Here is a 115343-nt window from a genome sequence, read left to right as displayed (position 1 = left end):
TTTAACAATTAATAATATGCTTAAAATCTTATAAAATATTTAGTTTTTAATTAATAATATAAAAAATACTACTTTTTAAATTACCCTATCCTAAGTATTCTAATAACTCTCCTACATTTTTATCTGGTTTAACTTTGTCGTATACTTTTTCTATAAGTCCATTTTCATCTATAATATAAGTAGTTCTTACAACTCCAAATCCAATTTTCCCATATAGTTTCTTTTCTTTCCACACATCATAGGCTTTTATAGTCTCAAGCTCAGGGTCTGATAATAATATAAATGGTAATTCATTTTTTTGAGCAAATCTTTCATGAGATTTTACAGTATCTTTACTAATACCTATAACTACAACATCTTTTGATTTAAAATTTTCATAGTTATCCCTAAATGAGCATGCTTGCTTAGTACATCCTGGAGTACTATCTTTTGGATAAAAATATAAAACTACTTTTTTATTTTTAAAGTCTGATAAACTTACTAAATTCCCATCTTTATCTTGTAATTTAAATTCAGGTGCTTTTACTCCTATTTCTAACATATTTTGCTCCTCCTATTAACTACTTTATTAAGATATATACCAAATAAGCTTATAATTAAACTTATATATATATTGATTTAGTAAATTATTATTATAAAATTCTATAGTTTTACATTTGATTCTAACTTAAAAATAGCTTCGTTAATTCTTTTTCGTCTTGTTTCTTCTTTTTTAGCACTTGTTATCCATTGATAATATTTTCTTTTTGATGAATAAGACAAATTATCATAAAACTTTAAGGCTATTTTATTTTTTTCTAATTCTACCTTAAAATCTTTTGGTAGTTCTATTTCTCGTACTTCTTCATCTTTTTCTATTTCTACAAATAAATTATCTCCAGTATCTTTTCCAATTTCTTTTCTTATAGCTTTCGTAATCCCAATCATATAACATCCATTTCCCATACTTACAATAGATCCTCTATAATTAATACCATCAAATTTAGCCTTTACTTTGACTCTTTTTGATCCAAATTCTTTTTCAACATTAAAAGGTATTTCAATGAATGTAGCATCTTTATCTGGAATCTTTTTTATTGTAGCTTCAAAATTATAAATCATATTTTATCTCCATTGCTTTTAATATCTATCTTCTCTAACTAAGTACTCATTATTATCTTGATCTTTAAATTTAAACATCTTTCCATATGGCATTATCATCAAATCTTCAACTTGTATACCTTTTGATTTCATTTCGTTATAAGTACTTTCTATATCATCAGTACTTAGTATTATATTTGGGTGAGCTACATTAGCATCTGGATTTTGAGCTTTCATTATATTTTTTTCATATATTATAAAAGTTGTAAATTCATCTTCACTTGGTCCAACTTCTACCCACTTCATCTTTGGTCCCATAGGTTGTTCTAATTTGACAATAAAGTTCATTTTCTCAATCCAAAACCTTTTAGCTTCTTCTTGATTCTCTACATATATTGTTATTTTCCCTATTTTATTTATCATAGTTTACCTCCTAAAGTTTAGTGGTTTTATTATATCATCTAACTAATAACTATTATCATAAATTCTATTGTAAATTTTATCCTTATTTATTATTAAATCGTTAATTTTCATGCTTACATACCATTACTCCTATAAATGTTTTAATTATTTGGATTAAGGTAACAACTCCAAGCATAACACTTATGTAGTAAAATGCTCTTACTTCTTCCGCTGAATATACGAATGTAAACCCTATAAAGAATAATACTAATATAACCATAACTACATTCATAATAGTTACAATCTTTTTTAACATGTACTTTCTTTTTATGTATAAAGTCAATACTAATAACATTAATACAATCATAATTATTACATAAATATGTTGTATTGTTGCTATCGGATAAGTATTTTCCCAGACATAATTCTTATGTATAACGTGTCTTAACATTCCCATTTTCTTGTGAGTAAAGTAATTTACCATATAAGCTCCAATCAATATTAAAGCCTCTATTATAGTAGTAAAGATATAAAAAATTTTTTTTGCTGTTTTCATATAAACACCATCTTTCTTATATATAATCTAAATAAGCACTGCAATAGTGCAGTGCTTGTTCAGATTATCTTTTATAATTTATTTTTTTGCAGCTTTATCTGTTGGTAATTTACCTACAGTAGTATATTCACAATTTCCACTATTTGGATCCCCTACTTGTACAGGAAGATTATTGTGCATTTGCCATTCGTTCCATCCACCATCATATACTGTCATGTTTTTCCATCCTGCATCATAAGCTATTAACCACGGAACTGCAGCTCTCCAACCAGTTCCACAGTAGAATGAAAGTTCATTGTTTTTATTGATATCAGAATCTGACCATAATTTTTCCATTTCTTCTGCTGTTATAACAGTTCCATCTTTGTGTAGGTAATCTTGCATGTTATATGGATCACTTCCTGCATGTCCCCAAACTGCACCTTTAGGTTCACCAGCTCTATCTATATAAGTATATCCACTTGTTTTTCCGTCAAACTCTTCTTTACTTCTTATACTTACTAAACGGAAGTTTGAATCGTCTTTTAATTTCTTTTGAACTTGATCTATAGACATCCAGTATTCTGGGTGTGCTGGAACAGTTGTCCCAAAATCTTTTGCTGGTGTTGGTTTTTCAACTTTAGTTTCTGTTTTATAACCTGCTTTTTCCCAAGCTTCAATTCCACCATTTAAAACTTTTACATTTTCAACTCCAGCCCAAAGATAAGCATATGCTACCCTACTTACTGCCGAAATATCATTTCCATATAATATAACAGTTTTATCTTTTGTTATTCCTAAATCTAACATGTTCTTTTCAACCACTTTAGGATCTGATATATTCCAAATTGGTTCAGATTCTACACTTGAAGTATCTATATGTATTGCTCCTGGAATGTGGCCTTTTGTATAAGTTGGACTATCTTTATAAGTCCCCCATGAAACTTCTCCTATAATATAATTCTTAGAATCTGGTTGATTTTTATCTATTACACTTTGTACCCATTGTGGAGATACAAAGACTTTTTTTGCATCTACTTGTTCTGCTTTTACATTTGATTTTTCTTTTGATGTATCTTTTGAATCATTTGAAGGTTTACTGCATCCTACTGCGGCTATTGCTATCATTGTTATACCAATTATCGCACTAATTAACTTTTTTTTCATATAATGTCCTCCGCTATATTTTCTACTGACTTAAGATAACTATACTTGAAGATAATTTTTAAATTTCTTCTAATTACTGCAATAAAAATAAATCAAAAAAATTTAAATTTACGCAAATTTCCTTCAATGATTTTATCATAATTTGTCTAAACCTCCAATCTTTATATAAAAAAACAATACTTAACCTTTCTATTATTTATTTTATCTATATACATAAAAAATTATTGACAAATTTATTAATTTTTTAATCATTAAAATTTTTGTTAAATATAATATTGAAATAGTAACTAAATATGAATTTTTTAGTTATAATTTATGATACTAACATATGTTTTATTTATTTAATTTATAAATATAAAAAGCACATTTACAAAATTGCAAATGTGCTTTATTATAGCTTATTTATTGACTTACAAATTCTGCACCTCTTTGAGTTTTAATATTCAATGTTTCTAATTGAATTCTAACACTATTGGCAGTTTTATCTTTGTATCTCTCTATTTTACCAATTACTTCTATCCAATCATCTGGATTTGGCATCATCATTTTATCATTTCCTACAAACTCAATACATACTATTCCATCATTTCCACAGCATCCTGGTGAATGCCTATAAACATAATTAAGAGTTTTACCATCAGCCTCAAGAGCGTTGTATAACCCCTCTATTTTTATAGTTCTACCAATATAATCATCTGAATTATTAAAAATATCATCAAGTTGAGCTATAAACATTTTTTCTTTAATTTCTATAGGAGTCCCATCATTAGAAGCAATGGAATCTTTTTTATTTTCTATTTTATTAGTATCGTTGCCTGGATCAACTATCTTTTTATGATTTTCTACTGTTACTTGAGTACTTGAGCACCCAGTAAGTAATAATAAAAATAAAACTATTATTAAATTTCTTACCACTTTCATATGTAACTCCTATTATTACTTTTTACTTTCTCTACTATTATAGATAGTATAAAAATAATTATATTTACTACTACAATACTTGCGCCTGTAGGTGTTGAAAATTTATACGATATAGTCATACCAATACAAAATGATAATATAGATACTATCCCGGAACTCATTACTACAGACTTAAAACTTTTAAATATTTTCATTGATATTATAGATGGAAAAATAATTAGACTTGATATAAGCATAGCTCCCATCATTCTCATTCCAAGTACAATAGTTATAGCTGTTAAAATAGCTATCATCATATTATAAAAATTTACATTTATACCAGTTGATTTTGTAAAGTTTTCATCAAAGGTAATTGCAAATATTTTATTATAATAAATAGTAAATAAAAATATAACTACTATTGATAAAACTACACTTAAATATACATCATTTTTACTCATAGCTAGAATGCTTCCAAACATATAATTACAAACATCTGTATTCATTCCAGTTGTTATCGCTATTGATATTACTCCAATAGCTAGAGAACTAGATGATATAAGCGCTATAGCAGAATCACCTTTTATTTTACTACTCTCTTTAATTCTCAATAATAAAAATGCTACTATTACAACAATAGGTATTGATATCTTCAATGGTGAAACACCTAAAGCTACAGCTATAGCTATAGCTCCAAATGAAACATGGGATAGTCCTTCCCCAATCATTGAGTATTTTTTTAAAACTAAACTTACACCTAATAAGGAACTACATAATGATACTAAAATTCCCACTATCATAGCTCTTACAATAAATGGATAAGACATCATTTCTAACACTACACTAATCATTAATCTCACCACCTAAAAACTTTTTTCCACACTCACTCTGTTTATAGTCTTTTACATATCCACAAAACAACATTCTATTTTTCATATGCACTACTTTATTAGCATAATTTAAAGATGTTTTTATATCATGAGATACCATAATAATAGACAGTCCGTAGTTTTTATTTAAATTATGTAGCATATCATAAAGATTTAATGTAGTTTTTTGATCTAATCCAGTTATAGGTTCATCCATTACAATCAACTTATCTGTGGCGCATAAAGCTCTTGCAATAAGAACTCTCTGTTGTTGTCCTCCTGATAAATCACTATAGCACTTATTTTTCAAATCAGATATTTTCATTTTTTCCATATTTTCATGAGCTAGAACTTTATCTGACTTTCTATAAAATGGAAATAAACTATTTCTTTTTATACACCCAGATAATACAACCTCATAAACTGTTGCTGGAAAGTTTCTTTGTATATCACTTTGTTGTGGTATATATCCAATAGTCGAATCTTTTAATTCTTCACTTATGAAAATACTCCCCTTACATGGCTTTACTAAACCCAATATTCCCTTTATCAATGTACTTTTCCCTGAGCCATTTTCACCTATAATGCATAAATAATCCCCTTTTGAAACAGTAAAACTAATATCCTTTGCTACAAGTTTATTTTCATATGAAAAACTGATATTCTCAAACTCTACTAAGTTCATACTTATTGTAAACCTTCCTTCAGATTACCTATATTATTGTTCATTATATCTATGTATGTAATTCCTTTATCAAAATCTTCCTTTGTAACATTGTGTGCTGAATGTAATAATAAAACTTTAGCTCCTGTTTCGTCACTAATAGTTTTAGCTATTTTTTTATTACTCATTTCAATATGATATATAACTGGAATCTTATTTTCTCTTACTGTTTTTATTAAGTATGTAACTGTCTCAATACTCGGTTCTGTTTGTGTACTACATCCGTTAAAAGCTGCTCTATATGTTAGCCCGTAATCCTTTGCAAGATATCTAAACGGAAATTTATCTCCCAAAACAATCATCTTTCTTTTAGCATTAGCTGCTGTATTTGTAAGGGATTTATCTAATTCATCAAGCTTTTTCGTATAATTTTCATAATTTGCATTATAATATTTTTCATTGGTACTATCTACTTTAACTAAAGTATTTTTAATAGCTTCTACCATATTCTTTGCATTTTTAGGTGATGTCCAGATATGTTCATCATACTCTTCATCATGATTGTGATTGTCATTCTCATCAGGTTTATGTGATTTTTCCTTATCGTGGTCATATTCAACTTCAGGTTCCATACCTTCTACTTCCTCTTCTTTAACAGCTTTTACATAATCCATCATCTTAATAGCATTTACCTTTTTTGTGTCTACAGAGTCTATTATTTTTTCAATCCATTCCTCTGCTTCTCCTCCATTATAAATAAATATATCTGCATTTTGAATTTTCTTTATATCTTCTGGTGTTGGCTCAAAGGAATGACTATCTTGCCCTGGAGATAAGATCATTTTTACATCTGCCTTATCTCCAGCTATCTGCTTTGCAAAGTCATATTGAGGAAATAGAGTTGTAACTATTTTTAATTTATCTTTGTTGGAACTGATATGATTTTTATCATTTTCTTTACTTTCAGTTCTAGTACATCCCGTTAATATCGACGATATCATTAAAAGTGTAGACATTACAATAACAGTAATTTTTCTCATTTTACACTACCTTTCTAACTTGTCTCTACAATTTTCACATACACCATAGAAAACAGTCTTTGTATTATTAATTTTAAAGTTATGGTCTTTTAATATATGATTATTTATATCTTCTAGATAAGAACATTTTAAGTGAATTAGTTCTTTACATTCTGTACATTTTAAGTGAAAATGTTGATGGCAATCCTCTCTTTCACCTATATATTGATAACATGATCCTATACCTTCTTCAATATAATATTTTCTTAAAATACCATCATCAGCTAATTTTTCCATATGTCTATATACAGTTGTTCTGCCTACTTTATTACCTTGCTCATTTAAATATTTAAATACTTCATCTATTGTTACATGACTATCTTCATTTGATTTTAAATAATCTAAGATTATCTCTTTTTGTTTTGTTTTATATACAGTTTTATTATTCATGAATAATACCTCCTAAAATAATATTATTAATAATTATAATATCTGTCAATATGAAATTGAAACCCAATTTCAAATTTTAAATATTATATTATACTTATTTACATATAATACTTATATTAAGTAAACTATTTGCAATATTTTTATTTAATATAAGTATTATATAAACTCCGATTCTTTTAAAAATTAATTTATTTTAAAATACTATTTACTACTACTTTATTTATGTAAATTACACAAATTTTTAATCTAAATAATTTATATTCGATGTCTAATTTAACATTAAAAGCCACTCTGATTACTATCAAAGTGGCTTTTAATATTAAATTAACTATTCAGTTTATTATTTTAAAATCTAGTTATGAATCATTTCTTCATTAATTAACTTTTTTAAAACTACATTGTTTACCATTAACTTACTTACAATACCTGTAAATGCTCCCGTTATTACTCCGCTTATAAGCAATATAGGTAAATAGTATAATACACTTGTAGTTTCTAATATAATCATAGAAACAGTTATTTGCCCTATGTTATGTGCTATAGCTCCTGCTATACTTATAAAACATAAATTTTTCTTTCCTAATAATTTCATTAATGTAGACATCACAACTAAACATAATATTCCTCCTGATAAGCTATAAAGAAGATTTATCATTTGTCCTGAAAATATACTTCCTAAAAATATCCTTATAAAAAGAACTGCAGATGCCTCTTTTGTTCCATGCAAAGATAGTATTATTAACGTGATTATATTAGCTAAACCTAGCTTAATTCCTGGTATAGGAACTAAAGGTGGTATTTGAATTTCTATAATAAAAATAGTTAAAGCAATTGCGCTTAATGCTGATAACCTTATTGTTTTTTTTAAGTTATTATTCATAGTTGTCTAGCCTTCCTTTAATGAGATTTAGTATCAAATTCATCATATTTTGCACCTTCAATTTTTATTATTAAATTGTTTGGAAGGCAAGCTATTGGTAAAAGTGAATCATGTATTTCCCCAGTCTTCATACATACTTTATCAGGGCAATTTGACTTGACTACTTTTATTCCTCCTTTACTAACTTTAATAATATTAAAGTGTTTATCATCACCTATTTTTATTTCATAATCATCTTTTATATCTTTTAATTTAATTGATTTTACTAATTTTCCATTCTTATATATATTAGCTACTGGATTTTCAACTTTTTTATTATTAATAAAAAAGTAAGCTCCAATAGACCCAATTAAGATTAATAATATTATAACTATCTGAACTATTTTAAATTTCTTATTCATTTATCTCATCCTAAATTCTTTATTATTTAGCCCCTTAGTTTGTACACTATCCATATTGTCTTTTATTAAAAATGCCTCTACTCCATCTAAACTTTCAATTAATTTTTTGGCTTTTTCTACACCTAAAATATATGTAGCAGTTGATAATGCATCGGCATCAATACCATTTTTAGTCACAATCGTTGTGCTAATAAGACCACTTTCAGATGGATAAGCTGTTTTTGGATCTAGTATATGATGATACTTGACTCCATTTTTTATAAAATATCTTTCATAATTTCCCGAAGTTACAACTACCTCATCACTAGTTTTTAAAGAACCTACAATTTCATTTTCTTCCTTTGGATTTACTATTCCTATATTCCATTTTTCACCACTAGGTTTATATCCTATAGAAACTACATTTCCTCCAAGGTTAATTAGAGCTGACTTTATTCCTTCTTCATTTAGAACTTTTTTTATTTCATCTCCTATATAGCCTTTTCCAATAGCTCCTAAATCTAACTTTACATTTTCATCTAAAAATCTAATTTCTTTTGTGTATTTATTTAATCTTATATTTTTATAATTTTCTAAGTTTTTATATTTATCCGTTGTACTCTTTTCTGGGATTTTTCCATGATCAGTTCCTATTCCCCATGCATCAATTAAGTTCCCTATAGTTGGATCAAATGCTCCATTTGTGAGTTTAGCATAATATAATGATTTTTCTATAACATAATAAAGATCATCTGACAACTTAATATCTTTATAAAATGCTTTTTCATTGACTTTGCTCAATTCACTATCTTTTATATTTACAGACATAATATTTTCAATATCATTAGCTCTTTTAAAAGCTTTTTCTAAAGCTTTTTTAGAATTTTCTCCATATCCAATTCCACTAACAATAGTTCCTAATATTTTTTCTGACATTTCATAATGCTTACTGTCACTCTCTATATTTTCAGGTTTATTTTTTATCCACCAGTACCCTATCCCTAGAAAAAATATAAAAACTATTCCTAAAGCTATTATTCTTTTTTTTAACATAAAATTTAACTCCATCAACTAATTTATATGTACTTTAATTATTTATATATATGGATAAAAACGATATTAAACATAAAGAGTTTCTATAAATTAAAAATCTATAATAGAAACTCTTTATGAAAACTTATGGTAATTTTAAATTAGTTGACTTGTTTACTTTCTATTAAATTACCATCTTTAGATACCTTAATTAAATAGTCTTTGTACCCTGATGAAGATATAGTAATAACGTTATCATCATCAGTTTTAAACCCTTCAAATCCTATGTCTATATTGTGATCTATAGGCTGAATACTATAATGATCTTTTTCACTACCCCATAATATGCCTTTGCCGTACTCTTTTCCATTTACAGAGATTTTAGTTATTTTATTTAACCATTCTTCTGATTTATTCTCAAACTTAACATTATACTTTTTAAATAAAGAATCTTTATTTATTGTAACTTTCATTTGAGGAACTTCATTACTATCTACATCAGTTGTTTTTTCCGGTAAATTAGTATCATCTTTATTAGTGTCGACATCGCTACTACTTATTATTTTGCCATCTTTTGATAGTTTAAAAGTAAAGTCATCATAACCTTTTGCTTTAACCGTTATTGTGTTTTCTGTATCTACTTTAAAGTCATCAGAACCTATTCCTATAAGTTCATCCACGGGATATACTGCATAACGCTCTTTAGTTTCTCCCCATGAAAGCCCTGATTTATAAGAAGTTCCATTTACAGAAACATTAGTTACATTGTTTATCCAATCTCCTGAATTTCTAAATTTTATTTCATATTTTTTCATAAATCCAGGTTTGCTTTCAACTTTAAGATTTATTTTAGGTAATTCTTTCTTTTCTTTAACTGGATTTTTTTCATCTAATTCTGGTTTTTTCTCAGACTCTGTGATATTAAAAGAAAGTTCTTTTTTACCATAATATTTGCCATTTATCTCTAGATTATATTGTTTAGCTTCTTTAAATAATCCAGATTGAAGAACTAACTTATCATCCGATATTGTATAATATGTATCTGAAGAGTATCCTCCTTGTTCTTTAGTAAGAAGATTTTTCCCATCTAACTTTATACTCTGTATATTTTTAGCAAAATCATGAGTTAATCCTGTTATAACTACATTTTCACCAGTTTTAAATTCTTTTTCTGGTTTTAAGTCTATCTTATCTAAAACTTTTTCTAAGTTAGATTCTATTACTTTATCCTTATATCCAGTAGCTAAAATTGTTAATTTTATTTTATCTCCAGTAGTAAGTTTTTTATTTATAGTTAACTTATCACCTTCTATTGAATATAAATCTTTGGATATTTCTCTTCCATCTCCATTTACTGCTATAGCTTTTATACTATTTAAGTAATTAGCATCATCACACTTAAGAACCATATCCTCATTCATAATTGAAGTTTGAACTTCTAAATTTGGTGATTTCAACCCTAAAATATCTCTAAAAGAAGTTGCTTGTCCTAAAAGATTATCCTGTAAAACTTCTTTGACATTATAAGGTCTATTTTTATATTCTTTGGCATTTTTACTTGCTATATATTCATCAAAACTTAAATATTTTCCAGCTAAAGAAGCATCTTTAACAGCATTTAAATAATCTTTAAAATCATTTATGTGAGTTCCATCTTCACTTACAACAGCATCATAAGAAACAGTATTTAATTCAAATCTGTCTACAATATTTTTAGACTCCGGAGTCTCCATTCCTATTTCTTTTAATATCAAAGCATTTGCAAGTAAATCGTGATTGTAAACTAAATTAGCTTGAGTTACTGGAGCTGACCCTGAAACCTCTCCTGCTCCTGAATTATCAGCTGGTTTTCCTGTATTTACACTAGCACTACTAATTGTATCTATCGAAGAAGACTTTGATTTAGTGCTTTTAAAAACTAGAGGACTATGTTCAGACTTTTTCCCGCTACTGTTTTTGCCTGTATCTTTAATTTCATTTTTTAGTACTTCAAATTTTTTCTCAGCTTTTTTAAATCCATCAGCATAAACTTCTAAAGTATACTCTCCTGGTTCTAAAAGGTTTCCTTCTTCACTTTCTGTATTTTTAGCATAAATAGTAACTAAGTCTGATACCACATGATAATCTTCCAGTTTAACTAACTCTTTCCTAGTATTTTTGTAAGTTAAAAATACTTTATTTACAGGATTTAAAACTGCATAATTAAAGTTATCTAGTTTAAACTTTACATCCTCTCCTGTCTTTGGATTCATTGGATAAGACACTAATATATTTATTGGTTTACTTTGTACAATATTAATTGGTATTGTTACTGAATCGTGACCCTCTGAATAAATTTTTAAATTGTGTAATTTATTATAATCTAAAGCCCTTTGATTCCCCTTTATAATTAAATTATTTCCATCCTTTTCAAATTCTAGTTTTTGCTCTAAATTTGGATTTTCTGTTAAATCTTCTTTAGTTATTTTATTTATATTTTCAAACCAATTTTTATGTTCATCCGTTTTTAAATCACACCCTATTGTAATAGGAGCTTTTACTTCAGTTTCCCCTATATTGAAGTGTGGAATATAGCTATGTTTTTCTTCTTTGCCATTTAAATTAAAAGTAGTTTTTTCTGGCTTTAATCTAACATTTCCTTGATTATCATAATTCGTTTTGTGGTAATCCCATACTGGCATATTTGTAAAAGTTAATATTTTACTAGGTGCAGCACTGACTGTTTCTGAAAAACCACATATCGACAAAGCCACTCCAGCTGTTAATACACTTAGTTTTTTCTTATTCATTCTTTTCACCTCTTACTTTATAAATTTATAAATTCCTTCTTCTCCACTTACCTTACTCTTGATTTTTATTGTATCGTATCCTAATTTATCAATTTCCCATTTTACAACTTTACCACTATCGTCCACTTTACTTGGTGATATAGATTTATAACTTCCATCATCTAAAACATATAAATCATAATCCTTTATAGTTCCTTCATTGAAAGTAACTACTATATATTTAACCCATCCCAAATCTACTAGTTTAGTAGCCTCTTTGTTTATTGACTTATCTACAAAATGATTAGGTTTCGTTTCTGAATTTGTATTTCCTGCTGTTTCAGTATTTTCATTATCCTTTTTAGAAGCACTGCTTAATGCATCTTCCTTATCTTTTTCTGTATCTATTCTAGATAACAATGTAACTGCTTCAGCTCTTGTTATGCTACTTGTAGGTCGTAAGTTTTTCAGATCATCTCCTTTTAAGTATCCATTTTCTACAGCTCCTTCTATATATGGTTTTGCCCAGTTTGACACTAAATGTTTATCTTTAAAAGTATTTATTTTATCGTATGTACTATCTTTTTTATTTTTTATACTTACTATTATTTTAGCTGCTTCTTCTCTTGTTATAGGATTGTTAGGTCTGAATGTATTATCATCATAACCATTTATGTAACCAGCTTTATTTGCTATTAGAACATTATCATAATGCCAATCTTTTGAATTTACATCAGAGAACTTTGAAACACCTTTATCTTTAAATCCAAAGTACTTGTTAACCAACTTTACAAACTCTGCCCTTGTTATTGAATTATCTGGTTTAAAGGTTCCATCTTCGTATCCATTAACATACGAATTTTTCATAAATTGAGATATCTCTTTATTGGCCCAGTGTCCATCTACATCAGTTAAATTGTTACTTGCATTTACAATTACTGCGCTAGATAAAATTATCCCTAATGAGATTGTGCTTATTAAATATTTTTTCATAAAAACCCTCCTTTTCTTATTGCTGTTTTTATAATTTATTGATATTTTAAATTAGACTTTTATATAGTTTCTAAAATTTCAAAATCATATTAGAACCAATGAAAAGAATGTATAAAGTTAGAATTGTACTTACCAAATTAACTAATTTAATAGGAATCTAATAACAAGTTTATATCTTGTATCATATTCGATTAGTATTTTCTAAACTAAAAATAATTAAATTTTGCCCCCAAAAATAAAAAAATAATTAAAAAGATTTGATTGAAATCTAGTTATGAAAAATTTATTATAAGAAAATTTAAAATTAAGTTTTATTGTAATATTTTATTAATTTTAAATTTATGATTTTTAAATGATATTGAGAATTGTTATCATCTACACCAATAAGACTATACTTTTTACCTAAAAATGTCAACATAATTTTTAATAATTATAATGAAATTTTAAATTTATCTATTTAGATTTATTTGTATATAAGTTAAATTTGTAAAATATTTACTAAAGTCATATCAGATATAAAATCTTCAACCCCTGTAAAATGCTAATTTTTATTGAATATAAAAAAATAAAATATTAGAGATTTCAAAATATTATTATCTTCTTCTCGTAAATTTTATAAATTTTAATTTCAAAAATTTTATTGACTTTAAAAAATTTTTAATATACAATTCTAAATGAAAATCATTATCAACAAAAGGAGAAAATTTAATGTTACTTATAATTTCACTAATATTAACAACTTTTTTAAGCATTGTATATTACAAACAAATAAAAAAACATTCTACGATGCTTTACATAATAGCTACTCTAATAGCTATATTTTTCATTATTTTTATGAAATCTAATTTAAATGAACATATACCTAAGTATATAAGTAAATTTGTCATAGGAGTATTTTCTAAAGGTACGATTTCACTAGCACTATTTACTATAGTAATGTACACAGGAGTCTTAGATAATTCATTTAAATTTAGACAAAACCTAATGGCAGTTAGAGGTGAACTTTCTATAATAGCTTGTGTATTAACTTTAGGTCATAATGTTTTATACGGGATGTATTTTTTCCCTACTTTCTTTACTAATATGCAATCTTTATCTATCTATAAGATTATTGCGACTTTATTAAGTCTAATTATGATATGTTTAATGATTCCGCTAATGATTACTTCTTTCAAAAGTATTAGAAAGAAAATGCCTTATAAAACGTGGAAAAAAATTCAAAGATCTGCTTATATATTTTATGGAATAATGTATATACATATTATGCTTTTATACATACCTAAATTTAACAGTAAGTTATTCGAAATAATACTATATAGCATTATATTCTTAGCATATTATTTCTTACGTATAAGAAAATTCTTTAAGGATAAAAACAAAGTTAAAGCTTAGTATTTGTAACATTTTATTAATAAATAATATTTATATAGAAAATTAAACTTATAAACTTAAATCAATATTATAAGTTTGATATTTTATAATTAATGAATGGATAAATAATAATATATAGTTTTAAAATTTAATATTAAAATAAAATGAAATTTCTGTATAAATAAAAGCCTTATAACATATGTTATAAGGCTTTTTAATAAATTTAAATAAAATATTTTACTGCTCTTGTACTTTATAAATTATATCAATATAGGTCTCTTCTTTTGATAATTTCTTTGAAAGTATCGTAAAGTAAATTATGCATAATATAATTTGTACAAATGTAGACATTGGCGTTGCAAGACCTACCTTAAATAATGATACCGGTAGTATTTTACTCATAATATATGATACTGGTATTCTTACCCCAAATGCTCCTATTATTCCTTGTATCATTACAAAAGTTGTCTTTCCACATCCATTAAAATAACCTACCATACAGAACATAATTGCAGTTAAAAGACTGTCTATTCCGTATGCTTTCATATATTCCCAAGCTGCTAAAACTACATCTTTATCCTTAGAAAACATTCCTGCAAGTAAATTTCCATGGAAGAAGGTAATATAAAACATTACAACTCCACAACATAAAGAAGCTGAAATTGCATAAACAAGAACTTTTCTTGATCTATCGTATTTTTTAGCTCCATAATTTTGCGCAACAAATGCAGATACACCTTGAGAAAAGGCTGATGGTATAAGCATTATAAATCCAACAAGTTTTTCTGCAACTCCAATTCCTGCTGATGGAATTACTCCTAGTGAATTTCCTATAATCATAATTACAAGAAAAGATAGATGTACAAGTCCATCTTGTAAAGCTATTGGCGTTCCATATTTAATTATCTTTGATGTTAAACCTTTATGAAACTTTATACTCTTTCTAGAAAATTCAAAAGGAAGTCCACGCTTTTTAATAATTATTATAGATAATATAACACTAATCGCCTGAGCCATTATAGTAGCTAAAGCTGCTCCCATAACAGCCATTTTAAATATTCCCACAAATACTAAGTCTCCTATAATATTTGTAACACATGCAATTGCCACTGTAATAAGTGGAGTTTTCGAATCTCCTAATCCTCTAAATACTCCTCCTATAATATTATAAGCAACTATAAAAACAGAACCTGCAGAACAAATTCTTATATATATTACTGTACTATCAAAGGCCTCTTTTGGAGTATGCATAAAAGTTGAAATAGGTGAAGCAAAGCTAACAATTAAAACAGTAATAAATACAGCTATAATAGCAAATATTGAAATACCACTTCCTACAACATTTCCAGCTTCCTTTGACTTTCCTTCCCCAAGCTTTTGGCCTATTAATATGGTAATACCCATAGTTAATCCTGTAATCACTACAGTTATAGTCATCATTACTTGACTACCCGTTGAAACAGCAGAAACATCTGCAGCATGTCCAAATTGACCAACTATAAGTAAATCAACTGCACCATACATGGTTTGTAAAAATAGTGCAAGTAGTATAGGTATTACAAACTTTAATAAAGGTGAGAAAATTTTTCCCTCTGTAAAGTTAGATACTTTTGACATATAATCCTCCTATTTTATTTATGTTTTGTACAAAACAATATCTATATAAATATAACCGTTATTAAAACTTAAAACGGTTATTCTAAATTATTTCTTATTTTTTCAAGAACTATTTGAAATACTTCTATTTCTTCTTGTGTTATATCTTCTGACAATCTATTCTCTATTGAATCTATAGCAATAGAAATTTTTTCATAAATCTTTTTAGATTTTTCAGTTAAAACTATTTTTTTTAAACGTGCATCCTCTGTAACAGGCACTCTTTCTATTAAATCACTTTTTTCCATATTATTTAACATTAAGCTAACAGATGAACGTTTTAAATCAAACTCTCGCTCTAAATCTTTTTGGAAAATCTCTTTGTTCTTACCTTCAATAGAAATAAAATCTATTACATAAGCTTGTGATATTGTTAAGTTATCATCAATTGCATTAATTACAGAAGCATCCATCTTCCTTGAAATTATATGATTAATTTTACTAATATCAAGACCTAATTTAAGCTTATTTTTATTTATCATGGAAATACCTCCATACAAATTTGTTTTGTACTAAACTATATTAACTACTATTACTGTCTATGTCAATATAATTATTTTTATGATGTATAAAAAAATAAAATTACTATTCAAACTAATATTGTAATTTTAATATTATATCATTGTTAACTATAGTATTTACCTCTCTAAAGTTAATAAATATTATTTTAAATTATGCATTATAAAAAGAAGCTGTTTCAAATTAATATTTAAATACAGCTTCTTTTTTATTTATACTATAAAGATAAGTATATGTTAAATTAAATATAGAAAATTTAAGTCTTTCTATTTTTTAAATCCATCATAACAAAGTCCATATGGTTTTGGTTTAATATATTTACCTTTACCTTTTTCACCTACAAATTTTCCTCTTTGAGCTACAAGTTTACCACGTAAAAATACCTTATCGGCTATACCATGTTTTTCAAATCCTTCAAAAGCTGCATAGTCAGTACCTTCATAACTATCAGCATGTGTGATAGTTCCCCTATAAGAAGGATCATATATTACGATATCTGCATCTGACCCTGGAAGTATAGCTCCTTTTTGAGGGTATAATCCTACTACTTTTGCTGGCGTAGTTGAAAATATATCTACAAATCTTTGTCTTGAAATCTTTCCTTTTTCTACACCTTGAGTCCAAAGCATAGCCATTCTATCTTGTACACTAGGACAACCATTAGGAATTTTTGCAAAATTATTTAGCCCATCTTTTTTCTTTTCAAATCCACCTTTAACAGCTGCATGATCTGAACCTACAGCAACTAAATAATTATTTTTTATTGCATCCCACATAGCATCAAGATGTTCGTCTGTTCTAAGTGCTGGAGAACAAACATATTTAGCTCCTTCAAAATTTGGTTTTTCTAAGAAGGATTGATTTAAAGTTAAATAATGAGTACATGTTTCTCCGTATACTGGAAGACCTTTCTCATGAGCAGCCTTAATGTGTTCCATAGCACCTTTTGATGAAACATGAACTACAAATAATGGACACCCAGCAAGTTCTGAAATATAAATAGCCCTTTGTGTAGCTTCATCTTCAACAATAGGAGGTCTTGAGTATGCATGGTAAACTGGGTCAGTTTTCCCTTCAGCTAATAACTGATTTTGAAGAGTGTATACCATATCTCCATTCTCAGCATGGACCATAATAGTTATTCCATAATCCTTAGCTATTTGCATACCTTTAAATATTAAATCATCTGGTACCATAAACGGAGTGTATTTATATGCCATAAAAAATTTAAGAGTTGTAATACCTGAATCAACCATCTTAGGAATTTCTTCTAATAAACTTTCACTAATATCCATAACCATCCCATGGAATGAATAATCAGAAGATGATTTACCCTGTGCAAGTTCTTTATTTTGGATATCAATGGATTCAATTACACCCTTACCTTTTATTTGAGGAGCAAAATCGACTATAGTGGTTGTCCCTCCAACTAATGCTGCATGAGATGTTTCAAAAGAAAGTGTATCAAAAGATCCCATGTGAACATGTTCATCTACTCCACCTGGCATTACATATTTTCCAGAAGCATCTATTACTTCATGTCCCTTAGAATTTAAATTAACTCCTATTTCTATAATTTTTTCATCTTCGATAAGTATGTCTCCAACAAACTCATCATTAGCTGATACAATAGTCCCATTTTTTATAATTATCCCCATAAACACTCTCCTCCTTAAAACAGGAGGTACCTTATAAAATGCACCTCCTGTTTAAATAAATTATTTATTATTGAACTTTAAGTAAACTATTATCTATCAGCTCTTCTAGATGGCTTAGTATATACACTTGGATCTATTCCTTCTAAGTACTTAACAACTTCTTCAACAGAAACAACATCACAGAATTTAGCTTCCATATCAAATAAGTTCCACTCTATAACTCCAGGAACTCTATCTCCTATTGTTCCTCTTGGCACTATAGTTTTAAATCCATATCCAGTAGAATCCATAACAGTGTGTCTAACACATGCACATGCAGTAGCTCCCATTACTATTAGAGTATCTACACCTAGGTAAGTAAGAGTTTGAGCTAAATGAGTTCCAAAGAAGTTAGATGCATACTTCTTATGTATAACTGGCTCTTCTGGTCTTGGCTTTAACTTAGGATCTATGTCCATCCAATCTGAATTTATGTCAAGAGCACTCATAGGTATTTTTTCATCCCATCTTGGAAGATCCCATTGTTTCTCTCCAACATATCCAGTTGTAGTGTGGAATATAGGTACTCCAACTTTTCTTCCTGCTTCTAAAACTTTAAGAGCTTCTGCACAAACCTCTTCAGAGTGGTCACAAGTAAATGGATGCCCCTCACTCATCCAAGCTTTAGCCATATCAACAGTTGTTATAGCTGGAGCTTTACCATAACCCATCTTTCTCATAAATCCTCTTTCTTTATATACTTCTCTTGCTTCATCAAATGCCTTTCTTAGTAATTCCTCATCAAATCCATATTCATCAACAAACTTGTAATCTTTATTTTTAGCCATAATAAAATCTCCTCCCCAAATACTTTTTATTATTTTATTAAGGAAACTTTTCCTTTGCCTTTATATATAGCAAAGTTCATGCCAAAAATAAATTTAATGAAAACCTAGCTATATAGCCAAATTTTATTTCATCAAATACTTTTTCTTTGCAATTTTGCAAATAAATTTTACTTAATTCGCAGACTTTACCTAGATTTCAGTTTTTTAAAAATGCAAAGTAAATTAACTTTTTGCAATTTTGCAAATAAAATACAGATTTTAACTTAAAATTTTTTATATAAATATCATTTTTATTTTTATCTATTTATCTTATGTAAATTTTAATTTATACTTATTCATTTTTCTTGATAATGTAGAGTAATGTATCCCCAAAACTTCTGAAGCCTCTTCTAGAGTGTGATATTTTGAAATTGTATCTTCTATTATTGTTTTTTCATACAATCCCATAAGGTGATTTAACTTTTCTTTTCTTATAATACTATTTCCACTTTTATAATCAGAAATCATTATTTGAGATAAAATTTTACCAGGTATGGTTTCTACTTCTATAGTTTTCTCACTTAATATAAATAGGTATTCAACCATATTTTCAAGTTCTCTAACATTACCTGGATAATTATATTTTAAAAGATAATCCATTGCTTCTTTAGATATGCTTTTATTTGTTTTATACTTTTTATTTAGTTTTTTAATGAAATGTTTTATTAATATTTCTATATCCTCACGTCTTTCTCTAAGAGGTGGTATTGTAACAGGAAATACATTAAGTCTAAAATAAAGGTCTTCTCTAAATTTCCCATCTTTAACTTCTTGCTCTAAATTTCTATTTGTAGCTGCAATAACTCTTATATCTAATTTTATGCGATTTTTCCCCCCTACTCTGGTAATTTCTTTTTCTTGAATAGCGCGAAGTAGCTTTGATTGCACAGAAAGTTGAAGTTCTCCTATTTCATCAAGAAATAAGGTTCCTCCATTTGCAAGTTCAAAAAAACCTAGTTTCCCATTACTAGAAGCTCCAGTAAATGCTCCTTTTTCATATCCAAATAGTTCTGATTCAAATAGTTCCTTTGGTATTGCAGCACAGTTTACTTTTATAAATATATTATCTTTTCTCGGGCTTAAACTATGAATATATTTACTTAATACTTCCTTTCCTGTTCCTGACTCTCCATATATCATTACTGTTGAATCAAACATTGCAACTTTGCAAGCAAGTTTTGCTGTATCTTTCATTGCATTACTTTCAAATATAAATTCTTCATCTTTGTTTATTAATTTTTTTAAATGAGTTATCTCTTGGTTTACTTTTTCTTCTTTAGCAGCACGCTCCTTAATTTCAGACTTTAATTTCACAAGTTCATCAATATCTCTAGTGTTATTTATTACTCCTATTATTTTTTTATTATTATCAAAAATAGGTTTTGCAGAGCTAAATGCCGACTTACCAGTGACATATTTATGTATTGTGGAAATAGACTTACCACTTTTTAAAACTTCTAAAGATATTGCTTTGTTTATGATTTCATTCTTTAAAAGTAATGAAAGGTTTTTATCTATAATATCCTTTTTTTTAAGTCCTGTAATATCTTCATATTTAGAATTTACATATATTATGTTTCCTTGTCCATCAGTAATTAAAATTCCATCAAAAGCTGAATCAAGGGCTTTTTTATAAAAACTAATAACCAAGACTTACTCCCCCTTTGTTAAAGCTAGTCATTTTTTAAGTTTCTTTGTTTTATAATGTATTCTATTAAAAAGGATTATTTTCCTTCTATAAATAGTTTCTGTATTAAAATAAAAGGGGCTGGCTCATTAAATAATTTATTAATTATTTAATGAGCCAGCCCCTTTTTAACACTTTTAATTAGTCTATTACAATTTAAATTCATATTCAAAATAAGTAATATTATAAATTTATAATATTAGATTATTATACCTTCAAAATGATCTACTTCATGTTGGATAATCTGTGCTGTAAATCCAGTAAATGCTTGTTTATGCTTTTTAAAGTTTATATCTAAATACTCTACTTCTATATTTTCATATCTTATTGTTTTTCTAAATCCTATTAATGATAAACAGCTTTCTTCAGCTTCATATGGTTTTTCTTTTTTTAATATAACTGGGTTTATCATAGGCACTATAATACTCCCTACAGTAAATACTAGTATACATTTTTTTACTCCTATCATATTAGCAGCCATACCTACACAGTTATTTAGATTTGCATTTAATGTATCTATTAAATCATTAACAACTCCTACATCATCTTTCGTTGCAATTTCTGATTTCTGTGCTAGAAATGATATGTCTTTTACAATATTTCTTATCATTTTATCCAACCTTTCTAATTTATCCTAAATTATTTTAGCTTTCATTTTTATTTTATACTTTTAAATTATACTATAATATTTTGTATTAGTAATTATAAGACTCTTTATTGAATATATTTTCATTTATATAAAATAAACACTATAAAATAAATTAGCTTTATTTCATAGTGTTTATATAAAGTTCTTTTACTAAAATATTTAATAATGATAAAATTAGGTTATTATCTATGTTATTTTTTAATCTAATATTTTGTTTAGTTCATGTGTTATCTTAATACATCCAGCTTCACTCATGTGATCAAAATCTATAAAATCATCTTCTTCAAATATATCCATTTTAGAAAAATCAACTAACTTAACTTCATATTTTTCTTTTATACCATCTATGATTTTATAAAATTCATCTTCATATGTTTTGTTTATAAACTTACTATAATATTTAGTAGTTGGAAATACAACTATTACAGGTTCTACCCCTTTTTCTTCTAAAAAGTTTATAAAATCATTAAATATATAATTATATTCTTTTTTAGTTTCAGTATACTTAGATAGGTCATTATGTTGGCTTGCTCTAATTTCACCTAATCTATATTTTTCATCATCGATAATACTGCTTAATTTAACTCCACGTAAAATACTAATCATTTCTCTTCTAAGATTTTTATTAAAGTATCCGTTATTTTCTCTATATAATAAATCTATAAAGTGCTTATCTAAAAATTCTAAATTGAATATATAATCTATTACATTATTATTTAATATGTTTCTTAGATTTGAAATTTCTATAGTATCTACTTTCTCTGAGTTATGTTTATCTTTTAATATAGGATAATATAAATATTTAACCATATTAGTAGAATATTCACTTTTACATTTAGATAAATCATGATTTACTAGATAATATCCAGCTCCTATAATACATCTTTTTATATTTTTATTATTGTTTATGACTTTCTCTGCTAGTTTATAAGAATAATATAAATCTTGACTAGATATAGATAAATTTTCTGATATATTTGATAAAAGCTTACTATCTATACCTGTTAATGGATACGAGTTCCCAACTACTAATGTTTCTATATTCTCACGTTTACACTTTTCTAGAGTTTTTGACAAATAATTGTAATCATAATTTTCATAATATATTTTTTCACTTATTACAAACATATCATTCATTAATTTATCGTAATATAATACATCATTAAAATATAAGTTAAAGTCTAAATTACTATCTACAGTTTCTTCACTTACTATTAATATTTTAATTTGGTCATTCTTTATTTCATTGTTTAAATGTATGTATTCATTAATATCATCTATATATGTAATACTTTTATTTGTACATCTATTAATTATATTATATTTATCTTTTCCATAAAAATATAAATTAACTTCTATACTATTAATATCTTCTTTTAAGTCAAATAAGGCTTTAATTAAATTATCTATTCTATTTTTTTTATCTATACATAAGTCTATGCTTTTATTATTGAAGTTCTCTATTATATTTACTACTACATCTGCTAATTTATTAAATGAATCTAGGTAATCATACTGAAGGTTATTTTGTATAAAATCAGCTATAGCATTAATTATTTCTATCTCCATATCTGTATTTATATCATCTTCATTTAATATACTTATAATCCTATCAATTATATTATTTCCATTTACATATTTATGTAAATTGTATTGATTGTTCATAGTTTTTTCTTATCTCCCCATAAATTTTTGTTATAAATTGTTTAATAAACTATGGATACTATCCCATACCCTAGCACTTGATTTATCATCTTTATGATAATAAAAAATATCTCTGATAGTATTTCGTTCTTTTTTATAATACTCTTTATCACTGATACATTTAATTATTTCTTCAGATAAACTATCTTGTTTTTGTACTTTAGGTCCTGCTGCCCAAAAATCATAAGGTTGTAAAATTATCCCTCTTTCTTTTTCATATATCTCCATATCTGTATTTACAAATATTGTAGGCTTATCCATAAATAAAAAATCTCCGTATATACTTGAATAATCAGTAATTAAAATATCAGCTGCATTTAAAACTTCATACAGATCTAAATCTTTATTTTCTAAATCATCATTGGATATAAATATCATGTTATCTAAATTTCTATTTTTCACTCTATTTGTGATACTTCTTTCTTCTCCATGGTGTACCTTTGATATACAAATTATATTATTATCTATTAAAAATTGGTTGAATTCCTCATAGTCAAAATCTTTTATTTTTATAGCATCATTAAGTTCAGTTGAACCATTTTCTATACCTGAATTCTCATGCACATAAAATGTTGGCATATTAAAAATAACTTTTTTATTTTCTAAAGATATTCCTAATAATTTTTCTAAATTACTTTTTCCGTCAGATAACATAACAAGATCTGTTCTAGGATTTCCTGTTATTTCATATTTATCTTCTGGTGTAGCAGTAAATGCACTTGTTAACAACATACACATTTTAGATGGAGTAAATATTTTATCTATTTTTTTATATTCTTCTGGAGTGAATGAAAATTCCTTATTTTTCTTATCCATTAATCCACAGCCTTTAAAACCTACCTCTCCATGACCTACCTCAATATTGTAAGTAAGTTTAGGGTAAACATTACAAAATGTATTAAATCCTGAGATAGTAATAGGTGATATTATAGGTACTTTAACTATATTTTCTATGTCATAAACATCAGTACCTTTAATAACATTTAGTTTATACTTATGTTTATATTTTTGTGGAATATACTTTATTAATGCGTATACATTTGAATCAGCTGCATTAAATCTATTCAATGTTACTGTTCTTTTGTAATCTTCATTTTTTAAACCTGTCATAGTTTCATTATCTATCTCAATAAGTTTTAATTTTCCCTCATGAGAAATTAATATAAAGCACTTATCTATTCCCTTTGTTGCCATGCTTCTTGTTATATTTATATAATTTATATCATAAGGAACTATTATATCAAAATCTGAATGGTTATAATTAGATAAAAAATTATCTATACTTATAATCTCTTTATTTGTAACTACATAGTCATCTTTTATATAAGCCCAGTTATATGATGTATTATTTTCATATAAACTTTGTATATCCTCTTTTCTAATATGGTTAAAATCACCTGCTATATATGTTATTAAACTGGCATTATCCTTTTCCATATAAGCATTGGTTTTAGATTCATTTAATACTTTTATATAATTTTTTGATGATTCTTCATATTGATATAAATTATTTATATCATTTATATAATTTATGTCATTGATATACCTTAACGATATGCTTGCATTTAAAACAGATTTTAATTTTTCTCCTGTAATCATATATGTATATATTAAATTAAAATATGCATCTATATAATTGCACTTAATATCAATTGAAGTTTTATAACAACTTATTGCTGCTTCATATTCTTTTATTTGTGAACATAGAATACCTCTTAAATTCCAGTACTCCGCATTATTTAAATATTGTTTTTCATTTTCGATTATGCATTTATAAGCATTTTCTATATCATTTTTTTTTATTAATTCTTCTATCTTATTTATAATTTCCATCTAGCTAATTCTCCATCGTCTAATAATTTATAACAATTAGGTTTTATATTTAACATTTAGATATCTTACATTTTTCTTAAAATATATATTTTATATTAATTAAAATAGTTTTTATTTATTAAATTCTATCGAGATACATAAAAAATATGGGCACTCTTGTATATAAAGAATGAACCCACTTTTAATAGAGCGGTATATATAATAAAAACCATTTTATCTTTAAACTCTAAGCTTTTAACTAATTTAAATTAATTATTTCAATCTTTTTACTTTTCAACAGGTAAAATAAATTTATAATTTCCTAGCTAAGTTTTACCTATTTTATCATATTTAATATATACGGATTCCTTTTCTGATGTTTTAATTTTTGTTAAGTACATCAAGTACTCAATAAATAAATTTAATTATAATAATATACTTTATATCGAAATACTCTTATGGCTTATTCAATCTAGTATATAGTAGATATAATTCTTAATCCTGTTGTTTTTTCCATATTCTAATGTAGTGCACCAAAACTACACTTAGCATATTTTTATGTACTTTTACTATCTTTCTAAAATATTTTCTAAACAAAGTATTTTAATGATTTTATATGTATGTTGTCGCAAAAACAAAAACCATCTATATATTTTAGGTATCAAAATTTGTTTAGAATTTAGAATAAAATTCAAATTCACTAAAAAGTTATCTATACTAAAAAACACTACTCTATTCTTAAAATCTCAACTAAATTTTATAATTAACTTAATATTTCGTTTTATAATATTTTTACCCTAATATACTTATATTTCCATTTACACAGAAGCCAAAATAACTATTCATATGATTATATAATCTATAAACATTTATTTTCATAGCCTTAGTGTAGCTCCAAAAGCAACTCCAACTACAGGTTTTAAGTCAAATCTTATTTAGTTTTTTCTAATATAATTTTATAAATTTTTTAATATCCAATTCTATTCCTTATCTTTCATGATTTAATATATTTTCCAATTCTATTTTTTAATAAAAATAATTATTAAAACTTTTTGTATTATTTCATCGTCTATTATATATACCCTAGGTTTTTTATAGATCTATTCTGTAAATTAAATTAATACATCACAAGGAGAATCAAAACAATGTTTAAAAAAATTAAGCAACTATTTATTTGTTTATTAAGTATTTCAATGATAATTATATTTTCATCATCCAATTCATACGCATCTTTATTGATTGGAGGAGATGAATTTGAAATAATTAGTGAGGATATGCTCCAAAAAGATCCCTCTGGATCTGATAGACCATACTTTTCTTTAGTTGAAATTATGACAAAATTATCCGGAATTAAATCAGATGATAAAAAAGAAAATACATTCCAGTATATAATTTCAGCTAATAATAAAAAGGATATTATAACTTTTAATAAGAATACTTTTCAAATTAATGTAAATGGCAAATTGCTAAAAGATAAGTACTATGAAAAAGATAATAAAATATATGCACCTTATAGTATTTTTGAAAAAATGAATACCTCTACTGCCATAGAATCTGGACTTATGGATAAATTTATCGTTAATTCGTCTGCCCCTAAGTATAATGATGTATCTGTTTATAACTTAGGTAAGGATAAGTATGTATTACCGGATAATGTATATAACATATTAGAGGAAGGAAATCCTTCAAAGTACATATCATACAATAATAATGGCTCTATTACTGTTCCTGAAGGAAAAAAATTACCTTTAGTAATCTTTTTACATGGTTCATACCAAGGAGATGGACTATCAACATATTTTGATGTTGGTTTTTCAAGTAATATGAAATCACTAGCAAAAGAAAAATTTGTATCACTTGGTTTAAATTTAACACCAATATACTATTTAGACTCTTCAGATTCTGATAAGAGTTCACTAAATAATACACAAAAAGATTTATTTAGTAAAATATTAAAACAACATGTTAAGCCACTTTTAAATAGTGTTAATAATGGTGATAAAAGTCCTTATGGCTTTGATATGAAGGATAAAATTGATTTTAACAATGTTATTCTTGTTGGACATTCAAGAGGTGGTCAAAACTTATTTTTAGCTAATAAAATATTAAAAGAAATAGGTCTTAATATTAAAGGAAATATTTCAATTGCACCAGCAAACTACTGGCAAGATTTTAATAACTATGATGATATTCCTACAGGAATTATATTACCACAACTTGATGGAGATGTTATTACATTAGACGGTCGTAATATATTTGATAAAATCCGTTTGCAAAAAAGAAGCAGTGACCTTCAACTACTATATTTATACTCTGCTAATCATAATAACTTTAACTCTACAATTTTTGGTGAGGATAATTCATTCGTTGACGCTAAAGGTAATACACTAAAAGAACCTATGTCAATTAAAGAACAGCAAAATTTTTCAAGCAAATATATTGTAAACTTTGCTAAATCCTGTATTGAAAAAGGAAGCCTATCAGGAATAATGCCTAGTGAAGATGGAACTTTATATAATCAAAAGGTATTAATGAGTTTTGTTAAAGGAAAAAGTAAAGTATTATTTGATTCAAGTTCGGATTCTAACTCTAAAATGATTTCTGGAAGCTTTAAGAAAATTATAGCAAGCACAGATGATAAAAAAAATACTGCTGGGAACGTAAGATTGCCAGGGATTTCAGATAATTATCCTCTGATATCACTTGAATTTAAAAATACAAGTGATAAAGTTAATTTTAAACTTCCAGAGTCTAATGATTTTACTAAGTTTGATACGATTTCTTTTGAAATCATGCAAGATTCAACAAAGCCTATTAACAAAGGTAAAAATCAAATGCTAGATATAACTCTTACTGATAAAAACGGTAAATTCCATACTATTTCTACACCTAAAGATACCTATTCATTACAATATCAACCGGGTAAAATGACAAGTATAGCACTAAGAGATGAGTATGCTAAAACAATGTATTCAAATATTACACCACTTTCAACGCTTATGATCCCTCTTAGTGAGTTTAATAATAAAGTAGATCTTTCAAAGATTTCTACAGTTGAGATATCACCATCTAAATCAACTGGGCAAGGTAGTTTTATACTACAAAGTATGTATTTATCTTCTATAAATAGTAATTCACAAGCTAAAGGGCTAAATTTAAATTCAATAATTATTTATGTTTTAGCCTTTGCTGTATCATTTACTATTTTATTTATATTAACAAAGAAAATAATTAAACATAAGACAAACTAATCTTTTGTTTAATAAAACAATAATAGCTATCACATAATAAATTTAATTCTTTATGTGATAGCTTATTTTATTTTTACACTTATCAAATATTAAAATAGAACAATCAAAATACAATATTAGTCATATTTTTTTAAATTTATACTTTAATAAACTAAACCCCTTAATTTAAAAAGGTTATTGGTACCTATACCAATAACCTTTAATAAATTTTAATTTTAGGTATGATTTATAAAAATCATATTCATTATTATTCTATAAAATTATATTTAAAATCCTTGGCTATTAAATGAATTTTCTTGATCATTTTTTAAGTTGAATTGATCAATAAGTTCTTTTAACATTTGAGCTTGACTTGATAACTCTTCACTTGAAGCAGCACTTTCTTCAGCGGTTGCTGAATTAGCCTGTACAACTGTAGATATTTGTTCTACACCAATATTTACATTATCAATATTCTGAGCTTGTTCATTACTTGCATCTGCTATTTCTTGTATAATTTTTGATGACTCTTGTGATCTATAAACAACTTCCTCAAGAGATTTTGCAGTTTCTGAAACAATTATTGTACCATTTTCTATTGCTATAAGTACCTTTTCAATTAAATCAGATGTATCTTTTGCACTTTGTGCAGATTTTGAAGCAAGATTTCTAACTTCATCTGCAACAACTGCAAATCCTTTACCAGCCTCACCAGCACGCGCTGCTTCTACTGCTGCATTAAGTGCTAAAATATTCGTCTGGAATGCTATACTATCAATATTTTTTATTATATCTCCGATTCTGTTTGATGTATTGCTAATTTCATCCATTGCAGCAATCATTTCTTGCATTTGCTCTTTTCCTCTATCTATAGCAACACTTGATTTCATAGATATTTCTCTTGCTCTTACTGCATTTTCTGCATTTTGCTTTACATGTAATGCAACTTCATTTATAGTTGCTGAAAGTTCTTGAGTTGAACTTGCTTGTTCTGTAGCTCCTTGTGAAAGTACTTGTGCACCTTCTGACAATTGATTTGAACCAATTGCAACTTGTTCACCTGCTACATTTATTTGTATTAAAGTACTATTTAAACTATCTAAAATTTTATTTACAGCTACTAACATAGGTTCAAAATCATTAACAAATAAATCATTTAATTCATCATTATCTGCATTAACATCTAAATTACCACTACTAATTTCAGTTAATATATATGTTAGAGCATTTATCATTTTTCTAAAATCATCAACTATTTTTGTTGTAGCGTCTGCTACTAGCCCTATCTCATTATCTTCATCTACAATTGCAGTTTCTGAATTCAAATCACCTTCAGCTAACATTTTTAGTCTTTCACTGCATTCTTTTAATGGGTTACCTATTTTATTTGAAAGCTTCATTGCTCCAATAAATGCTACAATTGTAAATACTATAGCTAATATTACTGTAATTATAATTGAAGTATACATATCTCCAAGGAAATCATCTTTATTTGTCGTTATACCTATCCCCCAACCATCACTATGTTTTATTGGCGCATATCCTAGGACCTTACCTTTACCATCATAGTTTAAGTTAAAGTATCCTGTTTCTCCTGAAATAACCTTTTTATCTGCCTCTGCAAAAGGTATTAAACTCTTATCTGTTTCTGCTTTTTTTATAGTATTTTGTCCACCAATAAGGCTATCATCCTTAGCCGCAATTGTTGTTCCTTCTTTATCTAGAAGATAAGGATAACTATTTTCGCCTATTTGTATATTAGAAACAATGTCTTTTAGGAAATCTTTATTTACATTAAAAGTTACAACCCCTACTATTTTACTACCTTGTACTCCATTTTCCCAAATAGGTGCTGCAACTAGCATTGTAGGTTTTCCTGTTGTTTTACTAATAATAGGACTGCTCATATATGATTTTCCTGACATAGCAATTTTAAAATATTCTCTATCAGAATAATCTTTACCACTAAAAGCATCTATCCCTTTTAGATCTAAAATGTGACCTAATGCTAATCCATATAGCTTTTCCTGTCTAGCTATAATATTTTGCTTTTCTTCTTTACTTACCTTTGGATCTGAAATCTCTTTAATAATCCCTGTTTGAATTGCTGCATTTTCAAGATTTATAATTTTTTGAGAAACAGTTTCAGAAGCTTGCTTAGTTGTTTCTACAATTGCCTTTGATAAAATATTATTAGAAGTCTTGTAATTTAGAAAGCTTGTAGTTGCTCCTAATAATAAACAGCAAATAACTACAAAACAAGAAATAATTAATGTAAGCTTAGTTTTTATACTTTTACTTTTGTCATTACGTTTGTGCCCTAACTTAAATTTCATTTTTATTTATCTCCCTTTATTATTTTACTTTCCTTATTGATTTTATTGGTGTTACTAACAAATTTAACTATTAAGGTCTTAATTATTTATGCACTAGAGTACTCTTCTTATGAAAATTGCTAAATTTTACCTTTTTATTTTATAAAACAAAAGAGCATTAACATAAATATATTAATACTCTTTTATAAAATAAATTTGTGTAACTAGCTAACTAAAAAAGTTCCTCTAGATTTGCATTTCTAAATCACCTTGATTTTTATAATTTCACAGTTAAATTTATAATATATATTAATATAATCGGACGTTATTATAAATAATGTAGAGGTTATGTGCATTTTTATTAATATATATAAAAATATTCATAAATTATAAAATTTTCATACATATTCCATTCAAGCTCCTTGATAATATAACCTACAGTATAAATTTCTAATTAAATATAAGCCTAGAAACTTTAATCTTATAAGCAAAATAACTTATATAACTATCGTTTATTTTGTTACTATTCCTAAAAAATATATGATGAATCCTTAAGGTTATATAATATATTTCTTAAGTAAATAATTTTATTTTTATTTTAAATATAAAAAAAGACCTCCTATAGTTTAATTTCACTATAGAAAGTCAGTTCTTTAATTAATACACAGATTTTTATTTCTTCAAATTTTGATATTCTTTAAGGTATTTATTATACTTATTTGAAGTTATAGTCTCATATATATTCCACGCTACTATTACACAGCCTACCATAAAAAAATACCACACAGTACAAGCTACAAACCTTTCAATACTTCCCATTGGATTTGCAGGACAATGGCTTAATGAATTCATAGTTAAAATATAAAAAGCAATAATAGTTGCTATTAGCTTTGTTCCTTGAGATATATTTATAGGAATTATATCAGTAAAGCATATGATTACTGCTAAAGCGAAAAATGCTACATATACAATTATTTGCTTAAAAAATCCCATTGGAATAACATCAAATCCATGAATATACTTATAAATGTATGCAAGTACTACAATTGCTCCTATAACTGAAAATGCAAATACTACTACATTCATCAATTCTTTTAATTTACTATCATAATTATTACTCAATCATATCACTCCCAACCAATTAATTTTCTAAAATCTTTTACATTTCGCCTTGATATTATAAGTTTTTCTTTATTTTCAAGCGTTACAAGTAGATTTCTATTTAACAATATATTTATATCTTTTATGTACATTACATTGACTATAGTGCTTTTACTTGCCCTAAAAAAAGAAAATTCCTTAAATCTCTCTTCTATCTCATATAACCTTAATGAACATTCTAAAACTTTATCTCTTAGATATACAAAAGTTCTTTTATCAACACTTTCTATGTAATAAATTTCTTCAGGTGTAATCATTATTTTCTTACAATCTAAAGATGCACATAGTTTCATGTTTATATTTTTTATAAATCCTTTTATCCTTTTTATTTCTTGATTTTCTTCTCTACAATATATAACAACTTTATCTTCAATTAAATCTTCTTGTTTCTCAATTATAACATTCATTATTCATCTCCTATTTACTTCATAATAATTAAGTTCTAAGAATAAAACAATCATTCTTAACTATCTGGTCATATGTTAATACCATACGGACAAAATACCATAGAAGTAAACTATACTTTTATTGTTTTTTTAATCTATAAATAAAAAAACACATTGACCATTACATCAATGTGTTTTTGTTATTTTTAATTGTAGATATGATTCATTAACATCATACCCATAGTTTCCTTATTTATTTTTATTTCTTATATAATTAAGCATTAGCTTTCTCTTTTGTGTTATGAGCATTCCAAGTAAATGATAAAAATACTATTGCTAAGACTGAAGATATTATTAGCATTATAAAACCTCCATCCCAATTAAACTTATCAACTACCATCCCCATTGCAACCTCAGCTAAAACCTGTCCTCCCATATACCCAAATAAGCCTGTAAATCCTGCTGCAGTTCCGGCTGCCTTTTTAGGTACAAGGTCTAGTGCACTTACTCCTATTAACATAACAGGTCCATAAATTAAAGCTCCTATTGATGCCAATGCACAATTTATAGCAAGTGGACTTGTACTTTTCCAATATACCATTGTTGCTATAGCTACTCCAACCATACATATTACACCCATTGGAGCACGTCTACCATGGAATATATGGTCACTAATCCATCCAACTATAATAGTTCCAGGTATAGCTGCATACTCAAATAATGCAAATGCTATAGAAGAATCTTTTGGGTTAAAATTTCTAACTTCTTGAAGATATGTAGGAACCCAATTTATAACACCATATCTAACCAAATATACAAAAACGTTTGCAATAGCTATACACCATAATAATTTATTATTTAATACATACTTAAATAAAATTTCCTTAGCAGTAAGTTCTTCTTCAGCATTTACACCCTCAACCTCATACTCTGGATAATCATTTTTAAATTCTTCAATTGGTGGTAATCCAACAGATTGTGGAGTATCTCTTGCAAATATAGTATATACTACTCCACCTACAATCGCTATTATTGCTGGTAAATAGAAAGTACCTTTCCATGTTCCAAATAATGAAACTCCAATTAATGCAATTGTAGCTATAAATCCTCCACCTATATTATGGGCAGTGTTCCAAATAGACATTTTTACACCACGTTCCCTATCTGAAAACCAGTGAGTCATTATCCTACCACATGGAGGCCATCCCATTCCTTGAAACCATCCATTTAATAACATTAAAACAAACATAAAAGCAACATTAGTTGCATTTGGTAAAAATAAATTTACTACCCCAGACAATATAAGACCTATTGCTAAGAAATATCTTGGATTAGATCTATCTGATACATTTCCCATTACAAATTTACTAATACCATAGGATAACCCTAAAGCTGATGCAACAAGTCCTATTTCAACCTTTGTAAACCCTTGTTGTATAAGATATACCTTTGCTAAGGCAAAATTACTTCTTACAAAATAGTATAAAAGATATCCTACATAAATACTTATAAATATCTGAATACGATACCTTTTATAAGTTGGAGCTATCTCTTCTTCTGGTAACCTTTTAACAAATGGTGCTGGCTTTAAAAATTTTAACATTAAAGATCCTCCTTTTACGCTAAAAAAGAGCCAAGCTAAGCCTATATTAGTACTATTAACTAATGTTAAGGCTTGTGCTTGACTCCAATTCTCTAACGCACTTTATATTATATTTTCTCTAAATTTTTTATCTCTAATATAAAATTAGCACATATTAACTTATTCTTCAACATTTTCCAATAAATAGCTTGCTAACGTTTACCCTAAATTTATTTAATTCTCAATATGAACTCTATAATTATTCCTTTATTTTACATATTGTTTATACATTTTAGCCCCTCTGTTCTTTTATTTCTATATCTACGGCTTTAGTTATTTTGTATATTGTTTCTTCTTTGTGTTCCTGTTTGGTTTATTGATCTTGATACTATTGATTTTCCTAGGTTGCTTTTATTTGCTAGTTTAGTTATTGAGTAGCCTTTTTTAGCATGTGTAGTTTTATTAGTTTTATTAGTTTTGTGTTGGGTTTGTAGTTAATCATTTCCTCCTACTTTGTTTCGTTTTGTCTTATGAGGTCATAATAGCACTTTGGGATGTAAATTTTCAAATAAAGTATTTTAAAAAATATTTGAAGAAATTATTTTACTAATTTTAAATCTAGATTGATAGTAAAATAAAAAAGATATTAGTAATTACTAATATCTTTTTTATTTAATAGTGGAGATGAATCCAATGAATAATTTCCACGATTTTATTATTACTTCTTTAACTATCTAAGTTCGCTAAATTATCTTTAACCCTTATAGCTGAATAACTAGGCTAATTACTACTTAGGTTCGGATTAGCTTAGCAACCATATTTTAATTTTAATGTTTATTTGTAAATTTATCTTTATTTTTATTATTGTTACTTCTATTAGGTCTTCTTCTACCCCTATTATTCTTTTTAGCTGATACAGTTATATCCTCTGCACTAGATACAAAACTGTGATTTTCTACAACTTTAATCTTTTTATTTATAAGTTTTTCTATAGCCTTATACAGGTCTCTTTCTTCCATTGAACAAAATGCTGTTGCTCTACCGCTTCTTCCCGCTCTTCCTGTTCTTCCAATTCTATGAACATAAGTCTCTGCAACTTCTGGTAAATCATAATTTATTACATATGGTAGATCATCAATATCAATTCCTCTTGCAGCTATATCAGTTGCTACCAGTACTCTAATATGACCTTCTTTAAAGTCATTTAATGCTAGTTGTCTTGCATTTTGAGACTTATTCCCATGTATGGCAGTAGCATTTATTGATGATGATATTAGCTCTTTTGTTATTTTATTTGCTCCATGTTTTGTTCTTGAAAATACAAGTACAGATTCTTTTGGATTATTTTTTAATAACTCTATAAGTAAGTTTATCTTTTGCTTTTTACTTACAAAGTAAATATTTTGGTCAACCATCTCAGTTGTTGATGAAACTGGTGCAACCTCTACTCTAACTGGATTTTTAAATATTGAATCTGCTAATTTTGATATTTCTTTTGGCATAGTAGCTGAGAAAAATATATTTTGTCTAACCTTTGGAAAATAGTTCATTATTCTTTTTACATCATGTATCATACCCATATCTAACATACTATCAGCTTCATCTAAAACAAAATGCTTAACATCATTTAATTTTAAGAATTTTTGATTGTATAAATCAATCATTCTACCTGGAGTTGCTATTAGTATATCTACCCCTTGTTTTAATGCTTTAGTTTGAGCATTTTGAGATACGCCTCCAAATATCACCAAACTTTTTATATTTGTATACCTTGCATAAGCTGCAAAGTTTTCTTCTATTTGTATTGCTAATTCTCTTGTGGGTGCTAGTATTACCGCTTTTATAGTTCTTTTGCCTTTTAGGGCTTTTTTATCATTATATATTTGTTGTATTATAGGAATTGCAAAAGATGCAGTTTTACCAGTACCTGTCTGCGCACATCCTAACAAGTTTCTACCTTCTAATAATGGTGTTATTGACTTTGATTGTATTGGTGTTGGCTTTAAATAGCCCTCTTCTTTTAACGCCTTTTGTATCGGCTTAATTATGTCTAAATCTGTAAATAGCATTTATATCTCCTTTTTGTTTCCTTTTATATTAATCTAAATTGTTTACAAAATAAAAATAAACACTTCATATGCCATTTAATATCTAAACATAAAAAGTGCTTATCTTTTCTATTATACATCATATCCTTTAAAATAACGATATATTTATTATTTGCTACTTAATTTTAATTATTTTAGATTGCTTTCTAATTTTTTCTCTTTGGTTAATAATATCTAAATTAAATTTTCTGCTGTCTAGCGTATTCCCATTTATATGTCTAATTGAAACTTATAATTGAGCATCTAATATTACTGATTGAATATTTCTTTTAGCGCTTTTCACTTTTTTACTTTCACTAATTGTAGCTATATTTTGAACTAAATAACTATTGAAATTCAACAAGCTAAACTCTCATAGCTTTCATATTTTCTAAATATTCTTTATTTATTCTATCTATGTTTATATTCTGCTGCATTAAATAAAAAAAGATATTAATATAAATATATCAATATCTTTTCGTGTTTTTCAATGGTGGAGACGAGGGGAGTCTAATATATTATTTTTAATAGTTTTTTTACTTTTATACACTATAGTATTTCCAATATATACATTATAAATTTCATTATTTTAGATTTAGCATTTTTTGATATTATTTAAATGCAATTGTGTTATAGTTGTGTTATTTTGTGTTATGCCTATTTAAATCAATTTTAAGAAATAAAGATATAAATACTCTATTAATCATTTCAAACCCATTTAGAATAGAAAATTTTACTCCCTAAAAAGCCTATCTTAGTCCAATTTTAATATATTTTAATTTTATAATGTATAATTAGAATAAAGTAATTTTAAGGAGAGATTTTATGAAAAATATTAAAAACAATTCATTATTGTTACGTATAGCTTTAATGCTTATTTGCGTAAGTATAATTTCATACTATGTATTTAGTAACGATACTCAGATAGGTGTATTTGGAAAAATTGCTATTTTATGTGCACCTTTAGGTATATCTATGAATATAATGGATTTTATATGTAATATATGTTCTAAAAAGAATATATCTAAATCAGTATTAACTACTCTAAATATAGTGATATTTTTTGCAACAGGATTTATCTCAGGTATATTTTTAATCTAAAGTTTAAATCAATATAATTTTCTTATGATTTTAAAAAGAAGCTCAAATAGTTTAACTATCTAAGCTTCTTAAAAATCTAGAATTTTACCCTTTCCTAAATATAATATATTGAGCTTCACTTGTCCAGTAAGTATAAATAATTGTAACTAATCTCCTAATCTATCTTATTTAATTGATAAATGTTTAATCTTAATATATGAATATGTTTATGGAGTACTCCATATAAAACAACATAACTACTCTAAATAAGCGTAGTTATTTCAACACTATAGCTCAATTAAAGCTAGATTCGTCGTTTTGTAAATTAATTGATTACTCCATAAAAAAGGGTGCATCTTTATATATAAAAAATGCACCCTTTTTCAATAGAACGTTCAATATAATAAAGAACGCTTAAACTATACACCTCAGGTATTACAACACTTTTAAGTTAATTATTTAACCCTTTGTCGTTTTGTAATTATTTGTTTGTTTTGTAAATTTCTCTTATATTAAATAATTATATTAATATTTCATACCTTATATATTAACTTTATTTATATTTCTTGATTGATCCATATCAAAACCTCGCTTATTCGTGTTGTTTTGAAAAGTAAAAAAGAACCCAATTTCTAGAGTTCTTGATTATTTTACTTTATAAATATTTTATACTTACTTACTTTCTCTTTCCGAGTTATATACTTCCAATATTTTTTATTAAATATATTTTTTATATTAGTTTTAATGCCCATTAACATTATTTTAGGTAAAATTTGAGATTGTATTTTAGTTGAGCCATTACATTTTTCAATCTTTATTATAGATTCATTTTGTAGTCTCTTTAATTGCCTTTCCATAAAAAGGTTTGTAGTCGTAAATATTACATCATATGGACAATTCATAAAAAATTCTTTTAATTCATATCTAGCATATCTAACGTAACTTTGTATATTTCCATTAACTTTATTTTCTTCAAAATTATTTTTTTTAGATAACATTATAAATGTTTTTATATCTATAGATTGGTGTATAGTCTTTCTCGATCTATTTATAATTAAAAAATTATTTATTCGAATTATAAAATAATTATGAATTTTAAATATAACAATAGTTGAAATCACTATACTTAATAAAAATATAAAGTCTTGAGTTATAATTGCCCATAATATAACACTACCATACACAATATAATTTAAAATTATAAATATTTCTAAAACCATTTTTTCCCCCTATCCTCTTATAATTAATATATTCGGATGCTATTATTAAAACTCTACTTTAAAGCATATACTCTATTCTAAAATTCCAACTTTTATTATATATAAATCTTAAAAGTGAAATTCAATAATTCTATATTTAGGCATAAATAATAAGAGCTATATGACTTTATTTTTTATCATATAGCTCTATTAATATTATTCATATAATCCCCTTTTTTTCTAATCCATATAATTCTTTTATTAATCTCTTTTTCTCGTGTCTAGTAATTGTTTTTGCTGATTTCCAGTATTCTTTATATGACTTAAAATCATCTATAGTTAAAGAATCAAATTTCTTTTTAGCTTCATTATTTAAATTTAAATCAACGTAAAAATAATATTCATATGGATACCACTCTTTCAAAGTATTTCTTAATTTTTTGTAGTTTTCATCATCTGCATTTAAACAATAACCATATATTCTAAGCCATTTTAAATTCTCCTCGCTTAGCTCTTTAGGTAAATGACTTGGTCTTTCCATATATAATCCCTCTTTTGCACAATCTAACCTTAATTTATATATGAATTATATAGGTCCTATATAAATCCCTCTACATATTAAAACTTAAAATATATTATCATTATTAGCCATTGTCATTTTAAATGCTAAACTACTAAATAAGGAATTATCATTCATATCCATACTATTACATAAAGTATCTCTTAAATTTTCTATCTCCTTAGTATTAGGCATAAATGTTTTAAATGGCATTTTTATATTCATAATATCATTTCTCTTAACTTGTGATTCTATTGCTCTGTATATAACAGGATTATCTGAATACTTATCTACTAAATATTGTATTTCATCAGTACGCATAGATGTTATGCCTATCTCTATCATTTTTAATATATTGCTTGTTTCTATATCACTAAAATTAAATACTTCTTTATTTTTTATTTCATCTATTTTAGTATTAAAAGCATCTAACATTTTATTTTTAGCTTCAATTTTTAAATCTTTTATTTGCTTAAACTTAGGATCCTTTTGTTGTTTCTTATATTCATTAGTATAATGATCTTTTGAATCTATTACAGATATCTCATTTAATATATTCTGTATCTTAGAATTATAAGTATCTACTACTGTTTTTATATTTTCTTTTATCATATTATTTAACCCCCAACTCATCTAACATTTTTTCCATTTCTAATAATTCCTCATAATTTAATTCTTCTATCATTTCAAATATTTTATTTCTAATAGCTTCTTTTTTCACTGCTATACTCGATTCATACATTCTATATATCTCCCTCTTTTTTTCTTTTTGACGCTTTGCGCTCCCAATATCTCGTATTATATTTTTTAATTTTATCTTTATTCTTTTTACGCCATTCCCGTAAATATGCATTTCTTTCTTCTCTCGCTTTATCATTCACTCATTAATCCCTCCATCTACAAATATCTATTTATAAGCAATAAAAAACCACGGTAACAACACCAATAATAAATACTGGTTTATTGTTTCCCGTGGCTATATTCATGCCTTACGCTTTAATAGCGTGGTACTTGTTATTATTTTTTTATTTATTATATCATTTACCTTATTTTAAATCAAATGTGCAACTATTTTAATATGTAAATACATAAATCTTTTTATGCTTTTTACTATCATATTCTTTACTAATTTTTTTTATTTTAAGCCTCTTAGATATAACCTCTAAAATCTCTTGTTTTTCTTTATCTGTATCATAACTTATTGTGATCTTAGCCATATAATTATTTAGTTCCTTTCATATTTATTTACTTACAATATCTTCTCTTTCAAATTATTTATTTTAGCCATTGTATCAGTATCACCCCCAACATCTGGATGATACTTCCTAGATAATAACTTAAAGGCTTCTTTAAGTAGTGTCTTTTCTTGATTATCTATATCTAAATTATTTACACTACTAAAATTCATACTTGATAATTGACCATTTAAATATCCCTCTTGGTACTTAGCTGACAACTCTTGATGATGCAGAATCTTGTACTTATTTTTAAATTTTTCATACTCTAAAAGATTTTCCTTCTCTTCAATAGCCTTTTTCTCTTCATACTCAGCGTTCCACTTTATAGCCATTTCTTTGTATATAGGATAATATTCTTTTTTAGCTTCAATAAGCTTCCTCTCTACATCATCCCATACATCTATGCTATATCCCCTTATAAATTTATTTAAAAATCTATATAAGGTACTTGGAAGATTTTCTTTTAATCCTGTATATTCTTCGTCATCTTCATAAAGCGAGTGCCAACCAAACCTAACAATCTTCTTATCTTTTGACACTACTTTCCCATCTTTTCTATATCTTTCACATATGTAAATACTATAAAATTCTTTACCTTTTCTTATTTTACAAAACACAACCTCACCTCATTTTGTAGTGCTTATTTTGGGACATACCTGTATTAGAATTGACACTACATTTATCTTTATCTACTACTTGTAGTGTATTTTTTATATTTAATATTTCTTTATTTTCACACTATATTTTTTAGCATGCATATAGATAATTTAATGTTAAATCTCTAAAATATGTATCTCTTATCTTATAAGCTGCCTCCACATTTATATCAACTTCATTATTTAATACTTTTAAAATATATTCCTCATCTACATTAATACAAAAAGCTAGTTCTTCTATACTAATAGATCTTTCTAGTAGTTCTTTTTCTAAATTTACATATTTAATACACTCTCTAGGATTTATAGATATATAAATATTTTGATTTACAATTTTTAACCTACTATTTTGTTCATATATAAACGTCGTTCCATCAATAGTTACAACTGTTTCTATACCACTTTCAAATTTGATAATTATATCTGTTTCTTCAATTCTTAATTCTTTTAAAATATCTAATTTAAAAATCTTTTTTCCTTTTATTCTTAATCCTTTAGTAACTATTAACTTTTTGTTTTCCCCTATGTATTTATCTACTTGTTTCTTTATATCTTCAACTTGTAAATATTTTATATTCATACTTTAAGTTCTCCCTTTGATATGTATTTTTTAGTCTTTTATATTTATAGATTTCATTGTTATCTCTCTATCCAACTAGAACACTATATCTTAGTTTTAAAAGTTCAAATAATTTTTGCTTCTCTTTGTAATTTAATTCTTTCCATACTCTCATTCTCATATATTCAATTCCTCCAACTTGACTTATCAAGTCAAAAGATCTACAATAACTATGTCGGTAGGTATCGTGTCTTTTGACTCGGTATCTTTTTTTATGTTATTTTTTAATTTCAACTTACTCATTTTTAACACCCTTTAAACTTCAAATATAACCATTATTTCAGCTTTAAGCATATATTTACTCTAATCTATATTCTAGATAGCTCTCCTTGTCCCTCATTAGGTTCTATAGGTAACTTCCATCTAAATAGTATCTGTATGTTACTTGTTAAAAAAGTTATTGATGTTGAATAATCTAAAATTTCTTTAAGATCATACAAAGGTATGTATATTTTCAATCCACATTCTCCTAATACTTCAATAATTGAATCATCACTTATCGTAATGCTTTTTAGTTTTGCTTTATCACCTAAATAATTTTTATTAAATCTTGCACTTACAACAATTTCAACTTCATCAATTTTACTTAATTTTGATATTGCTAATTTTACATTCATGATACTCCTCCTAATATTGAAAATTTATTTTATACATTCCAAGTTTTATAACTTAGTGTAGTTCCTTCATACCACATTTTTTCAATAGCAGTTCCTCCATCCCTACACTTACTTATAATTACCTCTATAGCCTTAGTTGGTCCATCACCTATATTTAACTCTAGTAATGTTTTAATCAAGTTCTCTTCCTCTGTAAATTCCTCCATATCTTTTTTATTAGTAGGCTTATGGATATATATAACATTATTGGAATCTTGATATATTGCCTTAGATTCCCTTACTGGTGATTCCCCAAATGGTCTACCAGTGAAACTATCATTTAGTTGCGTTAATTGAATTATAGGTATTTTAAAACCCTGTGCCATATCCTTTATAGCTCTACTTAGTGACGCAACTTCTCTTTCCCTATTGTTAGTATTCTCTTCACTTGTAAGCAATTGTAGGTAATCAATTATCACTAAATCAGGTTTTAACTCTTTTATCCTTCTTCTAATTTCTCCTGGCTTAGATATTTTGTCGTTGATGTTCAAGTTATAATTATTAAATTCACTCAATATCCTAACTATAGTCTTCCATTCAATCTCGCTTAAATCTTTATTTTTCATTACCTTAGAAGATATAGCCGTTCTTTGAGTTATGAGTCTTTGTAGAATATGTTCATCGGTCATTTCTCTAGTTATAATTAAAACTTTCTTATTTTGTTTAAGCACACCATTGGCTATATATAAAGCCATTGCTGTTTTACCAACTCCACTCTTAGCCCCTATAGTAGTTAACTCTGTTGGATATAATCCTCCTATAACCCTATCTAGTACAGGAATATTAAACTTTACACCTTCTGCTTTTGGACTATTTAACCTATCAAATAGCCTTTCTGTTATTGCTTGTATACTGTCATCATAATTATCGTTATTGCTCATAGCCTTTGTGTCTTCTTCAAACTCATACATCAGCTTGTCTATATTGTTTCCTTCTAAAATCCCATTTACCAATCTATTAGCTTTCTCATACATGTACCTTTTTAAATATAGTTCTCTTATGATCTCAATACTTCCATAGAAACTATATAAATTACTATATAAAGCTAAGTTTGTTAAGCTTGATACAGATATATTAATTCCTCTAGATTTTAATACTGAGTCTATATTAGGAATATCAACTGGTTTATCATTATTGATTAAATATGCTATAACCTTGAATATTGATTTACTTATTTTTTCAGAGAACATACTTGGTTGTATATTCTCTATTTTTTTATGAGTTGATAATTCAGTCATTAAAGTTCCTACAACTATTCTCTCAGCTTCTACATTAATCAAACTAGATACCCTATTATCATTCATCAACCTCACCTCTTATAAGTTTTATTGCATCTTCTACACTATCAGCTTTTACATTTCTATTTACTGTTGTTTTTGATTTTTCTTTGCTTTGTTGCTCCTTTGGTTTCTCTTTATTCAACCAACTGCATAAAGCTTTATAATGGTCTAAATATTTCTTTTTCCTATTAGCCTCATAAGCTTCCATGTCTATAAGCTTCTTTTTAACTAATGACTCTGTATATTTTTCAACCAGCTTGTCATATTCCTCTTGTGTTAGTTTTATATATTCAATCTCCATTTGTGATAAATCTATATATTTTTTATTAATTTTTTTAGATGATTTTTTATTATTATCTATATTAATACTATTATTAAGTTTATTATTAATACTATTGTCCTTCACTTTTCGTAGGGGTGTACCTTCGTTTTTCGTAGTAGTAGTACCTTCGTTTTTCGCAGTACCTTCACTTTCCGTAGTACCTTCGCTTTTCGTAGTACTTTTAATATTTTTTAATAAATAATATTTTGTATTTCTTCCTGGCGATAAATCTCTTTTTATATATCTTTTTTCTTCTAATGATTTAACTATTTTTGATACAGTATCATCCCTTGTAGTTGATAAAGCTCTTTTCAAAGATACATAGCTTGGATATGCAAATCCTTTGCTATTATTGTGTAGCAAAATCAAATACACATATATTAACTTTTCATTTTTTGTAAGATATTGATCTTCATATGTTTTAGACATTGAGTCATATTTATTAATTCCCTTCAAATCACCTCACCTACTTACAAGCAACGACCGATGTTGTTTCTTAGCCAGTCATCTAACTTATCTTTTATTATGTAATGTCTAGACCCTATTTGAATGCTTGGAAAACCTAACGAAGTACTTCTGCATAGTTCTCTAAACTTAGCTTCACCAATAGGATATTCTTTAGCTGCTTCTTTAGCAGTCATTAACTCAGCCTTATCTCTCTTATATTTCATTATCTCTCTATATCCCTGCTCTTTAGCTCTCTGTTCCTCTTGCTGATTTACTAATATCGTTAAAGTGCTTTGTAGAGTCTTTAGTATTTCCAAGTTATTTGTATTACTACTCATGTTCTACACCCTCCTCTGCTTCAACAAGTAATTCTTCAACCTCTGTATCCAAAGCTTTTGCCATTTTATATATTGTACTTTGTCTTGACACTGTTACTTCTCTTAATGCTCTTGATACAGTAGCTTTTCCTATACCAGCTTCTTTAGCTAATTTATTAATTGAGTATCCTTTCTTTATCATAAATAGGTTTAAAGCTTTTAAATTTAGTTTGTAATACATATGATTTCCACTCCTTTGTGCTTCATTTGTTATCTTAGTCGTTATTATACTCCTCATTTGTTATCTTAGTCAATATGTTTTCTAATATTATGTTTCGTTTGTTATCATTTATGTTATAATATCTATAGTGAGGTGATAACAATGTCAATCGGAAATAATATAAAAAAAATTAGAAATTTAAAGGGATTAAAGCAAAGTGAACTAGCTGAATTATCCGATGTTTCTAGAGTTGCAATTGGTAATTATGAAAGAGGAGAAAGAACTCCTAATGTAGATATATTAAATAAAATAGCTAATGCTTTAGATGTTAGCATAACTGATCTTTTATCCGAAGACACTAATAATGATAAAAGTAAAGTTGTAGTAGACTTGTCTGATAAAGATAAGTTAGATGAATCATATTTTAAATTAAGAGCATTATCTCGTGATAAAGAATTAATGAATGAAATATTAAGTAGAAAAATTGAGGATGTAGGATATTTTGAAAAATTAATTTTAAGTATATATAATAACGATAGAATCAAAGACTTTAATATAGATGTGGCTACAGAAATATGTAATTTATTAAATAGTGATGTAATGCAAAAAGAACTTAACTATTCATTTACTGATATTTTAAATGATGAGGCTTATTTTGCCCTAATGATATCATCAATTATCGGTACTATAGAGAATAACCTAACATTTATACAAAACTCAGATAAATCAAAAAATGAAGATACAAAGTTAACAGATAAATAATAAACTTGGTGATTAATAACCATTGTATATTACAACAATCCATTACTAATAATTGGGTTTCTTATATAATGTCTCGGAAAAATTTCCGACTCTTTTTATTACCATATTTGTAGACCATTATTTTATAGGGTACAGATTTGTACTTAAGTTAATTTTTGACTATCCAAAGTTTGATTTACAAATTTTAAAAGAGATCTAGTTAACTACTGTAAAATTTCTGTATTCACAAAATTACAAGTTTAAACTGAAGTGAGTAGATAAAATACTCAAGTTAAAAAACTTACAAATTCAGATGTGAAAGATAGCCCTCAATCCGATTTAGGGCTTAATAAAATTTAACCAACTTAATTTTTAGCCAGTACAAAATTGTACTGGTACTGTTATCGATATCTCAACTTTAAATATAAATATGTAGTGTAATTTTAATTTTCCTTTTATTAAATATACCACTACTTAAAATATTAGAAAGGAGCTTACTTTATGGCTAATAAAAGAGCTAATGGTGAAGGATCTATTAACAAATACATAGTAAACGGAGTTAATAAAGGTTGGAGAGCTTCTATATCTGTTGGTAGAGATGAAAATGGTAAGCTTATTAGAAAACAATTCTACGGTAAGACTCAAAAAGAAGTTAAAGAAAAGTTAGAAGAATATAAAAAACAACTTAGTCTAGGAGCTTTACCTAATGATGATAAATTAACTTTAGAACAATGGTATTATACTTGGCTATTTGATTATAGAATAAAAGATTTAAAACCTAAGTCATTTGAAAAATATGAAGGTATATATAGAAATTATATAAAAGATACTCAATTAGGAAGGCTTAAATTAAAAGACTTGAGAGCTACTCATTTACAAAAGTATTATAATGACTTAATGGACAATAATAAAAAGCCTACATCTACCATTAAAAGCTTAAACACTAGGCTTAAACCTTGCTTGTCCGAAGCTGAAAAACAAGGATATATACAGAAGAATTATTGCAAGCTGGTTACATTACCTAAAGATAATACTACGAGAGAAATAAAAGTGCTAACTCCAGAACAACAAAAGAGTTTCATAGATGCTTTAGTTGGCCATGAATTAGAAATGTTATTCTTAACTGCTCTTAGTACTGGTTTAAGGCTAGGAGAAATATTAGGTTTAAAATGGAGTGATATAGATTTTAATACTGGTACTCTAACTGTTAATAGGACCTTACAAAGGGTTACTGAAATAGATAGAAACGATAATAGATCATCTAAAGTTATTGAGCAACTACCAAAAACTAAGAATTCAATAAGAACTATTCCTATACCTAAAAATATACTAATCAAGCTTAAGGAGTATAAGATCCAACAATCTAAAAATAAATTACAAATTGGCGAGCTATATTCTAATAATGATTATGTATTCTGTGATAAATTAGGTTATCCGATAGATGATAAGAGGCCTAATCGTAACTTAAAAAGTATATTAACTAAATTAGGTATTGAACCTTTAAAATTCCATGGTCTAAGACATACTTATGCTACTAGATTATTTGAAGCTAATGTCCCCCCTAAGACTGTTCAAGTACTTATGGGCCATTATGATATTAGTATTACTATGGATATATACACACATGTTATGGAAGATACTAAATTAGAAGCTGTTGAAAAACTAAACGATATATTTGCATTGTAAGAGGTACTTATAAAATTTAAGCACCTCTTTTTCTATATTCTACTTACCCTGTTCAATACTTTCAATGTCTCTTATTATTAATTTAACTAACTTATTTAATAGTGTTATTTCTATATTCTTTATAGAGTCATATGCACTTTGTTCATACATAGGTAACATAGTTATATACTTTTTATGATCTTCAATACATAATTTATACATTACATAATCATTACAATTAAATCCACTTTCTTTCAATCTATTTAATTTTATGTCATACTTATCTAAAGAATTTTCCAAATCCTGAATACTATCTATTTTTTCATTTTCTCCTATGCATGCAGTATAAAATTTATTTAATAATTCATCATTATAATTTGCTTTACTGTATGGTACAAAGAAACAGTAATTATAATCTAAATTTATATACTTCAAATTATTAGGAATATCTTTTGTAGGTTTTGATGATTGATAAATAACTCCTAAATAACCTTTTGACTTAATATAATCTGTAAGTAATTGAGGCAATGTATATTCTTCTACAAACACACCTACCTTGCTCCTAGGAAAAGTTAATATTTGATATAATATGGATTCTGAAATTATTCTACATATATTGTTCTTACTAAATGTAAAATGATCATTATCGTATTCTATAATACTTCCCTGATTTATAATGGGTTCTATACATTCATTTAATGTTTTATCTACATAATTTGATATATTAAAAAATCCATTTCTATAGAAATAACTATATTTAGGCATATACACTGAATAGTTAATTTTGGAATAATCTTCATTAAGCTCTGATGAAATAGTTTGTAATGATTTTGCTAAATAAAGCATTGGGTTTCCGGATATACTAAATCTTTGATTAGGAACTATTTCTCTTTTATTAAATGGTATATGATAATATTCATGTATATTACCCTTATCGTATTTTCCTATTGGACGTCCCCTAAATAGTAATGTTGAAATGTCTAATGAGTTAGATATATTTCCACCTCTACACCTCTTACTGACAAACTCATCTAGTTTATTATAAGCATAACGTCTACCTTTTAACAGATTTGCTTCATATATATCAATAACTTCATCAAATAATATTTCTATCAACTCTATATTAGATTGGAAATCAATCAAAAAATCATCACAAAATTTTAAATATATATTATTAGATTCTGAGCCTATCGTTTTTTTGCAATTGCATTCATTTACACTGACTAATTCTTTTACTAATTTAATATAATTCTTCTTATATTCTTTTAATTTTTCTTCAAATCTTTCCTCTGTAAGTGATTGTTGTTTAATATTTATTTGATTTTCATTATCAAAAAAACAACAAATACAAGCCATATTTCCCATCTCCTTTGAAGTTTTTATGTAAATAATATTATTATAAAATACATTAATATTGAAACATTAATTTTTTTATTAAAATAAAAATTCTTATAGTTATGTTATTATTATATTACTTCTATAATAATAAAGGAATTACTAAGTCAAAAAAATAGCAATCCCAATGCATTTAGTAATATTATTTATTTTTATAGGTTATATCTTAAAAACTATCATACGTTTTTATTTGATAAATATTAAATAACTCAAGTACTTATGAAATATTTACATTATAAAAGACTGGAATATAATCTTATCCAGTCTTTGTTTATTAGTTTAAGAACCTATTAAAAGGCAACTTTTTTTTCTTTATCATAAATTTAATTGGATTAGATAATCTACTCTTCTCTACCATGGCTAAATTATCAAAGTAGAAATCTGATGATACAGTGTTTATCTCCATAGGTAATTTTTTAGCAATTTTAAAACTATCTCTATCAAATTTCTCTCCATCAAAAAAAACTTCCATAAATCTATTCTCTGAATTTCCGTTAACCAATAGTAAATCAAATATCATATATCCTAGATAGTTGTAAGATTTTAAATCAACCTCTATTTCATCGAGATCTTCAATTGGACTTATATAATCAGTGGAAAATATTATTAATTTATATTTACAATTGTTAATTTCTTTTATTTTATAATTATCCATAATCCACCTCCTAAAATAAGTATATTTAAAATCTAACATAACACGCTCATATTTATGCTATGATGAGTTCTCTTTATAAGTTCCAAAGTTTCGTTTATTATAACTTCAGCATGTTGTCTATTTTCTATTATTGTAGTACTATCAGTTATATAGCTTGTATGAAATAAAGGATGTCTATTTTTACTAAGATAAGTATAAATCTCACCTACAGCTAATTTAGTTATCGGACAAGTTATTGTTTTATTGTGATTAAAATTACACTTCTCTATATCTAAATAATAATCTTTTGTGTTTTTATCTCTAGTAAAAATATTGAACTCTTTTTTTATTTCTATGCCATTATTCAATAATATTTTCTTTAAATATCCCTCCAGCGTTCTTAAAGCTGGATATGCAAATGACGAGTAATCTTCTAATTCTATATCTAATTTTTTTAATACAAATGCCGGACTTAATACTTTTCTCAATGTCTCTCCTAAAAAAGCATAACTATCTTCTAGTTGTTCCTTCATTTCGTCAGCTATTTCTGAAGCTTCTAAACTTACATTATACGCTTGTGAATGACTCTTTATGACATCTTCAAATCCCATGCAATCAGATAGGAAAGATATTACTTCATAATATATATAGAGAGGCTTCCCTTGTATCAATATTTTCTCTTTACAATTATAATACGTTAGAGTGAGTTCATCATTAAACTCTACACTCTTAAACTTATATCTATGTCCATAAGATATACTAGCACTTTCTAAAACATTTACATTTAATTCATCTATATAATCTATTAGTAAATTAAAATTTTCTTCATTTATATCATCTAAGCTTAAAGATACACTTTTCCTATCATCTTTAATTCCATTAGATTTAATGTATATAGCTATCGCCTTAGATATTTCTTGATTTTTTCCAACTTTGTACTGTATAGTTACAGTTCCATCTCCATTTTTATAAAAATTTAATGTAGCTATTTTTGAATCTGCTGTTATTTTTATCGAATATTGAATAGGATTTTTTTTATTTTGCTCTAAATTTCCTATATCATATTTATCTCCATAATTTTCAATACAATACTTTTTTATTAATTGCTCTAAATCTATAAATTTAATATTTAATGATTTAAACTCTTTTGACATATTTACCCCCATTTAAACTCCCTTGATCTATTTGTCTTCTGTAGTTGTGTTATTATTGTGTTGTTTTATAATAAAAAAAGGAATTACTCCATCCTAAGATTAAGCAATTCCAATCATTTTAACGATGAATTGTATGTAATTGGTGGAGACGAGGGGAGTCGAACCCCTGTCCGCAAGTCTTTTCCTCGCTGCATCTACGTGTGTAGCCAGTTGATTTAAATCTCGTCGCACACATCGCCCAGTGGCAAGCTATGTGTTTGACCAGTCCCAATTATTCCACTTCCAGTCGAGACACCCAGAAAGTAGTTCCCTGCATAGATGACGTCCAGGCCCAGCCGGCAGGAGGGCTTAGGCGGGACGAGCAGTCATTATGCTGCTAAAGCGTAATTATCGTTTGCGTTTATTTTAAGTTCCCCAGTTTTTACGTGACCCAGAGTAACACGACACGCAGCCTCAAGTTCCAAACCCACGTCGAAACCATTACGCCCCCGTGGTAGTTTATAGTCTTTGAGACTTTTCGCAAACTTTTTTCACCATTAATATTAAGTTGTTATATATATAATAAAACTTTTAAAAACTAAAAGCAATACTATCTAGTTGGAATATTATCTAGTATCTACCAGATAACTCTCTTTCAATACGTCTATTAGCATCTTTCTTAGCTAAATCTTGACGTTTGTCATATAATTTCTTACCTTTTGCTAAAGCAAGCTCTACCTTAACCTTACCTTTTTTAAGATAAACACTTAAAGGAATTAAAGCATAACCTTTAATAGTAGTAGCCCCTATAAGCTTTCTAATTTCATGCTTATGAAGTAATAACTTTCTCACTCTAAGAGGATCAACATTAAATCTATTACCTTGTTCGTATGGACTTATATGAACTTGTTTTAAAAATACCTCTGAATTATCAACAGAAGCATATCCATCTGCTAAGTTAAGCTTACCTTGTCTAATAGACTTAACTTCAGTACCCTTTAATTCAATACCGCATTCATAAGTTTCTTCTATAAAATACTCATGTCTAGCTTTTCTATTAGTAGCTAAAATCTTAACACCTGCCATACAAATCACCTCTTATCCTTATCCTTCATTAATTACCTTAAAATATACCATATACAACCATAATAGTCAATACTTAGTAAATACCAGCAAATCAAAGCATAAACTAGATTTAATAATATTATATGTAATAACACAATATATATTACATATAATCAATATTTATCATCTTATAATAATTAATACCCAAATAAAATCTTTAACAACACATAAATTAAATATTATTTTAAAATAACATTAAATTTTAATATCTATTATTTATTTTTTGTATTCTCTTTTACCCAAAAGTTAGATTACAAAAAGCGAGGGTTTGAGTAGTTGTTGACGAAAAACTTAAAGACCGCGTACTTCATGTCTTTGAGCAACGGGCGAAGCCGTTGGCGACATTAGCGAAGCGAATTTTGTGTGAAGGAAACAACTACTCAAACCCCGTCAGCAAAAAAACTAGCTTACTCTTTTATATCTTTTTCAACTTTACCTAATAAAGCAAAGTCAATTTCTTTAAAGTCAACATTAACTTTATCAACTCTAATTCTAACAACATCACCTATTCTAAACATCTTCTTAGTTCTTTCACCTAAAATAGTGAAACTATTCTCATCAAATATATAATAATCATCATTCATATCAGCAAGTCTAACTAAACCTTCAACAGTATTATCAAGTTCTATAAACATACCAAAAGAAGTTACACTAGAAACAATACCGACAAACTCTTCTCCAACTTTATCTTCCATATATCTAGCTTTATAAATATCCTTGACATCTCTTTCAGCAAGTTCAGCTTCTCTTTCTCTTTCTGAAGATTGAGTTGAAGCATAATCAACTATTTGAGCTAATTGATCTTGTCTTTTTTGACTTATCTTTCCGTTTAAGAATTCTTTTATAATTCTATGGATTTGTAAATCTGGATATCTTCTTATTGGAGAAGTAAAGTGAGAATAATATTGTGCTGCTAATCCAAAGTGACCTATACACTCTGGAGAATATCTAGCTTGTTTTAAAGAACGAAGCATAATAGTACTTATAGCTTTCTCCTCAGTAGTTCCATGTATACTTTCTATAATTTTTTGTAATTCCTTAGGATGAACACTTTCTAAATCACCTTTTATAACATATCCAAAAGTAGATATAAATTTATTTAAAGTCTCTATCTTTTCATGTGCTGGAGTTTCATGAACTCTATAAACAAAAGGCATATTTAACCAGAAGAAATGCTCTGCAACAGTTTCATTTGCAACTAGCATAAACTCTTCTATTATCTTATTAGATATTCTTCTTTCATATTGAGTTATATCTACAACATCTCCATCACCATTTAAGATTATCTTGGCTTCTGGGAAATCAAAATTTATAGCTCCACGCTTTTCTCTTCTTTGCATTAATATTCTTGCTAACTTCTCAGCATTGTAAAAATCATCTACTACTTTAGCAAATGTGGTTTTAAGCTTTTCATCATCTTTTTCAAGAATATCAGAAACCTCTGTATAAGTCATTCTAGCTTTAGAGTTTATTACAGTTTCTTTTATATCGTGCTTTACAACTTCTCCTTTACTATCTATCTCCATAAATACAGATAAAGTAAGTTTATCTTCAAATGGATTTAAACTACATACTCCATTAGATAAATTCTTAGGTAACATAGGTATAACCTTATCAACTAAGTACACAGAAGTAGCTCTTTTTAAAGCTTCTTTATCTAACTTACTTTTTTCTTTTACATAATGAGTAACATCAGCTATATGAACTCCTAATTTATAGTTTCCATTATCTAAAACTTCTATAGAAACAGCGTCGTCTAAGTCTTTAGCATCTTCACCATCTATAGTAAATATGTTCATATCTCTTATATCTAATCTTCTATCTATTTCTTCTTGTGGTATTTCAACAGCTACTTTTTCAGCTTCATCTACTACCTTCTTAGGGAATTCTTCAGGTAATCCATGTTCTCTTATTACAGATGCTATCTCAACATATCTATCACCTTTTTGCCCTAAAACTTCTATTATTTTTCCTTCTGGTTTTCTATCTTCCATTGGCCATTTTGTTATTCTACAAACAACCTTGTCATTTCTTTTTGCACCATTGAAAAATTTCTTTGGAATAAATATATCCTTATTAAATTTCTTATTATCAGGTACAACAAACCCAAAGTTTTTACTATCTTGGAAAGTTCCTACTACATCAGTTATAGCTCTTTCCACTACTTTTATTATTTTACCCTCTGCTCTTTTTTCATCTGTTGCTGGTGTTATTATTTCTGCAATAACTCTATCGTTATGCATAGCTCCATTTAGATTGTCAGCTGGTATAAATAAATCTTGAGTATATTCTTCATCAGATTCTACAAATCCAAATCCCTTCTTATGAGACACTAGCTTACCTACAAAAAGACCCATATGACTTGGAGATGTATATTTACCTTTTTTAGTAAGTATTAAATACCCATCTTCTACTAATTCATCTAAGAAATTGTAAAACATAGGCATTTCTGTATGATGTATATCAAATATTATTGCTAACTCTTCTTTTTTTAGAGGATTGTAGGCTGCTTCTGATACCAGTCCTAACAATTTTTGTTTTAATTCTTCACCCATTCTGTTTCCTCCTCACTTTTATTATTGTTTAATTTATTCTATGCGCTTATCAAATATTTTTCCCATTTTATTTATTTAAATTACACAGATATTAACTATTTCTAAATTATATCATTAATTGGTTTATTTAGTAAATTTTTGTTCTATATAAAAAAACAATTACGAATCTCGTAATTGTCATCTTATTTTTTAACTATTTTCTATTATTTAATAATAACTAAAGCTAGTGCATTTAAGAAAAATAATACTGCTGATATCTTAGTTACTCTTCCTAAAAATGCTTCTTTTCCTTTTGGTTTAAAATAGCTTTGAGTTCCTTCTCCACCAAACTCAGTAGGTACAGCACTTTTACTATCTTGAGGTAATATGCTAGCTACTAAAATGATAGATAAAACTATCTGTAATCCCATTAAAACATTAGCCATGTTTATCCTCCTACATTTATAATCTCTAATTATAACATAAGTTTAGTGTAGCACATAAACATGCTACATTCAAGTTATAAAGCCAACCTTGTTTATATTATTGTACTTAAAATCAATGTTTATACTATTGTTATTATACCCATTATACTTTATGATTAAATTGTTTTGTTATAAATTTGAAAAGAGCCTTAGTAAACTAAGACTCTTTTTAGCATTTATTTATTTGGGATTATTTCTTTAAGTTGTAGAAAGATTTTAATCCACAGTATCTAGCAGACTCACCTATCATTTCTTCTATTCTTAATAATTGGTTGTATTTAGCAACTCTATCAGTTCTTGATGGAGCACCAGTTTTTATTTGACCAGCATTTACTGCTACTGCTAAGTCAGCTATTGTTGTATCTTCAGTTTCACCTGATCTATGAGATATAACTGCAGTGTATCCAGCTCTCTTTGCCATTTCTATAGCATCTAAAGTTTCAGTTAAAGTTCCTATTTGGTTAACTTTTACTAATATAGAGTTAGCAACACCAGCTTCTATTCCTCTTTCTAATCTTTCAGTATTAGTAACAAATAAGTCGTCTCCAACTAATTGTAATTTGTTTCCTAATCTTTCAGTTAATACTTTCCATCCATCCCAGTCTTCTTCATCTAATCCATCTTCTATAGTTATTATTGGGAAGTTGTTAGCCCAGTCTTCGTATAATTCAACCATTTGCTCTGAAGTTAATTCTTTTCCTTCTCCAGCTAAAACGTATTTTTTAGTTTCTTTGTTGTACATTTCTGTAGCAGCAACGTCAAGACCTAACATAACGTCTTGTCCTGGCTCGTATCCAGCTTTTGATATAGCTTCAACTATTAATTCTAAAGCAGCTCTGTTTGAATCTAAGTTTGGAGCGAATCCTCCCTCGTCACCAACACCACAAGCTAATCCTTTTTCACCTAAAACTTTCTTTAAAGAGTGGAATACTTCTGCACCCATTCTTAATCCTTCTCTGAAAGACTTAGCTCCTACTGGTAATATCATAAACTCTTGTACGTCTACATTGTTATCAGCATGCTCTCCACCATTTAATATGTTCATCATTGGAACTGGTAATTGTTTAGCATTTACTCCACCTAAGTATTGGAATAAAGGTAGCCCAACTTCTTCAGCAGCAGCTCTAGCTACAGCCATAGAAACACCTAGTATAGCGTTTGCTCCTAATTTTCCTTTGTTTGGAGTTCCATCTAATTCTATTAATAATCCATCTATTCCAGGTTGGTCAGTTGCATCCATACCTTCTAATTCAGGTGCTATTATTTCGTTTACATTATCAACTGCTTTTTCAACACCTTTTCCTAAGAATCTATCTTTATCTCCATCTCTTAATTCAACAGCTTCAAATGCTCCTGTTGATGCTCCTGATGGAACTATTGCTCTTCCTGTTGCTCCACTTTCTAATACTACTTCAACCTCTACAGTTGGGTTCCCTCTTGAATCTAATACTTCTCTAGCGTATACTAAATCGATTAATGACATATTTATGTCTCCTTTCAAGTTATAAGTTTTAAGTATATCTCTATATTACATTATATATTTTGTAAAATACAGTTATTTATTGGTAAATTTTTCAATATTGAAATTATTTTTCTATTATTGAAGTTCCAGTCATTTCTTCTGGTTTTTCAAGTTCCATTATATCTAAAACTGTTGGTGCTATATCAGATAATCTTCCATCTTTTCTAAGTTTAGCTGATTTAAGATTTTCTCCTACTACCATAAATGGTACTGGATTAATTGAGTGAGCAGTTACAGTAGTTTTAGTTTCAGGGTCTTGCATAAGTTCTGCATTCCCATGGTCTGCAGTTATTAAAGCTACTCCACCCTTTTCTAATATTTTATCTGTAACTTTTCCAACACATTTATCTACTTCTTCAACAGCTTTAACTGCTGCTTCTATAACTCCAGTATGTCCTACCATGTCTGGGTTAGCATAGTTAAGTACTATAAAGTCATATTTATCTTCATCTATAGCTTTTAACATTTTATCAGTTAATTCATCAGCACTCATCTCTGGTTGAAGGTCATATGTAGCAACCTTTGGAGATGGAACTAACAATCTATCTTCACCTTTATTTGGTTCTTCTACTCCACCATTAAAGAAGAAAGTAACATGAGCGTATTTTTCTGTTTCAGCTGCTCTTAATTGAGTTTTACCATTTTTAGCTAAATACTCTCCTAATGTATTTACTAAGCTTTGTGGTTTAAATGCTACATGAACATTTTTTATAGTTATGTCATATGTAGTTAAGCAAACAAAGTAAGTTTTCATACATGGTCTTTCAAATCCAACAAATTCATCACATACTAATGCTCTAGTTATTTGTCTTGCTCTATCTGGTCTAAAGTTTCCAAATATTATAGAGTCATTTTCTTTTATAAGTCCTACTGGCTTGTCATTTTCAACAATTACAGTTGGCATTACGAATTCATCAGTTTTTCCATCGGCATAAGCTTTTTCTATCGCTTCTTTTGCAGAAGTCGCAGTTTCACCTTTACCATCTACCATAGCTTCATAAGCTAATTGTATTCTTTCCCATCTTTTATCTCTATCCATAGCATAGTATCTACCTGATACTGATGCAAATTTACCCACACCTACTTCTTTCATGTAGTTTTCTACATCTTCGATATAAGTTAAAGCACTTTTTGGTTCAGTGTCTCTACCATCTGTGAATGCGTGAACATATACATTTTCTACACCATTTTCTTTAGCCATTTTTATTAAGGCTTTTAAATGATCTATGTGTGAGTGAACTCCACCATCAGATAATAATCCCATTAAATGAAGTGAATGTTCTTTTCCATTTTTCATAGCTTCTAGTAAAACTTCGTTTTTAAATAATTCACCATCTTTGATAGCTTTACTAACTCTAGTTAAATCTTGATATACTATTCTTCCTGCACCGATGTTAGTGTGTCCTACTTCTGAGTTACCCATTTGTCCATCTGGAAGACCTACGTCAAGTCCACTAGCTTTTATTAAAGTATGAGGGTAGTTATCATGTAGTTTATCTAAATTAGGAGTATTTGCACTTGCTACTGCGTTTCCTATCTTTATATCACTACACCCAAAACCATCCATTATTATTAGTGCTACTGGTTTTTTCATGTTTTCACTCCTTAGAAATTAACAAGTTCTACAAAGTCAGCAGGTTTTAAACTAGCTCCACCAACTAAAGCTCCATCTATATCAGTCTGATTCATTATTTCAGATACATTGTTAGGCTTAACACTTCCACCATATTGTATTCTTACTTCTTCTGAAATTTCTTCTCCGTATAATCCTTTAACTACTTCTCTAACATATGCTATTACATCGTTAGCTTGTTCTGCAGTTGCAGTTTTTCCAGTTCCTATAGCCCATATTGGCTCATATGCTATAACAACTTTTTTCATATCATCTTTAGATACATTTTCTAAAGCTTTTTCAACTTGTAATCTACATTTATCTTTAGTTTTATCTGCTTCTCTTTCTTCTAAAGTTTCACCTATACATAATATTGGATCTATTCCAGCTTCTAAAGCTTTTAATACTTTTTTATTTACTGTTTCATTAGTTTCATTAAAGTATTGTCTTCTTTCAGAGTGTCCAAGCACTACGTAATCTATATTTAATTCATTTAACATAGGCGCAGATACTTCTCCTGTGAATGCTCCATTATCTGCATAGTGCATATTTTGAGCACCTATTTTTATATCAGTTCCTTTTGTAGCTTCTTTTAAATCTTTTAATAAAGTAAAAGGAGCACATATAACCGCTTCCACATCTGTATTGTTTACTTTTCCTTTTATTTCTTCAACAAACTCTACAGCTTCAGCTATAGTTTTGTGCATTTTCCAGTTTCCTGCTATTATAGGTTTTCTCATTTTTATTTCCTCCATTACTATAAACATAGTACTTTTTTCGCACTATGACAGTTGTGGTAGTTTTCTAACTATCATAGTGCATATATTTTAAATTATTGGTAACTATAAAATCTTTTTATTTGTTATCTAATGCTACTATACCTGGTAATTCTTTACCTTCTAAGAATTCAAGAGAAGCTCCCCCACCAGTTGAAACATGAGTCATCTTATCTCCAAATCCTAATTGGTTAACAGCTGCAGCAGAGTCTCCTCCACCTATTACAGTTGTAGCATCAGTTAATTGTGCCATAGCTTTAGCAACAGCTAGTGTTCCATTTGCAAAGTTTTCAAATTCGAAAACTCCCATTGGTCCATTCCATACTATTGTTTTAGAAGCATTTACTGTGTTTACATATTCTTCTATTGTTTTAGGTCCTATATCAAGTCCCATATATCCTGATGGTATATTTGCATCTTCAGTTATAACTGGCTTAACATCTGCAAATTTATCAGCTACAGCATTATCTATTGGTAATAATAATTTAACCCCTTTAGCTTTTGCTTTTTCCATCATTTCTTTAGCGTATTCAACTTTGTCTTCTTCTACTAAAGAAGTTCCTATTTCATAACCTTGAGCTTTTAAGAATGTATAAGCCATTCCCCCACCTATTATTAGGTTATCTACTTTTTCTAATAATTCATTTATAACAGCTATCTTATCAGAAACTTTAGCTCCTCCTAATATAGCAGTGAAAGGTCTTACAGGATTAGCTACTGCTTCTCCTAAGAATTTTAACTCTTTTTGAATTAAGTATCCACAAGCTCTTTCAGCTAAAAATTCTCCAGCTCCAACTGTTGAACAGTGAGCTCTATGAGCAGTCCCGAATGCATCATTTACGAATATTTCAGCTAGAGAAGCTAACTCTTTAGAAAAGTTTTCTTCGTTTTTAGTCTCTTCTTTTCTATATCTAGTATTTTCAAGTAATACTACATCTCCGTTTTCCATCTTAGCTACAGCAGCCTTTGCATTTTCTCCTACAACGTTTTCGTCAGCTGCAAAAACAACTTCCTTACCTAACATTTCAGATAATCTTTTAGCTACAGGTGCTAAAGATAACTCTGGCTTAGCTTCACCTTTTGGCTTTCCTAAGTGTGAGCAAAGTATTACTTTTGCTCCTTTATCTACTAAGTACTTTATAGTAGGCATTGCTCCGTTTAATCTGTTTTCATCAGTTATAACCCCATCTTTTAAAGGTACGTTAAAGTCACATCTAACTAAAACTCTTTTACCACACACATTTATATCTTCTATTGTCTTTTTATTAAGCATTGACATGGTCCTATCTCCTCTCAAAACAGTTTTCACTGTTTAGTATATCATATTTCTATCTTTTCCCATAAAAGTATATCACATTTGTAAAAAATCCGCTTTATTTAACTTTATATATTGTTAAAAAAAGTCCAGAGCCCGTAGTATTAAACTACAAACCCGGACTTTTTTAAATCCTGTTATTTTTATTTAAATTACTTAGCTAAGTTAGCGAAGTATCCTAATGTTCTTATTAATTGAGAAGTGTAAGACATTTCATTGTCATACCAAGAAGTAACTTTAACCAATTGTTGTCCATCTACTTCCATAACTCTTGTTTGAGTTGCATCGAATAATGATCCAAACTCTATTCCTATTATATCTGTAGATACTAATGGCTCTTCAGTGTATCCGAAAGACTCATTAGATGCTTCTTTCATTGCAGCATTTAGTTCTTCTACAGTTACCTTTTTGTCTAATGTACAAACTAATTCAGTTAAAGAACCAGTTATAACTGGAACTCTTTGAGCTCCTCCGTCTAATTTACCTTTTAATTCTGGTATTACTAAACCTATAGCTTTTGCAGCTCCTGTAGTGTTAGGAACTATGTTTGCAGCAGCAGCTCTAGCTCTTCTTAAATCTCCTTTAGCATGAGGACCATCTAAAGTATTTTGGTCATTAGTATATGCATGTATAGTAGTCATAAATCCTTTTTGTAATCCGAATTTATCATTTAAAGTTTTAACCATTGGTGCTAAACAGTTAGTTGTACAAGAAGCTCCTGATATAACTGTCTCGCTACCATCTAATATATCATGGTTAACGTTGTATACTACTGTTTTTAAATCTCCTGTTGCAGGTGCAGATATAACAACTTTCTTAGCTCCAGCTTCTAAGTGAAGACCAGCTTTTTCTTGAGATGTGAAGAATCCAGTACATTCTAAAACTATATCAACATTTAATTCTTTCCAAGGTAAATCTGCTGGGTTTCTTTCAGCAGTAACTTTTATTTCTTGTCCGTTAACTACGAAAGCTCCTTCTTTAACTTCTATTTCACCATTGAATCTTCCTTGAGCTGAATCATATTTAAATAAGTGAGCTAATGTTTTAGCATCTGTTAAGTCGTTTATTGCTACTACTTCGAACTTATCAGTTTGCTCCATTAATCTTCTTAATGCTAATCTACCTATTCTACCAAATCCATTAATTGCTACTTTAACCATTGTATTTGCCTCCCTAAAGTAAATGTGTGTATATTTTTCTAGCTTTAGCTAGTTATTAATTAATTTATTTCTAATATTTTGTAAGCACTTTCCTCATCTGTAACAATAACCATATTTTGATTTATTTTAGAAATTGCAGTAACTGCTTCAGCTTTGCTTGAGCCTGCAAATATAGCTATATTATTTTTTACAGATTTAAAGGTTTCCAACTTTATTCCTACAGTATTTAGTTCACATACTATTTCACCGTTTTTATTGAAGTAATATCCAAAGGCTTCTCCTACAGCACCTTTTGATAAAATTTCCTCAACTTGTGATTTTGGTAATTTTCTTCTTTTTGCCATTTCATCGGCTCTTCCTATACCAAATACAAGTATGTCTGTATTTACTATGTAGTTTAAAGTTTTATTTATCTCTGGTTCTAAACTAAGCGTTTTCATAGCTTCTGCACCTAGTTCATCTGGAACGTTAAGTAATTTATAGTGTGCTCCTAATTTTTTTCCTAAGATAGCTACAATATTATTTGATTGAGTTTCTACATCTTTTCCAACCCCACCTCTTGCAGGTACGATAGTTGTTTGATTGTATTTCTTATCGCTTTTTAAACTACTTGCAAATTCTAGCATAGTGCTTCCACCGGTTACCGAAACTACATTAGAATCTTTTAAAATACTTAAGAAGTATTCGGCTCCACTCTTTGCAACGTCTTTTAGTAAGCTTTCGTTTTTCTCAAAGTTACCAGGAACTACTATAACTTTCTTTATTCCTAGTTTCTCCTTAACTCTTTGTTGTAGCTTAGAAAGACCCATTACATCATTCATAACATCTTTTAATTCATCTAAAAGTTCTGATCCTTCTTCTGTGACTGTCATCCCTGATCCAGCTACATTTATAAGATTTTGTTCTTTTAAGACTTCTGTTTCAGATCTTATTATTCTTTCGCTAATATCTAGCATGTTTGATAGTGTACGTCTTCCTATTGGTTCGCTTAAAGATATTTGCCTTAGGATAGAATATCTTCTTTCCATAAGCTCTACCACTTGTGGAATTAATTTTTTTTGCATATCAATTAATTTATTCATCTAACCTTGCTCCTTCAATCTTAATCAATGTCTTAGGGACTTTTTTTGTCCCTTGTTTAATTTTCAGTCCCACAAGTTAATTTTATTTTATAGGAAATCCTTATTAATTTCAATAGTTTTTAAAATTTTTTTATATTTATTTTATTAGTATTCCCTTCTTTTGCTAGATGAAGGTATGTTTAATTCCTCTCTATACTTAGATACAGTCCTTCTAGCAACTGATATTCCTTGTTCTTTCAAAATTTTCGACAAATGTTCATCACTTAACGGTTTTTTCTTATTTTCCCCTTTTATTGTTTCCTTTATAATCTTTTTTATACTAGTGCTTGATGTCATTTCGTCGCTTGTAGTTTCTATTGCACTACTGAAAAAATATTTAAATTCATATAGACCAAATGGAGTTAACATATATTTTCCATTAACACCTCTACTTACAGTCGATTCATGACAGTCTATAATTTGTGCAATATCTTTTAATTTTAATGGTTTTATAAACTGTGGGCCCTTGTTAAAAAACTCTTCTTGATATGAAACTATCGCTTGTGCAATTTTAAGTACAGTATGATTTCTACTTTGTATATTTTTTACTAAATTAGTAGCAGAATTAAGTTTATTTTTTATAAATTCTTTAGCTTCATTATCAGAAGATGAATTTTTAAGTACTTCTTTATAAAAATTGTTAATTTTTAATAAATATGAATCCTTTTCGTTTATATACACAATAAATTCATTATCTATTTTTTCAACCATAACATCAGGTTGCACATATACTGGTCTTTCACTACAACACATTTTCCCTGGTTTTGGATCTAATTTTTTTATTTTATTAATTAAATTTATACATTTTTGCATTGATATTTTATGCTTTTTGCTTATTTCTTTTACCTTATTTAAAGCTATTAAATCTAAATCTTCTTCTATTATTGTTATAAGTTCTTCTTCATAAATACCTTGATTTTTCGCCTGAATTATTAAACATTCAGCTAAATTTCTTGCTCCAACCCCTATTGGATCTAGTTGTTGAATTATATTCAAACATTTTTCAAATGTAGTCATCTCTACATCTAATTCATCGATCATTCATTGTTCTGAGACCCTTAAATATCCATCTTCATCTAAACTATCTATTATATAATTACAAACTTCTCTTTCTGAGTTTGGAATTTTATACAATCCAATTTGTAAACTTAAATACTCATATAAATTTGTTTCTTCTTTTATAATATTTTCAAGATTTAATTCATTGTCTGGATTATAGTTAACTTCTCTTTTATAACCATTATCCATATTTTTTATATAGGCTTCCCAATTTATTTCTTCTTTACGTTCAACATCTAATAGTGGATTTTCTTCTGATTCTTTTTTTATTACTTCTTCTAGCTCAATTTTATTCATATTAAGTATTGATAATGATTGCTTTAACTGTGTTGTCATAACTAATTTTTGAGATTGTGTCAGTTCCAACCTATTATTAAAGTTCATAAATTTTTCACCTCACTTTTTTTGTTTTTAAAATAAAAAAACCCTTTCGCATGAGTATATTCTACCACTTGGTATAACACTTGTGCAAAAGGGTTTTACTTAAACATTTTTTACTTGTTCATTTTGTCTCTTATGGCTTTTAATTCTTCTTCATCAAATACATACTTGGAGTTACAGAATTGACATCCTATTTCTGCTTGTTTATCCTCTTCTATTATCTCAGTTAACTGGTCTTTACCTATTGATATTAATACTCCTTCAACTCTTTCTTTTGAACAATCACATTCAAATCCAACTTCACACTTATCTAGTATTTGAGGGTTTAGTCCATCAAGTACAATTTCAAGTATATCTTCAGGAGTTTTACCATCTTTTAGCATGTTTGTTATAGATGCTAATTTAGCCACATTAGATTCTAATTTTGATATCGTTTCTTCAGATGCATCTGGCATTAATTGAACTATAAATCCACCTGCATATTCAACTTCATCTTCTTTAGTTAATACTCCTAATGCAACTACTGATGGAGTTTGTTCAGATACTGCAAAGTAATAAGTTAAATCTTGTGCAATCTCTCCACTTACTATAGGATATGAACCATTATATGGTTCTCTTAATCCTAAGTCTTTAGTTACTCTAACTGTACCTTCTGTTCCAACTGCTGCTGCAACATTTAATTTTCCATTAGGATAATCTTCAACTACAACATTTGGATTATCTACATATCCCTTTACTATACCTTTAGCATTTGCCGTTGCTAAGATATTTCCTATAGGACCTCCACCTTTTATTATAACTGTTATTTTATCTCCATCGTTTTTCATCATAAGCCCCATCATAGATGTTGCTGTAAGTGTTCTTCCTAAAGCAGCAGTTGCAACTTTAGTAGTTTTATGAAACTCTCTAGCTTGCTCTACCATGTTTCTAGTAGTAGCAACAAAAGCTCTAACTTGACCGTCTCCAGCTGTAGCTCTTATTACATAATCCTTCATACGTATTCCTCCAATCAATTTAAGCTAATTAATATCTATTTTCTACAAATAAAGAATATTCTTTCTGACTCTTCATTTGGTTTGTTAAATGTAAAGTCTCCATATACTTTTATATTCCCAAATCCAGATTCTTGAAGCATCTCAATTACTTCTTCTTCTGTATAAGCTCTTTGTTGATGAACCTCTTCAAATTTATCATATCTATTGTCTTCACCTTTTATAAAGAATGCTAATTCCATTTCTAATAAATTCTCTTCATCATCAAAGTAGTTTTGCCATAGGTATGAAACATCATCTCTATTTTCTCCGTATATATTTCCACCTAATATATTAGCAAGTTTATAATATGAACTAATATCAAATATAAACACTCCATCTTCTTTTAAAAGTTCATATGTTGTGTCAAATACATTTTGTAAATCATCATCATAAGTAATGTAGTTAAACCCATCACATGCACATAAAACACAATCTAAACCTGTTATTTCAAAATCTAGTTCAGCTATATCTTGTTGTAATAAAACTAATTCTATTCCTTGTTTTTCAGCTTTTTCCTTTGCTACACTTAGCATTTCTGCTGATATATCTATTCCAGCTATATCATATTCCTTTTTTGCTAAAGGTATTGTTACATTACCTGTTCCACATGCTAACTCAAGTATATTCTTAACCTTAGCACCTTCATTTTTTATTATATCTTCTATATATTTAACCCATTTGTCATAATCAACATCATTCATAAGCTTATCATAAACAAATGCAAAATCTTTATACTGATCCATCGCTTTCGTCCTTCTCTATTTTTTTCTTTTTCTTTTTACGGGATGTTAACATACCTCCAATACGCCCTGCTTCCTTGGCAGTTAATCCTCCCCAACCAAGCTCAGAAACCTTGTCCATTAAGCCAAGTTCTGATGCTATCTCATATTTCATTATATCATCATCTGTCAATATTTTCTTTTTACCACTTGAGCTTTTTACTCTTGGTTTATTTATATCAATTTGTTTATTATTCATAAAAAATCACTCCTTCATTTTGTATTTTTGTCAGATAATAAAAATTTATACAAAATAAGGAGTGTTTTAATATTATAGTAAAGATTTTTTATGCTTTAGTAAATTAATATATATCTCTAATGCATTTCCTAATATACCCTCGTCAAAATTAAAGTTTAAGCTATGAAGTCCATGTACAAATCCTTTTTCTTCATTTTTAGCTCCTAGCATAAAAAATAATCCTGGTATTACTTGTTGATAGAAAGAAAAATCTTCTGAAATCATTATAGGATCTAATTTTATTAATTTGTCTGGTTCTATAACTTTTGTAAATTCTTCATATAAAGCTTCATTATTATTAACAGCTGGATAATCATCTCTTATTTCAACATCTATTGTACAGTTATAAGCAACTTCATATCCCTTTGCCAGTTCTCTAATTCTCTTTTTGATAGTTTCATACACTTCTGGTTTAAAAGCTCTTATAGTACCTTCTATTCTTATTTTTTCAGCTATTATATTTCTTCTAGTACCTCCAGCCATCTTACCTATAGTAAGTACTGCATTATCTAGTGGACTTATATTTCTAGATACTATTGTTTGTAAACTTCCTATAAAACTTGATGCTAAAACAATACCATCTATTCCATTTTGAGGCATAGCTCCATGGCCACTTTTTGCAGTTATATCTATGTCTAACTCTCCAACTTGCGCTAAGAAATAGTTAGGTCTAGTTCCTACATATCCTTCTGGTATTTCTGGGTATATATGAAGTCCATATATTTCATCTATATTGTACTTTTCAACTATTCCTGCTTTTATTAGTGGTTGAGCTCCCCCTGGGCCCTCCTCTGCGGGTTGGAATATAAATACTACATTATCTACTAAGTTTTCTCTATGTTCATTTAAATAAGTTACTAATCCTAAAAGTACACTCATATGACCATCATGACCGCATAGGTGTTTTGCAGTATCTCCTAGTGTAAGTGCATCCATATCTGCTCTGAATGCTATAGTTTTTGAAGGATTTTTACCTTTTATCATTCCTACTACTGCTGTTTCTAGATACTCTTCAAAATCTACTCCTATGTTTTTTAAATAGTTTTTTATATAATTACTAGTTTGAAATTCTTTATTTCCAATTTCAGCTAGTACATGTAATTCTTTTCTATTATTTTTCATTGATTCTTTTATATTACATATATTGTTCATATAATTCTCCTTTACAACAAATTATCTTTTTTTAATTATACCCAATATATATTAGCTTTGTATTGCTATTAATGCTTAACTTTATTAAATTTATTGTTTTTAGTGCTGTTTTTTAATTATTATAAAAAAAGAGATTGGATATATCCAATCTCTTTTTATTATCTATCTTCGTTAGTAACATTAAATACGTAAGGTACGTTTCTATAATAATCTCCGTAGTTTAATCCGTATCCTACAACAAATTTGTCTTCTATTTCAAATCCACAGTAGTTAGGTACTAATTCTACCTTTCTTCTACTTGGTTTGTCTAAAAGAACGCAACATTTTATACTAGCTGGGTTTTTAGTTTTTAAGTGACCCATAACAAAGTTCATAGTAAGTGCTGTATCAGTTATATCGTCTACAACTAAAACATCATATCCTTCTATATCATCGCTTATATCCGCTACCATATTAACTTGGCCAGTACTACTTTCCCCATGTCCATAACTTGAAGTAGTCATAAATCCTATTTTAACAGGTATTGTTATGTGTCTTACTAAGTCTGCACAGAATATAAAACTTCCTTTTAATAATGATATAACCATTAATTTTTTGCCTTCATAGTCTTTAGATATTTGTGCTCCTAGTTCTTTTAATCTTTCTTGTATTTGCTCTTCTGAACATAATACTTCCCATTTTTTAGTTTCTATATCCATTTTATAACCTCCGCTGTATAATGATATATACATTTTATAAGAGATTTCTTAATTTTGCAACGGTTTGAACAAATATTAATTAGCTTTATTCATATCATCCATTACGCTTATTATAACCTTATCTGTAGTAGTCATACCTTTATCACTTACTCTACCTAGGTTTTGTATACTTTGCTCAGCTCCAGTTCCAACTATTCCGTTCATTGGAGGTACTATACAATCTTGTTTAGCTATTATAGCACTTTGTACTGCTGCTGATGCTGCTGATGCAAGTTTTAAAGCACATCCTGCTTTAGCTCCATCACATATCATACCACTTAAGTTAGCAACCATGTTTTCTATTGCACCTTCTATTTGAGTCTCAGTGCATCCCATTAACCAAGCTAATCCTGCTGTAGCTCCTATAGATGCTGCTACTCCACATCCACAAACTGCAGATAATCTTCCTGTATAGTTTTTAACGTATGCAGTTAATAAGTGAGATATTGCTAATGATCTTGCTAATTTATCTTCTGTTTGAGGGAATTTATCATTGTATGCAACTATTGGAAGTATAGCTGTTATACCATGGTTTCCACTTCCGTTTGAACTCATAACTGGTAATTTAACTCCTGCCATTCTAGCATCTGATGCAGCAGCTGTTATCATCATTGTGTAGTTCATTAAATCATCACCTAATAGTCCTGATTCTATTGATTTTTTAATACCAAATCCTACACCTACTCCAACTTTCTCATTTAATCCGTACTTAGCTATCTCTTCGTTCATAGTTATTCCGTCTAATAAGAATTTTATTTCTTCGAAATCTACAGTTTCCATAGCTTTTACTATTTCTTTTATAGTTATAGTATCTAATATATTCTCTTTAGGTTCAGCTGATGTTGCAGCAACTTCAACTATTTCTTCATTTACTAAAACATCTTTATTTTTCTCAACGAATACTATATTGTCATGCTTAGTTCTTATAACAACTTTAGCAGTATTATTTTTTCCTTCTAATTTAACTTCTATATAAACTTTTTCATTTGTATCTATTGGTGATATGCTTATTTCATTATTATCCATAAAGTTTTCAGCAACTTTAACATCATCTTTAGTTAATGTTTCTAATACTCTTAATCCGTTTTCTGATTTTCCACCTATAAGACCCATAGCAGCAGATATTTTTAATCCTAATCTTTCTGTACCTGGTATACCTACACACATACCGTTTTTATATACATTTGGGCTAAGTCCTATTGTACATTTTACAACATCTTCTCCTAATGTTTCTTTAGCTTTTGCACAAGCTAATGCAACAGCTACTGGCTCTGTACATCCTAATGCAGGTTTAACTTCTGCTCTTAATATATTAACTAATTTTGTTTGTAGATTTTTCATTTTATTCTCCTCCTAGATAGCTCAAAAATATTTATACAATTATATTAAGCAAAAACCATGCCAAAAATTTTTTTATTTTTTTCGTTGAAAACGCTTATATGGAGAGTCGAAATAGATAAATTTTTGTCATTTCAGTCTCATTTAGAAAAAAAATAGTCTCAAAATGAGATTAAGTATCATTTTGAGACTATTTTATATTTATCTATTTTTCTATATAATGTAGCCCTAGATATACCTAGTGCTTTAGCTGCTAAATCTTTATCTTTCTTATAATCTTTGTATTTATCTAATGCTTTTATTATCTCGCATTTTTCTAAATCATCTAAATTAGATATATGTTCATCAGAACTCTTGATAAGTTCCTCATCTTTATTTATACGTTTAACTCTTCCTGGAAGATTATCTAATGTTATAGTGCTTCCTTCACACCTATTAACACTATATTCTATTACATTTTGTAATTCTCTAATATTACCTGGCCAACTATAATTACATAAATACTCCAAAGCTTGAATATCTACATCTTCAACACTTTTATTTAACTTACTAGAATACTCGTTTATCATATAATCTATAAGTAAGTGTATATCATTTTTACGTTGTCTTAAAGTTGGTAAAACTACAGGAATTACATTTAACCTATAGTATAAATCTTCTCTAAAGGTTCCTTTTTTAACCATGTGCTCTAAATCTTTGTTAGTAGCTGCAATTATTCTTACATCTATTGAAACATTGTGCTTAGCGCCTATTTTATCTACTTCTTTCTCTTGTAAAACTCTAAGTAGTTTTGCTTGTAGATGAAGACTCATATCTCCTATTTCATCTAAAAATATAGTTCCTTTATCTGCTAACTCAAATTTACCTAAACTCCCACCTTTTTTAGCTCCTGTAAAAGCTCCTTCTTCATATCCAAATAACTCACTTTCTAGAAGATTATCAGGTATAGCTGCACAGTTTATAGCTATAAAAGGGTTTCCTGCTCTCTTACTATGATTATGGATAGCCCTTGCAAATAGCTCTTTCCCGGTTCCACTTTCTCCTGTTATTAAGACAGTCGAACTTGTTTTAGATGCCATCAAAGCTTCTTCCTTAGCTTTGTTTATTGAATAGCTTGTTCCTATTATATTTTCTAAAAATATTCTGTGATCATTACTTATTTTATTATAGTTTTTTATCGCATCTACTTTATCTATAAAATCTAATACATATCCTTTTAGTTCATTATTTAATAAAATTGGCTTTATATTATAGATACCTTTAAATTCTTTATTTATTCCTCTATAGGTAAAGTTACATGATTTTTCATTATCTATACTATTAAAGTTATTATCTTTTGCAAAATTTAATACATCACCGATAAAACTACCTATTATATCTTTTTTAACTCCAAATATTTCTTTAAACTTAAGATTATATTTTTCTATATTAGCATCTTTATCTAATGAAACTACCGCTTTATCCATATTATCTAAAAGCGTCTCTAGTTTTTTCTTTTCAAGTTCTACTTCATAAGTTTTTATCTCAGCTTTCAATTTACTCGAAATAAGGTCTGCCATTCTATGTAAAAAATTCATTAAATCTACTTTTCTAAATTTAATTACATCGGCTTGTTCTTGAGTAAAGGCAATTAATCCTATAACTCCATAAGACTTATTGTCATATACAATTGGGCAACATACTTCTGCAAACTCTTTACATATATTATTACTATAACATTCCTTACAAATTTCATTGCTCTTAGGGTCTTCTATTATTAGTTCCCTTTTTTTTGTTAAGGAATATTTAAAAGCTGAATATTCTTTTAATTGTTGTCCTATCTTATGAAAATATGTTCCAGTTCCTGCAATCCTAACTAAATTAGAATCTACTATAGTAACATCAATTTCTAAAACAGCAGATATAGCTTCTGCTATATTTTGTATATCTTTTTTTATAAAGTTTAAGTTAATCATATTTTCCATCCCTTAGTCTATCTTTGTACATTAGTACCTTCATTTCATTAAGAGTTCTGTATATCTTATTTAAAGTATACTGTATTGATATTAATATTACAAACAACATAACTACAATTATCATATTATAATTTATATTCATAAAATTTCCTCCTATAACAAAAGACCAGGCATAACCTAGTCTTCAATAATTTTTTTTCCTATATAAATATACTTGTCACTTTTTAGATTTTCTAAAACACCTGTAAAATTTAAGCACTCAAGTTTTTTTACTATTTCTTTTGGAGAATGATACTTTATACGTTCTCCACATAATCTATGTTTAATACATTTTAATTTTGTTTTTAATTTTTCTAAGTTTGGATCTTGTAATATAACTTCTCCACTTGAGTTTAATACTCTATGAATTTCTTTTAAAGCTTTTGACTGGTTATTAGTATAATTAAATTGATTCAGTACAATAACTTTATCAAAACAATGATCTGAAAAAGGTAATAGTTCTAAGCAGCCCTTAACTACACTACAATTTTCATTGTGTATTAAAGAGTAGCATATATCGTGATATGCACTATCTTCAAGTATAGTAACATGGACTCCAAGCATCCTCAATCTCTTACCTAGGGTACCTATATTTCCAACTAATAAAACTCTTTCTCCTATATTATATCTTATAATGCTTAATATGTCTTCTTCGGCATCCTCTGCAAAGTAATTTGATTCATAACTCCATTGTACTACGCTTTTCACAGTGCTCCCCCTTCTACTTTTCAGTGTTTGTTTTTTACATCATAGAATAGATTATAATAAATCATGAGCAACTATTCAATAACCATTTTAAAGTATTTTTAAATAATTTTTTTAATATGGTTTTCCTAAGCGAAGTATATTTAATTTATATTGTTTTCATCTAATTTTTTTATTTTAGATATAGAAACTTCATATGCAACTCTTTTTTCTATAGTTCCATCTTCAAGTTTCTTTTCATAATCTCTACTTTGAACTCTACCCCACATTTGAATCCTATCCCCTACTTCTAAATTTTTTGCAAATTTCGCATTTCTTCCCCATACAATTGATGGTATGTAATCAGATTTATTGTAAGGTCTATTTATAGCAACTAATAAATCAGTTATTTCTCTCCCTAAAGGAGTTTTTCTATATATAGGATCTTTACATATATACCCGTCTAAGAAAATACTATTTGGGTCTTTAGCCTCTTCTTTAACTAAATTTAACTCTCTAGCAAAAACAGTTAATACAAGTTTATTTCTATTATCTATATTTTTATTATATGATCTTAATTGACCAACAACGTCAACTAAGTTATTTTTATTTAAATCAATTTCTTGTAATAGCCTTTCAGATATAGTTATAGGTAAAATATCATATGTATCACTTAGTCTATGAATTTTTATTTTCGCACTGTAAAACTTTTCTCCGAATATTTCATGGCTAAAAGCTAATTCTTCTCCAAGTTCTCCTCTTAAATTTACTATGTTCGTATCTTCCTTTAAATTCATCATATTCTTCCCCCCAAAATTGTTAATTCCATTTTTTTATCTTGAACCTATATAATAAATATATTTACATCAACTTATTTTTATTACAGGTTTAATAAAATTTAGAATTATTAAATGAGTTTAGATTGGCAAAAAATAAAAATATACCGTATTTTCAATGTAAAATACGGCATATTCTAATCTTTATCAAATTATCTAAGCTTTACTTGCTGTAAATGCTTTTTTTAACATAGTAACTGAAGTGTATGCTATAACAACTATTACTACCCATCTTAGTATATCCATAGGCATTGAACTAACAAAGCTTGCAGCTATAATTACCCCTATAATTCCACCTATTGCTATCCATAAAGAAGTTTTCTTTGCGTATGTTTCTTCTTTTATAAATTTAACACTTGCTGTTGGCATTAATAAAGCACAAGACCCCATCATTATAGGGAATGCTACTGACGGAGACATTCCTAAGAAGTAAACCATAGCCATACATGGAGAATATAACCCAACCCCTGCAGTCATTAGTGCTCCAAATATAAAGTTACCAACTATACCGATTATAAGTTTTGTTCCAGTTAATGCTGTTGCATTTCCTCCTGAAGGGAATAATCCTACCGCAGATAATAACATTAATAATGCTGTTGCTGCTAATGCAAATCCCATTACTATTTGTATTTTTCTTTCATCCATTTTAGATATTATTCCTGCACCTACATAAGATCCTACAACTGCTGCTGCTAATAAACTTATTAAAGTTATTGAGTCTACTTTTATAACTGTTGTAAATATAAAAGCTTCTACAATAACTGGTATAGTATGACATACATTTAATGTTCCTGGTATTAACTTATCAGGTATATCTATTTTAAGAACATTCATCATTGCAACTGTTGGTGCGAATGATCCTATTCCTAAAGTATCAAAAAAGTCTGTTACAAAACCTGTTATAAAAGGCTTCCAAGCTGGTACATTTTCAAACTTGTTGGCTGCTTTAGCTTTTGATAGATCTTTGAAAAAATTAAAACTAAATATTGATACAAAAGCTGCTAATAGTATTCTTACTACGTTTAACATATGATAATTCCTCCTAGTGATATTTATAAAAAATGTCTTAAACAATAAATAAGATTAAATGCTTAAGCGCATTTAATCATATTTATTATAAATTAATTTTTAATATTATACTACTTTAATATAAATCCATATTTTACTGGATCTTCGTCATCTATAACAAAGTGATTGAATCCTGTAATATATGCAGCTCCTGTTATTTCAGGTATTATAGCATCATAATCAGCTACTTTATCAGTTCCTACTACTCTTCCTTTAAATAGTGTTCCTAATATACTTTCATATACGAATAATTCGCCTTCTTTTAATTCACCTTTTGCATGTAGTGTTGCAAGTTTAGCACTTGTTCCTGTTCCACATGGAGATCTATCAACTTGACCTTGTCCAAATATAACTACGTTTTTATAAGTAGCTTCTGGATGAGTTGGCTCATCATATATTTCAACTAAATCTACAGTTTTTATATGAGATAATTCTGGATGTTGTATTTCTATAGTTTCATTTATTATATCTCTCATTTTTAAACCTATTTCAGTTAATTTTTGAGCATTTTTAGGTTCAACTTTTAATCCTAATTCACTAGCTTTTACTATAGCAAAGAAACTTCCACCAAAAGATATATCAAAAGTTACTGTTCCTATTTCAGGCATTTCTATTTGAACATCTCTTTTATATAAAAATGCTGGTACGTTTACTATAGAAACGCCTTTAACTTTTCCATTTTCTACTTTAGCTTCACCTTTTACTATACCTGCTGGAGTATCCATTACAACATGTGTTACAGGCTCTTTCATTTCTACCATACCAGTTTCTACAGCAGCAGTTATAGCTCCTATTGAACCGTGTCCACACATATTTAGGTATCCTCCACCATCCATGAAGATTATTCCAAAGTCTGCTTCTTCATGACAAGGTTGAGTTATTATAGAACCAAACATATCGTTATGTCCTCTTGGCTCTAACATTATAGCAGTTCTTAAATGGTCTAAGTTGTTTTCTAAGTAAGCTTTTTTCTCAGCCATTGTTTTTCCTTTTATGTTAGGAATTCCACCAGTTACTATTCTTGTTGGTTCTCCCATTGTATGAGAGTCTATCGCTTGTATACTTCTTGAAAATTTCATTGTACAGCCCCCTATATTATTATTTTGTTTTCTTTCTCATTTTTAGTTTCAGCAAAGCTAAAGATTTTTTTGCATCTAATTCGTTTACTGTGTTTTCGCCGACAACTTCAGTTTCTATCCCCTTATCTGATTTATTAAAATCTACTATTGTATCCATATATCTATTGGTAACTACAAATTTAGCTTGTGTTCCATTAAATGTAAGTCCAACTACCGGGATATCTCTTTTTCCAATTTCTTCAATAGTATTAGCATAATCTACGTGTGAGTTTCCCCACCCATCACAAGAAATTATAACGCCGTCAGCCCTCATAGCTTCAAGCCATGCAGCTGTTCTTTGTCCAACAAATTCTTTTTCTTTATTATCTTGTGGTGTTCCTACTACTACTATTCCTAAAAGGTCTACATCTTTATCATTCCCTACAATATCTAAAAGAGGGTCTCTAAAGTGATGTAGTGATGTTTCTTTAGTTGATGGTCCTATTCCCATAATCTCACCTCATTAAGTCATAGCTCTCAAGGCACCATCTCTATATTCATTAGGTGATATTATCATTGGCACATTTCCAATATCTATTATTGATGTACCACTCTCGAAGCCACTAGGTTCTTGAGAAAATAGCTGATTATCATACATTGCACCTTGGCCTGCAATTTGTTTAACTATGACAACTTTTTTAGCGCCAGGTTTTATTTTGTCAAAATATTCACGAATTTGCGTAGCCTCTCTTCCATCTTTTTGCTTTAAATTTTCTCTTATAGTTTGTATAAATTTATCGCAAGCTCTAAATGCTGCCAATGGAAGTTTTCTTTCATATGGTAACCCACCTTGAACAGTTACATCAAAGTGTATTATATAATCTGTAGGTGAAGGAGTTCCTGCTCTGCCAAATATCATTTGTTCTGATAGTATTCCTTCTGAAGATCCAAATTCGTGCATTTGTCTTCCATCTTCATCTACTCCTGTAAGCATAACATAGACACCTGTTAAAGTATGTGTTATACCTTCTCCAAGTCTTCCTAAAACTTTTGTTGATATAGGAATTATGTCCATAATAGTATTAATTTCTCTATTGTAATCTCCAGGCTTGATTATATCTACCTTAATTTTTGTAATTAGTTTTTCAGCTTTAAGAATTTCTTCTATGTAATTTTTATTTATGGATAGTGTACCTTTTTCTATTGAGACTTTATCGTTGAATTCAACATTATTTATATGAAATGGCTTAATAACTAATCTTCTAAGTATTTTTTCTTCCACTTTATATCACCTTTTATATAAGCCCTTCTCTAAATTTAGAGAAGGGCTATATTTATCTAAATTATACTTGAGCTACGTACTCGTATGGTAATTGTACTATCTTACCAGCAGATGGTATTTTAATTAATTGCTCTAAAGTATCTCTTAATATGTTTGTTTGCATTTCTATATTGTTTGGTTCACCAGCATTAGCACCCATTGGAACTAATGGAGCAACTGCTCTTGGAGTTCCGTTTTGTCTAACTACTGGAGGAAGAGCTGATATTATTATTGTTGGTATTCCAGCTTCTTCTATTGCTCTCTGCACGATCACGGCAGTTCTATGGCAAGTACCTCAGCCAGCTGTAAGAACTACACCGTCAACGCCCTCATCTTTTAATCTTTGAGCTATAGCAGGACCAGTTTCTTCAGTGAATTTAGTTTGGTCTCCACCACCACCCATGAATCCGATGTGAACTGGAGCTACAGATTTTATGAATCCAGCTTTAGCTAATTCATGTAATCTATCTATAGGGAACATACAGTTTATATCTTTGTTAACGTCAGCGTTATCGTATCCACCGTGAGATACCATCATCTCATCAGTAGTAGCTTTATCAGGTATTTCTCTATAAGTAAAGTCACCTGCTAAGTTAAATCTCTTGTCAGATTTTAAGTGCACACCTGCTGCTGTAGCTAAAGCTATAGTCATATCCTTTAATTCTTTAGTTACAGGAGTCCAAACTGGAGGAGGTGTTATCGGAACGAATATTTCAGATTGAAGTCCTTTTATTGTTGTAAGGCTCATATTTTTCCTCTCCCTTCTATTTATCTAAATCTTCTTGATTTTTTTTATTTCTCTCAATTATATCTACATACTTTTGATTAGGTTCTGGACTTAATACTTCTGGATAACTTAACATAAATCCAACCTCAAGACCAAGCTTAAGTTCATAGTCAGTTATAAGCATTCTTTTCGGTATTTTAAATTGGCCTAATCTGCCTTTTAAGTCTATAGTGACCCCACCGTCAGTTATCTCTACTATTACTCCTTCATACATTCTTTCAGTTGATATATATTTTAATCTATCCATTTTCATTCATCCTTCCATAACCAATTAATGTCTTTTCTTACTTAGCGTCTTTTTCGTATATATTTTTTCTTTTTTCACTCATTGGTAATACTTGCTCATTTTCTACAAGCTCTATTTTATTACCAGTTTCTTTTTCTATTAACTCAACGTTGTTTAATTTAACGTTAGCATTCCATTTTCTTTCAGCAGGCTTAACTTCTTCTCCAGCCATTACTGTTTTTAACATTGCTAAAGATCTTATTGCATCTTCTGGGCATAATGTATTGTTTGATAGTACTTCATTTTCTATACCTTGCTTAGACTTGTTGTTGTCTATCATATACTTCATATATTCGTTACCAACAACTAGAGCACCTTGAACAGCTGAGAAACTTACACCTACTACAGCTACGTCTCTCTTACCTATTTGCTCTATGTGAGAAGCAAAGTCTATATGGTTGTTTCCGAATCCTTCAGTTGTTACTATAGCTCCATCAACACCCATAGCTTCTATCATCATACCTAATCTCTTAGATACATAGAATTTCTCAGCATTAACTTGAGGAGATCCTACAAATATAACACCAACTAAATCTATTTCTTCATCATGCATAGCTTGTCTTACTAATGGTTCTCTCCAGTAATGTCTAGAGTTTTCTTTAGATGCAGGTCCTATACAAGTTAATGCATGTATACCACCATCTAATACTTCAAGTGGAGATAAAACAACTGGAACGTTTCCTAAGTCAACGTTTGGTTTAGCTCCTAATGTTCCAACTGGCTCTACAGGTAATATTAAGTTATCATGCATTGCCCCTTGTCCCATTATCTCTTTAACTATTACAACTTTTTTCTTTCCTGGTCTTCTGTATTGAGTTAATTCTTCAGTATCTACTACTAAAGACTCTTCAGCTTTCTTTAAAGCTTCTCTTATTTCTTGAGTTATATAATCAGATGCACAGTGAGCAGCTAAAGGTCCTGGTCTTTCCATGTTAGTACCTTCTTTAACCGTTACTTGAGTTTTTATGAATATTTCACCTTTGTCAGGAGCACCTGGTCTTCCCCACATTATGTTAGTTTCTAGTACACCTTCTGAAGAACCGAATTCACCTATTTGAACTCCTTTTTCATCTGTACCAGTTACCATCATTATAACTCCATCTATTACTCTAGTTACACCTTCACCTAAGTCTCCTTCTTCTTTAGCAGCTATAGGTTGAACGTCCATTATAGTTTCACTATATTTGTTGTATTCAGCTGGAGTTATTATATCAAGTTTCATATCAACAACTAACTCTTCTGAAGCAACAGCTTCTTTAGTTAACTCTTCTGGTTTTCTTAAGTATAAAGTAGTTCCTTCTATTTTAGTCTCTTCAGCGAAAACTACTTTGTCTATTTTAAAATGCTTTTTAGTTAAACTTCTTACTGCTTTAGCTTCTTGAACAGGTTCAGCTTTAACTTCTACAGCTTCTACAGTTTCAGCTACAACTGGTGTTGCTTGTTGTGCTACACCCATACCTTGAGCTACTGATAGAGGTATTTCTAAGTTTATATCTCTACCTTCACCTATATGTATTTTTATAGTTTGTCCACTTGCTGCTACTGGAGCTACAGGTGCTACAGAAGCAACTGGTGCTACTTCCTTAACTTCTTCAACTTCAACTTCTTCTTTAGCTTCTTCAGCTACAACTATACCTTCTACACAATCAGGTGTTAGTGGAGTTAAAGCATCAACAGTTTTAGTTAATTTAGCTCCTAAAACTTGCTCTATCTTTAAACAATCATCATTTATTTGTAATAATCCTGAATCCTCTAAGTCAGCAAATATTGCTGGATCTTCTAAATTTGATGGTTCTAGCACAGTCCCTGCTTCAAATCTACAGCAACAAACCGCTGGATCTTTAGCATGAGCTTTAGCTGTTTCTACAGTTATTGACATTTCTAATACCTCCTAGCATTATTTTTTTCTTCTATATAATCTATGTCCCGAAGCTCTTAATACATGGTCTGTACTATGGTATACAGGCAAACCTAACCTAGGCGCCACTTGCATAACTGTGTTTGTTCAGTCTTCGCAGTTACCTATTAATACAGCTTCAGCTCCTTGACTCTTTAACTTAAGAACTTTTTCTGCTTGACCTGGGCATATACCTGGTAAATCACATCTAAATCTACCATTTACCTCTGTCATTCTTTTGCACTTTTCTTCAGCTACAACTTCTGCACCCATTAATGATGCTATTTGTTTTAATCTGTCTTCTTGTGCTCCACATTCGCAAGCTATTATTCCTAATTTCTTGCTTTCTTGTGGAAGTGGCATTGATACTAAAATTCCTCCTAGAGTTTTAGTGACAGGGCTTTCCTCTTCACCATGTCTTCCTGTGAAAGGTCCTCCTAAAACTATTTCTCCATAAGGTTTTATAAATCCTCCACATTTTTCTATATATGTTATTACAGGCATTCCTATTGGAACATCCATAAATACCTTGCCATGATTTTCTGCGCCTACAACTCTTCCACCTACAGTTATATCTTTAGTTATAAAAGGTTTTCTTTCTTCTATAGCTTCTACTATACGTTTTATTGTCTCTACGTTAGAAACAACTGTTTTAGCTTCTATTGGAAGTTGTCCTGGTACAAGAGTTATTCCTAATAATTCTCTTATTATAACTCTTTCATCACCAGCTGGGTACATATCTGGTAAATATTTTAATTCTATGTTTGGTTCATCCTTGCAAGCTTTTCCCAAAGCTACTATTGCTTTTTTATACTTAGGCTTTACAGCTATATATGCTTTATCTGCTTTAGTTATATCAAGCATATACTTTAATCCTTTTACTATTATTTCAGGATTATTTTCCATAAGTTCTACATTGTGTCCAAGTACTGGTTCACATTCAGCTGCATTTGCTATTATACAACCTCCTGTAAGATCTACATTAAGTTTTATATGTGTAGGGAAACCAGCTCCTCCTGCACCAACTATACCTGCTTCTTTTATGGCTTCAAGATTATTTTCAGTTTCTTTAATCTTTACAAATTCTTCTGGTTGATTTTCATCAGCTTCTATTAATATAGCAGAATCTGTTATATCAACTACTTTACCATAAACACTAGAGTGTATGTTAGCACCTAATCCTTGAGGTTCAGCTAAAAGTTGTCCTTTTTTAACTTCGCTTCCTACCTCAACTATTGGTTTACACGGAGCCCCTACATGTTGTCTTAATTCTATCTTAAGCATCATGGATTCCACCCCCTGACTATTTTATTTAACACTATTTTATTATTAGCAATTTACATGCCAAATATTTTGTTTGACTATTTTTTATTTATTTATTTTTAAGTTTTGTCTATAAAATAACATTTTTCGACATATAAATTGAATGAATTTTTCATATTTACTATATATTTTATACTATTTGTCGTAAAAAATCACCTATAAATTACGTTTTCCTCTTCATAATGTCGAACTACTGACACTTTTTTGTATTTTTTTAAAATTTATTTTAGTTATTTTTATCACATCTACCTATATACCTTACTTATTTGCAAAAGCTTAATTTATGTCAGTCTTTCGTCTATTGTCTATTTTTAGACACATCTATTTTGTATTGATCTATTTTATAATACAACGTAGTTCTTGGTATATTTAGTATTTTTGAAGCTTTTGCTTTATTTCCTCCTGCCATATCCAAAGCTTTCTTTATTGTTTTAATTTCAAGTTGGCCTATCGCTTTATTTAAATCTAGAGGATAATCATCATCTAAGGTATCACTTTTAGTTGATTCTAATATATGTACAGGAATATCATGCTTTTCTATTGTGTCCCCTCTAGATAATACAACTATATTCTCTATTGTATTTTTTAGTTCTCTGATATTTCCTTTCCAAGTATATCTTTGTAATATACCTATAGCTTCTTTGCTAATATCTAATTTATGTTTATTATTTTGCTCACAGATTTCTTTGATAAATTTATCTACTAATAATAATATGTCTTCTTTTCTTTCTCTTAATGGTGGTAAATCTACTTCTACTACATTTAATCTATAGTATAAATCTTCCCTAAATTTTTCTTCTTCAACTAATTCTTGAAGGTTTTTATTAGTTGCAGATATTATTCTAGCATCTATTTTAATAGTCTTTTCTCCACCTATTCTTCTAACCTCTTTCTCTTGTAAAACTCTAAGCAATTTTGCTTGCATATTTAATGGTAAGTCAGCTATTTCATCTAAAAAAACTGTACCATGTTTTGCCAATTCAAATATACCCATTTTCCCTTTTTTGTTAGCTCCTGTAAATGAACCTGCTTCGTATCCAAAAAATTCACTTTCAAATAACTCGGATGGAATAGCACTACAGTTAACAGGAATAAATGGTCCTTTTCTTTCACTATAGTCATGTATCGCTCTTGCAAAAACCTCTTTTCCAGTTCCACTTTCTCCAAATATAAATATGCTACTTGTAGTTTTTGATACTCTTTTTGCTACTTCTTTAGCTCTTTCTAATTTATAACTTCTTCCTAATATATTATCAAAACTTCCTCTAGATAAGTTTTTCACTTCATCTTCTAAGTACTTAAGTCTATCATTTGCTTTTTCTAGTTTTTGAGATAAATGCTTTGCTTCTGTTATATCTACTTCTGTACAAACAACCCCTACAAACTCAGAATTTATAAAAATAGGATTTGCATCAACTATACCAAATACATCACTATCATCACTTTTATATATACCACTTTCTCTAGTTTTGGTTTTTAATACTTTTGCAGATACAGTTCCTCTAAGATATACTTCCATATCTTTACCTACTATATCTTCTGATTTTATTCCATATCTGTTTTCCATAAATTTATTCCACAAAACAACTTTTCCATCTGTATTTATAGCGCAAATTCCTTCTTTAATTTCTCCAATTATATGTTTAACAGTTATCCCATAATCTTCTAATTCCATATATAAAAAATCTCTTATATGCTTTTGGTTAACTACACCAACTAATTTTTCATTTTCTAATACAGGTAAAACCCCTATATTATTTTTCATCATTATATTTCTACATTCATCTAACTTTGCATATTTATCTATACATATTAGATTTTTAGTCATTATATTTTTTACTAATTCATCTTTATAATCTTTACATTTCATAGATAGTTTACAAATATCAGTCAATGAAACTAGCCCTTTAATTCCACCAGTATCATTTAGAATCATAACTTCTCTTTCATTGCTTTTTATAATTAATTCGATAGCTTGCCCTAGTGTAATGTTCTCATCGACAATTATAAAATTTTTGCTCATTACTTCTTTTACAATTTTAGTTTCTGGTACAGAAAACATTATGACCTCCTTTAGCTTTTGTTTATAAGGTATATTATACTATATAGATACTTGTAAATACTTTAGCAAAATTAAAAAGTTATAGGTTTTACCTATAACTTTTTCACTAACCTTTAAGTTTTTGTACTCCATTACTATCTATTTCATATCCATCATCATAAATTAAATCTGATAATGGAACTAAATCATATTCTTCCTTTAATTTCTTTATTATAAGATTTAAGTATTGTTCATTATAATTTATATCTCCATGAAATAAAATTATAGTTCCTGATTTAGTATTTTTCAAAACATTTTCTACAACATGATTAACCCCGATTTCTTTCCAATCTTGAGAATCTACATCCCACTTTACAGCTTTATAACCAAGTTCTTGGCAAACTTCAAAACTATTCTTATCAAACTCTCCAAAAGGAGGTCTATACATAGTTGTTTTTTCTCCTGTAATAGATTCTATTTTTTTTGATGTTGTTACTATTTCCTGTTCCATATCTTTTTTATTGAGTTCTGTCATATTTGCATGTGAGTTTGAATGATTTCCTATATCATGACCTCTTTCTTTTATTTCCTTAACAATTTCTTCGTTGTTATCTATCCAATTGCCAACTAGAAAAAATGAAGCTTTTACATTATATTTATCTAAGATATCCAATATATCGTATATATTGGATGATCCACCTGCTATATCAAAAGTCAATGAAACTTTATTCTCTTTCGTTTCTACCTTATTTATAGGTACTTCTTTTGGACTCATATTTGATCCTATGTATCTAACTCCATAAATAACCCCAAATGATGCAACTAATGTACAGATAAAAAACATAACACTTGATAAAAAAACTTTTATTTTATGCTGTCCTTTTTTCATATACTCCCTCCATTCATAAATACTCTAGTACAAGTTTATTTTTATTTTTTTCAAAAAATTACTACTTAATTAAATTTATTATTTGGGAAAATTAATTGTAATACTAAATAAAGGTGGTGTTTTTATTGAGAAATTTAAGAAGCGAATTTGGTATTTTAAAAGGAAAAGCAGAAAATAATGAACAAAATAGTATAAAGTTAAATAGTACTCATTATTTAAGAGAAGCTCATGGTATCCAAGAAGGTATTAGAAAAGATAGAAAGATAAAAATAAATAAAAAATTCAAATAATTTTTTATAAGTATGAATATAAAATTTCATATTGGTTAAATTAATATCAACAACAAGATTTTAAAAAAATCTTAGTTGTAAGACATCTAATATTTTAAGGAGGAAATTTACTATGTCAACTAAAAAAGCCGTTCCAGAAGCTAAAGCAGCTTTAAACCAAATGAAATTAGAGATAGCTAATGAATTAGGTTTATCAAACTACGATACAGTAGACAAAGGAAACTTAACTGCTAGACAAAATGGATATGTAGGTGGCTACATGACTAAAAAGTTAGTAGAGATGGCAGAAAGACAAATGTCTGGAAAGTAAGTAGTAAATTAGACACCTAGGATTTAAGAAGGCTACCTTTTACAGGTAGCTTTTTTAATTATATACATACTTTTTTATATCAATGGATTATGTAAATATGAAATTCTACTTTTATTTTTATATATTTTAGTTTAATATAATTATATAGAAACATTATACGGAGGATGATATTATGTTTGAAAACTCATCTGAAGAATTAGCTTACCATAAATTATTAATTTTATATGTATTAGAAGAAACAAATATGGACTTAACTAATTCTCAAATTACTCAAGTTATACTTGAGACTGAGGTTATGAATTATTTTTCATTACAACAATTTCTGTCACAACTTATGGAGGCTAATTTCTTAAAAATATATGAAGATTCAAATAAGGAGTATTACACTTTAACTAAAAAAGGTATAGATACTTTAGAATATTTTTTATCTAGGATTCCTGACCAAATAAAAGAAAAGTTAGATGAATACATTAGACTAAACAAAGAGAATTTATTAGCAGATACTCAAGTTAAATCTAGCTTCGTTAAACAAAGTGATAATGAATTTATAGTAAATCTAAGAGTTATCGAAAACCAATCAAACTTAATAGATTTAAACTTAAATGTATCTTCCGAAAAACAAGCTAAATTAATATGTGATAATTGGAAAAAGAATGCATCTTATATGTATGCTGAAATAATAGATCTGCTTATTTCAAGTAAAAACTAGCCTACTCAAATACTATAGTAGTAGGCTCTTTTCCTGTCTTAACTTCTTTTATAAATTCATTTTTACTTGTTTCAAATATTTTTATACTGTTATTATACGTATCCGTTACAAATATATATTTATTATCCTTGGATAACTCCAAACCTTGAGGTGTTCCATTTACCTTTATACATCCAACTTCTTTATAAGTATTGTAATCTAAAATTTTTATAGCCTTTATGCCTAAATCTGCAATATATATAAGTTCTTTTTCATAGTTTATACAAATTTCTACTGGTATTAATAATCCTTCTATATTATGTATTAATTTTAAATTGTCTTTATCTAAGACTATAATTTTCCCATCTAATGTAGATATGTACATTAAATTTTTAATATCATCAACTTTTATATGCCATGCTTTACTATTAATTTCTACTTTTCTTTCAATATTTTTACTTATAACATTTATGCATAGTATAGAATCTATACATGGTACATATAACTTATTGGTTTTCTTATCAAAAGCAAATCCATGAGGCATGTTATCAACACTAATTACACCTATTGGCTCTAATGTATTTTTATTTAATACATATATGCTATTAGAATCTTCATTGGCTATAAATAATTCATCCTTGCAAATAGATACCTGGCTAAGATTCCCACCTATAGATACTGAATCTATAATTTGTTCCGTTATCATATCAAAAACATACAATACGCCATCAAAAGAGCTAGGTATATACATTATATTTTTTTCTTTTTCTATACAAAAATGATGAGGGTATATATCTGTACCTAAACTAATCTCTTTTTCTACCGTTAAAGTCTTATAGTCTATTATACTAATACTTTGTGATAGATAGTTAGATGTATATAGCTTCAAAATAAAACCTCCTTACTAATAGTGTACTACCATAATATATTGCTTTAAATACTTGTCTTATTACTTTTTTTTAACTTGAAATGAATCAATGTTATTGTTATTATTGATTTAGTATATTTTGGGAGGTTTAAATTATGAAAGTAACAGTAAAACCATCAGGTGTTTGTTGTAGAGAAATGACTTTTGATATTGATGATAACAATATAGTAACGAGTGTAGATTTTGTAGGCGGATGTCCTGGTAACTTAATAGGATTAAAACATTTAGTAGAAGGAAGACCTGCTGATGAAATAGCTGAAAAGTTACAAGGAATTCAATGTGGAGTAAAACCAACATCTTGTCCTGATCAATTATCTAAAGCTTTACGTGAGCAATTATCAAAATAGTTTTCAATAAAAAAAGGTATGAAAATGAGTTAAATCCCATTTTCATACCTTTTTATAAACTTTTCATTATAGTTCTTACATGCCCTATCATATATAAAGATCCTGCACTTATTATAACGTCCTCTTCTTTAGAATTTTCAATTACATATTTAACAGCATCATTTATATCTTCTTTGCAAATAACTTCAATATTATACTTTTCTATCTTTTCTTTAAGTTTTATAGCATCTATAGCTCTAGGATTATCTGGTGTTGTAGTTATAACACGATTAAATCTAGGAATTAATATATCCAGTACAGAATTTATATCCTTATCTTCTAACATTCCTATTAAAAGTATTTTATTTTTTCCTTTAAAATATTTATCTATAGATTTAGCTAAAGACTCAGCACCTTCTTCATTATGAGCTCCATCTATTATAAACATTGGATTTTCTTTTATCTTTTCGATTCTTCCAGGCCATTTTGTTTCCATCAGTCCTTTTCTTAAATCTTCTTCACTTATTAATATTTCTAATTTATTCTTTATAAGTTCTATTGTAGTAAGTGCAACTACTGAATTTTTTACTTGATGATCTCCAATTAAATTAATTTGTAAATCTTTATATTCCTTATTATTTATAATACAATCAAATTTTTGGAAATTAATATTAGATTCTTTTAAAGTTATATCTTTAAAATCACACTCTATATATTTAGCATTTTTTTCATTACAAATTTCTTTTAAAACTTCGCTTGCTTCATTTTTTTGAGGATATACTATAACATCACAGTTTTCTTTTATAATTCCACCTTTTTCAAAAGCAATCTTATCTAAAGTATCGCCAAGTATACCTACATGATCTAGACTTATAGATGTTATAACTGTAGCTATTGGTTTTTCAATTACATTAGTAGCATCATATCTACCACCTAAACCTACTTCTAAAGCAACAAAATCTACTTTCTCTTTATTAAAGTAATAAAATGCCATAGCTGTTACTATTTCAAATTCAGTTGGATAATCATGTCCTTCTTTAACCATTATCTCTATTTTTTCTTTAATTATATTAACTATATTGCCAACTTCATTCTCTGGTATATTTTCTCCGTTTACTCTTATTCTTTCTGTAAAAGTTTCTAAAAATGGAGAAGTATATAGCCCTACTTTATATCCACTTTTCTTTAATATAGTAGATATAAAAGAACATGTAGACCCCTTACCATTTGTTCCTGCTACATGTATAATTTTCAAATTATCTTGTGGATTTCCTAATAATTCTAAAAGTTTTTTTATATTTTCTAAGCCAAGTCTCATTCCGAATTTATGGCTTTCATGTATAAATTTAAGTGCTTCATTGTAGTTCATATTATTCCTCCATTTTAATTAAATAATCTTCATTTTATTAATTTCGTCAAATTACTTAATTAATCCTTTAAAACATCTATATTTAGTAATTAATTCTAAGCCCTTTTGGATAGTGATTTTTTAATACTCCATTTGATTCTTTTCCCCATCCTATAGGAATACCTTCTATTGCTACTAAAACCCATCCTCTACTTTGTCCTGTATTTATTGTATTTCCTCTTAAGTAATTTAAAATATGTTCTTCTTCTAACTTAAGATTCTCTACATGCTTAGCATCTTCTAACTTTAAATAATGCGATAATGCATGTGATGGCTCAAATCTATTTTTCTTTAACACTCCTAGATGTAGTCCATATCTTAATACTTTTAATTTTTTAACATCTGGTGATTCATCTGGAAGTAAATATAAATTTTCTCCTCTTAAATCAAATTTTTTCCCTATATTTATATTTAAAAACTTTTTTTCAAAGTCTTTGTAATCTTTAATTTCTTTATCTAATCTTTTCCCTTTTAATTCCTTAGTTTTGCAATCTTCATCTTCTAACTTTTGAATTTTCGCTACAAAATGACCTTCCCCTTTTACTTTATGAGGCCATACTCTATGCATTTCTATAAGCTTTGCATTTTCATTTTCTTCTATAAATTCATTTATTATATTTTCATTTTCTTCTTTTGTGAAAGTACATGTTGAGTATACTAATATACCTTCATTTTTTAACATATCATAACCATCTCTAATTATTTCTCTTTGAATAGATTGGCATTCTAATACTTTTTCATAAGACCAATCTTTTATTGCAACTTCATCTTTTCTAAACATCCCTTGACCAGAACAAGGTGCATCAATTATAACCTTATCAAAATATCCATTAAATACTTTTCTTAAATTATTAGAATCAGTATTTGTTATTATACAATTTTTTGCTCCAAATCTTTCTAGATTTTCTCCTAAAGCTTTTATTCTTATTGGATTTATTTCATTAGAAACTAATAATCCAGTATCATTTAACTTAGATAATATATATGTTGATTTTCCTCCAGGGGCAGCACACATATCTAATACTTTATCATTTTCTTTTATATCGGCCCTAGGTACTACACTCATAGCAGATGGTTCTTGTAAATAATAAGCTCCTGCTTCATGAAGTGGATTTTTACCTGGTCTATCTATTTTTTCATCGTAATATAATCCTTCTTCAGCCCAAGGTATTTGATTTAATTTAAATAAATTTAAATTTATTAAATCCTCTTTGCTTATTTTAAGTGTATTAACCCTTAATCCTGTAGTCTTTGGTTCTTCATAACTTTTTATAAAATCCTCATACTCATCTTTAAGTATTTCCTTCATATCATCTAAAAATTTTTGAGGTAAATCTATCAATTTTATCGTCCTTTCTATATATCAATTGCCTTTATTTATGAAATTTTTTTACTATAAACATTATAATAGAGTATATATTATATCATATCTATAAAATAAAAAAGGACATCTAAAGTTAGATGTCCTTAATATTTTATATTAATTATTTATATATTTTTCAAATACTTCTCCAAAATCTTTGTTACTATACTTTAATCTTAAAGACTCCATCCAATCTAAGTTAAAACTAGTTAATTCTTTTACTATATTTACTGCATTACCTTCTAAACTACATCTAGATATAGAATCATTTGCCATTTGAAGCCCCTTAGTTCCATCTTCTATAGAAACATTATTTTTTCCTTGTATCATGCTTATCTCTACCAATGTTTTATATAAATCTTTTAGTTGTTCAAGTTGTTTTTTATCTACATCTATACTAAACGCTTCGCTTCCAAAGCTAAACTTTATTTCTATGTCTAGATCTACTGTACCTGCAGTTTCTAATGTTACTGAATTAACTCTTTCATAGTAAAATTCATGTCTTTTTACTGTTCTTTTTTTACTAATTGCATTAGCTCCATCTACATGTAATAAACCCCTATTTGTAAATACATACTCATCAGACTTTGATTTTATAACAAAATATATTTTCTCTCCATCTTCATGCATTATATAGTCATCTCCATCAACCTTATCAAAATCCTTTGGAGATATTATTTTCCCTATATCTGATAATCCTAAAGTATCTGCTGCCATTCTTCCAAATATATTCCCTGCCATATTTACCCTCCTTATTTTTAACATACTGTTTCATCTATTATATACTATAACTTATATTTATATATAATTTTTCATGTTAAAAATCAAAACAAATAAAAAAGCCTATCATATGATAGACTTTTTTAACTTTACCACTAAATTATTTAATTTTAAAAGCTGATTTATACAAAACTATATCTAATATTAAAATAAATATTAGATATATATTAATCCCTAATGTTCCGAAATTTGAAAAAAGAAAGTGAATTCCTGTCATAATAAATATTAAAATAATCATTAAGTAATTTTCTACTATTACTGTATTTTTTTTAAAAATATTAACTGGACAAGAAAAAGGCATACTTTTATCAAGTATTTTAAATGTTAACATAGTTATAAGTATTAAAACTAAAAATATAACTACTAGATGTTGAATTATATTGAACTTATAAAAATATAAAAAAATTATACATTGAATTAAGTAAATCGGTATTATAATATTAACCAAGCAAGCTTTAACAGCTGCTTTATGTACAGTCATTTTATTTTTTATATTTATTATTGTATATATATAAGATGCTTTATCATTTTTAGAATATTTTAATGATGTCATTACTGTAGGAATTATCATTAAACAGAAATATAAAAATAGATACATATATGAATTTATGTATTTTTCGTTTTTATCAAAAATCATATAAATAGGAAATATACAATAAGATCCAATAATTGGATATATTCTAAATTTAAAGTCTCTATCATTTCTTATTAGTTTAGAAACAAAATTAAAAAATATTCTTTCTTCTTTATCTTTGCATATAATCTTACTCAATTTCATTGTTAGATTATGCTTTTTTACTGTTTTACTAGGACCTTCACTATTAAGTTTTTGAAGTTTTCTTTCAAATACTGGTGAAAGCTTTATATATATTAAAACTAATATTACAGGAACAACTAAAGATAATAAAGAAAGTATCAATAATGTTTCATTTTTATTTCCTGTTACTATTATTTCAAATGGAGCTGCAAACCAAAAAGGTGGTAAAAGATAACTTATTGTTCCTAAATCAATATTTTTTAATAAATTTGCACTATCAGTTATATTCATTATAATAAAATAAGCTCCACTAAATAATATTGTAACCCCTATTTGTATAATGCTGATTGCATCTTTAAGCTTTTCTCCATCAAATAACTTTAATACTAGTAGATAAGCTAGTCCAGATACAATTATTATAAAAATATTTAAAAGCAATATTTCTATTAAAAGTACTAAAAAAAATATTAATCCATACTTTATTGATGCAATTAATGAAAATCCACTTAATGCTATGCTTATCCTTATCATATATATCATAACATGAGTTACTTTAGATGCATTCAATGTTTTTAGACTTATACCCCTAGTGAATAATATCCCTTTATCATGTATATCTAATATTACAGATGAAAAGTCTGACATAAATGTTGTAAGCATCAAAAACATAATCATTGTAAAGTACATCGTCATTGATATAAGAGTGTTTTTATTCATTAACATAATCATCATCATAAAGAATCCAATAAATGCATACAGTAATAATATTATTTTATATTGATTTGAAGATTGTTTAGTCTGTTGATTATTTAATAATATAGATGTTTGCCTAGAGTCTATTGTTAGCTTTGTCCTTAATATTAACCTCATATCATCATAGTCTACCCCTAGCTTTTCATATAAAAATCTGAATTTATCAAGTATCTTTAGTGAAATAAAATTTTTCATAATTTACACCTCTTTTATTACAGATATAAATTTTTCTGCAAGTTCTTTATATTCACTAAATCCTGTAAGTTGATTAAATATTTGAGCTAGAGATTCCTCATGTACTCTTTCTTTTAAATCCTCAAAGTTACCATCTGCAACTATATTTCCATCATTTAGAAGTACTATCCTATCACTAATTTTTTCTACAACTTCCATTATATGCGATGAGTAAAAAATAGTTTTACCTTCTTCTTTTAAACTTAACATAATTTCTTTTAGAACCATTACACTATTTGCATCTAATCCACTTAGGGGTTCATCTAAAAATAATATATCTGGATTATGTATCAAACTAGATATTATGACTACCTTTTGTTTCATTCCTTTTGAGAAAGAGCTAATTCTTGAGTTATATGCATCTTTTATTTCTAAAATATCCATTAATTCATAAGCTTTTTTATCTGCAATATCATATTCTAATCCATAAAGTTGCCCTATAAATGTTAAATATTCTCTAGCAGTTAAACTTTCATAAGTTTCAGCTACTTCAGGAACATAACCTATTCTTTTTTTATACTCACTATTTCCATTTGATATATCTTCTCCAAATATTTCGACTAATCCAGTATAGCCCTCAACTAATCCTAATATTATTTTTACAGTTGTACTTTTTCCTGCTCCATTAGGGCCTATATATCCTATTATGCTCCCTCTATCTACTTCTAAATTTATTCCTTTTAAGACTTCTTTACCCTCAAACTTCATCTTTAGATCTTTTATAAATATTGCTTTATCCATAATTTCTCCTGTCGATAGTGTAAAACTATTTTTTACCAAATTATACCATATTTTTTAATTCACTTCCAAGTTTGAATTCCTATTTTAATATAAATTAATTTTATATTAATAAAAAAAGCTATCTCGATATACGAGATAGCTTTTTATTATTTCATTTTAGCTTCTATATTTTCTATTCTTTCAATAACTGATTTCATCATTTCTTCGAATTTTTCTTTTTTAGCTTTTTCTTCATTAACTAAGCTTTCTGGAGCTTTAGCTAGGAATCCTTGATTAGAAAGTTTTCCGTTAACTCTCTTTATTTCGCCTTCTAATTTAGCTTTTTCTTTATTTAACCTCTCTAATTCTTTAGTGAAATCAACTAATTCATCAAGAGGTATAAATATTTTAACTCCATCTATAACAACACTTACTGCATCTTCTGGTATATTAGTTTCATCTTCAACTATTTCAACATTTGAAGCAGATGCTAATGTTACAAAGTAGTCTAATCCTTCTACCATAGCTTCTTTCTTTTCAGCTGTTGGAACTATTATAACTTTAGCTTTCTTTGATGGTGGTACATTCATTTCAGCTCTTACATTTCTTATATTTCTTATACCATCCATTGTTAAGTTCATCATTTCTTCTTCTTTAGCCATATTATCAGCTTCATTGTAATGAGGGAACTCAGCAACTACTATACTTCCTTCTACAGTTGGAAGGTGAGTATATATCTCTTCTGTTATAAATGGCATATATGGGTGAAGAAGTTTTAATATCTTCTCTAATACATATGTTAATGTATATAAAGCTGTTTGTTTAGCAGCTTTATCATCAGAGTATAATCTTGGTTTAACTATTTCTATATACCAGTCACAGTATTCTGACCAGGCAAAGTCGTATATCTTTTGAGCAGCTATTCCTAAGTCAAACTTATCCATGTTGTCAGTAACTTCCTTAACAACATTATTAGCTCTTGATATTATCCACTTATCAGCTAAAGTCATATTACCTTCTACTGATTCTCTAGTAACACCTTCCATTATATCTTCATCTATATTCATAAATACAAATCTAGATGCATTCCATAATTTATTTGCAAAGTTTCTAGCAGATTCAACTCTTTCCATATAGAATCTCATATCATTTCCTGGAGAGTTTCCAGTAGCTAACATAAATCTTAAAGCATCAGCTCCATATTGATCGATAACTTCTAATGGATCTATTCCGTTTCCTAGAGATTTACTCATTTTTCTACCTTCTGAGTCTCTAACTAGTCCATGTATTAATACATGTTCAAATGGAGTTTCTCCCATACAGAACATTCCTGCAAATGCCATTCTTACAACCCAGAAGAATATTATATCGTATCCAGTTACAAGAACACTTGTTGGATAATAGTAATTTAATTCTTCTGTATTATGAGGCCATCCTAAAGTTGAGAAAGGCCATAAAGCTGAAGAGAACCATGTATCTAATACATCTTCATCTTGCTTAAAGTGAGTATGTCCACACTTAGGACAAGCTGTAGGCATTTCTTTAGCTACAACTACCTCACCACACTCTTGACAGTAATAAGCTGGTATTTGGTGACCCCACCATAACTGTCTTGATATACACCAGTCTCTTATATTTTCTAACCATTGTAAGTAAGTTTTATCAAACTTATCAGGCACAAATTGTAAATCTTTTTTCTTTAATATATCTATAGCAGGTTTTGCTAATTCATCCATCTTAACGAACCATTGATCAGATAATCTTGGTTCAACTACAGTTTTACATCTATAGCAAGACCCTACATTGTGATTATGATCTTTTATAGCTATTAAGTATCCAGCTTCATCTAAGTCAGCTATAAGTTGCTTTCTACACTCATATCTGTCCATACCTTCGTACTTACCAGCTAATTTATTCATAGTTCCGTCTTCATTCATTACATTTATTTTTTCAAGATTATGTCTTTGACCTACTTCAAAGTCATTAGGGTCATGCGCTGGAGTCATTTTAACTGCACCTGTACCAAACTCTAAATCAACATAATCATCAGCAACTATTATAAGTTCTCTACCTATTAAAGGAAGTACTGCATGTTTTCCTACTAAATGAGTGTATCTTTCATCTTCAGGGTTTACTGCTATACCTGTATCTCCTAGCATTGTTTCTGGTCTAGTTGTAGCTATTTCTAAAAACTCATCACTACCTGATATTGGATATTTTATATGATAGAACTTTCCATCATGTTCTTCATGTTCAACCTCTGCATCAGATAATGTAGTTTTACAATCTGGACACCAGTTTATTATTCTGTTTCCTCTATATATTTGACCTTTTTCATATAGTTTCACAAAGAACTCAGTAACAGCTTCATTACATCCTTTATCCATTGTAAATCTTTCTCTATCCCAGTCACAAGAATCTCCTAACTGCTTCATTTGGTCAACTATTTTTCTACCAAACTCATTTCTCCAGTCCATAGCTCTTTTTAAGAACTCTTCTCTTCCTAGTTCGTATTTAGTTTTTCCTTCTTGTTCTTTAATTCTTTCAACAACCTTAACTTCTGTTGCTATAGATGCATGGTCTGTTCCTGGTTGCCATAAAGTTTCATAACCGTCCATTCTCTTCCATCTTATAAGTATATCTTGTAAAGTATGATCAAGAGCATGCCCCATGTGTAATTGTCCTGTTATATTTGGTGGGGGAAGCATTATTGTAAATGGCTTTTTATTTGGGTTTGGCTTAGATTTAAATAATCCCTCTTCTACCCACTTTGAATATAATCTTGATTCAAAGTCTTTTGGATTATACGTTTTTGATAAGTTAGTATTTTCCATATAGATTCCTCCTATTATTTTGATATTTTAAAATTAATTTTCTATAAATAAAAAAGAGCTTTTACATCCATTTAAGGACGAAAAGCTCGCGTTACCACCTTAATTTTATATAAACTTGAAATTTAAAATTTATATAACTCTTAATGAATTTAACGATTCTCACCGTCTAAGCTTACTACTATTTCTGCTTAGAAACTCCAAAGCTACCTTCTGCAATTCATTTCTTAGAAAGTTTTTCAGCCGATGAACTTTCCTCTCTGTAAGTTGAGCTTGCATACTCCTCTTTTTCTTAGTCTTTAATTATTCTATTTATCTTTTAATTATATATAATCCATATTATTATTGTCAATATTTATAAGCATTATATTCATTTACTTAAATTTTGTTTCCAGAAATTTTTAGGATTTTCTCTCTCTTCAATAGGAAGTATAGTATATCCTTGATTTTCTAATTCATCTATTATTCCTTGAAGAGCTCTTACACTTTGTTCTTTTTCATGCATAAGTAAAACTATCTCTTTATGCTGAGGGCCATATGTTTTTACACTTTCAACTATTTGTTCTGATGTAGCTCTCCAATCTTGTGTATCTAAGTTCCAATCCCAAATTTTATAACCCTCTTTTAATAACTCTTCGTAAGATTCTTTTGGTGCATATGGTTTACTTCCATATGGTAATCTTATTAAGTTAGATATTTTATTAGTTATTTTTTCTAAAGTATTTTTACATTTGTTAAACTCATTGACAGTTGCCTCAGGTGTTTTATATAAAACATTTATGTCATGGCTCACACTATGAAATCCTAGAGAATGATCTTCTTTAGCTATATTTTTTAATGCTTCAGGATATGTTTTCATATTTCCCTCTATCATAAAAAAAGTAGCTTTTACATTATTTTTTCTAAGTATGTCTAAAATCTCATCAGTATATTTTGAAGGTCCATCATCTATAGTTATATATGCAATTTTTTCTGGCTTAGGTCTTGGCCCTCTATTACAAATATCACTAGTTTTTAGCATAAGTTGAGTTAGTGTTAATGCATCACTATCTAATAGCTTGACCTCTATGTTGCTATTTGTGTCCTCTTGAGTTCTTTCAAAAATATTTTCGTACATAAGAAATATTAAAAATAAAAGTATACCTACTATAAACAAATTTAATAAAATAGGTTTAATTCTTCTCTTCATCCCCATTTCCCCTTTATGTAATTAATAAGAACTATATAATAATAATTATTACCACTTATATTAATATCTATAGCCTCTATTTAATAAATATGTTTATAGTTTATAAAATATTAGCATAAAAAAATAAAACTACTTAATTTGTAGTTTTATCCAATCTCTATCATATCACCTTTTAGTGCATATATTATTTTTTCACATATATTTGTTGTATGATCTCCAATTCTTTCTAAATATCTGCCAATGAATAAAAGCCTTACTCCTTGATCTATATTTATTTCTTTTTCATGCATAATTCTAAGTGTATGCTCTTGAACTTGATCATATAATTTATCAATAAAATCATCTTTAAGAGCTGTATTATATGCTAATTTCTCATCTTTATCTTCTAAAGCATTTTTCGCACTCTTTATCATATCTATACAAACTTCTTTCATTTTAGGAATATCTATTAGTTCTTTTATATACTCTTCTTCTCCAATTTTTACAACTTCATCAGCTATATTAACAGAATAATCTCCTATTCTCTCTAATTCTAAACATATACTTTCTAAAGCATATATAACTCTTAAATCTTTTGCCATAGGTTGTTTTAAAGCCATAAGCTCAATACTTCTATCTCTTATATAATCTCTTAAATCATCTATTTCGTCATCTTCTTTAGAAATTTTCTTTGCATTTTCTACATCTTTACTTATCATATATTTCATAGAATTTTCTAAAATTTCTTCGCTCTTATCAAACATTTTTAATGTGTAGTTTATAAGTGTATTTATATTTAACTCTAAGCTACTGTTGATCATATTTTAACTCCTTTTATTGATTGTTTTATAGTTTAACCTAAATATCCTATCCGAATCTTCCCGTTATATAATCTTCCGTACGCTTATCTCTTGGGTTAGTAAATATAGTTTTAGTTTCATGAAATTCAACAACTTCTCCTGATAAGAAAAATGCCGTTTCATCAGATACACGAGCTGCCTGTTGCATGTTATGAGTAACAATTACTATAGTAAATTTATCTTTCAATTCTTCTATTAATTCTTCTACCTTAGATGTAGAAATTGGGTCTAGTGCAGATGTAGGCTCATCCATTAGTATAACTTCTGGCTTCATAGCTATAGTTCTAGCTATACATATACGTTGTTGCTGCCCTCCAGATAAACCTAATGCAGATTTATTTAATCTATCTTTTACTTCTTCCCAGATAGCTGCTCCTCTTAAACTTTCTTCAACTATTTTGTCTAAAGTAGCTTTATCTTTTATCCCATGAATTCTTGGTCCATATGCAACATTATCATATATACTCATAGGGAATGGATTAGGTTTTTGAAAAACCATTCCTACTTTTGTACGTAGTTTTATAACATCATCAGACTTATATACATCTTCTCCATCAACTAATATTTCTCCTTTTATTCTAACACCTTCTATTAAGTCATTCATTCTGTTTAATGTTCTTAAAAACGTTGATTTCCCACAGCCTGAAGGTCCTATAAGCGCTGTAACTTTATTTTCTTTTATCTTCATATTTATACCTTTTAAAGCTTTATTATCTCCATAAAACAACTCTAAATTTCCTACATTTATTTTTATATTATTCATCTTAGTAGCTCTCCTTACTAAACTTTTTAACTATAAACTTAGCTAAAGTATTTAAACATAAAACTATTACTATTAATACTACTCCTACACTAGCTGCTGCTTGTATATCACCAGTTTCTTTTGCTATTAAGTAAGATTGAACTGTTAATGTTCTCGCACTATCAAATATAGATCCTGGCATTTGTGCAACCGTACCTGCTGTTAATAGTATTGCTGCAGATTCTCCAACTACACGTCCTATAGATAATATTATTCCTGATAATATACCTGGTAATGCACTAGGAATTATAACCTTATATAGTGTTTGAAACTTTGTCGCTCCCATTGCTAAAGATGCTTCTCTATATCCATCTGGAACTGTTTTTAATGCTTCTTCTGTAGTACGTATTATTACTGGTAAAATTATTATTGCTACAGTTAAAGAACCAGCAATTATAGAGTACCCCATTTGTAATGTAACAACAAAGAATATACCTCCAAATAAACCATATACAATAGATGGAATACCTGCCAAACTTTCTGTTGCAAACCTTACAATATCAACAATTTTACCTTTTTTAGCATACTCTTGAAGATAAACTGCTGCTAATACTCCAATAGGTGTAGCAACTAATATTGATAAAAATACAGTATATAAAGTTGTAACTATCATTGGTAGTATTCCTCCACTGCCTACAGCTGAGTAATCACTAATTAAATAATTTAAGTTTATACCTCCTATACCTTTTATAAATATAAAACCAACTATTACAGCTAACATTCCTATCGTAAATACCGCTGACAGTAAAACTGCATATTTTAATATATTTTCCTTTATTTTTCTCATATTACATGCCTGCCTTATTAGAAAGTTTACTTAATACTAAGTTCAGTATTAGTATAAATGTAAATAATACTACTCCTGTAGCAAATAACATTTCTTGATGTGTTCCGAATGCATATCCCATCTCTAATGCTATGTTTGTTGTAAGAGGTCTTACGCTATCCATAATAGAGTTTGGTAAAACTGGTGAATTCCCAGCAACTAACATCACAGCCATTGTTTCTCCTAAAGCTCTTCCCGTTCCTAAAACTACCGCTGCTAATATTCCTGATTTAGCTGCAGGTAAAACTACTTTAAATATAGTTTCTATCTTTGATGCTCCAAGAGCTAAAGAACCTTCTCTATAAGCATTAGGTACCGCCTTAATAGCTGTCTTTGAAACTGCTATTATTGTAGGGAGCATCATTATAGATAAAACCAATACTACTGCTAATAAGCTTTGTCCTTTAGGTAAATTAAATATATTTTGTATAGTCGGAACTATTATTGCTAAGCCAAATAATCCATATAGTACAGATGGTATTCCTGCTAATAAATCCACTCCTGAACTTATAAATTTAGCTACTTTTTTAGGTGCAACTTCAGCTATAAAAACTGCTGTAAGTATTCCAATAGGAGCCCCTATTAATAATGCCCCTATTGTAGATATTATAGATGCAACTATCATCGGTAGTATTCCATATTGATCCGCACTTGGAACCCAAGATGCACCTGTTATAAAATCTATAAAAGAATATCCTTTCGATATAAATGGTGTAAGTCCTTTGTAAAAAACAAATCCTATTATAAGTAATAAACTTATTACAGCTACTAATGCACTTAGCATAAATATGCTTTTAGCTATTTTTTCCATTGTATATTTCATTTTATTATTGTTCCTAGAATCAACTAGTTGCTCCTTAGCTAACATAAATACCTCCATTTTAATTACTAGTTATTTAGCAATTACTTAACACTTATTAATCCTTCTTCTGATACAATTTTTTGACCTTCTTCACTTAATATATAATCTATAAATTTCTTTCCATTTTCTGATAGCGCTTTCTCTTTATACACCAATAAAAACGGTCTAGCTAATTTATAATCTCCATTTTTAGCATTTTGTGATGTTGGAGAAATTTGATCTACATCTAATGCATTTACACTATTATCAACATAGCTAAAAGATGTAAATCCTATTGCATTTTCATTACTAGATACTGTTGATTTTATATTCCCATTTCCATCACTTATTTGAGCTTCTTTAACTAATTCAGTTGAGTTATATCCTACTATTTCTTGGAAAGCATCTCTTGTACCTGACCCTTCTTCTCTTGAAACAACTACTATAGGAGCATCTTTACCCCCAACTTCTTTCCAGTTAGTTATTTTTCCTGTATATATATCTTTTATTTGATTCATAGTAATATTTTTAACTTTATTATTTTTATGAGTTATTATAGCGATTCCATCATATGCTATATTAGTCTCTTTAAGTCCTTCTTTCTTTTCTGCTGGTTTAAGGTCCCTAGATGCCATACCTATTTGAGCTACTCCAGTTATTGCATCTTTTATACCTGCCGATGATCCTAATTGATTTATTTCAATCGATACATCTTGGTTTTCTGCTTTAAATTCTTCTGCTTCTTTTTCTATAACTGGTCCAACTGATGTTGATCCCGATATAGCTACTTTATCTGACCTTGAACCTGTTGTTCCACAACCTACAGCTAATAATCCTACAATCACTGTGCTTGCCAATAAAGTTCCTATTTTTTTACTAAACATAAATACTTCCTCCGTAATTTAAAAATTCGTTTTAAATTCATATATTCTTAATTAAATACTGTCCTCGTTTAAATCTTAAATAATTTTTTCTATATTTAAATAATAAATTACTTATGTTAAATGTAAATTAGATATTAGTTAACTAAAAGTAAATAAGGTTAAATAGAAGTAAAGTTGTGTTAAGTTAAGGTAAATTTAATATTTTGATGTATTTTTGCATAAAAAAAGAGAATGTTAATTAACATTCTCTTTCTAATTCTTCTACTAATTCTTTAAATACATCTAATGCTTTTTCTATAGATTCTTTTTTCTCCATATCAACACCAGCTGCTCTTAGCTGATTAAGTGGATAATCCGAACCTCCACTTTTTAAAAACTCTATATATTTTTCAACTGCACTTTTACCTTCATTTAATATTTTCTCACTTAAAGCACTGGCTGCTGAAAATCCTGTTGCATACTTATATACATAAAAATTAGAATAAAAATGAGGAATTCTTGCCCATTCTAATCCAATTTCCTCATCTACTATACATGATTTACCATAATATTTTTTATTTAAATCATAATATATATCAGTAAATTCTTTAGCAGTAAGTGGTTCACCAGCTTCTACTCTCTCGTGAGTTATCTTTTCAAATTCTGCAAACATAGTTTGTCTATAAACAGTAGTTCTAAATTGTTCTAAGTAATAATTTAATAAATATATTCTTTCTTCCTTAGAACTTGAATTTTCTAATAGATAGTTAACTAAAAGTAATTCATTTAAAGTAGATGCAACCTCTGCTACAAATATTTTATATGAAGAATATAAATATTCTTGATTATGCTTTGAGTAATAACTGTGCATTGAATGTCCTAATTCATGGATTAATGTAAATAGTGAATTTAAGTCATCTTTATAACTCATTAATATATATGGAGATGAATCATAACTTCCCCAAGAATAAGCACCACCTTGCTTACCTTCATTTTCATACACATCTATCCATCTCTCATTGAATGCTCTTTTTACTATGCTTAGATATTCTTCACCTAATGGTTTTAAAGCCTTCAGTATTATATCTTGTGCTTCTTCATAAGTTATCTTCATATCAAAGTTAGATGTTATAGGTACATATAAATCATACATGTGCATCTCATCAATATTTAAATATTTTTTTCTTATATCTACATATCTATTTAAGGTATCTAAGTTTTCATCTACTGCACTTATTAAATTGTAGTATACACCTACACTAATATCATCTTGGAATAATGAACTTTCTATTGCAGATTTATAATTTCTCATCTTAGAATAGAAAATTTCACTTTTTATTCCTCCATATAATGTTGATGCAAAAGTATTTTTATAATCTTCATATGTTGAGTATACAGCTTCAAAAGCATCCTTTCTTACTCTACTATCTTTACTTTTTAAGAAAGTCGAATAATTACCATGAGTTATTCTTATGTCTTTACCATCTTCTCCTTTTATTTCAGGAAATTTTAAATCGGCAAAAGAGAACATCTCATATACATTTTCAGGAACTGTACTTAAATCCGATACACCAGCTAATATTTCTTCTTCCTTTTCTGTAAGGGTATGTGGTTTATCTCTTAAAATTTCATCTACATATTTTTTATAAAAACTTAACTTTTCATCTTCTAGATATTCTTTTAACTTATTTTCATCCATAGCAATTATTTCAGGAACTATGTATGATGTAGCCATTGATAGTTCTGTTGATAGCATTTCTGCTTTTGTTGCTCTTGCTTGATTTTCATTATTACGAGTATCTTCGTGCTGTTTCATGTGAGTGTATACATATAAGTTTTGAAGGATTCTTGATGCCTTTTCAGAGTTACTTAATACTTTATAAAGGTTTTCTTTACTAGAAGAAATCTTTCCTTTATACGATTTCAATTCCTCTATGATACTGTTTACTTTATCAATGTCATCTTTAATTGATTCATTTGATTGATACATAGTATCGATATTCCATTTAAACTTATCTTCTATTGAAGTTCTATCTACGCCCATATTCGTTGCTCCTTTTCTAAGCTTATAGTTTTAAAGTACAGCTATTAATATAGCTCCTTCAGAAGTGTAAGTTCCCATTACAGGACCTATACTTGATATTATTATATCCTTATGTTCATAATTTTCTTCTATATGTTTTGCAATTTTATAAGCTTTTTCTTCACAATTTGCATGTCCTATGACCAAAGTTTTATTTTTTATGTCATGTACGTTATTTTTAACTCTTTCAAATAGCTTTTTCATGCTATTGCTTTCTCCTCTAGCTTTATCTATAGGTTTAACTTCACCTTCTGCAATTTCTATAATGACTTTAAAATTAAGTGCATTTATTAATTTGCCCGCTATTGGATTTACTCTCCCGCCCTTGATAGCGTTTTCAAGAGTGTCTAATACCCCATAAAAAGCTATATCTTTTTTGATGTCTTCTAAGTAGTCAACAACTTCTTTTAACGATTTCCCTTCTTGTATCAATTTATTCGCTTTATATACCATTAATCCTACACCTATAGACCCACTTAACGAATCTACAACTGCAATTCTTTTGTTACTTCCTAGGTTGTGTTCTAAATAGATATTCTTAGCTAGTACAGCACTGCTATATGTACTAGATAATTTAGATGTTAATGTCACTATTAATATTTCTTCTTCTTCACAATGCTCAAACATCTCTATAAATCTTTCAGGAGATGGACTAGATGTTTTTGGTAATTCTTTACTTTCTTTCATTTTTTTATAAAATTCTTTTTCAGTTATATCTACTCCACCTATATAGTGATCTTCTCCAAATGCGATATTGATTCCTACAATTTTAACTCCCATTTCATCCAAGAGTTCTTTTGGGAAATCTGTAGATCCTTCTACTATTACTCTTATGTTTGTCTTCACTTCACACACCTCAACTTTTTTATAGCTATACTTATTTTATATATTTTAATGTAAATAATCTATACTTATTATATTTTTTAAATCATTTAACTCTAATATTATCTTTTCTACCATAATTCGTCTATCATAAACAATAAAAAAATTAACTATATATCCCTTATCTCCATTATTTATGTCTATATTATTAATTTTAATTTGTGATTTTTCTAATTTATTATACAGAGTAGAAATGATGTTTATATCATCTACTTCTATAGTTAAAATATTTTGTTTTTTCCTAAAAAGTAATTTATCTATGTTCTTTAATATATATAAAGTTATTAATACAAATACCCAAGCAAGAATTCCAAGAGTATATTGCCCATAACCAATTGCAATTCCTATACAAGCAGTAGCCCATATACCAGCTGCAGTTGTAAGCCCTCTTATCCCACTTGAATTTTTAAGAATAGCTCCTGTACCTAAAAATCCTATCCCAGATAATACCTGAGCTGTTAATCTAGATGGATCTAAACTTGTTTTACCTCCATAATCTATAAATAATATCACTGATGTTATAGATGTTATACAAGATCCTACAGCAACAAGTATATGAGTCCTAAACCCTGCAAACTGATAAGATTTTTCTCTTTCAAGACCTGTAAGTCCACCTATAATAAGTGCGATTAATAGCCTAGTAATAATATCTATCGCCGTTATAATGATCTCCTCCCTTTTATAGCTTATATCTATTTATATTTCACTTGGGCTAGTCATTATTACGAATATATTATAACTATAAAAAGTAAGCAAATAAAAAAGGGCTATATTTAATAGCCCTAAATTTAATCATTTATATTATCCTTTATAACATTTATATGTGTAGGATATGCTATATTTATTCCATTGTCTTTAAAAGTTATTAATATTTGAAGTTTTGTATCTTTTAATACCTTAAAATACTTATTGGATTGTACAATTCCTGTTATAGTATACTTTGCTCCTATGGGGCTTTCTTCTATATCAGTAACTCCATATACTTTAAATTTACCATAGCTTTCTTTATTTTTTTTAATACTCAATATTTCTTTATGTCTTTCATTTAGAATATCACATACTTCTTCCAAGGCATTTATTACCTTCATAGGATCTTCTTCATATGATACTCTGACATTTACAACAACTCTCATAGTATTTCTACTATAGTTTCTAATACTTAATATATTTCCATTTGGGATAGTAACTCTTCTCAAATCCCAATCTCTTAAACTAGTACTTCTCAAACCAATTTCTTCGACAGTTCCCCTAAACTCTTCATTTAGAATCACGAAGTCTCCGACTTGTATTTGCTTTTCAAATATGATAAAAAAACCGTTAAAAATATCCTTTAGTATACTTTGTGAAGCTACTCCAGCAATTAACCCAACTATACTTGCTCCAGTTACTAGAGTGCCAAACTTTGTAACATCAACTATATTAAATTCTTTTAGTAACAGTATTATGGTAAGAATAAATATAATATAATACGCCATGGAACATAAAACACTACTTAAAGTATTTTCATATCTTACATCAAATCTAGTTAATTCAAACAGTTTTTTCAAAAAGTATTGTATTAATTTTAGTAAAATATACGCACATAAAATTATTATAATTGAGTTTATAATCCTTGCTAGAATCATGTTTAATACCTTTCTTTCAACAATTATATATCAATTATAAATTATTAGCTTTTTATTAAAATCTTATACCTAAATCTAAAAAAGTTTGTATTCTAAGGAATTACAACCTAAATCTAAGGTTGTAATTCCTTAGAATACAAAAAGTCTTCCCTTTTACTTAGAAGACCCTTGGCTTAACTTTATATACTTGTTTATTGCTTCATCAATCTTATTGCTAGTACTAACCAATTCTTCTTTGAATATATCAGGATATTCTATATAAGTGTTTATTTCTTCTCTTAATGTTTCAATTTCCTTCTTTAGTAAAACCATCTCATTTTTAGTCATCTTATCACCACTGTTACAAATTTATATATATTTACTTATATTTTAACAATGTTTTCCCCTTTATGTCAACAAACGTTTTACTAATATAGGGCATTTTATTAACCATGTATTTCGATGTAATTCCAACAAATACACCTGTAATTATTGATGCTATTAACATATAAGGTAAATAACTAAATATCATAGCATTTTTTATAATTAAACTAGCTACAATTAGCTGACCTATATTATGTCCTATCGCTCCTAAAACACTTACTCCTATTAAAGAGAATTTTTTTAATTTCAAAGCCCCTGTCATAAAAAACAAACTTAAATATCCACCTACTATACTAAACATTAAATAAGAAATTGGACCTGCAAATATAGAAGACATCAATATTCTAATAGATAAAATTATAAAAGTATCTTTAAATCCAAATATAACTAGACAGGTTAAAGTAATTATATTGGTAAGCCCTAGCTTTGCTCCTGGAAATATTGCAATTAGAGGATTTGGTATATAACTTTCTAATATATATAAAATCAAACTATATCCTACCATCAATGCCATATACGTCAACTTCTTTGTTTTCATGCTATATCCCCCTTAATTATATGTACATAAATCAATTATATAATATCCTATTTAAAATATAAATTATTTATTTTTTATATAATAATCACTATTTATTGACTTTTTGAATATAAAATGATATATTTATATTATGATTAATTGAGAATGAAACTCATTAGGAGGTGTTAATGATGACTGTTTACGATTTAAGGGTAGGTCAAAAAGGCATCATAGATAATATATATGGAAACGAAAAATTAGCAAAAAGGTTGTTAGCTCTTGGCTGTACAAACGATACTGAAATAGAAGTAAGAAAAATAGCTCCATTAGGAGATCCAATATTAGTTCGTTTTAGAGGATTTGATTTAGCAATAAGAAAAAATGACGCAAAAAATATAAGCTTAAAATAAGGAGGTATCAACTTGATTAATGTAGCATTATTAGGTAACCCCAATGTAGGTAAAACAACAGTTTTTAACATACTTACTGGTTCTAAACAATATGTAGGTAACTGGCCGGGTGTTACCATAGAGAAAAAAGAAGGTTTTATAAGCGAAGATATAAAAATTGTAGATCTTCCTGGTATATACGCAATGGATACATTTTCAAATGAAGAAAAAGTATCTAAGCAATTTTTAGAAGAAGGCGACGTAGATTTAATATTAAACATAGTTGATGCATCTAGTTTAGATAGAAACTTATATCTTACTACTCAACTTATGCAATATAATAAACCTATTGTATTACTTCTTAATATGATTGATGTAGCTGAAGCAAAAGGAATTCACATAGATGCTAAAAAGTTAGAAAAAGAATTAGGCGTTAAAGTAGTTCCTATAATAGCTAAGAAAAAAGAAGGTCTAGAAAATATAGAAAATGATATAAAATCAACTTTATCATCTAGCTTTAATTATAGAAAAGATTTCGGAAATGAGTTAAACACATACAAAGAAATAGAAAAAATATTAAGTAAATCTATGAAGTCAGGATTTAAAAATAAGGAAAGCATAAGTAGTAAAATAGATAATATAATATTAAATCCTATATTAGCTTATCCTATATTTATAGCAGCTTTACTGATATTATTTAAATTTACTTTTGACTGGGTTGGTGGACCGCTGCAAGAGCTAACAGAAACATTAATAGATACTTATTTAGCAATTCCTGCTGATGCATTGTTAGCGAATTCTAGCCCTTGGTTCCACTCTTTAATAGTTAAAGGTTTAATAGGTGGTCTAGGTGGTGCATTACCATTCTTCCCATTAATATTTGTATTATTCTTAGGAATGTCATTCTTTGAAGACAGTGGTTATATGGCTAGAACAGCATTTTTAATGGATAATGTAATGAAAAAAGTTGGATTATCTGGTAAAGCATTTATACCTATGATTATGGGATTCGGATGTGCTTCACCAGCAATAATGGCAACTAGAACGCTAGAAAGTGAAAAAGATAGAAAAATTACTGCACTTATTTCGCCTCTTATGACTTGTGGTGCTAAGCTTCCAGTATATGCATTATTTGTTTCTATATTTTTCAGTAAGAATGCAGCTATCGTAACTACATCTCTTTATTTATTAGGTATAGTAGTTGCTATAATAATAGCTCTAGTTTTAAATAAAACAGTTTATAAGACAGAAGTAGAACCATTTGTTCTTGAACTTCCAGAATATAAACTTCCAACAATTAATGGATTATTAAAAAATACTTGGAATAAAGCTAAAGGCTTCTTAATAAAAGTTTGTACTATAATGTTTGCTATGTCTGTTGTTATATGGATGTTATCATCATTTAACTTCCAAGGATTTACAGATAATATAGATCATAGTTTCTTAGCTTCACTAGGACATTTAATAGCTCCTATATTTGCACCTTTAGGATTTGGTGATTGGAGAGCAGGTATATCTGTATTAACTGGAATAAGTGCAAAAGAAGTTGTTATAAGTACAATGGAAATAGTTTATGGTGATTTAAATACTGTTTTACCTCAAACATTTACAGCGGTAACTGCATATGGATTTTTAGTGTTCTCTGCATTATACACTCCATGTATAGCTGCTCTTTCTACAATGAGAAAAGAGTACGGAAATAAAATGATGATAATCTCAGCAACTTATCAATTTGCAGTTGCTTGGGTTGCAGCATTTATAGTTAAAATTGTAGGTTCATTATTATTTGAAGGCGCTCCTGCTTCTTCAATAATAGAGTTAGCTATAGGTGGTATAATAATTGCCATAGCACTTTTAATTCTTTATAAAAATATGAAATCAAAAAGCAATGGTTGCTCTGGATGCTCTGGGTGCTCAAGCCAAGGAGCTTGCCCTAGTAGCAAAAGTAAAATTGCAGAATAAAAAAGATGGGATTTAAATCCCATCTTTTTTTATTTTAATTATTAAAATTTGACTTTTATACTCATATCTTTTCCACCTCTATTTACTGATATATCTGCACTTTGTCCTACAGAGTATTTGTATAGAGCTTTATTTAAATCTGACATAGAAGTTATTTTGTTATCTCCTACCTTAACTATAACATCACCAGCTTGTATTCCTGATTTTTGTGCTGGAGTATTATTTAATGTTTCAGCTACATAAACACCTTCATCAGCTGCTAAATCTGTACCTGTAGCAGTTTCAAAAGTTTTAACATCAATACCCTTAATTCCTAATGTTACTTTCTCAAATTTACCATCTTTTATTATCTGCTCTACTATTGGTTTTGCTGTATTTATAGGAATTGCAAATCCTAATCCTTCTGCACCTGATGCTTTTGCTGTATTTATCCCGATAACTTGACCTTTATCGTTTAATAATGGTCCTCCACTGTTTCCAGGATTTATGCTTGCATCTGTTTGTATAAGCCCTGTCATGCTACTTCCTTTACCTGTATCAATACTTCTATCAAGACCACTTATTATACCTTGTGTAACACTTTTTTGGAATTCTAGTCCTAATGGGTTTCCTATAGCTATTGCTATGTCACCAGTTCTCACATCATCACTATTTCCTAAATCTGCTACTGTAAGTCCTGTTTTATCTACTTTTACGATAGCTAAATCTATAGTAGGATCATTCCATAAGACTTTCCCTTTTGTAGTTGACCCATCGTTAAATAATACGTTAACATCTGATGCCTTACCATCTGAAACAACATGTGAATTTGTTAATATGTATCCCTTTGAGTCTACTATAAATCCTGTTCCTACCCCTTGAGATTCTTGAGGTATTGCAAACATGTTATTTGTATCTATTGTAGTTGTTGTTATCCCTACAACTGAAGGCATTGCTTTATCTGTAACTGCATGATATACATTCTGTGCTTTTCCACTATCATTTACAACTATACTTTGTTTACTTTGATTATTGTTTTTCGATCCTAGTTTATCTCCAAATATAAATACTGTCATAAAGCTTCCTATCATAGCACTTATTATACTTACAATTATAATTAGCGATATGCTAGTTTTCTTTCCATTTTCACTCATGTACTAATCCCTCCTGATTTTCATATTTTTAAGTTATACCCAAAATTTAATAATATTATTTGATAATTTTCTTTTCAATATACTTAAAATAAAAAACACTATATAGAGTATCTTCTATATAGTGTTTATTTTATATTAATATCCTTAAGTAAACCTTAATTATTTTAATCTTTTCTCTAATTCTTCTTTCTCTTTTTCAAATCCTGGCTTACCTAGTAATGCAAACATATTTTTCTTATAAGCTTCTACTCCTGGTTGATTAAATGGATTTACTCCTAATATATATCCACTTAAAGCACATGCTTTTTCAAAGAAATATACTAAGTATCCAAAGTTATACTCATCTAATGTTGGTATGTTAACTACTAAATTTGGAACTGATCCATCTGTATGAGCTAATAATGTACCTTGGAATGCTTTTTTATTTACAAAATCAACTGTTTTATTTGCTAAATAGTTTAATCCATCTAAATCTATCTTTTCTTCATTTATAGTTATTTCTCTTCTAGGTTTTTCAACATTTAAAACTGTTTCAAATAATATTCTTTTACCTTCTTGTATGTATTGACCCATAGAATGTAAGTCTGTAGAGAAGTCTACTGAAGCAGGATATATACCTTTATTATCCTTACCTTCACTTTCTCCATATAGTTGCTTCCACCATTCACCTACATAGTGTAAGCTTGGCTCATAGTTAACCATAAGTTCTACATCTTTACCTTTTCTATGAAGTATATTTCTAACTACAGCATATTGATAACTATAGTTTTTAGATAATTCAGGATTTGAAAAATCATCCATAGAATCTTTAGCTCCTTGCATTATGGCATCTATATCTATTCCACATGCAGCTATTGGTAATAATCCAACTGGAGTTAGAACTGAGAATCGTCCACCTACATCATCAGGTATAACAAAAGTTTCATATCCTTCTTCTTCAGCTAATGTTCTTAATGCACCTTTTTTAGCATCAGTTGTTGCATATATTCTTTTGCTAGCTTCTTCTTTTCCATATTTTTTTTCTAAGAAATCTTTAAATACTCTAAATGCTATAGCAGGTTCTGTAGTTGTTCCTGATTTAGATATAACATTTATAGATACATCTTTATCTTTTATAACATCTAATAAGTCAAGCATATAAGTAGAGCTTATATTTTGACCTACAAAATAAACTTCAGGCGATTTTCTTTCTCCTTTAGTTAGATTATTTCTAAAAGAATGTCCTAATGTTTCTATTGTAGCTCTGGCACCTAAGTAAGATCCACCAATTCCTATAACTAATAATACATCTGAATCTTGTTGTATTTTTTGAGCAGCTTTTTTTATTCTATTAAATTCTTCTTTATCATAGTTTTCAGGTAAGTTAACCCATCCTAAGAAATCGTTACCCTCTCCTGTTTTATTATGTATCATATTATGTGCAACTTTCACATATTCACTCATACAATCGATTTCTTGTTGATTGAAGAAACCAATAGAGTTACTATAATCAAAATTTAACTTGTTCATAGTTTACCCCTTCCTTATTGTTAAAAGTTTGTTTTACACTAAAAATTATATCAAACAATATTATTTTTTTCCAATTAATTATAAATATTTTTTTAATTTAATTTTAATATTTGCCTTTAAATATTTTTATATACAAAAAAACTCCTGTATTTTATACAGGAGTTCTATATATTTTATATCAATATTATTTTGAATCTAATTTATTAGCTATAACTTGTTGAGCTATATTTACTGCATGATCAGATACTCTTTCTAAATTAGATATTAAATCTAAGAATATAACACCTGTATCTATATCACATAAATTATTATTCAATCTATGCATATGGTTAGCTCTGCACGATTTTTCCATCATGTCTACTTGTTCTTCCATTTTTATAACTCTACATGCTAAGTCTACATCATAATTTTTCATAGCTTCAAGAGCATATGAATATGTAGCTATAACTTTATTATAAAGTTCTTTAACCTCTTCTGTTCCTTGTCCTGATAATTTGAAATCAGAATTTATTATATCTTGTGCTAACTCAGCTATATTTTCTGCATGATCTCCAATTCTCTCTATATCATTAACAGTGTTAAATAGTGAATCTACTATATCTCTAGAATCATCATCTAAATTAGCCTTTGATAATTTTAATAAATAATTTAATATTCCCTTTTGTAATTCATTTACAGTCTTTTCTCTTTTAAATGATTTATCAACTTTTTCTTGTGATTTCTCAACAAAACCATCTATTGCATAAGTTAAACTTTCTTTAGCTTTTTTACCCATTCTTAAAGTTTCTTTTACTGTACTTGCAACAGCTATAGATGGAGTTTCAACCATTCTTTCGTCAAGATATTTTATAGCCTTATGATCATCATCATCTGTATGTTTCTCAGGTACAAGTTTTACTGCAAGTTTTATTATAAACTTGCTAAATGGTAATAAAATTACAACTGATACTATATTAAATAATGTATGTGTATTTGCTAATTGTCTTGCAACATCTCCTGGATCCATGCTAGTTACTATACTAACAACTGGCTTATTTAAGAATATTAAGAATACTAAAGTTCCTAAAACATTAAATATTAAGTGCATTACTGCTGCTCTTTTAGCATTACTAGACGCCCCAACACTTGATATTAATGATGTAACACAAGTACCTATATTTTGCCCATATAGTATAGGTAATGCTGCGCTTAATGGTATTAACCCTTGTGATGCTAGAGCTATAAGCATACCCATAGATGCACTTGAACTTTGAACTATTGCAGTTATCCCAAATCCTAATAAAAGCCCAAGGATTGGATGATCTCCAAAAGTAACTAACATATCTGTAAAACCTTGGTATTTTGATAAAGGCTCAACTGCTTCCTTCATAAAATCCATACCAGTAAATAAAATACCAAATCCTATAAGTATTTCTGCTATATTTTTAGTTTTTGGCTTAGAAGCAAATAAATATAAAATTATACCAATACCTAATGCTACTGGTGCAAGTCCTTTTAAATCAAATGATACAAGCTGAGCTGTTATAGTAGTTCCTATATTAGCCCCCATTATAACACCTATTGCTTGTGTTAAATTCATTATTCCTGCATTAACAAACCCAACTACCATTACAGTAGTTGCACTACTACTTTGTATAATTGCTGTAACAAACGCTCCTACAAGTACACCCATAAATATGTTACTAGTAAGAAGTTCTACTATCTTTTTAAGTCTAGATCCTGCTGATTTCTCAAGACCTTCTGCCATTAAGTTCATTCCATATAGAAATAAACCCAATCCTCCCATAAGGCTAATTACTATATCCAATTTCATTTCCTCCTTGAAATATTTATAAAATTAGTCTGCAAATATAGCACCTCATTCATTTTATCAAACCAGCAACATATTTTTGTTAAATTTGCGTTAAATATTAAAAATATATTAAATTTTTATTAAATTTTCGTTAAATATTTATTTCAGAATATTTAGTAATTATTTTTTCGGCACATTTTATTCCATCTACTGCAGCAGTTACTATACCTCCTGCATAGCCAGCTCCCTCTCCACTTGGATAAAAGTCTTTAACATTTATAGATTCTAAAGTTTCATCATCTCTAACAATTCTTATAGGTGCTGATGATCTAGTTTCCACTCCAGTTAAAACTGCATCCTCCATTGCAAATCCATGTAGTTTTTTATCTAATAAAAGAAGTCCTTCTTTCATAGTCTCACACACGAATTCAGGTAGACAATCCCTTAAATCTACAAATTTATATCCTGGTTTATATGATGGATTTACACTTCCTAAATTATTACTTACTCTGTCATTTAAGAAATCTCCTACTAGTTGTATAGGCGCTTTATAATTTTTACCACCTAATTCAAAGGCTAGTCTTTCATATTTTTCTTGGAATGATACTCCGGCTAATGGATGATCACTTCCAAAATCTTCAGGTAAAACATTAACTAATACAGCACTGTTTGCATTTTCCTTATCTCTAGCATGCTCACTCATACCATTTGTAACCACTTGTCCATCTTCTGAAGCTGAAGCTATAACAGTCCCTCCTGGACACATACAGAATGTATATATTGTTCTCCCATTTGATGTATGCTCAACTAACCTATAGTCAGCTGCTCCTAATCTTGGATGATTGTAAAATTCCTTATATTGAGATTTGTTTATCATCTCTTGTGGATGTTCAATTCTTGCTCCTATAGCAAAAGGTTTTTGTGTTATTTTAACTCCATTTTCATAAAGCATTTTATAAGTGTCTCTTGCACTATGCCCTATAGCCAATATAACTACTTCAGCATCAATCTTTTCTTCATTGTTTATCGTTATTGATTCTATTTTATTATTATTGATTTTTATATCTGTTACTTTGGCTCCAAATCTAACTTCTCCACCTAGTCTAATAATTTCTTTTCTTATGTTTTTTACAACTTCTTTTAATATATCAGTCCCAACGTGCGGCTTATAAGAATATAATATCTCTTCTGGAGCTCCAAAGTTTACAAGCTCTTCAAGAACTTTTCTACATCTAATATCTTTTATTCTTGTAGTAAGCTTTCCATCTGAAAAAGTACCTGCTCCACCTTCACCAAACTGAACATTTGATTTTGAATTAAACTTTCCACTTTCCCAGAACTTTTTTATGTCTTCTGTTCTAGTATCAACGTCTAATCCCCTCTCTAATAAAATAGGATTATATCCTCTTTGGGCTAATACTAAAGATGCAAATAACCCAGCTGGTCCACTACCTATAACAACAGGTTTATTTTCTAGTTTTTGACTACCACTTTTTACGTCTAAGTATTTTTTTTCTTTAACCTCTACTACATCTTTTATTTTAGATTTCTTTAATATGTTTTTTTCATTTTTTAGTTCTACATCTACAGTATATACAAAATCAATTTTTCCCTTTTTTCTAGCATCTATAGATTCTTTGTATATTTTATAACTTAATAATTCATTTTCATTTACTTTAAGTTTCTTAAGTACTAATTTCTTTATGTTATCTAGACTATCATTTATATCTAATTTTATATTAGAAACTCTTAACATAGTTGTCTTCCTTTCTTTTTATTGTTATCAAAAATAAAAGCTAGGCTTTATAGGGCCTAGCTTTTATTTTTTAATTCTAATTGTATTGTTACTTAATCTCTTTGAGTTATTAACCCTCTTATAACCTTCATGTTATTGAATACTTTTTCTAAGAAATTCTCTGCCTCTTCATTATCTAGTAATTCAATTTGAGTTTGCTCATCATCATTTATACCGTTTTGTTTACAGTATTCTTTAGCTATATTTACTAATTCATCTTTAGATTCTTTACATAATTCAAACTCTTTATAGTCTATTATTATATATTGCATAGCTTTTTCTAAGCTTTTTTCATTATACCCTATTTCAATATGGTATATTACCGCATATAAATTTTCTGGAGATTCTTCTCCTTTATATACTGGTACTGCTGGATTAGATTTTACATAACTTGTTGATACAGCAATTGATTTTCCTAAATTAAGACCCATGTGTATACCTCTTTCTGTTTATTTTAAAATTAAGTTTTATACTACATTCTTAAGTCTTTATGTCTCTTACCTAAAGTACTTGGACTTATATCATATTTCTTAGATATCTGAGATTGAGTTACAGCTTGTCCATTCTCTTTTCTTATGTGATACTCAACAGCTGCTGCCCATCCGTTCTCAGACCCTTTTATTTCATTATTATTAGCTTTGTACTCGCTCCAGAAATCTAAACATTTTTGTAATATATCTGCTTCAACTTGAGCTTTAAGTAAAGTAGAAACCTTACAATCATCTTCAGATATCATTTCTTTTATTTCTTCTTGTTTCTTTTCATTAACTACTTTTTGATTTTTAAGATATTCAGCAATATTTGGATCTAATAATTGTTGGATGTACTTATATAATATATGAGTATGATATATTAAGAAAGTTTTTATATCTTTATATAGATCTTCATATTGATTGAAGAAGTGATTAATATCATTTACTACTATATCTTTTACCGCTTCAGATATGCTTACTGTAACATCTAATAATAAATGTGCTCCTCCAACTTCAACTATTCTAGCTATTATACAATCACCTTGATTAAATCCATTTAAAAGATTTATATCTTCAGTGAATATTTCATCTCCAGTTATAGCATCTTTTAATAAAATTTTATCTTCTAGTTTTTCTTTTATAACATATACGCTCACATAAGATTCAAATAAACTCTTTAGTATATCTACTTCCGTTTTAGTTAAGTTATTTTTATTTTCTTCAAAAAAGTCAACAGTTATAACTTTTTTATTTTCCATTATATGATCTTGTATAAAGTATGTGTTAAAGAAGCTTTCAAACTTTTTATTTATATTTTCATCATCTAATATATAAAACATTTCTTGCGCTTTTTTATACTCTTCATTAAATTTTTCCTGTCTTGAATATTCATACAGTTTTGAGTACAGTTGTGAATATTGTTTTTGTGAAAGTACAATTTTTCTACTAGCTCTTTCCGACACAACATCTTTATTTAAACAGCATTTTTTATATTTCTTCCCACTTCCGCATGGGCATAACTCATTTCTCCCTAACACTGTTACTTTCACTCCTTTATTTCTAAATTTAAATACAATTTATAATTATATCATCTTTTTTTCAATGATTCTATACTATAAGACTATTTTATTGTTTTTGCAATGTTTTTTATTAATTTTATGTATAATTCCATCTAAAATACCTTCATTATATTGATTTATCGCATCATTTATCATTAACTCTTTTATTATATTAATCAATTTTTCTCTATCACAGTTTAAATTAGTATTTTTTATGTCTATTTCAATTTTTTTCAAATAAAAAGTTTCTATATTCTCATTTAAAGTTTTTATACTCTGTGTATCCAAAATTTTAATTTTTATACTATTTAAATAGCTTTCCACTTCCTCAAAATTTTTCAAATCTTTTTTTCTTAAATTAATCTCACTTTTTTCTTTCATAATTTTTTCATATATAATTTTAAACTCTTTAATTAAATTATATTCATTATTTCCAAATATAACTCCTTTTAAATATGAATATACAATCATATTTTTTC

Annotated in this window: 107 protein-coding genes, 1 other RNA gene, 2 pseudogenes and 1 other annotated feature (1 of these 111 only partly in view); of the genes and pseudogenes, 11 read left to right on the top strand and 99 right to left on the bottom strand. The window is 28.0% G+C overall.

Translation table 11 applies throughout. The features are described 5' to 3' along the window. Nucleotides 1-85 precede the first annotated feature (85 nt). The 15 genes from bcp to ATCC9714_RS01575 all read right to left on the bottom strand — a co-directional run bounded on the left by bcp (nt 86) and on the right by ATCC9714_RS01575 (nt 13139). On the bottom strand, nt 86-541 hold the full coding sequence (bcp, locus tag ATCC9714_RS01645; protein WP_057545601.1) for a thioredoxin-dependent thiol peroxidase: 456 nt from the start codon (nt 539-541) through the stop codon (nt 86-88). A 101-nt stretch (nt 542-642) separates the two neighbouring features. Continuing rightward, complete coding sequence (locus ATCC9714_RS01640) at nt 643-1101, bottom strand: YdeI/OmpD-associated family protein (protein ID WP_057545600.1); 459 nt, start codon at nt 1099-1101, stop codon at nt 643-645. Nucleotides 1102-1119: 18 nt separating this feature from the next. Next, nucleotides 1120-1503 (bottom strand): VOC family protein, encoded by a 384-nt coding sequence (locus ATCC9714_RS01635; RefSeq protein ID WP_021126435.1) that lies wholly within the window; start codon nt 1501-1503, stop codon nt 1120-1122. A 100-nt stretch (nt 1504-1603) separates the two neighbouring features. Then, entirely contained in the window at nt 1604-2038 is a 435-nt protein-coding gene (locus tag ATCC9714_RS01630; protein WP_057543928.1) for a hypothetical protein, read from the bottom strand. Nucleotides 2039-2116: 78 nt separating this feature from the next. Continuing rightward, a complete protein-coding gene (locus ATCC9714_RS01625) occupies nt 2117-3184 on the bottom strand; it encodes a rhodanese-like domain-containing protein (RefSeq protein ID WP_021130096.1) in 1068 nt (355 codons plus the stop codon). A 402-nt stretch (nt 3185-3586) separates the two neighbouring features. Further along, nucleotides 3587-4105, bottom strand: coding sequence for a TIGR03943 family putative permease subunit (locus tag ATCC9714_RS01620; protein WP_021126439.1), 519 nt, complete (start codon nt 4103-4105; stop codon nt 3587-3589). After that, a complete protein-coding gene (locus ATCC9714_RS01615) occupies nt 4102-4935 on the bottom strand; it encodes a metal ABC transporter permease (protein WP_330374688.1) in 834 nt (277 codons plus the stop codon). Before ATCC9714_RS01615 ends, ATCC9714_RS01620 begins: the two co-directional genes overlap by 4 nt. After that, entirely contained in the window at nt 4928-5638 is a 711-nt protein-coding gene (locus tag ATCC9714_RS01610; RefSeq protein WP_057545599.1) for a metal ABC transporter ATP-binding protein, read from the bottom strand. The genes ATCC9714_RS01615 and ATCC9714_RS01610 overlap by 8 nt, the downstream gene beginning before the upstream one ends. Nucleotides 5639-5640: 2 nt before the next feature. Beyond that, nucleotides 5641-6657: a metal ABC transporter substrate-binding protein gene (locus ATCC9714_RS01605; RefSeq protein WP_057545598.1), complete on the bottom strand. Its 1017-nt coding sequence runs from the start codon at nt 6655-6657 to the stop codon at nt 5641-5643. A 6-nt stretch (nt 6658-6663) separates the two neighbouring features. Further along, nucleotides 6664-7086, bottom strand: coding sequence for a Fur family transcriptional regulator (locus ATCC9714_RS01600; protein ID WP_021126444.1), 423 nt, complete (start codon nt 7084-7086; stop codon nt 6664-6666). A 352-nt stretch (nt 7087-7438) separates the two neighbouring features. Next, on the bottom strand, nt 7439-7966 hold the full coding sequence (locus ATCC9714_RS01595) for a Gx transporter family protein (RefSeq protein ID WP_057545597.1): 528 nt from the start codon (nt 7964-7966) through the stop codon (nt 7439-7441). Between the two features lie 17 nt (nt 7967-7983). Beyond that, entirely contained in the window at nt 7984-8367 is a 384-nt protein-coding gene (locus tag ATCC9714_RS01590; RefSeq protein WP_021126446.1) for a NusG domain II-containing protein, read from the bottom strand. Beyond that, nucleotides 8368-9399: an FAD:protein FMN transferase gene (locus tag ATCC9714_RS01585; protein WP_057545596.1), complete on the bottom strand. Its 1032-nt coding sequence runs from the start codon at nt 9397-9399 to the stop codon at nt 8368-8370. A gap of 140 nt (nt 9400-9539) precedes the next feature. Beyond that, on the bottom strand, nt 9540-12167 hold the full coding sequence (locus tag ATCC9714_RS01580) for a hemoblobin-interacting domain-containing protein (protein WP_057574351.1): 2628 nt from the start codon (nt 12165-12167) through the stop codon (nt 9540-9542). Nucleotides 12168-12179: 12 nt separating this feature from the next. Continuing rightward, nucleotides 12180-13139: an S-layer homology domain-containing protein gene (locus ATCC9714_RS01575; protein ID WP_057545594.1), complete on the bottom strand. Its 960-nt coding sequence runs from the start codon at nt 13137-13139 to the stop codon at nt 12180-12182. Between the two features lie 708 nt (nt 13140-13847). On the opposite strand from ATCC9714_RS01575, the gene ATCC9714_RS01570 reads away from it, so the two are divergent. Beyond that, nucleotides 13848-14531, top strand: coding sequence for a ferric reductase-like transmembrane domain-containing protein (locus ATCC9714_RS01570; RefSeq protein WP_021126455.1), 684 nt, complete (start codon nt 13848-13850; stop codon nt 14529-14531). 216 nt (nt 14532-14747) lie between these two features. Here ATCC9714_RS01570 and ATCC9714_RS01565 read toward each other — a convergent pair whose 3' ends face one another. The 8 genes from ATCC9714_RS01565 to ATCC9714_RS01530 all read right to left on the bottom strand — a co-directional run bounded on the left by ATCC9714_RS01565 (nt 14748) and on the right by ATCC9714_RS01530 (nt 25082). Next, nucleotides 14748-16127, bottom strand: a complete 1380-nt coding sequence (locus ATCC9714_RS01565) for an MATE family efflux transporter (protein ID WP_057545593.1) — start codon at nt 16125-16127, stop codon at nt 14748-14750. Nucleotides 16128-16204: 77 nt separating this feature from the next. Further along, nucleotides 16205-16648: a MarR family winged helix-turn-helix transcriptional regulator gene (locus ATCC9714_RS01560; protein WP_021130107.1), complete on the bottom strand. Its 444-nt coding sequence runs from the start codon at nt 16646-16648 to the stop codon at nt 16205-16207. Between the two features lie 303 nt (nt 16649-16951). Next, the gene (gene hydA / locus ATCC9714_RS01555; RefSeq protein WP_057545592.1) at nt 16952-18343 is read right to left on the bottom strand and encodes a dihydropyrimidinase; all 1392 of its coding nucleotides are present in this window, start codon (nt 18341-18343) and stop codon (nt 16952-16954) included. 89 nt (nt 18344-18432) lie between these two features. Beyond that, entirely contained in the window at nt 18433-19170 is a 738-nt protein-coding gene (locus tag ATCC9714_RS01550; RefSeq protein WP_054629634.1) for an isochorismatase family protein, read from the bottom strand. Nucleotides 19171-19479: 309 nt separating this feature from the next. Continuing rightward, a complete protein-coding gene (locus ATCC9714_RS01545) occupies nt 19480-20859 on the bottom strand; it encodes a sigma-54 interaction domain-containing protein (RefSeq protein WP_021130110.1) in 1380 nt (459 codons plus the stop codon). Nucleotides 20860-21095: 236 nt separating this feature from the next. Further along, nucleotides 21096-21506, bottom strand: coding sequence for a peptide deformylase (locus ATCC9714_RS01540; RefSeq protein WP_057545591.1), 411 nt, complete (start codon nt 21504-21506; stop codon nt 21096-21098). 237 nt (nt 21507-21743) lie between these two features. Continuing rightward, nucleotides 21744-23210: a hypothetical protein gene (locus ATCC9714_RS01535; protein ID WP_057545590.1), complete on the bottom strand. Its 1467-nt coding sequence runs from the start codon at nt 23208-23210 to the stop codon at nt 21744-21746. A 30-nt stretch (nt 23211-23240) separates the two neighbouring features. Then, nucleotides 23241-25082 carry a CDP-glycerol glycerophosphotransferase family protein gene (locus ATCC9714_RS01530; RefSeq protein WP_057545589.1) on the bottom strand — a complete coding sequence of 614 codons (1842 nt, stop codon included), beginning with the start codon at nt 25080-25082 and terminating at the stop codon, nt 23241-23243. A 1124-nt stretch (nt 25083-26206) separates the two neighbouring features. Between ATCC9714_RS01530 and ATCC9714_RS01525 the strand changes: the two genes are divergently transcribed. Further along, complete coding sequence (locus ATCC9714_RS01525; RefSeq protein ID WP_057545588.1) at nt 26207-28312, top strand: hypothetical protein; 2106 nt, start codon at nt 26207-26209, stop codon at nt 28310-28312. Nucleotides 28313-28578: 266 nt separating this feature from the next. On the opposite strand, the gene ATCC9714_RS01520 is transcribed toward ATCC9714_RS01525, so the two are convergent. From ATCC9714_RS01520 to ATCC9714_RS01500, 5 genes are all read right to left on the bottom strand, one after another. After that, the gene (locus tag ATCC9714_RS01520; RefSeq protein WP_057545587.1) at nt 28579-30627 is read right to left on the bottom strand and encodes a methyl-accepting chemotaxis protein; all 2049 of its coding nucleotides are present in this window, start codon (nt 30625-30627) and stop codon (nt 28579-28581) included. Nucleotides 30628-31278: 651 nt separating this feature from the next. Next, nucleotides 31279-31728: a hypothetical protein gene (locus tag ATCC9714_RS01515; protein WP_021126478.1), complete on the bottom strand. Its 450-nt coding sequence runs from the start codon at nt 31726-31728 to the stop codon at nt 31279-31281. A 5-nt stretch (nt 31729-31733) separates the two neighbouring features. Continuing rightward, nucleotides 31734-32174, bottom strand: coding sequence for a LytTR family DNA-binding domain-containing protein (locus ATCC9714_RS01510; protein ID WP_054629627.1), 441 nt, complete (start codon nt 32172-32174; stop codon nt 31734-31736). Between the two features lie 253 nt (nt 32175-32427). Continuing rightward, nucleotides 32428-33756, bottom strand: a complete 1329-nt coding sequence (gene glpT / locus ATCC9714_RS01505) for a glycerol-3-phosphate transporter (RefSeq protein WP_054629626.1) — start codon at nt 33754-33756, stop codon at nt 32428-32430. 806 nt (nt 33757-34562) lie between these two features. Further along, nucleotides 34563-35804 (bottom strand): DEAD/DEAH box helicase, encoded by a 1242-nt coding sequence (locus tag ATCC9714_RS01500; protein WP_057545586.1) that lies wholly within the window; start codon nt 35802-35804, stop codon nt 34563-34565. A gap of 843 nt (nt 35805-36647) precedes the next feature. Here ATCC9714_RS01500 and ATCC9714_RS01495 point away from each other — a divergent pair. Beyond that, on the top strand, nt 36648-36923 hold the full coding sequence (locus tag ATCC9714_RS01495; protein ID WP_021126486.1) for a hypothetical protein: 276 nt from the start codon (nt 36648-36650) through the stop codon (nt 36921-36923). Between the two features lie 629 nt (nt 36924-37552). Here ATCC9714_RS01495 and ATCC9714_RS01490 read toward each other — a convergent pair. The 12 genes from ATCC9714_RS01490 to ATCC9714_RS01435 all read right to left on the bottom strand — a co-directional run bounded on the left by ATCC9714_RS01490 (nt 37553) and on the right by ATCC9714_RS01435 (nt 44436). After that, nucleotides 37553-38122, bottom strand: a complete 570-nt coding sequence (locus tag ATCC9714_RS01490; protein WP_057574352.1) for a hypothetical protein — start codon at nt 38120-38122, stop codon at nt 37553-37555. 199 nt (nt 38123-38321) lie between these two features. Continuing rightward, the gene (locus ATCC9714_RS01485; protein ID WP_057574353.1) at nt 38322-38642 is read right to left on the bottom strand and encodes a hypothetical protein; all 321 of its coding nucleotides are present in this window, start codon (nt 38640-38642) and stop codon (nt 38322-38324) included. An 84-nt stretch (nt 38643-38726) separates the two neighbouring features. Beyond that, nucleotides 38727-39272, bottom strand: coding sequence for a hypothetical protein (locus tag ATCC9714_RS01480; protein ID WP_057574354.1), 546 nt, complete (start codon nt 39270-39272; stop codon nt 38727-38729). Between the two features lies 1 nt (nt 39273). After that, nucleotides 39274-39537, bottom strand: a complete 264-nt coding sequence (locus ATCC9714_RS01475; protein ID WP_155485749.1) for a hypothetical protein — start codon at nt 39535-39537, stop codon at nt 39274-39276. Nucleotides 39538-39733: 196 nt separating this feature from the next. Next, nucleotides 39734-39877, bottom strand: coding sequence for a hypothetical protein (locus ATCC9714_RS01470; protein ID WP_155485747.1), 144 nt, complete (start codon nt 39875-39877; stop codon nt 39734-39736). A gap of 32 nt (nt 39878-39909) precedes the next feature. Then, nucleotides 39910-40515, bottom strand: a complete 606-nt coding sequence (locus ATCC9714_RS01465; protein ID WP_057574355.1) for a hypothetical protein — start codon at nt 40513-40515, stop codon at nt 39910-39912. A 130-nt stretch (nt 40516-40645) separates the two neighbouring features. Next, nucleotides 40646-41134 carry a hypothetical protein gene (locus tag ATCC9714_RS01460; RefSeq protein ID WP_057574357.1) on the bottom strand — a complete coding sequence of 163 codons (489 nt, stop codon included), beginning with the start codon at nt 41132-41134 and terminating at the stop codon, nt 40646-40648. Nucleotides 41135-41481: 347 nt separating this feature from the next. Continuing rightward, on the bottom strand, nt 41482-41790 hold the full coding sequence (locus ATCC9714_RS01455; protein ID WP_021126498.1) for a hypothetical protein: 309 nt from the start codon (nt 41788-41790) through the stop codon (nt 41482-41484). Between the two features lie 29 nt (nt 41791-41819). Further along, the gene (locus tag ATCC9714_RS01450; RefSeq protein ID WP_057574359.1) at nt 41820-43133 is read right to left on the bottom strand and encodes a replicative DNA helicase; all 1314 of its coding nucleotides are present in this window, start codon (nt 43131-43133) and stop codon (nt 41820-41822) included. Further along, the gene (locus ATCC9714_RS01445) at nt 43126-43887 is read right to left on the bottom strand and encodes a helix-turn-helix domain-containing protein (protein WP_057574361.1); all 762 of its coding nucleotides are present in this window, start codon (nt 43885-43887) and stop codon (nt 43126-43128) included. The genes ATCC9714_RS01450 and ATCC9714_RS01445 overlap by 8 nt, the downstream gene beginning before the upstream one ends. A 14-nt stretch (nt 43888-43901) precedes the next feature. Further along, nucleotides 43902-44216: a helix-turn-helix domain-containing protein gene (locus tag ATCC9714_RS01440; RefSeq protein WP_021126503.1), complete on the bottom strand. Its 315-nt coding sequence runs from the start codon at nt 44214-44216 to the stop codon at nt 43902-43904. After that, nucleotides 44209-44436, bottom strand: coding sequence for a helix-turn-helix domain-containing protein (locus ATCC9714_RS01435; protein ID WP_021126504.1), 228 nt, complete (start codon nt 44434-44436; stop codon nt 44209-44211). The genes ATCC9714_RS01440 and ATCC9714_RS01435 overlap by 8 nt, the downstream gene beginning before the upstream one ends. A 141-nt stretch (nt 44437-44577) precedes the next feature. Between ATCC9714_RS01435 and ATCC9714_RS01430 the strand changes: the two genes are divergently transcribed. Both ATCC9714_RS01430 and ATCC9714_RS01425 read left to right on the top strand, forming a co-directional pair. Further along, nucleotides 44578-45177, top strand: coding sequence for a helix-turn-helix domain-containing protein (locus ATCC9714_RS01430; RefSeq protein WP_057574363.1), 600 nt, complete (start codon nt 44578-44580; stop codon nt 45175-45177). 480 nt (nt 45178-45657) lie between these two features. Further along, nucleotides 45658-46842 carry a tyrosine-type recombinase/integrase gene (locus ATCC9714_RS01425; RefSeq protein WP_057574365.1) on the top strand — a complete coding sequence of 395 codons (1185 nt, stop codon included), beginning with the start codon at nt 45658-45660 and terminating at the stop codon, nt 46840-46842. Nucleotides 46843-46881: 39 nt separating this feature from the next. Here the strand turns inward: ATCC9714_RS01425 and ATCC9714_RS01420 are convergent, their stop codons facing one another. From ATCC9714_RS01420 to ATCC9714_RS01255, 33 genes and pseudogenes are all read right to left on the bottom strand, one after another. Next, nucleotides 46882-48177: a hypothetical protein gene (locus ATCC9714_RS01420; protein ID WP_057574367.1), complete on the bottom strand. Its 1296-nt coding sequence runs from the start codon at nt 48175-48177 to the stop codon at nt 46882-46884. A 313-nt stretch (nt 48178-48490) separates the two neighbouring features. Next, a complete protein-coding gene (locus tag ATCC9714_RS01415) occupies nt 48491-48871 on the bottom strand; it encodes a type II toxin-antitoxin system RnlB family antitoxin (protein WP_057574369.1) in 381 nt (126 codons plus the stop codon). Nucleotides 48872-48903: 32 nt separating this feature from the next. Continuing rightward, nucleotides 48904-50004, bottom strand: coding sequence for a type II toxin-antitoxin system RnlA family toxin (locus tag ATCC9714_RS01410; RefSeq protein WP_057574370.1), 1101 nt, complete (start codon nt 50002-50004; stop codon nt 48904-48906). 140 nt (nt 50005-50144) lie between these two features. Further along, nucleotides 50145-50494: a transfer-messenger RNA gene (ssrA, locus tag ATCC9714_RS01405) on the bottom strand. Between the two features lie 119 nt (nt 50495-50613). Continuing rightward, entirely contained in the window at nt 50614-51069 is a 456-nt protein-coding gene (smpB, locus tag ATCC9714_RS01400) for an SsrA-binding protein SmpB (protein WP_057545585.1), read from the bottom strand. A 446-nt stretch (nt 51070-51515) separates the two neighbouring features. Then, on the bottom strand, nt 51516-53663 hold the full coding sequence (rnr, locus tag ATCC9714_RS01395; protein WP_057545584.1) for a ribonuclease R: 2148 nt from the start codon (nt 53661-53663) through the stop codon (nt 51516-51518). Nucleotides 53664-53866: 203 nt separating this feature from the next. Continuing rightward, on the bottom strand, nt 53867-54088 hold the full coding sequence (gene secG / locus ATCC9714_RS01390; RefSeq protein ID WP_021126515.1) for a preprotein translocase subunit SecG: 222 nt from the start codon (nt 54086-54088) through the stop codon (nt 53867-53869). 229 nt (nt 54089-54317) lie between these two features. Continuing rightward, nucleotides 54318-55610 carry a phosphopyruvate hydratase gene (gene eno / locus ATCC9714_RS01385; protein ID WP_055340588.1) on the bottom strand — a complete coding sequence of 431 codons (1293 nt, stop codon included), beginning with the start codon at nt 55608-55610 and terminating at the stop codon, nt 54318-54320. A gap of 103 nt (nt 55611-55713) precedes the next feature. After that, entirely contained in the window at nt 55714-57243 is a 1530-nt protein-coding gene (gpmI, locus tag ATCC9714_RS01380) for a 2,3-bisphosphoglycerate-independent phosphoglycerate mutase (protein WP_054629622.1), read from the bottom strand. Between the two features lie 11 nt (nt 57244-57254). Next, complete coding sequence (gene tpiA, locus ATCC9714_RS01375; protein ID WP_055332680.1) at nt 57255-58001, bottom strand: triose-phosphate isomerase; 747 nt, start codon at nt 57999-58001, stop codon at nt 57255-57257. Between the two features lie 115 nt (nt 58002-58116). Beyond that, nucleotides 58117-59316 carry a phosphoglycerate kinase gene (locus ATCC9714_RS01370; protein WP_038294181.1) on the bottom strand — a complete coding sequence of 400 codons (1200 nt, stop codon included), beginning with the start codon at nt 59314-59316 and terminating at the stop codon, nt 58117-58119. A gap of 188 nt (nt 59317-59504) precedes the next feature. Then, complete coding sequence (gap, locus tag ATCC9714_RS01365; protein ID WP_054629619.1) at nt 59505-60512, bottom strand: type I glyceraldehyde-3-phosphate dehydrogenase; 1008 nt, start codon at nt 60510-60512, stop codon at nt 59505-59507. 59 nt (nt 60513-60571) lie between these two features. Continuing rightward, complete coding sequence (locus tag ATCC9714_RS01360) at nt 60572-61594, bottom strand: sugar-binding transcriptional regulator (protein WP_054629618.1); 1023 nt, start codon at nt 61592-61594, stop codon at nt 60572-60574. A 144-nt stretch (nt 61595-61738) separates the two neighbouring features. Next, a pseudogene (gene rpoN, locus ATCC9714_RS01355) lies at nt 61739-63076 on the bottom strand (RNA polymerase factor sigma-54). 110 nt (nt 63077-63186) lie between these two features. Continuing rightward, nucleotides 63187-64068, bottom strand: coding sequence for an Hsp33 family molecular chaperone HslO (gene hslO / locus ATCC9714_RS01350; protein ID WP_057545583.1), 882 nt, complete (start codon nt 64066-64068; stop codon nt 63187-63189). 35 nt (nt 64069-64103) lie between these two features. Beyond that, nucleotides 64104-64850: a class I SAM-dependent DNA methyltransferase gene (locus ATCC9714_RS01345; RefSeq protein WP_021126535.1), complete on the bottom strand. Its 747-nt coding sequence runs from the start codon at nt 64848-64850 to the stop codon at nt 64104-64106. After that, complete coding sequence (locus ATCC9714_RS01340) at nt 64837-65085, bottom strand: small, acid-soluble spore protein, alpha/beta type (RefSeq protein ID WP_021130136.1); 249 nt, start codon at nt 65083-65085, stop codon at nt 64837-64839. Before ATCC9714_RS01340 ends, ATCC9714_RS01345 begins: the two co-directional genes overlap by 14 nt. Before the next feature lie 72 nt (nt 65086-65157). Next, nucleotides 65158-66276: an amidohydrolase gene (locus ATCC9714_RS01335; protein WP_054629615.1), complete on the bottom strand. Its 1119-nt coding sequence runs from the start codon at nt 66274-66276 to the stop codon at nt 65158-65160. Nucleotides 66277-66434: 158 nt separating this feature from the next. Continuing rightward, nucleotides 66435-66974: a hypoxanthine phosphoribosyltransferase gene (gene hpt / locus ATCC9714_RS01330; RefSeq protein WP_021126538.1), complete on the bottom strand. Its 540-nt coding sequence runs from the start codon at nt 66972-66974 to the stop codon at nt 66435-66437. 75 nt (nt 66975-67049) lie between these two features. Further along, nucleotides 67050-68354: an L-cysteine desulfidase family protein gene (locus tag ATCC9714_RS01325; protein WP_021130139.1), complete on the bottom strand. Its 1305-nt coding sequence runs from the start codon at nt 68352-68354 to the stop codon at nt 67050-67052. 176 nt (nt 68355-68530) lie between these two features. Then, entirely contained in the window at nt 68531-70306 is a 1776-nt protein-coding gene (locus ATCC9714_RS01320) for a sigma-54 interaction domain-containing protein (RefSeq protein ID WP_330374053.1), read from the bottom strand. Further along, nucleotides 70299-70448 carry a hypothetical protein gene (locus ATCC9714_RS01315; RefSeq protein ID WP_021126545.1) on the bottom strand — a complete coding sequence of 50 codons (150 nt, stop codon included), beginning with the start codon at nt 70446-70448 and terminating at the stop codon, nt 70299-70301. Before ATCC9714_RS01315 ends, ATCC9714_RS01320 begins: the two co-directional genes overlap by 8 nt. A gap of 35 nt (nt 70449-70483) precedes the next feature. Then, on the bottom strand, nt 70484-71053 hold the full coding sequence (locus ATCC9714_RS01310; RefSeq protein WP_021130141.1) for a class I SAM-dependent methyltransferase: 570 nt from the start codon (nt 71051-71053) through the stop codon (nt 70484-70486). 140 nt (nt 71054-71193) lie between these two features. Continuing rightward, on the bottom strand, nt 71194-71829 hold the full coding sequence (locus tag ATCC9714_RS01305) for a single-stranded DNA-binding protein (protein WP_057545582.1): 636 nt from the start codon (nt 71827-71829) through the stop codon (nt 71194-71196). Between the two features lie 192 nt (nt 71830-72021). Further along, nucleotides 72022-72894, bottom strand: coding sequence for a sulfite exporter TauE/SafE family protein (locus ATCC9714_RS01300; protein WP_021130143.1), 873 nt, complete (start codon nt 72892-72894; stop codon nt 72022-72024). Between the two features lie 110 nt (nt 72895-73004). Beyond that, a complete protein-coding gene (locus ATCC9714_RS01295) occupies nt 73005-74012 on the bottom strand; it encodes a proline racemase (protein ID WP_021130144.1) in 1008 nt (335 codons plus the stop codon). 19 nt (nt 74013-74031) lie between these two features. After that, nucleotides 74032-75273 (bottom strand): annotated as a pseudogene (gene prdD, locus ATCC9714_RS17505) (proline reductase cluster protein PrdD). Between the two features lie 61 nt (nt 75274-75334). Continuing rightward, nucleotides 75335-76060 (bottom strand): D-proline reductase (dithiol) protein PrdB, encoded by a 726-nt coding sequence (prdB, locus tag ATCC9714_RS01280; protein WP_081013670.1) that lies wholly within the window; start codon nt 76058-76060, stop codon nt 75335-75337. A 16-nt stretch (nt 76061-76076) separates the two neighbouring features. Then, nucleotides 76077-76346 (bottom strand): CBO2463/CBO2479 domain-containing protein, encoded by a 270-nt coding sequence (locus ATCC9714_RS01275; protein ID WP_054629612.1) that lies wholly within the window; start codon nt 76344-76346, stop codon nt 76077-76079. A gap of 37 nt (nt 76347-76383) precedes the next feature. Then, nucleotides 76384-78264 (bottom strand): D-proline reductase (dithiol) proprotein PrdA, encoded by a 1881-nt coding sequence (gene prdA, locus ATCC9714_RS01270; RefSeq protein ID WP_054629611.1) that lies wholly within the window; start codon nt 78262-78264, stop codon nt 76384-76386. 18 nt (nt 78265-78282) lie between these two features. Further along, a complete protein-coding gene (gene prdC, locus ATCC9714_RS01265) occupies nt 78283-79569 on the bottom strand; it encodes a proline reductase-associated electron transfer protein PrdC (RefSeq protein ID WP_196333219.1) in 1287 nt (428 codons plus the stop codon). Nucleotides 79570-79903: 334 nt separating this feature from the next. Beyond that, on the bottom strand, nt 79904-81667 hold the full coding sequence (gene prdR, locus ATCC9714_RS01260) for a sigma-54 dependent transcriptional regulator PrdR (RefSeq protein WP_054629609.1): 1764 nt from the start codon (nt 81665-81667) through the stop codon (nt 79904-79906). A 106-nt stretch (nt 81668-81773) separates the two neighbouring features. Beyond that, nucleotides 81774-82535, bottom strand: a complete 762-nt coding sequence (locus ATCC9714_RS01255; RefSeq protein WP_054629608.1) for a polysaccharide deacetylase family protein — start codon at nt 82533-82535, stop codon at nt 81774-81776. A gap of 125 nt (nt 82536-82660) precedes the next feature. Here ATCC9714_RS01255 and ATCC9714_RS01250 point away from each other — a divergent pair, with 125 nt between their 5' ends. The 3 genes from ATCC9714_RS01250 (at nt 82661) to ATCC9714_RS01240 (ending at nt 83844) form a co-directional block, all read left to right on the top strand. Next, nucleotides 82661-82825, top strand: coding sequence for a hypothetical protein (locus ATCC9714_RS01250; RefSeq protein ID WP_021126567.1), 165 nt, complete (start codon nt 82661-82663; stop codon nt 82823-82825). A gap of 112 nt (nt 82826-82937) precedes the next feature. Beyond that, nucleotides 82938-83135, top strand: a complete 198-nt coding sequence (locus tag ATCC9714_RS01245; RefSeq protein ID WP_021126568.1) for an alpha/beta-type small acid-soluble spore protein — start codon at nt 82938-82940, stop codon at nt 83133-83135. A 172-nt stretch (nt 83136-83307) separates the two neighbouring features. Further along, entirely contained in the window at nt 83308-83844 is a 537-nt protein-coding gene (locus tag ATCC9714_RS01240) for a DUF4364 family protein (RefSeq protein WP_021130154.1), read from the top strand. 1 nt (nt 83845) lies between these two features. Here the strand turns inward: ATCC9714_RS01240 and ATCC9714_RS01235 are convergent, their stop codons facing one another. Then, entirely contained in the window at nt 83846-84712 is an 867-nt protein-coding gene (locus tag ATCC9714_RS01235) for a YncE family protein (RefSeq protein WP_057545581.1), read from the bottom strand. Between the two features lie 134 nt (nt 84713-84846). Here ATCC9714_RS01235 and ATCC9714_RS01230 point away from each other — a divergent pair, with 134 nt between their 5' ends. Then, the gene (locus ATCC9714_RS01230; RefSeq protein WP_021126574.1) at nt 84847-85098 is read left to right on the top strand and encodes a TIGR03905 family TSCPD domain-containing protein; all 252 of its coding nucleotides are present in this window, start codon (nt 84847-84849) and stop codon (nt 85096-85098) included. A 52-nt stretch (nt 85099-85150) separates the two neighbouring features. Here the strand turns inward: ATCC9714_RS01230 and ATCC9714_RS01225 are convergent, their stop codons facing one another. The 18 genes from ATCC9714_RS01225 to ATCC9714_RS01140 form a co-directional block, all read right to left on the bottom strand. After that, nucleotides 85151-86446 (bottom strand): bifunctional folylpolyglutamate synthase/dihydrofolate synthase, encoded by a 1296-nt coding sequence (locus tag ATCC9714_RS01225; protein ID WP_054629890.1) that lies wholly within the window; start codon nt 86444-86446, stop codon nt 85151-85153. A gap of 82 nt (nt 86447-86528) precedes the next feature. Beyond that, nucleotides 86529-87794 (bottom strand): RsmF rRNA methyltransferase first C-terminal domain-containing protein, encoded by a 1266-nt coding sequence (locus tag ATCC9714_RS01220; RefSeq protein WP_057545630.1) that lies wholly within the window; start codon nt 87792-87794, stop codon nt 86529-86531. Nucleotides 87795-87965: 171 nt separating this feature from the next. Beyond that, nucleotides 87966-88589 carry a PH domain-containing protein gene (locus tag ATCC9714_RS01215; RefSeq protein WP_081010853.1) on the bottom strand — a complete coding sequence of 208 codons (624 nt, stop codon included), beginning with the start codon at nt 88587-88589 and terminating at the stop codon, nt 87966-87968. A 139-nt stretch (nt 88590-88728) separates the two neighbouring features. Further along, a complete protein-coding gene (locus ATCC9714_RS01210; protein WP_057545579.1) occupies nt 88729-90333 on the bottom strand; it encodes a hypothetical protein in 1605 nt (534 codons plus the stop codon). A 3-nt stretch (nt 90334-90336) separates the two neighbouring features. Then, nucleotides 90337-91113 carry an ABC transporter ATP-binding protein gene (locus tag ATCC9714_RS01205; protein WP_057545578.1) on the bottom strand — a complete coding sequence of 259 codons (777 nt, stop codon included), beginning with the start codon at nt 91111-91113 and terminating at the stop codon, nt 90337-90339. 146 nt (nt 91114-91259) lie between these two features. Next, entirely contained in the window at nt 91260-93926 is a 2667-nt protein-coding gene (locus ATCC9714_RS01200) for a valine--tRNA ligase (protein ID WP_057545577.1), read from the bottom strand. Nucleotides 93927-93996: 70 nt separating this feature from the next. Further along, nucleotides 93997-94226, bottom strand: a binding site (T-box leader). Nucleotides 94227-94293: 67 nt separating this feature from the next. After that, on the bottom strand, nt 94294-95112 hold the full coding sequence (locus tag ATCC9714_RS01195; RefSeq protein WP_244465148.1) for a polysaccharide deacetylase family protein: 819 nt from the start codon (nt 95110-95112) through the stop codon (nt 94294-94296). A 146-nt stretch (nt 95113-95258) separates the two neighbouring features. Next, the gene (gene phoU, locus ATCC9714_RS01190) at nt 95259-95912 is read right to left on the bottom strand and encodes a phosphate signaling complex protein PhoU (RefSeq protein WP_057545575.1); all 654 of its coding nucleotides are present in this window, start codon (nt 95910-95912) and stop codon (nt 95259-95261) included. Nucleotides 95913-95958: 46 nt separating this feature from the next. Further along, complete coding sequence (pstB, locus tag ATCC9714_RS01185) at nt 95959-96714, bottom strand: phosphate ABC transporter ATP-binding protein PstB (protein WP_021126596.1); 756 nt, start codon at nt 96712-96714, stop codon at nt 95959-95961. Nucleotide 96715: 1 nt separating this feature from the next. Continuing rightward, a complete protein-coding gene (gene pstA / locus ATCC9714_RS01180) occupies nt 96716-97540 on the bottom strand; it encodes a phosphate ABC transporter permease PstA (RefSeq protein WP_021126597.1) in 825 nt (274 codons plus the stop codon). Nucleotide 97541: 1 nt separating this feature from the next. Next, nucleotides 97542-98447: a phosphate ABC transporter permease subunit PstC gene (pstC, locus tag ATCC9714_RS01175; RefSeq protein WP_057545574.1), complete on the bottom strand. Its 906-nt coding sequence runs from the start codon at nt 98445-98447 to the stop codon at nt 97542-97544. Between the two features lie 35 nt (nt 98448-98482). Continuing rightward, on the bottom strand, nt 98483-99304 hold the full coding sequence (locus tag ATCC9714_RS01170) for a phosphate ABC transporter substrate-binding protein (RefSeq protein ID WP_057545573.1): 822 nt from the start codon (nt 99302-99304) through the stop codon (nt 98483-98485). 238 nt (nt 99305-99542) lie between these two features. After that, nucleotides 99543-101327, bottom strand: a complete 1785-nt coding sequence (gene pepF, locus ATCC9714_RS01165; RefSeq protein ID WP_057545572.1) for an oligoendopeptidase F — start codon at nt 101325-101327, stop codon at nt 99543-99545. A gap of 30 nt (nt 101328-101357) precedes the next feature. Continuing rightward, nucleotides 101358-102212: a DegV family protein gene (locus ATCC9714_RS01160; protein WP_057545571.1), complete on the bottom strand. Its 855-nt coding sequence runs from the start codon at nt 102210-102212 to the stop codon at nt 101358-101360. A gap of 45 nt (nt 102213-102257) precedes the next feature. Continuing rightward, the gene (locus tag ATCC9714_RS01155) at nt 102258-102866 is read right to left on the bottom strand and encodes an MgtC/SapB family protein (RefSeq protein ID WP_237164384.1); all 609 of its coding nucleotides are present in this window, start codon (nt 102864-102866) and stop codon (nt 102258-102260) included. A 170-nt stretch (nt 102867-103036) separates the two neighbouring features. Continuing rightward, nucleotides 103037-103873 (bottom strand): mechanosensitive ion channel family protein, encoded by an 837-nt coding sequence (locus ATCC9714_RS01150; RefSeq protein WP_055332666.1) that lies wholly within the window; start codon nt 103871-103873, stop codon nt 103037-103039. 153 nt (nt 103874-104026) lie between these two features. Next, the gene (locus tag ATCC9714_RS01145; protein ID WP_021126610.1) at nt 104027-104200 is read right to left on the bottom strand and encodes an aspartyl-phosphate phosphatase Spo0E family protein; all 174 of its coding nucleotides are present in this window, start codon (nt 104198-104200) and stop codon (nt 104027-104029) included. Between the two features lie 31 nt (nt 104201-104231). Further along, complete coding sequence (locus ATCC9714_RS01140; RefSeq protein WP_021126611.1) at nt 104232-104774, bottom strand: Gx transporter family protein; 543 nt, start codon at nt 104772-104774, stop codon at nt 104232-104234. 170 nt (nt 104775-104944) lie between these two features. Between ATCC9714_RS01140 and ATCC9714_RS01135 the strand changes: the two genes are divergently transcribed. Next, nucleotides 104945-105163 carry a FeoA family protein gene (locus ATCC9714_RS01135; protein WP_038294199.1) on the top strand — a complete coding sequence of 73 codons (219 nt, stop codon included), beginning with the start codon at nt 104945-104947 and terminating at the stop codon, nt 105161-105163. 12 nt (nt 105164-105175) lie between these two features. Continuing rightward, nucleotides 105176-107104, top strand: coding sequence for a ferrous iron transport protein B (gene feoB / locus ATCC9714_RS01130; RefSeq protein WP_057545570.1), 1929 nt, complete (start codon nt 105176-105178; stop codon nt 107102-107104). Nucleotides 107105-107145: 41 nt separating this feature from the next. On the opposite strand, the gene htrA is transcribed toward feoB, so the two are convergent. The 7 genes from htrA to ATCC9714_RS01095 form a co-directional block, all read right to left on the bottom strand. Continuing rightward, complete coding sequence (htrA, locus tag ATCC9714_RS01125; protein ID WP_021130175.1) at nt 107146-108237, bottom strand: serine protease HtrA; 1092 nt, start codon at nt 108235-108237, stop codon at nt 107146-107148. Between the two features lie 159 nt (nt 108238-108396). Continuing rightward, nucleotides 108397-109746: a glucose-6-phosphate isomerase gene (locus ATCC9714_RS01120; RefSeq protein WP_057545569.1), complete on the bottom strand. Its 1350-nt coding sequence runs from the start codon at nt 109744-109746 to the stop codon at nt 108397-108399. A 184-nt stretch (nt 109747-109930) separates the two neighbouring features. Next, the gene (locus tag ATCC9714_RS01115) at nt 109931-111553 is read right to left on the bottom strand and encodes a Na/Pi cotransporter family protein (RefSeq protein WP_057545568.1); all 1623 of its coding nucleotides are present in this window, start codon (nt 111551-111553) and stop codon (nt 109931-109933) included. Nucleotides 111554-111689: 136 nt separating this feature from the next. Next, the gene (locus ATCC9714_RS01110) at nt 111690-113294 is read right to left on the bottom strand and encodes an NAD(P)/FAD-dependent oxidoreductase (protein ID WP_057545567.1); all 1605 of its coding nucleotides are present in this window, start codon (nt 113292-113294) and stop codon (nt 111690-111692) included. A 92-nt stretch (nt 113295-113386) separates the two neighbouring features. After that, complete coding sequence (locus ATCC9714_RS01105; RefSeq protein WP_021126625.1) at nt 113387-113764, bottom strand: hypothetical protein; 378 nt, start codon at nt 113762-113764, stop codon at nt 113387-113389. Between the two features lie 41 nt (nt 113765-113805). Further along, the gene (locus tag ATCC9714_RS01100; RefSeq protein ID WP_021130179.1) at nt 113806-114843 is read right to left on the bottom strand and encodes an SEC-C domain-containing protein; all 1038 of its coding nucleotides are present in this window, start codon (nt 114841-114843) and stop codon (nt 113806-113808) included. A gap of 75 nt (nt 114844-114918) precedes the next feature. Continuing rightward, a protein-coding gene (locus tag ATCC9714_RS01095; RefSeq protein ID WP_057545566.1) for a hypothetical protein crosses the window boundary here: on the bottom strand, nt 114919-115343 show its 3' portion. The gene runs 250 nt beyond the window's last position; 425 of the gene's 675 nt are visible here — the last part of the coding sequence; its start codon lies beyond the right edge, outside the window; its stop codon occupies nt 114919-114921.

The organism is Paraclostridium sordellii (genome assembly GCF_000953675.1).
In the GTDB taxonomy this organism is placed as follows: Bacteria; Bacillota; Clostridia; order Peptostreptococcales; family Peptostreptococcaceae; genus Paraclostridium; species Paraclostridium sordellii.
The sequence above is the reverse complement of the archived record's forward strand: the minus strand, read 5'-3'. Positions and strand labels throughout refer to the sequence as shown.

What these genes read in the sequence shown, in the direction of transcription:
- bcp (WP_057545601.1), bottom strand. Translation starts at nt 541, where the DNA reads ATGTTAGAAATAGGAGTAAAAGCACCTGAATTTAAATTACAAGATAAA.
- ATCC9714_RS01640 (WP_057545600.1), bottom strand. Translation starts at nt 1,101, where the DNA reads ATGATTTATAATTTTGAAGCTACAATAAAAAAGATTCCAGATAAAGAT.
- ATCC9714_RS01635 (WP_021126435.1), bottom strand. Translation starts at nt 1,503, where the DNA reads ATGATAAATAAAATAGGGAAAATAACAATATATGTAGAGAATCAAGAA.
- ATCC9714_RS01630 (WP_057543928.1), bottom strand. Translation starts at nt 2,038, where the DNA reads ATGAAAACAGCAAAAAAAATTTTTTATATCTTTACTACTATAATAGAG.
- ATCC9714_RS01625 (WP_021130096.1), bottom strand. Translation starts at nt 3,184, where the DNA reads ATGAAAAAAAAGTTAATTAGTGCGATAATTGGTATAACAATGATAGCA.
- ATCC9714_RS01620 (WP_021126439.1), bottom strand. Translation starts at nt 4,105, where the DNA reads ATGAAAGTGGTAAGAAATTTAATAATAGTTTTATTTTTATTATTACTT.
- ATCC9714_RS01615 (WP_330374688.1), bottom strand. Translation starts at nt 4,935, where the DNA reads ATGATTAGTGTAGTGTTAGAAATGATGTCTTATCCATTTATTGTAAGA.
- ATCC9714_RS01610 (WP_057545599.1), bottom strand. Translation starts at nt 5,638, where the DNA reads ATGAACTTAGTAGAGTTTGAGAATATCAGTTTTTCATATGAAAATAAA.
- ATCC9714_RS01605 (WP_057545598.1), bottom strand. Translation starts at nt 6,657, where the DNA reads ATGAGAAAAATTACTGTTATTGTAATGTCTACACTTTTAATGATATCG.
- ATCC9714_RS01600 (WP_021126444.1), bottom strand. Translation starts at nt 7,086, where the DNA reads ATGAATAATAAAACTGTATATAAAACAAAACAAAAAGAGATAATCTTA.
- ATCC9714_RS01595 (WP_057545597.1), bottom strand. Translation starts at nt 7,966, where the DNA reads ATGAATAATAACTTAAAAAAAACAATAAGGTTATCAGCATTAAGCGCA.
- ATCC9714_RS01590 (WP_021126446.1), bottom strand. Translation starts at nt 8,367, where the DNA reads ATGAATAAGAAATTTAAAATAGTTCAGATAGTTATAATATTATTAATC.
- ATCC9714_RS01585 (WP_057545596.1), bottom strand. Translation starts at nt 9,399, where the DNA reads ATGTTAAAAAAAAGAATAATAGCTTTAGGAATAGTTTTTATATTTTTT.
- ATCC9714_RS01580 (WP_057574351.1), bottom strand. Translation starts at nt 12,167, where the DNA reads ATGAATAAGAAAAAACTAAGTGTATTAACAGCTGGAGTGGCTTTGTCG.
- ATCC9714_RS01575 (WP_057545594.1), bottom strand. Translation starts at nt 13,139, where the DNA reads ATGAAAAAATATTTAATAAGCACAATCTCATTAGGGATAATTTTATCT.
- ATCC9714_RS01570 (WP_021126455.1), top strand. Translation starts at nt 13,848, where the DNA reads ATGTTACTTATAATTTCACTAATATTAACAACTTTTTTAAGCATTGTA.
- ATCC9714_RS01565 (WP_057545593.1), bottom strand. Translation starts at nt 16,127, where the DNA reads ATGTCAAAAGTATCTAACTTTACAGAGGGAAAAATTTTCTCACCTTTA.
- ATCC9714_RS01560 (WP_021130107.1), bottom strand. Translation starts at nt 16,648, where the DNA reads ATGATAAATAAAAATAAGCTTAAATTAGGTCTTGATATTAGTAAAATT.
- hydA (WP_057545592.1), bottom strand. Translation starts at nt 18,343, where the DNA reads ATGGGGATAATTATAAAAAATGGGACTATTGTATCAGCTAATGATGAG.
- ATCC9714_RS01550 (WP_054629634.1), bottom strand. Translation starts at nt 19,170, where the DNA reads ATGGCTAAAAATAAAGATTACAAGTTTGTTGATGAATATGGATTTGAT.
- ATCC9714_RS01540 (WP_057545591.1), bottom strand. Translation starts at nt 21,506, where the DNA reads ATGATAAGAAATATTGTAAAAGACATATCATTTCTAGCACAGAAATCA.
- ATCC9714_RS01535 (WP_057545590.1), bottom strand. Translation starts at nt 23,210, where the DNA reads ATGAACAATCAATACAATTTACATAAATATGTAAATGGAAATAATATA.
- ATCC9714_RS01530 (WP_057545589.1), bottom strand. Translation starts at nt 25,082, where the DNA reads ATGGAAATTATAAATAAGATAGAAGAATTAATAAAAAAAAATGATATA.
- ATCC9714_RS01525 (WP_057545588.1), top strand. Translation starts at nt 26,207, where the DNA reads ATGTTTAAAAAAATTAAGCAACTATTTATTTGTTTATTAAGTATTTCA.
- ATCC9714_RS01520 (WP_057545587.1), bottom strand. Translation starts at nt 30,627, where the DNA reads ATGAAATTTAAGTTAGGGCACAAACGTAATGACAAAAGTAAAAGTATA.
- ATCC9714_RS01510 (WP_054629627.1), bottom strand. Translation starts at nt 32,174, where the DNA reads ATGAATGTTATAATTGAGAAACAAGAAGATTTAATTGAAGATAAAGTT.
- glpT (WP_054629626.1), bottom strand. Translation starts at nt 33,756, where the DNA reads ATGTTAAAATTTTTAAAGCCAGCACCATTTGTTAAAAGGTTACCAGAA.
- ATCC9714_RS01500 (WP_057545586.1), bottom strand. Translation starts at nt 35,804, where the DNA reads ATGCTATTTACAGATTTAGACATAATTAAGCCGATACAAAAGGCGTTA.
- ATCC9714_RS01495 (WP_021126486.1), top strand. Translation starts at nt 36,648, where the DNA reads ATGAAAAATATTAAAAACAATTCATTATTGTTACGTATAGCTTTAATG.
- ATCC9714_RS01490 (WP_057574352.1), bottom strand. Translation starts at nt 38,122, where the DNA reads ATGGTTTTAGAAATATTTATAATTTTAAATTATATTGTGTATGGTAGT.
- ATCC9714_RS01485 (WP_057574353.1), bottom strand. Translation starts at nt 38,642, where the DNA reads ATGGAAAGACCAAGTCATTTACCTAAAGAGCTAAGCGAGGAGAATTTA.
- ATCC9714_RS01480 (WP_057574354.1), bottom strand. Translation starts at nt 39,272, where the DNA reads ATGATAAAAGAAAATATAAAAACAGTAGTAGATACTTATAATTCTAAG.
- ATCC9714_RS01475 (WP_155485749.1), bottom strand. Translation starts at nt 39,537, where the DNA reads ATGATAAAGCGAGAGAAGAAAGAAATGCATATTTACGGGAATGGCGTA.
- ATCC9714_RS01470 (WP_155485747.1), bottom strand. Translation starts at nt 39,877, where the DNA reads ATGGCTAAGATCACAATAAGTTATGATACAGATAAAGAAAAACAAGAG.
- ATCC9714_RS01460 (WP_057574357.1), bottom strand. Translation starts at nt 41,134, where the DNA reads ATGAATATAAAATATTTACAAGTTGAAGATATAAAGAAACAAGTAGAT.
- ATCC9714_RS01455 (WP_021126498.1), bottom strand. Translation starts at nt 41,790, where the DNA reads ATGAATGTAAAATTAGCAATATCAAAATTAAGTAAAATTGATGAAGTT.
- ATCC9714_RS01450 (WP_057574359.1), bottom strand. Translation starts at nt 43,133, where the DNA reads ATGAATGATAATAGGGTATCTAGTTTGATTAATGTAGAAGCTGAGAGA.
- ATCC9714_RS01440 (WP_021126503.1), bottom strand. Translation starts at nt 44,216, where the DNA reads ATGAGTAGTAATACAAATAACTTGGAAATACTAAAGACTCTACAAAGC.
- ATCC9714_RS01435 (WP_021126504.1), bottom strand. Translation starts at nt 44,436, where the DNA reads ATGTATTACAAACTAAATTTAAAAGCTTTAAACCTATTTATGATAAAG.
- ATCC9714_RS01430 (WP_057574363.1), top strand. Translation starts at nt 44,578, where the DNA reads ATGTCAATCGGAAATAATATAAAAAAAATTAGAAATTTAAAGGGATTA.
- ATCC9714_RS01425 (WP_057574365.1), top strand. Translation starts at nt 45,658, where the DNA reads ATGGCTAATAAAAGAGCTAATGGTGAAGGATCTATTAACAAATACATA.
- ATCC9714_RS01420 (WP_057574367.1), bottom strand. Translation starts at nt 48,177, where the DNA reads ATGGCTTGTATTTGTTGTTTTTTTGATAATGAAAATCAAATAAATATT.
- ATCC9714_RS01415 (WP_057574369.1), bottom strand. Translation starts at nt 48,871, where the DNA reads ATGGATAATTATAAAATAAAAGAAATTAACAATTGTAAATATAAATTA.
- ATCC9714_RS01410 (WP_057574370.1), bottom strand. Translation starts at nt 50,004, where the DNA reads ATGTCAAAAGAGTTTAAATCATTAAATATTAAATTTATAGATTTAGAG.
- smpB (WP_057545585.1), bottom strand. Translation starts at nt 51,069, where the DNA reads ATGGCAGGTGTTAAGATTTTAGCTACTAATAGAAAAGCTAGACATGAG.
- rnr (WP_057545584.1), bottom strand. Translation starts at nt 53,663, where the DNA reads ATGGGTGAAGAATTAAAACAAAAATTGTTAGGACTGGTATCAGAAGCA.
- secG (WP_021126515.1), bottom strand. Translation starts at nt 54,088, where the DNA reads ATGGCTAATGTTTTAATGGGATTACAGATAGTTTTATCTATCATTTTA.
- eno (WP_055340588.1), bottom strand. Translation starts at nt 55,610, where the DNA reads ATGTCATTAATCGATTTAGTATACGCTAGAGAAGTATTAGATTCAAGA.
- gpmI (WP_054629622.1), bottom strand. Translation starts at nt 57,243, where the DNA reads ATGAAAAAACCAGTAGCACTAATAATAATGGATGGTTTTGGGTGTAGT.
- tpiA (WP_055332680.1), bottom strand. Translation starts at nt 58,001, where the DNA reads ATGAGAAAACCTATAATAGCAGGAAACTGGAAAATGCACAAAACTATA.
- ATCC9714_RS01370 (WP_038294181.1), bottom strand. Translation starts at nt 59,316, where the DNA reads ATGTCAATGCTTAATAAAAAGACAATAGAAGATATAAATGTGTGTGGT.
- gap (WP_054629619.1), bottom strand. Translation starts at nt 60,512, where the DNA reads ATGGTTAAAGTAGCAATTAATGGATTTGGTAGAATAGGTAGATTAGCA.
- ATCC9714_RS01360 (WP_054629618.1), bottom strand. Translation starts at nt 61,594, where the DNA reads ATGAATAAATTAATTGATATGCAAAAAAAATTAATTCCACAAGTGGTA.
- hslO (WP_057545583.1), bottom strand. Translation starts at nt 64,068, where the DNA reads ATGAAGGATTATGTAATAAGAGCTACAGCTGGAGACGGTCAAGTTAGA.
- ATCC9714_RS01345 (WP_021126535.1), bottom strand. Translation starts at nt 64,850, where the DNA reads ATGGATCAGTATAAAGATTTTGCATTTGTTTATGATAAGCTTATGAAT.
- ATCC9714_RS01340 (WP_021130136.1), bottom strand. Translation starts at nt 65,085, where the DNA reads ATGAATAATAAACAAATTGATATAAATAAACCAAGAGTAAAAAGCTCA.
- ATCC9714_RS01335 (WP_054629615.1), bottom strand. Translation starts at nt 66,276, where the DNA reads ATGAACAATATATGTAATATAAAAGAATCAATGAAAAATAATAGAAAA.
- hpt (WP_021126538.1), bottom strand. Translation starts at nt 66,974, where the DNA reads ATGGATATAGAAACTAAAAAATGGGAAGTATTATGTTCAGAAGAGCAA.
- ATCC9714_RS01325 (WP_021130139.1), bottom strand. Translation starts at nt 68,354, where the DNA reads ATGAAAAATCTACAAACAAAATTAGTTAATATATTAAGAGCAGAAGTT.
- ATCC9714_RS01320 (WP_330374053.1), bottom strand. Translation starts at nt 70,306, where the DNA reads ATGATTAACTTAAACTTTATAAAAAAAGATATACAAAATATAGCAGAA.
- ATCC9714_RS01315 (WP_021126545.1), bottom strand. Translation starts at nt 70,448, where the DNA reads ATGAATATAAATTATAATATGATAATTGTAGTTATGTTGTTTGTAATA.
- ATCC9714_RS01305 (WP_057545582.1), bottom strand. Translation starts at nt 71,829, where the DNA reads ATGATGAATTTAAAGGAAGATACGAACATAGTAAATTTAAGAGGAGAA.
- ATCC9714_RS01300 (WP_021130143.1), bottom strand. Translation starts at nt 72,894, where the DNA reads ATGTTAAACGTAGTAAGAATACTATTAGCAGCTTTTGTATCAATATTT.
- ATCC9714_RS01295 (WP_021130144.1), bottom strand. Translation starts at nt 74,012, where the DNA reads ATGAAATTTTCAAGAAGTATACAAGCGATAGACTCTCATACAATGGGA.
- ATCC9714_RS01275 (WP_054629612.1), bottom strand. Translation starts at nt 76,346, where the DNA reads ATGGATAGATTAAAATATATATCAACTGAAAGAATGTATGAAGGAGTA.
- prdA (WP_054629611.1), bottom strand. Translation starts at nt 78,264, where the DNA reads ATGTCAATAACTGTAGAAACAGCTAAAGCTCATGCTAAAGATCCAGCG.
- prdR (WP_054629609.1), bottom strand. Translation starts at nt 81,667, where the DNA reads ATGTTTTCTGTACCAGAAACTAAAATTGTAAAAGAAGTAATGAGCAAA.
- ATCC9714_RS01255 (WP_054629608.1), bottom strand. Translation starts at nt 82,535, where the DNA reads ATGAAAAAAGGACAGCATAAAATAAAAGTTTTTTTATCAAGTGTTATG.
- ATCC9714_RS01245 (WP_021126568.1), top strand. Translation starts at nt 82,938, where the DNA reads ATGTCAACTAAAAAAGCCGTTCCAGAAGCTAAAGCAGCTTTAAACCAA.
- ATCC9714_RS01240 (WP_021130154.1), top strand. Translation starts at nt 83,308, where the DNA reads ATGTTTGAAAACTCATCTGAAGAATTAGCTTACCATAAATTATTAATT.
- ATCC9714_RS01230 (WP_021126574.1), top strand. Translation starts at nt 84,847, where the DNA reads ATGAAAGTAACAGTAAAACCATCAGGTGTTTGTTGTAGAGAAATGACT.
- ATCC9714_RS01225 (WP_054629890.1), bottom strand. Translation starts at nt 86,446, where the DNA reads ATGAACTACAATGAAGCACTTAAATTTATACATGAAAGCCATAAATTC.
- ATCC9714_RS01220 (WP_057545630.1), bottom strand. Translation starts at nt 87,794, where the DNA reads ATGAAGGAAATACTTAAAGATGAGTATGAGGATTTTATAAAAAGTTAT.
- ATCC9714_RS01215 (WP_081010853.1), bottom strand. Translation starts at nt 88,589, where the DNA reads ATGGCAGGGAATATATTTGGAAGAATGGCAGCAGATACTTTAGGATTA.
- ATCC9714_RS01210 (WP_057545579.1), bottom strand. Translation starts at nt 90,333, where the DNA reads ATGAAAAATTTTATTTCACTAAAGATACTTGATAAATTCAGATTTTTA.
- ATCC9714_RS01205 (WP_057545578.1), bottom strand. Translation starts at nt 91,113, where the DNA reads ATGGATAAAGCAATATTTATAAAAGATCTAAAGATGAAGTTTGAGGGT.
- ATCC9714_RS01200 (WP_057545577.1), bottom strand. Translation starts at nt 93,926, where the DNA reads ATGGAAAATACTAACTTATCAAAAACGTATAATCCAAAAGACTTTGAA.
- ATCC9714_RS01195 (WP_244465148.1), bottom strand. Translation starts at nt 95,112, where the DNA reads ATGAAGAGAAGAATTAAACCTATTTTATTAAATTTGTTTATAGTAGGT.
- phoU (WP_057545575.1), bottom strand. Translation starts at nt 95,912, where the DNA reads ATGATCAACAGTAGCTTAGAGTTAAATATAAATACACTTATAAACTAC.
- pstB (WP_021126596.1), bottom strand. Translation starts at nt 96,714, where the DNA reads ATGAATAATATAAAAATAAATGTAGGAAATTTAGAGTTGTTTTATGGA.
- pstA (WP_021126597.1), bottom strand. Translation starts at nt 97,540, where the DNA reads ATGAGAAAAATAAAGGAAAATATATTAAAATATGCAGTTTTACTGTCA.
- pstC (WP_057545574.1), bottom strand. Translation starts at nt 98,447, where the DNA reads ATGTTAGCTAAGGAGCAACTAGTTGATTCTAGGAACAATAATAAAATG.
- ATCC9714_RS01170 (WP_057545573.1), bottom strand. Translation starts at nt 99,304, where the DNA reads ATGTTTAGTAAAAAAATAGGAACTTTATTGGCAAGCACAGTGATTGTA.
- pepF (WP_057545572.1), bottom strand. Translation starts at nt 101,327, where the DNA reads ATGGGCGTAGATAGAACTTCAATAGAAGATAAGTTTAAATGGAATATC.
- ATCC9714_RS01150 (WP_055332666.1), bottom strand. Translation starts at nt 103,873, where the DNA reads ATGATTCTAGCAAGGATTATAAACTCAATTATAATAATTTTATGTGCG.
- ATCC9714_RS01145 (WP_021126610.1), bottom strand. Translation starts at nt 104,200, where the DNA reads ATGACTAAAAATGAGATGGTTTTACTAAAGAAGGAAATTGAAACATTA.
- ATCC9714_RS01140 (WP_021126611.1), bottom strand. Translation starts at nt 104,774, where the DNA reads ATGAAAACAAAGAAGTTGACGTATATGGCATTGATGGTAGGATATAGT.
- ATCC9714_RS01135 (WP_038294199.1), top strand. Translation starts at nt 104,945, where the DNA reads ATGACTGTTTACGATTTAAGGGTAGGTCAAAAAGGCATCATAGATAAT.
- htrA (WP_021130175.1), bottom strand. Translation starts at nt 108,237, where the DNA reads ATGAGTGAAAATGGAAAGAAAACTAGCATATCGCTAATTATAATTGTA.
- ATCC9714_RS01120 (WP_057545569.1), bottom strand. Translation starts at nt 109,746, where the DNA reads ATGAACAAGTTAAATTTTGATTATAGTAACTCTATTGGTTTCTTCAAT.
- ATCC9714_RS01110 (WP_057545567.1), bottom strand. Translation starts at nt 113,294, where the DNA reads ATGTTAAGAGTTTCTAATATAAAATTAGATATAAATGATAGTCTAGAT.
- ATCC9714_RS01105 (WP_021126625.1), bottom strand. Translation starts at nt 113,764, where the DNA reads ATGGGTCTTAATTTAGGAAAATCAATTGCTGTATCAACAAGTTATGTA.